This is a genomic window from Herbaspirillum sp. NPDC101396 (assembly GCF_044767365.1).
Classification (GTDB): Bacteria; Pseudomonadota; Gammaproteobacteria; order Burkholderiales; family Burkholderiaceae_D; genus Herbaspirillum.
On the sequence record NZ_JBIWNT010000001.1, the window covers coordinates 913072 to 1027887 of the forward strand.

A 114816-nucleotide genomic window follows, 5' to 3' on the forward strand; every position below is an offset into this window, starting at 1 on the left:
AGTTGACCGCCATCGTCAGCCCGTGCACGCCCAGGTCGTGCCAGCGCTGGGCTTGCTCGCACGCGGTGCGCAACACCCATTCGCCGATGGGCACGATCAGGCCGGTCTCTTCCGCCATCGGGATGAATTCCATCGGCGAGATCATGCCCTTTTCCGGATGCTGCCAGCGCAGCAGCGCTTCGACGCCGACCACCTCGCCGCTCTGCAGCGACACCTGCGGCTGGTAATGCAGCAGCATTTCCTTCTTTTGTACCGCCTGGCGCAACTGCGACGCCATCTGCAGGCGATGGCTTACCTGACTGTTGAGCGCCGGCGTATAAAACTGGAAACGTTCAAGCACGTTGTCCATGGCGCGGTGCATGGCTACCTCCGCGGCTTGCAACAAAGCATCGCCGCTGTCGCCGTCGTTCGGATAAATCGTGACGCCGATGTTCGATTCGAGATAAACGCCTTCGTGGCCGTCGACGTGATACGGCAAGTCGAGCACATCGATAATTTCCTGCACTACCATGGCGATCTGATCCTGTGCCGGCACATGCACTACCATGGCGAAACTGGTATCGCCGAATCGCGCCAGCGTGGCGTCATGCTGCATCAGGCCGGACAACCTGCGCCCGGCTTCGACCAATGCGTCTTCACTCATTTTCAGTCCCAGGCTTTCGCGAACGGCGATGGCGCCGCGTACCCCGATCAGGATCACCGACAGCAATCCCGGCCGACGTTCGCGTTCGACGCGCGTGATGCCCTGCTCCAGCCGGTCGCGCAACAGACTGCGATTAGGCAAGCCGGTCAGGACGTCGTAGTTGCTCAGGCGATGGACGCGATCTTCCGCCTGGCGCCACTGCGTGATGTCGATGCCGCTGCACACATAGTTGAGCGCCGGGCCGTGGTCTTCCTGCAGGAATGTGGTCAGCCACAATATCTCGCGCCGCTCGCCTGTCGCAGTCAGCCAGCGACTCTGGTATTGCAACGGCTGCGTCTGCACGTGCCAGTTGAGGAAATGATTGCGCACCGGTTCGAGTTCCTCGGCCGGAAAGAAAATATCCCAGAAATGCTTGCCCTGCACCTGCGACAGCGTATAGCCGGTAGTGCGCTCGGCGGCCTGGTTGAAACGCACGATGCGGCCTTCCTTGTCCAGCATCAGCCCCAGCGCGCCGGTCGTATCGAAAATGGCCGACAGCAAGTTGCGCTCGGCTTGCAGCGCCTGTTCCATCTTGTTGCGGATCTGATTCTGGTGCGCCTCCTGCAAAGCGCGTTCGACCGCGGACGGCAGACGCGCCAGATTGGACTTGAGCACGTAGTCGTAAGCACCCTGCTTGAGCGCCTTGATCGCACGCTCTTCGCCCATGGTGCCGGAGACAAACAAGAACGGCGTGCTCGGCGTGATCTGCTGCACGATCTGCAGCGCCGACATGCCGTCGAAATTGGGCAAGGAGAAATCGCCGAGCACGATATCGGGCTGGTAGCGGCTCAATGCGTCGACGAAGGCATCCTCGGTCTCCACCTGCTGGACATCGCAGGCGATGCCGGCGCGCGTCAGTTCATAGCGCGACAATTCGACGTCGCCCGGATCGTCTTCCACCATCAGTATTTTCAGCGTACTTCTTCTCATCCCCGTCCCCGATTCTCTTTTTAAGATGCCGGCACTTTGTTGACGAGCATCCAATAAAACCCGGCCTTCTCGACCTCTTCCTGGAAACTCTCGAACTCGACCGGCTTGACGATATAACTGTTGACGCCCAGCTGATAGCACTCGCTCAGGTCCTGTACCTCGGCCGACGAGGTCAGCATCACCACCGGAATCGAACGCGTCTCCGGATCAGCCTTGATCCGGCGCAACACCTCGATGCCGCTGACCCGTGGGAGTTTGATGTCAAGCAGGATCAAACGCGGAAGTTCCCCTTTGGGGCGATTGGCGTAGACGCCGGCGCAGAACAGAAAATCGAGCGCATCGGCGCCGTCCTGCACCCATTCAACGTTATTGACGAGTTTCTTTTTTTGCAGCGCGCGCAGCGACAGCTCGGCATCGTAGGGATTGTCCTCCACCAGCAGGATGTCGATCTTTTCAAAGTTGTTCATGTGTCTGCTCCCTTGTCACCGCAGGCAAGGTGAAATGAAATACCGCCCCCTCGCCGACCACGCCCTCGGCCCAGACGCGGCCGCCGTGACGCGTGACGATACGATGTACGATCGCCAGGCCGACACCGGTGCCTTCGAATTCACTGACCCGATGCAGGCGCTGGAATACGCCGAACAGTTTGTTGTAATAGCGCATGTCGAAGCCTGCGCCGTTATCGCGCACGGTATAAGTGACACCGCCCTCGACCTCTTCCGCACTGACGTCGATCAGTATCTGTTCACGCTTGGCGCTGAATTTGAGCGCGTTCGCCAACAGGTTGAACCACACCTGCTTGATCAGCGTGATATCGCCTTCCGCGGCCGGCAAGTCGCCGAGCCGCAAGCTCGCCGGAACGGTCACCGCACTGGCGGCTTCATCAAAACAGGCCCTGGCCAGCGCGGTCATGTTCAGGTGGCCGTAGTTGAGTTCCTTGCGGCCCAGCCGCGAAAACTCCAGCAATTCATCGATCAGCCGTCCCATGTTGCGCGTGTTGTTGCGGATCACCTGCAGCTTGCGCAAGCCTTCTTCGTCGAGCTGGTCGGCAGCGTCTTCTTCCAGCATGCGCGCAAAACCGTCGACGGCGCGCAAAGGCGCGCGCAGGTCATGCGACACCGAATAGCTGAAGCTCTCCAACTCCTTGTTGCTGGCCTCGAGTTTTTCGATATTGCGCTGCAACGCGCGCGTCAGTTCACGATTTGCATCCTCGAGCTGGTTGCGCGCGAGGATCTCCAGTTTGAGTGCCCGGTTCAGCGCGTGCAGGTGCCGGACGCCGGCAACGGTATCGCCGCTCAGCGCCGGCACTTCAAGTTCCTGCGCGCCGCATTGCTCCTGCAACTGGTCGCTCAGGCGGCCAAGTTCCTGGCGTTCCTTCTTGAGCTGCACATAGGATGTAATGTCTTCGGCGCGGTGCATGATGTAGCGGATGGCGCCGTCTTTGCCGAACACGGGGAAATTGGACGGACTCCAATAGCGGCTTTCAAATCCGCTGCCGTCGGGACACGGCACATCGTATTTTTGCATCGCCATGGCGTGGGGCGCCTGGGTTGCCAGCACGCGTTCCAGCGAACTTCGCAAATTGGCCACGCCGTCGGCTGAAGGGTCTTCCGGGTTATCGGGGAAAACCTGGAACAGATGGCGGCCGACGATTTGCTCCCGCCTCGTCATCGTCGCCTGCAGGTAGGCATCGCTCACCGCGATGATGGTGAAGTCGGGCAACAAGACCAGGAACAGCCCCGGCACCGATTCGAATAACAGCTGGAAATCCGTAATCTCCTTCTCGGAGATCTCTGCAGTCATCGTTTTATATCCGTACGAAAAATGCGTCAATGAATGAAATATTTTTCACCTTGGTGCAGCGGTCATGCAAGGCTCGTCGGTTCTTGGAGTGCAGCGCGATGCCGCGCAACAGTCATTATCAATATGGCAATTTTTATTCTTATGATTGTTATTCCTCTAACGACGAGACCAATGTACCTAATTGATAGTTACATTTCAAGCGTACGTTCGCGTTTTCACGAGCAATGTGCAAACCTTGTTTTTTAGGCAATCAAAATTGACGCAGTAGGTTGAAGATCCGCGCGGGGCGCGATCTGGCGGGCGACGCTCTGGTGCGCCGCCGCAGAGTTCAATCGAGCCGGCTACGTAACCAGCTTACTACTCCCGCAAGACTGCGAAAGTCTGAAACCGAGCGGCACTCGATGTGAGGATGCCGTTCACGCAGCATGCGCGACAGGGCCGAACCGGGTCCCAGTTCAAGCGCGACGCCGACACCGCGTTCAGCGCAGGCATCCATGCAGGACGACCAGCGTATCGTGTGTGTCAGTTGTTGCGCAAGCGTGCTGCGCGCGGAGGAAACGTCGTGAATTTCCACTCCCGAAATTCCCGCCAGGACCGTGCAGGCGGACTCGTGAAAATCCACTGCATCGAGCGCCGCCGTGAACGGCGCCAGCGCAGGCTCCATCAGCGGCGTATGCGAGGCGATGCCGACCGGCAAAATACCGGTCCTGCCGCCCACGCCTTCCAGCTCGCTTTGCGCAGCCAGCAAGTCGTCGCTGCATCCGCCCGCAATCAAGGTATCGAAGCCGGTGGCGATCGCCACGAACGCGCCGTGGCGTCGCAGCAGCTCCTGCGCTTCGCCGGCCTCGATGCCGCCGACCGACATCAGACCCTGATGCGGCGCGTGTTTCAGGCAGGCGTCCATATATGCGGCACGCGCGACGGCGAGATCGATTGCGTCGTTGCCCGGCAACGCGCCGGCGACGCCGTAAGCAGTGAGTTCGCCGATGCTGTAACCAGCAACCAGCGTCGGCGCAGGCAACTCCTCGCGCAACATGCGCCACGCCGCCAGCCCGGCCGCGACGATCAACGGCTGCGCATGGCGGTTGGCGAACAGCAATTGGGGATCATGCAGAATCTCATCGAGCGGCCGTCCGAGCCGGGTATCGAGCGCCTGCTCCTGCACGATCTGATCACCGCCCGCATCGGCGCGCAGCATATCGAACATGGCGGGATGCTGACTCCCCTGTCCCGGACAAAGAACGGCAAAACGTTCGCTCATGCCTGCAGCTCGCCACCGCACACCGTGTGGATCAGACAAGCCGCCGCCAGCAGATCGGCAGCGCCGCCGGGCGACAAGCGCCGCTCCACGAATTCGTGATGGACAGCTTCGGCACGCACCAGCCACGCGGCATCAGTCGTACCGCCGCCCGCCAGGAACTCGCGGCTGCGTTGCTGCACCAGCGCCGCGCCTGCCGCGCCGCCGCGGTGATAGACATTGGTGTCGCTGACATGCGCCATCAGTGCGAACAAGGCATCGGTCTTGGCGCAATGCCAGTCGCGTCCGGCCGCGAGCGTGGCCTGCAGTTGCGGCAAGGCGATCTCGAAGACGGAAGGAAATCCGAGCGCGCCCTCTTCACGCGCACCGCCCACGGCGTGACGTGCGGCGACGCGCAAACCGTGGCTGGCAGTCTCTTCGTTTTCAATCGATGAATTGGTATGTCCCGTCAGCGCATCGCCCCAGCGGATCAGCAAGGTGGCGCGAATCGCCTGTGGCGACAGCGTCATCCCCTGGCTGCGGCAGCAGGCAATCGCCGCGCACAGCATGCCGAGACAGAAGATCGCACCGCGATGCGTATTGACGCCGCCGGTGGCTTTGAGCATGCGTTGCTCGGCGTCGATGCCGAGACGTTTGAGTTCATTGAAGGATGCACCGGCCGCACCTGCTGCGGCGATGTCGGAAAAATAGCGACGCAGCGAGAACAGGCTTCGCAGAAAAGTCGTCGCATCCATGTCGTCATGGCTGCCATTATCAACCGGCGAGACCAGGCCCGGTTTGGGATACAGCGTCAATTCCTGATGCAGGCTGCGCAAGGCCATGCGAGCGAGTTCGCGGCAAAAAACCTGCTGCCGGCGTTGGCGACGACGTCGCTCGGTGTAATGCACCGCCACCGGCAAGCGCATGGCAGGCAAGGGAGCAAGGTGATCTACGCTGCGCATGCGCGCTCCTCAAATTCAGCCAGAAGCTCGCCCACACGCTGCAAGGCGACGCCACTGCCGTGTTTGCTCAATACGCGGTTGTCGGGGTTGCCACAGGCTTGCGCCCACTCTTTCCAAGACACTGCATGTCCGCTCGGGAAGGCGATCTCGCCATCGAGCGGCAAACGCGTGGCGTACTGCTGCAGCAGGGACACGACCTGCTCCAGTTGCAACTGATCCAATGGAGAAAACAGCACATCGATATCCGACGCCGGCCGCAAATAGGATTGCCCGGTCAGCGCCTGCAAAGCGAGTGAACCGTACACGCGAATCTCAAGTCCTTGCGCAGTGATGTCGCCGTGCAATTCAAGCAAGCCATTGCGCCATTGCGATCCGGCATGTTCGATCACATGGGCAATCTCCAGCGGCGCCCGCGTCTCGCGCACGCCTTGCAAGCCGACCCGCAAAGGGACGCGCAACTTGACGCCGTCCTGATCCGGCGGCAAGGCAATACCGAGGCAGATCTCGCCGGGTGCGCAATCAACATCGCGCCGACGGATCACCGCCGGCCAGTCATGCTGCCGCCACCGCTGCACGGCGAAGCGACGATCATCGGCAACGTACTCAAGCGCCTCACGCCAGCCGGCTTCGTTCAGCCAGACCAGCGCGTGACGGGTGGACAATTCAGAGCGGCTGGACATCGCTGTTGCTGACAATGGCGTCGACCACGCGTTGCGACCAGTTGCGACCGCCACGCTGCAAACCGACTGCTGCGCGGCGGTCCGTACCGTCCGCGGTAGCCAGCGCCTGTGCCAGCTGAGCGGCAAGATCGCCGCTCCAGATTTCGGCTACGCCACCCATACGATGGTAATTTTCCGGCCCCGGTGCAAATACCGGATTACTCTTTGCCAGTTCGACCAGGCGCTCTTCCGGCACCTTGGTGATGCGCGCCATGGCCGGCAGGCCCATCACGCGGATAGTCGCGTTCGGCAACGCGTAGCAGGCGTCGGCCATCAGGCCGCTGGTGATGAAGCCGCCCGACAGCGCTTGGTCGTAGACCAGGCCGATGATCTTGTGCCCTTGCTGACGCGCCAGGGCGATGCATTTGCCCAGGTGCGCCATGTAGCTGTTGATGCCCAGCATCTCGTCGCGGTGGCGCAAGCGTTGGCCTTGCGTGTCGACCAGGATGACGATGGCGCGGCCCGGATGTTCGCGCACGGTTTGCAGGATAGCCTGCGCCTGCGACAAGGCGATCTCGATGCCGATCGGCGTGTGGCCGGTGGTACCGACGATGGTCACGACCTCGCCGTCAACCTGGGCCGTGCCGGATAGGAAATCGGCCTTCTCGGTGATGCTGTGGCCTTGCGGGAATAAATCGTCCGCCAGTGTTTGCCAGCTCATGGTTGTCCCTTCACACGGTGCGGTTCCGCCAGTGCGGTGAATGCCGCCGCTTCCAGCATGGCGACGTCCAGCGGCTTGTCGATGCCGAGGCGCTGCCAGATTTCCAGCGGATCAGATGCATCGCCGAAGCGCGCGATGCGTTGTTCCAGCATGGCTTGCTCGGCTTCCAGGACCTGCAGGCTCAGCGCCGTCGGATTATTTTTGAATCCCTGCAACGTCTGCGTTGCCGCTGCGCGGAAAGCTGCAGTGTCGTCGGCGACGATGCCGTGGCAATCGCCGAGCAGGTACCGGTGCTTACCGCCGGTAGTGCGCCAGACCAGCGCGCGGTCGCGCGAGTCGAATTCCTCGACGCCGTTGGCGGTTTCGATGACTTCAGGTCCGGACATCGCCAGACGGCCTTCCTCCGACATGATGATGGCGTTGGCGCAACGTGCGACGATGCCCATGCCGCCGAAGCAGCCGTTGGAGCCGCCCACCAGCACGATGACAGGAATGCCGGCCGCGCGCGTATCGAGCACGGCGCGCATGACTTCGGACACGGCGATCAGGCCGGCGTTGGCTTCGTGCAGGCGCACGCCGCCGGTTTCCAGCAGCAGGATGACGCCTTCGGCTTGTTCCTGCACGGCGCGCTTGAGCAGGCCGACCAGTTTGGCGCCATGCACTTCGCCGACCGCGCCGCCCATGAAACCGCCCTCCTGCGCGGCGGCAAATACCTTGGCGCCGTTGAGCGCACCGCGTCCGACCACAACGCCGTCGTCAAACGACACCGGCGCATCGAGCTGTCCCAGATGCGGGCTGACGATGCGTTTCGACGGCGGCAGGAATTCTTCAAAACTATCGGCGTCGAGCACCTGCGCGAGGCGTTCGCGCGCGTTGGCTTCCAAATAGCTGGCTGTCATTTTTCCTCCACGACCGATTCCACCGCCTGATCCAGGCGCAGGCTGACCACCGCCGGCGTGGCGCCCATGTCGTTGATCGAGATGCGCGTGTCGGCCAGTTGCCAGCGTTTGTTGAAGTCGCCGATGACGGCTTCCCAGATGGCGCCGAAACCGCGTGCGGCGGTCTTGATTTCAACGGAGCAGCCGCCCTGCAGGTCGGCCGATTCGATCAGCACTTCGAGGTTGCCCGAGCTGACCACGCCGACCAGTTCAGCCTTGGCGGAGAGCTTGCGGGTGCCGTTTTCAAAACGATAGTTCAAGGTTTCCATATCACCAGTTCCTGAAACGTTTGGGCGGGTTGTACAGGCCGCCGGAAGCGCGCACCAGATCCTTCATGTTCTTGGCCGCCAACAGATCGCGCGTAGCCAGGCGCTTGTCGATGCCCATGTCTTCGGCGCGGCGGATAATTCCCCGATCACGCAGGTTCTCGACCATGCGCTTGTCGCGCGCCAGGCCGACCGGTGTGTAGCCGGCGACACCGCGTATAGCCTGCTCGCGCTCTTCTTCGGTGCGGCACAGCAGCAGATTGGCGATGCCTTCTTCGGTCAGGATATGCGTGACGTCGTCGCCGTAGATCATCACCGGCGGGATCGGCATGTTGGCCTGCTCGGCCAGTTGCCAGGCGTCGAGCCGCTCGACGAAGGCCGGCTGCATGTGTTCGCGGAAGGTCTCCACGGTCTGCACCACCAGCTTCTGCCCGCGCGGGATGGTGTTCTTGCCGGCCCGGGCCTGCTGACCGGCCTTGAGCCACGCCGGGCTGGCGTGACGGCGGCCGCGCGCGTCGGCGCCCATGTTGGGTGCGCCGCCGAAACCGGCGATGCGGCCCAGCGTCGCCGTCGACGAATTGCCCTGTAAGTCGATTTGCAGCGTCGAGCCGATGAACATGTCGCAGGCGTAATGACCGGCGGTCTGCGAGAAGGCGCGGTTGCTGCGCATGGAGCCGTCGGGTCCGATGAAGAAGATGTCGGGACGCGCGCGGATGTAGTCTTCCATGCCCAGTTCGGAGCCGAAAGAATGCACCGACTCGACGAAGCCCGCTTCAATCGCCGGGATCAATGCAGGATGCGGATTGAGCGCCCAATGCTTGCAGATCTTGCCGCGCAGGCCCAGCGATGCGCCATAGGTCGGCAGGATCAGCTCGATGGCGGCGGTGTCGAAGCCGATGCCGTGGTTGAGGCGCTGGACTTCGTATTCGGCGTAGATGCCCTTGATGGCCATCATCGCCATGAGCACCTGGATCTCCGAGATTTGCGCCGGGTCGCGCGTAAACAAGGGCTCGATGTAATGCGGCGTCGGCGCCTTGGTCACGAAGCTGACCCAGTCGGCCGGGATGTCGATGCGCGGCAGCACGTCGACGATTTCATTGACCTGGGCGATGACGATGCCGCTGCTGAAGGTGGTCGCCTCGACGATCGCCGGCGTGTCCTCGGTGTTGGGACCGGTGTAGAGATTGCCGTGGCGATCCGCCGCCTGCGCCGCCACCAGGGCCACGCGCGGGGTCAGGTCGACGAAATAGCGGCCGAACAATTCCAGATAGGTATGGATGGCGCCGATATTGAGTTTGCCGGCCGACGCCAGCTTGGCCAACCGGCCGGCCTGGGGACCGGAGAAGGAAAAGTCCAGTTTCGAGGCGATGCCTTTTTCGAAGACGTCCAGATGCTCCGGCAAGGCCAGCACCGAGAACAGCATGTGCAGGTCGTGCACGCGCGCCGGATCGAGTCCGGCCAGCGCCTTCGACAGGAAGTCGGCCTGCTTCTGGTTATTGCCTTCGAGACAGACGCGATCGCCCGATTCGATGACGGCGTACAACAAATCGGCAATGCGCGCCGCCGGCAAGAGCTTGCCTTCGAGCGAACTGCCCAGCACGCTGCTTGCGCGCGCCAGGCGTTCATTGCGATTGGTTTGCCGACGATTCCAGACGTGGCCGGTGGCAGACATTTACTTCACTCCCATGATGATGTCGGGCAAGCCGGTGGCGATGCCCGGGAAGACGCACAGCAGGATCACGGCCAGGAACATCAGCGCCAGGAACGGGATCGTGCCTTTGATCACTTCCGACAGCGGGATGTCGGGCGCGATATTCTTGATCACGAACAAGTTCAAGCCGACGGGTGGATGGATCAGGCCCATTTCCATCACCACGGTCATGACGATGCCGAACCAGATCAGGTCAAACCCGGCTTCACGCAACGGCGGCAGGATGATCGGCGCGGTCATCAGGATGATCGACACCGGCGGCAGGAAGAAGCCGAGCACGATCACCATCAGAAGGATCACCGCCAGCAGCAGCCATTTCGACAGGTGCATGTCCACCACCCACTGCGCCGCCGACTGGCTGATGTGCAGGTAACTCATCACGTAGGAATACAGCAGCGACATGCCGATGATCAGCAGCAGCATGCCCGACTCCTTGATGGTCGAGTTGAGGAAAGGCACCAGCTCGCGCGGCTTGTAGATGCGATAGACAACGGCGATCAGCACGATGGCCAGCAAGGCGCCCAGCCCGGCGGTTTCGGATGGTGTCGCAAAACCGCCGTACAGCGCGACCATGACGCCGATCAGCAGGATCAGGAAAGGCAGCACGCGCGGCAGCATTTCCACCTTTTGCGCCAGCGTGAAATGCTCGTCGTCGAGGTAAGCCGACTTCTCGCCGCCGCCGGTGTAGATGGCATGGGCCATCTTGTACTCTTTGCGGGCGCGATACATGGCGTAACCGGCGAACAGGATCACCAGCAACACGCCCGGCCCGATGCCGGCGAGGAACAGGCGTCCCAGCGATTGCTCGGCGGCCACCGCGTACAGGATCATGGTGATCGACGGCGGCAACAGGATGCCCAGCGTGCCGCCCGCAGCGATGATGCCTGCCGCAAACCCGGGCGAGTAACCGCGACGGCGCATTTCCGGAATGCCGGCCGAGCCGATGGCAGAACAGGTTGCCGGCGACGAACCCGCCATCGCGGCAAACAAGGCGCAGGCAAACACGTTGGCGATGCCGAGGCCGCCCGGCACGCGATTCAACCAGGCGTGAATGGCCGAGTACAAGTCTTTGCCGGCAGGCGATTTACCGATCGCCGCCCCCTTGAGAATGAACAGCGGAATCGACAACAAGGTGATGGAAGCGATTTCTTCGTAGACGTTTTGCGTGACGGTGTCGAGCGAAGACGCCGGCATGAAGAAATACATGAACGAGGTCGCCACCACGCCCAGCGCAAATGCGATAGGCATGCCGGAGCACATCACGAGGATGGTGACGATCCCGTACAGGGAACCGAGAACTAAAGGCGTCATGCTTGCTCCTTGGCCGCTACAGATGCAGGTACAGTGCCGGTGATGCGGGTCAATACCTGCACCAGCAATTGCAGCGTCAGCACGGTCATGCCGATCGCCATCATCGAATAGGGAATCCACAGCGGCGGCGCGAACGTCGACGAGGTGGTCTGGCCGTCGACCCAGGCTTCGTGGAACAGCGTCCACGACTTCCAGGCGAAGAACGCGCAGAACACGAACGAGATCAGGTCGACGATGAACATGCGCACCTGGTTGGCCCGGGGCGACAGGAAGCCGGCCAGCGCTTCGATGCCGATGTGGCCGCGCAGCGATTGCACGTACGCCGAGCACAGGAAGATCACACCCACCAGCATGAACACCGACGCCTCATCCTGCCAGTCGGTCGGCTGGTGGAAGAAGTAACGCACCACCACCGAATACGTCAGGATGATCGACGTCAGCATCAGCGCGATCATCGCCAGGAACACCGCGAGCTTGTTGAACTTCGCCAGCGCGTGGTGCAATCCGGCAACGACGGGGTTGGCCGGCACCGCGGGCTTGGCTTGCGGCTGCATCTCGAAGCCGTGACTCATAAGAGCTTCTCCGCCAGTTTGAGCAGATTGGCGCAGTTGGCGTTGCGTGCGGCGAAGTCTTTCCATGCGGTGGCGCGGGCGATGTCCTGCCATTTCTTGACGGTCGCGGCGTTGAGGTCGACCACCTTGGCGCCGGCCTTCTGGTACACGGCGGCGACGGCAACGTCATCGGTCTGCGCAGCCTTCAGCGCGAACTGCTCCATCTCGGCGCCGACGGCCATGATGGCGGCCTGCTGGTCCTTGGTCAGTTTTTCGAACACGGACTTGGAAATCATCAGCGGCTCGAACATGTACCAGTAGGCCTTGTCGCGGCCGGTGGTCAGCGCCTTGGCGACTTCTTCCAGGCGGAAGGAGATGAACGAGGTCGACGAGGTCATCGCCGCGTCCATCGCACCTGTCTGCATGGCGGCGTAGATTTCGTTGGACGGCAAGGTCACGACGGCAGCGCCGGCTTCCTTCAGGATCAGGTCCATTTCACGCGAGCCGCCACGCACTTTCATGCCCTTGGCGTCTTCCGGCTCGATGATGGGCTTGGTGCGGGAAGCGACGCCGCCGGCCTGCCAGATCCAGCTGACGATGAGGATGCCCTTCTCCGCCAGGATGCGCGCCAGCTCCTTGCCGACTTCGGCGTTCTTCCACGCCGAGCCTTGCGCGTACGAGGTCACCAGGCCGGGCATCAGGCCGATGTTGGTTTCAGGGACTTCGCCGCCGGCGTAGTTGAGCGGCACCAGCGACAGGTCGAGCGCGCCCTTGCGCATGGCCGAGAACTGCGAATTGACCTTCATCAGCGAGGAGCCGGGATAGATCTCGAACTTGAGGCTGCCGTTGGTGCGCTTGGCGACGCCTTCGGCAAACATGCGCGTGAGGCGGTCGCGGAAGTCGCCTTCGTTGATGGTGCCGCCCGGGAATTGATGGGAAATCTTCAGCGAGGTGGTTGCGCCCTGGGCCCACACCGACGAACTTGCCGTCCACAGTGGTGCGGTCGCGAGTGCACCGATGATGCTTCTACGTTTTTGCGAAGTCATTGTTGATCCTCCTTAAGGTGAGAGAAATACTGCTTTTTTGTGCTTTTTTGTGCTTTTTTAGTTGGTGCTATGTATCTAACTTCTTATCAACTTGGAGGCGCCGGAATGTCTCTTCCGTGTTTCCGGCGCCGTTGAATTTGTTGTCGCTTTGCTTTTTTAAGCGGATTTCTTGTATACACGTTCTTACAAAACAAATACATTGTCAAGCATCAAAGATGATTTAGAATGGTTTCATTGCATACTTGATATCAATCCATGGATACCCCTAAGAAACGTTCTGAGACCTTGCGCGAATCGATCGAAGAATTGATCGCCGTCGGCAAGCTCGCACCCGGCCAGCATCTGGACGAGACGGTTCTGGCCGAGCAGTTCGGCGTCTCGCGTACGCCGATCCGCGAAGCGTTGATCCAGTTGGCGTCGATGGGCATCATCGTGATGCGGCCGCGGCGCGGCGCCATCGTGGCCGAGATCGGGCCGCAGCAATTGATCGAGATGTTTGAAGTAATGGCCGAGCTGGAAGCCATGTGCGGCCGTCTGGCGGCACGCCGCATGTCGGCCGCCGAGCATACTTCACTGATGGCGGCGCACCAGGCCTGCAAGGACGCGCGCGACGCGGTCGATCCGGATACCTATTTCTACAAGAACGAAGACTTCCACGGCCAGATCTACGCCGGCAGTCATAACGCCTTCCTGGAAGAACAGGCGCGCGTGCTGCAACGCCGCCTGCGCCCTTACCGCCGTCTGCAGCTGCGCGTGCGCGACCGCCTGAAACGGTCTTACGACGAGCATGAAGGCGTGGTCAACGCCATCATCGCCGGCGACAGCGAACGCACCGTGGAGCTGCTGCGCCAGCATGTGATGATCCAGGGCCAGCGTTTTGCCGACCTGGTGGCATCGCTGCATCAGCTCAAGATTGCACCCAACGGCGAGAAGCAGTCGCTCAGCGACGCCCTGGCCTGATCAGCATTAATCAAGACTGAAACGCCACAGCACGTCCAGCACGTGCTGGGTCGGGCGTTCGATATTCTCCGCGCGATGCGCAATCCCCAATTGTCTCCACAAGGCCGGTCGCAGCGGCAGCATCTGCACGCGCGGATCGGGTAGCGGCGCGCCCTGCTCGTGCGGCAACAGCGTCGCGCCGTAACCGGCCGCCACCAGGCTCTTGATTGCATCGTTGTAGTTGAGCTGGATGCGCGGCGCCGGCCGTTGCCCGCCGCCCGCAAACCATTCCTGCGTCAGGTGCGACAGCCGTGTACCGGCGTCGTTGAGGATCAGCGGCTGCGCCGCCAGCCATTCTGGCGTGACCTGCGCCGGGCTGCGCCAGCCGGACGGCAGGAAGGCCATCACCGGATCGCGCCGCCATGGCTGCACCACCAGCCGCGCCACCGGCGTTTGCGGCAAAGCCACCAGGCCGACGTCGAGCGTGCCTTCGCTGAGCCGGGTCAGCGTGTCCTGCGAGGTCAGCACCTCCACCTGCACATCAATGCCGGGATGATCCTGCCCCAGCACCTCCAGCGCCTGCGGCAGAAGATGCGCAATCGCGCCGGTGGAGGCGCCCAGCCGCACGCGTCCGGCCAGTCCCTGCACCTGCCGCTGCACGTCTTCCAACGCTTGCTCGGCATCGGCCAGCAGGCGGCGCGCCCGTTCGATCAGGGTTTCGCCGATGGTGGTCGGCCGGATCTGGCCGCGCTTGCGCGACAGCAAGGCGGCGCCGATGCGCTCTTCCAGGTCGGCGATGTGCAGGCTGATGGTCGGCGGCGCCAGATGCAGCACGCGCGCGGCCTCGGCGAAAGAGCCATGGTCGGCGATGGCGACCAGCGTGCGCAGGCGATCCAGGTTGATTTCTCTCATGGCGAACCTCGGGTTAAAGGCCTAAATCAGTAAAACTGAATGTTGTCGTTATTAAATTCAACTTTTCTTATTTTAACAAGACGCCGAAGATGAGTGCCTCATCCATCCCAATTGTTCAGCGAAGGAACGCGATCATGGCCAAACCTCTTGTTTTCATCGACGGCGACCAGGGCACCACCGGTCTGCAAATCCACGAGCGCCTGCGCCATCGCAGCGACCTGCAACTGGCGACGCTGCCGGCAGCCGAGCGCAAGGACGCAGCCCGTCGCGCCGAAGCCATCAACGCCTGCGACATCGCCATCCTGTGCCTGCCGGATGCCGCCGCGCGCGAGGCGGTTGCGGCCATCGAGAATCCGGCCGTACGCGTGATCGACGCCAGTTCCGCGCATCGCACCACGGCGGGCTGGGTCTACGGCTTTCCGGAAATGGACGCCGGCCAGGCGGAGCGCATCGCAACGGCCTCGCGCGTGACCAATCCGGGCTGCTATCCGACCGGTGCGATCAGCCTCTTGCGCCCGCTGATTGAAGCCGGCCTGGTACCGCGCGACTACCCGGTCAGCGTGCATGCCGTGTCGGGCTATTCGGGCGGCGGCCGTCCCTCGGTGGAGCAATACGAAGGCCCGCAAGGCGCACAGGCGCCGGCCTTCCAGCTGTACGGAACGGCGCTGGCGCACAAGCATCCGCCTGAAATGCAGCGCTACACCGGCCTCGATCATCGTCCGCTCTTCGTACCGGCCTATGGCGCGTTCCGCCAGGGCATCGTGCTGACCATCCCGCTTGAGTTGCGCCTGCTGGCGGCCGGCGTCGAGGGCAAGCAATTGCATGCCGCGCTCGAGCGCCACTATGCCGGCGCCGCACACGTCCGCGTGATCCCATTGGAAGAAACCAAAACGCTGACGCACCTGAACCCGCAAGCGCTCAACGGCACCAACAACATGGATCTGGGTGTGTTCATCAATGAGGAGCACGGACACGTGCTGTTGTCGGCCGTGTTCGACAATCTTGGCAAGGGCGCCTCGGGTGCGGCGGTGCAGAATCTCGATCTGATGCTCGGGCACGCCTGAACTACAGCGTTCTGAGGCTTTCGAAGTAGCGCACGTCGCCGCTGAGCGGATCAGTGAAGGCGATCGAGCGCGCCAGCAGTTTCAGCGGCGCGTCATAGTCGTCGGCCATGCCGGCCGGCACGACGTGCGGATAGAAGTTGTCGTTGACAATGGGGACACCGAGCGCCGCCATGTGCACGCGCAGTTGGTGCTTGCGCCCGGTGACCGGATTGAGGCGGTACAAACCCAGCACGCCGCGCCGCTCGATGAGATCGACGTGCGTCTCCGAGTTGGGCTCGCCCTCTTCTTCGCGCATCAGGAAGAATTTGTCGGCGTCGACCATCCGGCTGCGATGCACGAAGGGAAAGCTGCGCCCTTCCAGCATCCCGGCCAGCGCTTCGTAGGTCTTGTCCATCGTGCGTTGCTGGAACATCGCCTGGTACGCGCCGCGGCTGGCGGGATTGTGCGAAAAGATGATCACGCCGGCGGTCTCGCGATCGAGCCGGTGGATCGGCGTCAGGTCGGCCAGGCCGGTTTTCTTCTTCAAGCGCACCAGCAGGCTTTCATGCAGGAAGCGGCCGGTCGGAATCACCGGCACGAAATGCGGTTTGTCGACTACCAGCAGATGCGCGTCCTGATGCAGGATCTGTTCGGTGAAGGGAATCGGCGCTTCGCTGCCTTCCAGGTCGCGGTAGTAAAAGATGCAGTCGCCGCGCCGGTAAGGCGAGTCCGGCGCCAGCGCGACGCCATCCTGATTGACCACTTCGCCGCGCGCCATCCGTAGCCGCCACGCCTCTTCCGTCACGCCGGGAAAGCGCGCCGCCAGAAAATCCAGCATGTTGCTCCACGAGCCGGCCGCATCCTGCAGCCACAGATAGCTGGGGGCGACGCCGTCCTTGAGCGGCAAAGGCGCGGTCGGTTTCATCGGAGGTCCTTCATGCTTTACCGCTGATCTTGCGCGCGGCGCGGCGCTGCCAGGCGATCACGCTTGGGTTGTTGTCCAGATGCGCCTTGATGCGGCTGCGCTGGGTATCATTGAGCGGCAAGCTTTGCAACAACGCCGGCCAACTTTGCATCGCACGCTCGACGGTGTCGACCAGCACCATTTGCAGCTTGGGTTCGGGAATGTGCCAGATATTGGCCAGCTCGCGCAGCACTGCGGGCGTCAGCAACTGGCGCGCCTTCTCGCCCGGCGCAAACGCCAATGCATGACCGTGACCGGCGAGGTAAGCCGAATACGCCACGATGTCATAGGCCGGCGACAGCTCAGCCGCCTGCGGCGTGCGATACAGCATGCTGAAGTTCTTGAGATGGGCGTCGAAGTTGCCGAGCAGTTCGTTCACCTTTATCCGGCGCAGCAACTCGAACAGGTCTTCCTCGCCCTTGATGCTGCGCTCCTGCAGCACCACGCCGAGCGCCGCATAAGTGCCGGCATATTTGGCGGCGGCCGGGGTACCGGTGATCTGAGCGAAGTCTTCCATATGCAGCCGCCCGGTGGCAGTGCCGGCGTCGCGGTCGAAACGATGGATCAGCAGGAAATTTTCGGCATCGCTGCGCAAGCCAAACGGCAGCCGATCGGCAATCGCCGTCAGCGGCACCAGTTCATGCTCGCACACCTGGACACCGGCAGCACGCGCCAGCGCCAGCGAGGAGAATTCCACTTCCGGCATCTGCGGATAGTCCGAGGCCGGCAGCTTGCCGATGAAATGCGCCCCGCGCGCGTCCTTGGAGCGCATCACGTAACGTCCGCCCGCAGCACGCACCAGCCCGATCTTGGGTTGCACGCCGGAGATCGATTCCCCATCCGGCGTGGGCAACTGGCCGGCGCTCATTTCATAGCTATCGCGGCCCTGGCCGATCAGGCGGCCGAGATGGCGATCATCAAGGGTTTCCGACAAGGCCGAGACATCGCCCGGCAAATCCTTGCCGCAATACGCCAGCAGGCCGAATTCGTCGTCCGGCGCCAGGCCGGCGCGCTCGATCAGGTGCTTGCGTAACTGGCCTTCCGGCAGCAGGTTTTGGAAAAATGCCGGCAAGCCGCCCTTGCCGTCGCCGCGATTGGCTTCCAGCGCAGGATTGAGCAATTGGGCGACGGTGCGCTCTTCAGTCGAGCCGCGATACAGCTGCGACAGTACCGGTCGGTTCGGGTCGATGGCGTAGGCATCGTCGAAGCGGAAATACACGCGCCCGTCGTCGAGCGCAAACAGCGAACCGACCTCGGTGACGCCGAGCCGGATGCGCAGGGACCGCAACATACTCATGATCCGTTCCTCATCAAGGCGTGCAGGCGCTCGGACAACTCCGTGCGCTCGCCCTCACCGCCCTGTTCAGCGGCGCGCTGTGCCGAGACTTCCCGCGGCACCAGCAACAACTCCAGCCCGAGTTCGGTGCAGATCGACAGCAGTTTGCTGAGTTCGATATTGCCCTTGCCGGTTTCCAGCGCCTGCAAGGTGTTGCGGTGGATGCCGCTGCGCTCGGCCAGACTGGTCGAACTGAGTTGCCGGGCCTTGCGAGCGCTGCGGATCTGACTACCGAGGGCGAGAAGTGATTGCATAATAAATTGTGCTGATTGGCTTGATGTCCATTTTATTATGCATTTTTGAAAAAGCAAGGATTTGCATATTAAATTAGTCATATATATAAAATGACTAATTAATTATGCAATTTATTGATCAATTACAAAAAACTGCTCCGGCAATAAAAAATCGCCCCGGAGGGCGATTTCAAAGCACAAGACCGACAATCGAAAATCAGGCAACAGTGTTAACGTTGCGACCGATATTTGGATTGGCAGGCAGAGGCAAGGCATTCAAGAGGCCCACGGCAGTAGTAGCCTGGACATCGAGCGCCTTTTTCAGCATCGCAATATTGACGGAATCACTTGTCTCTTTCGCGGCAAGTGCCGAAGCGACGGCGGGAATGTTACCAACGTCCATGATTCACTCCTTTGATGATGTCACCCTATAACGTCATCTTTTCGTATTTCTTTACGACAATCAAGACGTTTTACAAAAATAAACGAAGTTTTTTACCCCATTTATTGCCAATAAAACAAAGACTTAGCAATTCACCATGACGTCCGCAGTAGCTTGCGGCCAAAAAAAATCGCACCCGTGACGGATGCGATTGAATGGAAACCCGCATAATCCGGTTTCCTCCCCCTCAGGCCTTGGTATTGATGAGACGGCCGATATTCGGGTTGGCTGGCAGGGCCGGACTGACCAGGCCGATCACATCGTCGACGACGTGATTGGCGACCTTGGTCAGGTCCAAACCTATCCCTTCCACAGCTTTTTTCGCCAGCCAGGCGGTTGCGACACCAGTTGCCAGAGATGCGATCTCCATGATGACTCCTTTTACTAACCAGGCTTATGCAACTCCCCGTTAGCGACACAATCTGACATCTCTTTACGAAAATCACATGTCCTTATCTTTGTTTTACACAGGTTAAGATTGCGCCCCTGAACCGCTTACACTGGCCTTCGCCCCCTTCTTCATTGCACCCATGCTCCACCTATTAGAAAAAATCAGCGCCGCTCTTGCCACCACCCCCGCCGGCAGCGAACTCGACCATGCCATCGCACTGGTCAAGGCCTTGCGCCCGCAAAAGCGCGAAGCCCCGGAACTCGCCATCACCAACGTGCGCACCCTGACGCACTTGCTGCAGCAGCATCCGCACCACGCCGCGGCGCTGCGCCATCACCTGCTGCATCTGCTGTCGGTGCGTCGCCAGACCAGCCTGTATACCGATATCGGCATCCTGTCGAACGACGGCTTCTTCTCCGAACTGCACCGCCGCCTCGCCTACCGCGTGCTGCCGCCGGCGCTGGATGAGCGCTACCTGTCCGACTGCCTGGAACAGCTGTTTCCCTTCAACACCGACTATCTGTGGATGCGCGCAGTGCCGGTCGACGATTGGGCTGCGCTGTTCGAGGTATTGCAGAACGCCGATGATGAACTGCCGCCCAAAATCGACAATCTCGACAATCTTGACAAGTTCGACGAGCAAAAGACCCTGACCGAGATCCTGCTGGCCATCCAGGTGCTGTCCTACCGCATCAGCGCGATCGGCATCGAGCCGGAGCTGATCCGCATCTACAGCGACGTCAAGGCCTTCGAATCGCCCTTCCTGATGCAGAACGTCGAACTACACCGCTATCTCGATGGCTACATGCGCCACCTCAATGGCGACCCGACGCCGCTGGAAGACGCCAGCCACGTGCTGGTGATGCTGGATCAATGCCAGGAAGTCGTCACCCGCATCCGCAAAAGCACCCTGCGCCTGGGCACCAGCATCGCCGTCACCTACCGGCTGGTGCGGCTGGACCAGCATCTGGACCGCCTGCGCAAGCTGTTGTCGCTGGTTGATGTCGGCAAGCCTGAAAACGCTCCCGCGCTGGCCACGCAAAAGCGCGCCATCGGCCTCGAACTGGGACTGGAACTGATCGAAGCGCACAACCGCAAGTACACCGTGCGCGACCTGTTCGCCGCCAACATCAACCTGCTGGCGCGCAACATCACCGAAAACGCCAGCCGCACCGGCGAGCACTACATCGCCGAAGACCGGCGCGAATATGCCTCCATGTACAAATCGGCGGCGGGCGCGGGCTTCATCATCGGCTTCATGTCGATGATCAAGATCCTGTTCTCCTATCTGCGGGCGGCGCCGCTGGTGGAAGCCTTCCTGTTCAGCATGAATTACTCGCTCGGCTTCATGCTGATCCACGTGCTGCATTTCACGGTGGCGACCAAACAGCCCGCCATGACCGCCTCGCGCATCGCCGCCGGGCTGCACAGCAGCGACGGCCGCAACCTCGACCTCGACAGCCTGACCGAACTGATCGTCAAGGTGATCCGCACGCAGTTCGTCGCGGTGCTGGGCAACCTGACGATCGCCTTCCCGGTGGCGTACCTGCTGGCGAGCGGCTACTTCATGCTGGCAGGCCATCACTTCGTCTCGCCGGACAAGGCGCAGCACCTGCTGCACGACATCGATCCGTTCTCCAGCCTGGCGCTGTTCCATGCTGCGATTGCGGGCGTCTGCCTGTTCCTGGCGGGCTTGATCTCCGGCTATTACGACAACAAGGCGCTCTATACGCGCATGTCGCAGCGCGTGGCCCGCGCACGCTGGCTCAGCCGCATGCTGGGCAAGGCGCGCACGGCGCGATTGGGGGATTATCTGGAAACCAGCCTGGGCGGCCTGATGGGGAATTTTTACTTCGGCATCCTGCTGGGCACCATCGGCACCGTCGGTTTCCTGCTCGGGCTACCGATCGACATCCGCCACATCACATTTGCGGCGGCCAATTTCGCCATTGCGCTGGTCGGGCTCGACCATACCGTCGGCTGGAGCGTGATCGCGGTCTCGACGTTCGGCGTACTGGCGATCGGTACGATCAACCTGTGGGTGAGCTTTTCACTGGCGCTGTTCGTGGCGCTGCGTTCGCGCCAGGTGAAATTCCGCCACGGCTGGCCGCTGCTGAAGTCGCTGTGCGCGCGCTTCCTCAGGAAGCCTGTGGATTTCTTTATTCCGCCCCGTGCTGCGCCGGTAGCGCAGGATGGACCTGAATCAGCCTAGGCTCAGCTTAGGACCAGCCCAAGTTCTATCGGGCCGGCTTGTCCAGCTGTTCGTATACGCTGTTGGCGATGCGCGCCAGCTCCGTCCGGTCGATGCTGCCCGATAAGGCGTAGCCGAATTTGCCGTCGATCCAGTAGAACACGTTGACCGTACCTTCCTGTGCAAAGCGGAAGCCGGTGTCCTTGTTCTGCACCTGGTCGGTCGAAACGTACAAAGTCAGTCGCCGCCCCGCCCCGTCGTGGTACATGAACTGCGCCACCGGTGCGCTCTGACCCGGCAGCAAACGTCCGCCGATCAGATCGTAACCCAGGGGAGCAAGCTTGGGCGCGCGGACATCGGCGCCGATACGTTTGGACAGCCAGCGCACCAGCGTTTCTTCCTGATCGGCGCCGACTTCCACCGGACGACGTGGATCGGGCGTGTAGACGGCGTGCGCCACGGCGGCGCGACGCGCCATCATCAGCGGTGCATCCACACGCGTCGCGTTACCCGCGACTGCGGCAATCCAGCCCACCGGCGACGACTGCGCCGCACCGTGCAGGTACCAGCCGCCAGCGCCGGCAAAGATCGCGACGATGAACACTGCGGCGTAACGCCGCAGCAATTCCCAATTGCTGCTGGGACGCGCCGACAAGCGCACCGGCAGCGGCTCGTCCAGCACCGGATCGAACAGCAGATGCAAGGCCTGGTTCTGGTGGCGGTAAGTGCGCAGGCGCTCCGCTTCTTCCGGATGGTGTTCAAGCCAGGCGGCAACGTCGGCCAGCCGCTCCTGCGGCAGCAAGCCGTCGACATAGCCCTGCAAATCGGCTTCAGTAACCGGCAACGGGTTCGGATTCATTTGACCACCTTCAACGTCGAATGCTGGGGCCGTCCCTCGACCAGCATGCGCAAGCGTTCGCGCGCCCGCGACAAGCGCGACATGACGGTGCCGAGCGGGATGCCCAGCGTCGCGGCCACTTCTTCATAGGTCATCTCTTCGAGCACGACCAGCAATAAAATCTCGCGTTGCTCGGCCGCCAGCTGGCGCAGGGCCGATTCGAGGTCGTAGCCGACCAGGCGGTCCGGCGCATACGCCGGCGTTGCCAGCGCATCTTCGTCATCCAGCGTGACCGTGGGAATCACGGGCTTGCGGCGCTGGTCGACGTGCAGGTTGTGCATGATGCTGAACAGCCAGGGTCGCATGTCGCCGCTGCGGCGCCAGCTCGCCAGCTTTTGCCAGGCGCGCTCCATGGTGTCCTGCACCAGGTCGTCGGCGCCGGCGCGATCACCTACCAGCGCCCGCGCATAACGGCGCAGGCGCGGCAGGCAAGCCAGCAGGTGACTTTCGTCGGACATGGACTCAGGCTGGGAGTTGAAGATGGAGATGGATCAGTTCTTGACGACGTGCCAGATGTTCTTGAAGTTGTCGCCGGTACGATCGCCCGGATTCTTGTCGGAGGCGAACAGGTACAGCGGCTTGCCGTTGAGGGCCAGCTGCGCGCTGCCGTCGTCGCGCTTGATCACCGAGAACGGTGCGCTTGGCGTGCCGACCGGCGCCACAGGCGGCCAGGCGGTAGCGCAAGGACCGTTGCAGACGCTCTTGCCGACCGGATCGTTGTCAAACGTGTAGACGGTCATGCCCTTGGTGGTGACGAGGACGTCGTCGGCTTTCTTGACGGCCATCTCTTCAGCAAAGGCGGCAGGTGCGGCGGAGGACAGCAAGGTCAATGTCAGCAGGGACAGTGGGAGCAGTTTCATGGCGGTATTCCTTTCATTGCAGGGTTGCGCGGTTTTGCCTTACCCATGACAAGGTAGACGTGTGCAGCGCGGTTTTATTCCGCTACAACGAAAATATATTCTGTCCGCCTCAATACTTTACTTTGTAACAACAGTCCTCTGCATCGGCGCCAGCAAGGCCAGCAGCTTGTTCTGCGTGCGCGACGGGATGTTCGACTTGTCCATCGCCGCCTGCAGATCCTCCACCAGCGCGTTGAACTGCATGTTGTTGAGCGCCAGGCCCTGGTGCACTTCCTTCATCGGGTCGCCGCTGTACTTGCACGGACCGCCGCTCAGTTCGCAGAACTGTTCGGTGATCAGCTTGGCCAGCCGCTTCATGTCGGTTTCCTTGAAGGTGTCCTTGATGCGGACGTCAGCCAGCGCCAGCGCCAGCGTGTCGTCAACCACTTTGGTCAGCACTTCCAGCCCGCCCAAGTCGAGGTACAGGCTGTCATCGGTTTTTTGGGCATGGACCGGCAAGGCGGTCGCCAGCGCAATCAGCACAAGCGAGATCGCGGCCAGCCGGCCCGATGTTGTCGTCGGATATTTCATCAGAAGCCCGCCTGCACGGAAAGATAGACGCCATCCTGGCGCTTGGGGTTATAGATGGTGATGTCGCCGAGCGAAACATAGGCCAGCGTCAGCGACAGGTTTTTGCTCGGGAACCAGGCGACGAAGGCGTCGTAATAATCCTTCTCGTTGTCGGCGCCGAGGTTGCGCGGCTTCATGCGATATTCCGCACCGACCACCCATTGGCGATTGAGCAGATAGGCCACCGAGCTTTCCAGCATGGCCTGGTAGCGGTCGCCCTTGTCGCCGCCGAAACCGAGGATGCCCATCTGGTTGGCCTTGGTGGCGCGCACCGTAGCGTTGAGCAGCAGGCTCTGGTCGAGGAACAGTTTCGTCGCGGCGAGGTAGTAATCGATGCCAGAATCACTCTTGGCTCCCAGGTCCTTGACGTTGGTGACCGCGCCCAGGCCGCCGATGCCGTTGTTGCGCTTGACCATCACGCCGGCGGCGATCTGCGGCATCCAGGTATCCTGGTCATAGACGATGTCGCCGGCCAGCTTGACTTTCACGCCGTAGATGTCCTGATCGATGCGCAAATTGTTGAGCGGCGCCAGGCTGCCGGTGAAGCGCTGCTTGGCCACCGACAGCTCGACCCGGTCGGCGATGCCGACGGCCACGCCGTACGAGGCCAGCTTGTAATCCTGGGTGCCGACATAGGTGTAATGCACATTGGCGCCGTAGCTGTCGCGACTGCCGTAGCCGGTGATGGTGGCCCACGGCACCAGGCCGCCGCCGCCCGCGCCTTCGACCTGGACCACGCCGGCCGTAGCCATCAGCTTGCCCATGTCGGGCGTCATTGCGCTTTGCGCCGATGCTGCGGCCGACATCAATGCCATGCATGCGCCCGATGCGATCAGGGATGCCCGTCGCAGCGCCCTTCCTGTTTTATTGGTCATGTATTTCCCCCTTCCCCAACTCTGCTGCTCCGAATCTGTATCGACTCCAGGTGCAGCAATTCAAATTGCCATGTTCTCCGACTGGCTCGGCACTTCCGGCGGCGTCCATTGCTCCAGCCACTCGATGAAGCGGTCGCCGGGCATCGGCTTGCTCATGAAATAACCTTGCGCCTGGTCGCAACCCATTTGCCGCAACAGGTTCCAGACCGCCAGCGTCTCCAGCCCTTCCGCCACCACGCGCAGGCCCATGTTGTGGCCCAGGTCGATGGTCGACTTGACGATCTTGGCGTCGTCGGCGTCGTGCTCCATGTTCATCACGAAGGATTTGTCGATCTTCAGTTCGTCCACCGGCAACCGCTTGAGATAAGCCAGCGAAGAATACCCGGTGCCGAAATCGTCAATCGCCAGTTCCACGCCCATGGCGTGCAGCCGCTCCAGCGTCAGCTGCGCGCGCACCGGATCGTCCATGATGGCGCTCTCGGTGATCTCCAGGCACATCGACGACGGCGCCAGGTTATTGCGTTCCAGGATATCGGCAAAGTGCTCCGGCAAATCCTGATCCAACAGATCACGTGTCGACAGATTGACCGAAAACTTGAGCGAAATCCCGCGATTTTGCAGTTCGCTGCAGAGGATTGCCGTTTTGCCAAGCATCCACGACGTCAGCATGCGGATGAAGCCGGTGGTCTCGGCAAACGGGATGAAATTGTCCGGACCGATGAAACCCTTTTCCGGATGCATCCAGCGCACCAGCGCCTCGGCGCCGACCACGCGCCCCGAAGCCAGATCGACCTTGGGCTGCGCGTACAGCAGGAATTCGTCGCGGTCGAGCGCGCGGCGCAGTTCGCTCAAGAGGCTCAGGCTTTCCTGGCTGCTCTTGTCGATGGATGGTTCGTAGACGGTGAAACCGCTGCCGCGCCGCTTGGCGACATACATCGCCACTTCGGCGTTGCTCAGCAGGGTGTCGCTGTTTTCACCGTTTTCCGGATAGCCGGCGATGCCGATGCCGGCGCCCAGGTCCACGGTCTGCTCGTCAATCGACAGCGGCACTTCCAGCGAACTCAGGATGCGCTTGGCCTGGCGCACCGCTTCAACCTGATCGGTGGCCGGCAGCAGGATCGCGTACTCGTCGCCGCCGAGACGGGCAACCTTGTCGTTTTCACGTTCCAGCTGCTGTTCCAGACGGCGTCCCACCTGGCGCAGCAGGCTGTCGCCGAAGCTGTGGCCGAGCACGTCGTTGACGTGCTGGAAGCGGTCCAGATCCATCATCAGGATGTGGCATTGGCCGCCGGTGGTTTTGGCGCGCTCGATGGCGGTGTTGAGCAGCGTGGCGAACTGCACGCGATTGGGCAGATCGGTCAGCGGATCCCAATACGCCAGCCGGCGAATTTCCAGTTCGCGGTTGGCGATGCCGGAACGCATGCTTTCAAATGCGTCGGCCAGCTTGCCGATTTCGTCGCCGCCCTTGATGTCGATGCGGGCTCGGTAGTCGCCGGTGCCGAGCCGTTTGGCGACGTCGGCCAATGCGCGCAACGGACTGGTGATGCGGCGCGCCACAAAGGCGCTGGCGAAGATCGCCATGATCACGCCGATGATGCTGATGGACAGCAGGATCAGTTGCAGGCGGCGATACGGCGCCACCGCTTCGCTGATCGAACGCTGCAGTACCGCCACCGCGCTCTGGCTGCCCTGGCCTTTGGCCAGCACCAGCATGCGCGCGCTGTAGTCGTTGTCTGCGATGCTCAGTTGGGGAATGAAACTGTTGCTGGCCGGCGACTGCGGCAATTGCGACATCAGCATCGCCGATTCCGGCTTGGCCAGCGTCGAGACATCCTGCTGCCATTGGCCTGCGCGCGTGCTGACCAGCACGCTGACTTGCAGCGACGACAAGGCGCGCATGTCGGAAATCAGTTTTTTATCGACCGGGAAGCCCATCACGACCCAGCCGATGATGACCGGGGCCCGTACCGGCACCGCGACGATCTGGAACAGGTTGTCGTCGACGATCACAGTGTCGGAGGCGCCGTTGGTGGCGGCGGCTTTGCTGACCAGCTCCAGCGCGCTGCGCTGCAGGTCGGTGCTGGGATAAGCTTGGGTGGAAGCTTTGACACGCTGGTCGGTGCCGATCAGCATCGATAGTGTCGAGCCGATGCGCGCGCCGTGGTTTTCGAGTACGGAGGTGATGGTTTCGCGATCGTCGGTGCCGATCGCCTGGCGGAAACCGAAGTCGGACGCCAGCAGCCGTGCGCCCTGGGTCAGTTTGTCGGCGTTCTGTTCCAGCAGGCGCAGGAACACACGCTCGCCGATGATCAGCTCGTCGCGGATCGAGGCGCGCGCGTTTTCATCAATCGCTTTGCGAATGGCAATGAAACCCGCCAGCTGGACCAGCAGGATCAGGATGATGAACAGTGCAACGATGCGGTTTTCCAGCCGATGCCAACGCACTTGTGAGCTCCCCGTTTCTCTTAGCTTGCGGTTACGCTTAATCCACCGGAACGGCCTTGACGTTCAGCTTGACCGAGGCCTGCAAGTCAGCGCCCTGGTAAGTGATCGGCAGTTCCATGGCTGCCTCATTGGGCGCCATTTTGAAATACCAGGCCTTCAGCGCGTACTTGCCGTTGACCAGACCGTCCAGCTTCACGCGGCCGGCCATGTCGGTCTTGCCGAAGAACGGCGTATTGACCACTTGCACGTACGCGACCATCTGGTCATGGATATTACAGCCCAGCACCACGGTGCCGACCTTGTCGAACAGGATCGGGCTGGTCGGGACGCCGGAATACAGCTTCAACTCGAAGGTCTTGGCCGGCGAAAACGAATACACGTGATGCCGCACCTTGTCGTGATTGGGGAAGAGGATGGGCGTACCGACTTGCACCACGCTTACCAGAGGAAAGAATTTGACGTCTTTTTGCTCGACTTCGGCCGGCTTGAGCGATTTCGGCACCGCCTGGCCGCTGGTCGGCTCTGCATAGACCACGGCATTGGGCACGGGTGCGCCGTTGACATCGAGAACCTGTACCGTGACGCTCGCGGCTGCAGCGCTCAAGGCCGCACCGGCCGCCAGCAACGCAAGACTCCCTGCCAGCATGCGACGGGCATGCCGGTGAACAAACGATAGACGCATGATCGTTACGAATTTGAAAAACGGATCGAAAAATCGGCAGCACAACCTGCCAGCCTGCTCACCTCGGAATTATTATTAGCGACGTTTTTGGCGAGCGAGACCCATTATGCAATTAATTCGACCTTTGCGCTGTTAAATAACCGACAACTGCCGGAACAATTTCGGAGCGCACACTGGCGGCATTCAGTCCCGGCGGCGCGATCAGCACCACGGCATTGACCAGCGCCTTGAGCATGCGCTGGACCACAAACGCCGCCACATCCACGTCCGGCGCGCTGATGCTCTTGCGATGCTTGGTCAGGACGCCGCGGATGGCTTCAAAGAAGCGCTGGCGGACATGGTTCGACACCGGCAGGTGAAACGAAGGAAATTCTTCTTCCAGAATGCGATTGAGTTCCGGCTCAACCAGGTGGGCCGCCACCAGCGCTTCGATCAGCGCTTCAAAATCGCGTTCGAGGCTGCCCGACGCATCCATCTTTGCCACCACTTCCTCGAACAGATGCAGCATGCGCGCGACATGGCGCTCGCGCAGCGCAAAAATCAGCGCATCCTTGTTGGGAAAATACTGATACAGCGAACCGACGCTGATGCCTGCGGCTTCCGCCACGAGATTGGTGTTGGTCTTGGCATAACCGCGTTCCACCAGCACCCTTGCCATGGCGTCGAGGATGGTGTCGACCATGGCTTTCGAGCGTGCTTGGCGAGGTTCTTTGCGAGGTTGCAGTTTCATTTTTCAATCCAGTTTTCTAACATGAGCTAATGTTCGTATATACGAGTATAATACAAAAAGATGAGTTTTTACTCGCTAGCGTGCAAACGGCCTCAGCAAGTCGCCACCGGCCAGGAAATTCAAACGGTGGCAGCAACCTCGTCGAAAAATTCAGTTTCAAATTTCAAATAGCAGTTTCAGATCGTCTTTTCGATTCACATCCAGATACAGCAATAAGAATCCACTTTGGAGAATGTCATGAAATCCGCCTCATCGCCCGCACTGCGTTTGCGGGTGATCGCCCTTTGCGCGCTCACCATCGGCATGTTCGGCCTGTCCGGCTGTGCCAGCTTCAGCGGCATCGACAGCGATAAACACATGGCGCAACCCGGCGATTACGCCGCCGAGCGCAGCCTGGCCGGCCAGGGCCAATGGCCTGCGGCCAACTGGGTCGGCCAGTTCGGGGATGCGCAACTGAGCGCGCTGATCGCCGAAGCCATGGAAAACAGCCCCAACCTGCAACAGGCGCAGGCGCGCATTGCCTCGGCCAGCGCACTGGCTGAGAGCAAAGGCGCGCCACTGCTGCCGACCGTCACCGCTGACGCTTCGTTCACGCGCAACCTGTTCCCGGAAACCACCATTTACCCGCCACCTTACGGCGGTAGCTGGTACAACGAGAAAAAAGCCTTCCTGAACCTGGGCTACGAGCTGGACGTCTGGGGCAAGAATCACGCCGCGCTGGCGCAAGCCGTATCGCAACAGAAGGCCGCAGAAGCTGCTGCCCAGGAAACCCGCCTGGTGTTGGCCAGCTCGATCGCCTCGACCTACAACCAGCTGGCGACTGAATATGCACTGCACGATATTGCGCAGCGCACGGTCAACCAGCGCGAGTCGCTGCAAAGGATTACCGTCGACCGCGTCAAGACCGGTCTGGATACACAAATCGAACGCAGCCAGTCGCAAGGCAGCAGCGCGGAAGCACGCGCCCAGCTGGCGCAAAGCGAAGGCCAGATCACGCTGACGCGCCAGCAGCTCGGCGTGCTGATCGGCAAAGGCCCGGACCGCGGGCTGCAAATCGCCGCGCCACGCATGGCCACGCTGACCACGCCGGAACTGCCGGCGCAATTGCCGCTGAATCTGCTGGGCCGCCGTCCCGACATCGTCGCGGCGCGCTGGCAGGTGGAAGCCGCCACCAAGGACATCGACGTCGCCAAGGCGCGCTTCTATCCCGACATCAACCTGTCGGCCATGATCGGCTTCGACTCCCTGCTCAATGCGAATCCGTTCACGGCCTCCAGCAAGAGCATTGCGTTCGGTCCGGCGATCAGCCTGCCGATCTTCGAAGGCGGCGCCCTGCGCGCCAATCTGAAGGGATCGTATGCGTCGTATGACATGGCGGTGGCGTCCTATAACCAGACGCTCAATGAAGCCTACGGCGACGTCGCCAAGCAGATCACCGGCATCCGTTCGATCGATCGCCAGTTGCCGATCCGCCGCGAAGCGCTGGCGTCAACCCAGCGCGCCTACGATCTGGCGCGCGAACGCTATCGCATCGGCCTGACTTCGCAACTGGTGGTGCTCGACGCCGAGACCGCTCTGCTCGCCCAGCAACAGGCGCTGATCAACCTGGAAGCCAGCAAGCGCAACCAGCAGATCGGTCTGTTCAAGGCGCTCGGCGGCGGCTTCGATGCGCAGCAGGCGGGACTGGCTATTGCCACAACTGCAGCCCCCGCAAGCCCGGCGGCGACCAAAGCCCAATAATTTTTATCAGATAGATACAAGCGTGACGCGACCGCCCATGAGCGGCTGCGCCTCCCAGAAAAAACAAAGAAATGCACGGAGTAATTCATGAGTGAAGCCCTTCCACAAAACGGCAACGCCGCCAACGGTAACGGTAACGGCAATGGCAATGGCAAACGCAAGCGCCAATTGCTGGTGTTGACGTTCGTCCTGATCATCGTCGCCATCGGCCTGTTCCTGTACTGGTTCTTGCACGCCCGCTTCTTCGAAGAAACCGACGACGCTTACGTCGGCGGCAACGTCGTGCAGATTTCGGCCCAGGTCGGCGGCACCGTCACGGCGATCAAGGCCGACGACACGCAAGTCGTCAAGGCAGGCCAGCAACTGGTCTCGCTGGACGCCGCCGACACCAAGCTGGCGCTGGCGCAAGCCGAAGCCGCATTGGCCCAGGCCGTGCGCCAGACGCGTCAGACATTCCTGAACAACGACACGCTGGCGGCCAACGTCACTGCCGCTGAAACAAATCTCGCCCGCACCCGCGACGACCTGCAGCGCCGTCAGGCCGGCATCGCTTCGGGCGCCGTCTCGCAAGAAGATCTGGCCCATGCGCAGGACGCCGTCAAGAACGCCGCCGCCGCGCTGGAACAAGCCCGTGCCGGTCTGGCCGCCAATCGCGCCCTGACCGACCACACCAGCGTCACCGAACATCCGAACGTGCTGCAGGCGGCCACACAAGTGCGCAATGCCTACCTGAACTACGCCCGCGTGAACATCGTGGCGCCAGTCTCCGGCTTCGTGTCCAAGCGTTCGGTGCAACTGGGCCAGCGCATTGCTCCAGGCAACCCGCTGATGGCCATCGTGCCGCTGGAACAGATCTGGATCGACGCCAACTTCAAGGAAGGCCAGTTGAAGCACATCCGTATCGGCCAACCGGTTGAAGTGATTGCCGACGTCTACGGCTCCAGCGTCAAGTACAAGGGCACCGTGGTCGGCTTCTCGGCCGGCACCGGCGGCGCCTTCTCGCTGCTGCCTGCGCAAAACGCCACCGGCAACTGGATCAAGGTAGTCCAGCGCGTGCCGGTGCGCATCGCGCTTGACCCGCAGGAAGTCCAGGCGCATCCGCTGCGCGTCGGCCTGTCCACCACCGCCACCGTGGACATCCACGGCGACGGCAAGACGCTGGAAGCCGTCCCCACCAACTTCCAGACCAACGTCTACAGCGACCTCGGCAAGCAAGCCGATGAGATCGTCGACCGCATCATCAGCGACAACGCCAGTGGCTTGCCCACCCAGGCGGCGTCGAAGAAGAAGGCCGCCATCGTCATTCCTCACACCTGATCGGACGCATTCTCCATGGCGAGCAGTCCTCAAACCTATACACCTCCGCCGCCGCTGACCGGCGGCAAGCTGGTGCTGGGCACCTTGTGCGTGTCGCTGGCGGTGTTCATGAACGTGCTCGATTCGTCGATTGCGAACGTGGCGATCCCGACCATCTCGGGCAACCTCGGCGTCTCCATCGATGAAGGCACCTGGGTCATTACCTCCTTTGCGGCGGCCAATGCGATCTCGATCCCGCTGACCGGCTGGCTGACGCAGCGCATCGGCGCGGTGCGTCTGTTCGTGTCGTCGGTGCTGCTGTTCGTGCTGGCGTCGTGGCTGTGCGGCCTGGCGCCGACGCTACCGATCCTGCTGGGCGCGCGCGTCCTGCAAGGCCTGGTAGCGGGCCCGATGGTGCCTTTGTCGCAGTCGTTGCTGCTGGGGGCCTACCCCAAATCCAAAGCATCATTCGCGCTGGCGCTATGGGGCATGACCGCCGTGGTCGCGCCGGTGGCGGGACCGGCGCTGGGCGGCTGGATTACCGATGCTTATAAATGGCCGTGGATCTTCTACATCAACATCCCGGTCGGCTTGCTGGCCGCCGGCATGACAATGGCGATCTACAAGGATCGTGAAAGTCCCACGCACAAACTGCCGATCGACACCATCGGCCTGCTGTTGCTGATTACCTGGGTAGCGGCGTTCCAGATCATGCTCGACAAGGGCAAGGACCTGGACTGGTTTGCCTCGCCGACCATCGTCACGCTGGGCATCATTGCAGCGGTGGCTTTCGCCTACTTCGTGATCTGGGAGTTGAACAACGACCATCCGGTGGTGGACTTGCGCCTGTTCGGCAGGCGCAACTTCTTCGGCGGCACGGTGGCGATCTCGATCGGTTACGGCGTGTTCTTCGGCAACCTGGTGCTGCTGCCGCAATGGCTGCAGCAATATCTCGGCTATCGCTCCATCGACTCCGGCCTGTCGACCGCGCCGATCGGGATTTTCGCGGTGATCCTGATGCCGCTGATCGGCAAGTTCCTGCCGCGCATGGATGCGCGCAAGGTGGCCACGGCATCCTTCGTCGGCTTTGCCTGCGTGTTCTTCATGCGCTCGCGCTACAACCTCGAAGTCGACCAGTGGACGGTCATCTTGCCGACGCTGTTGCAAGGCATCCCGACCGCGATGTTCTTCGTGCCGCTGACGGTGCTGCTGCTGTCCGGCCTGCCGCCGGAACGCATCCCCGCCGCCGCCGGCCTGTCGAGCTTCGTACGCGTGTTCTGCGGCGCGATCGGCACTTCCGTGGCAACCACGGCATGGAACAATCGCACCATCGTCCATCATGCACAATTGACGGAACATGCCACGCCCTACAGCACGGCCTTGCAACAAATGTTCAGCAATCTGACCGGCAGTTTCGGCATGAGCACCGAGCAGGCCACCGGCCTGATCGAGCGCAACCTGAACGCGCAGGCGGCGATGATCGGCATCAACGACATCTTCTGGCTGTCGGGCGTGATTTTCCTCGTGATCATTCCGGTGATCTGGATCATCAAGCCGGCCAAGGGCAACGCAGGAGCAGAAGCGGCGGCTGCGGCGCACTGATACGCGATTATCTTTTCGTGCAAAGAAAAAGCGCTCGCTCCCTCTCGGGACGAGCGCTTTTTTCATGATCGCTGAAAGCGTTCAGGCCGACAAGATCCGATGGTGGAATCGCAAGTGATCTTCCATGAAGGTCGAGATGAAGTAATAGCCGTGGTCGTAGCCGGCATGCCGGCGCAATTCCAGTGGCTGCTTCGCCTGGTCGCAGGCGGCTTCGAATTCCTGCGGCAACAATTGCTCCGCCAGGAATTTGTCGGCCAGTCCCTGGTCGACCAGGATGCCTTGCGGGAACGGCGTCGCGGCCTTGCGCATCAACGCGCTGGCGTCATGTTCCAGCCAGGTCGCGCGGTCGCCACCGAGATAATTGCCGAACGCCTTCTCACCCCAAGGACATTGGGACGGCGCCGCGATCGGTGCGAACGCCGACACTGAGCGATAGACCTCGGGATGGCGCAGCGCCAGCGTCAGCGCGCCATGACCACCCATTGAGTGGCCGAAGACGCCAAGGCGGGCAGCGTCTGCGGCAAACTCTTTCACGATCAGTGCGCGCAGCTCCTGCACCACGTACGACTCCATGCGATAGTGCGTGCTCCACGGCGCCTGCGTGGCGTCAAGATAAAAGCCGGCGCCGACGCCGAAGTCCCAGGAGTCGCTTTCGCCCGGGACATTCGCTCCGCGCGGACTGGTGTCCGGCGCCACCAGCATGATGCCGAGTTCGGCGGCGACGCGCTGGGCGCCGCCTTTGATCATGAAAGTCTCTTCGGTACAAGTCAGGCCGGCCAGGTAGAACAGCACCGGCACCGGTCCCTGCTTCGCCTGCGGCGGCGTGAACACCGAGAAACGCATCGGCAGGCCGATCTTTTGCGAGTCGTGTTTGTAGAAGCCCTGCACGCCGCCGAAGCAGGCGTGCTCGCTCAACAGTTCCGGCGCCACGTCAGAACTCGACGACGGAGCGGATCGATTCACCGCTCTTCATCAGGTCGAAGCCTTCGTTGATGCGTTCCAGTGGCAGCTTGTGCGTGATCAGGTCGTCGATGTTGAGCTTGCCTTCCATATACCAGTCGACGATCTTCGGCACGTCGGTGCGGCCGCGTGCGCCGCCGAAGGCCGATCCCTTCCAGACCCGGCCGGTGACCAGCTGGAACGGACGAGTACTGATTTCCTGGCCGGCTGCAGCCACGCCGATGATGATCGACTGACCCCAGCCCTTGTGACAGCATTCCAGTGACTGGCGCATGGTGGTGGTGTTGCCGATGCACTCGAAACTGTAATCGGCGCCGCCGTCAGTCAGGCCGATGATGGCGTCGACCACGTTGGAGACATCCTTGGGATTGATGAAATCGGTCATGCCGAATTTGCGCGCCATGGCTTCACGGCCAGGGTTCAGGTCGACGCCGATGATCTTGTTGGCGCCCACCATCTTGGCTGCCTGGATCACGTTCAGGCCGATGCCGCCGAGACCGAATACGACCACGTTGGCGCCTGCCTCCACCTTGGCCGTGAACAGCACGGCGCCGACCCCGGTGGTGACGCCACAGCCGATGTAGCAAACCTTGTCGAACGGCGCATCTTCACGAATCTTGGCCAGGGCGATTTCCGGCACCACGATATAGTTGGAAAACGTCGACGTGCCCATATAGTGGAACAGCGGCTTGCCGTCCAGCGAGAAGCGGCTGGTCGCATCCGGCATCAGGCCGCGGCCCTGGGTCGAGCGGATCGCCTGGCACAGATTGGTTTTTTGCGAGAGGCAGAATTTGCACTCGCGGCATTCCGGCGTGTACAGCGGAATGACGTGGTCATCCTTTTTCAGACTCTTGACGCCGGGACCGACGTCGACCACCACGCCCGCGCCTTCGTGGCCGAGGATGGCCGGAAAAATGCCTTCCGGGTCGGCGCCCGAGAGCGTGTAGTAATCAGTATGGCAAATGCCGGTGGCCTTGATCTCGACCAGTACTTCACCGGCCTTGGGACCTCCCAGTTCGACTTCCTCAATGGTCAATGGCTTGCCTGCCTGCCAGGCGACTGCTGCTTTGGTCTTCATGAATATGTCCCTTTGATCTGTTGATGGAAAATGTCGGCGCACTTGTAGAATTCATCGGCAGCTTGTGAACGATCATCAATCATGGCGTTCATCACGCTCGTTGCGATCATTGCGACCATTGCGAACGGGTCGCATTCCGGCTCAAAAAAATGCGCAAAAAACAGGCAACCGCGATGCGTTCCGCCGAAGGGCCGTATTATCGCATTGCCTGAAGGAATTGGTTTGCAAGGAAATAATTGTCCTTCGCTCAAGGAAGCAGAACTTTGACCGTAAACGATCTGTCTGCATCTGTCGACGGATGACAAAGCATTGCGCTTGCGGTATGGTTAATCCATAAAGAGACGATTCACAGAAGAAACAAAATAAGGATCGATCTTGCCAAGCAATACTCCTTGCGGACAAGAACAATTACCGGGGGACACCGGTTTTGTTTTGATTACAGCAACATCACTCAATACTGGGCAAATGGGAAAAGGGATAAAGTCGCTAGGAAGGTCAACCAGTACGTTACGGACTTTGCTTTTTTTTGTAGTGTTCGTCATCGCCGTCATCAGCGCTCAGACATGGTGGGAAGTCGAGCAGGACCGGCAACTGACGATCGCTTCCGAAAAAGGCAGCTCTATGGTGGCCGTGCGCAGCGTCGAAGAGCACGCGGAACGGATCCTGGCCGACATCGACCATATGCTGGCGTCGACGGCAGTCGCCATCCAGACCGCCGACCAGCACATCCTCGACGACGACGTCGGTCTCTATCAACTGCTCTCCGATGAAAAGCAGTCGCTGGCGCCGGTGCAGTCGCTGCGGTTCGTCGACCTGACCGGTGTCAGCCGCGCCAGTTCCATGCGCGTCGGCGCCACCGAGATCGAACTCAACGACCTGCAATTGCGCGAGGTCGACGCCAATCCGGCACTGCCACATTACTTCGTCGGCATGCTCGCCAAGAGTCGCTACAACCAGGAGCTGGTGCTGCCCATCGCCCGCAACCTGTACATGCGCGGACAACATGTGGGCATGATCGTGGCCGAGCTGCGCGTCTCCTATTTCTTCGACTTCTACAAACGCATCACCAACTACCAGGCCATCGTTTCGCTACGCAAGGACGACGGCTCGCTGATGATCCGCTCGCCATTCGAGGAAACCTGGCTGAACAAGAGCCTGCGCGACGCCAAGAGCATGGTCAACATCCGCAACGGCCCGGCTGAAGGCGCTTTCGAGGAAACCTCGGCGCTGACCGGCGAGTACCTGTTGTTTACCTACAAGAAAATCCCCGGAGCGGGGATGGTCGCCGTCTACGCGCGCCGCATGGATGACGTGCTGTCGCCATGGAAAAGCCGTACCTTGAATCGCATCCTGCTGTCGATCGGCATCAGCGGCTTCATCGTGCTGGCGCTGATCGCGTTCCTGATCTATTACAACTACAAGCAGAAGCGCGACGACGTGCTGACCGAGAGCGAGCATCGCTATCGCAAGCTGTACGAAGAAGGCAATGATCCCATCGTCCTGCTCAGCCCGGACATGCTGTACATTGACTGCAATGCGGCCGCGGTGAAGTTCTTCGGCGTCGCCGACAAGCAGCGCATCATCGGCAAGAAGGTCGGCTTGTTCTCGCGTCAGAGCGCGCTGCAATTGCAACAGCCCGACATCGCCGAACTGATCGAAAAAGCCATCGCCGGCGAGCCGCAGCAGTTCGAATGGGTCACCATCCGCCGCCACAAGATCATCTACACCGACGTCACCATCAACCGCACCGAACTGGACAAAGGCTTCGCAATTTTCGCGATCCTGCGCGACATCAGCGCCCGCAAGCGCGCCGAGCTGCTGCAGGGAACGCAGAATCGTATCCTGCACCTGGTGATGACGGACGCCGACTTGGAAGACATCCTCAAGGAAATCGCGCTGTTCGCCGATTCCCAGATTCCGCAAAGCATCTGCTCCATCTTGCTGCTCAACGACGACAACACGCGTTTTTCTGCGATCATCTCCGCGCGCCTGTCCGACCGCGCGCGGCATGGCTACCTGACCATGCCGATCGCACACGGCAACGGCGCCAGCAGCGAAGCCGTGATCACACGCATGCCCTACGTGGTCGGCGACATCCAGAGCGATCCGGTGATGAGCAACGCGCGCCAATACATCCACCTGGAAGAGTTTCCCTCGTGCGGTTCCTGGCCGATCATCGGCAAGGAAGGCCAGGTGCTCGGCGTGTTCTCCGCCCTGCTCAAGGAGCACGGCATCCCCAGCAGCGAATACCTGCACCTGACCGGTGTCGCAGCCGACCTCGCCAGCGTCGCCATCGAAAGCCGCAAGGCCGAGGAACGCATCCGCCACCTCGCGCACTACGACGAACTGACCGGCCTGCCGAATCGTTTCCTGTGCACCCAGCACATCAGCAATGCCATTGCCCATGCGGAACATCGCGGTGGCCAGGTCGCCGTGTTCCTGATGGATCTGGATCGCTTCAAGAACATCAACGACACCTTCGGCCATGAAACCGGCGAAGCGCTGCTGAGCGAGATCGCCCTGCGCTTCCGCCACTGCCTGCGCGAGCTCGATATCCTGGCGCGCGTCGGCGGTGATGAATTCATCGTCCTCGTTGACGACTACGACGATCCGTTGCAACTCGGCGAAATCGCCCAGAAACTCCTGTCGGTGGCGCGCAAGCCGTTCGACATCAGTGGTCACGAATGCCAGCTCAGCGCCAGCATCGGCATCGCCACTTATCCGACCGACGGTCCCAATGCGCAGACGCTGATCAAGAATGCAGACATCGCCATGTACCGCGCCAAGCACAACGGCAAGGACGATTACCGCTTCTATTCAGATGAAGTCAACACGCACACCGTCGAGCGCATCGCGCTCGAAACCGAGCTGCGTCGCGCCATTGAACGCCGCGAATTCGTGGTGCATTACCAGCCCAAGGTGGAGCTCGCCAGCGCGCGCATCGTCGGCGCCGAAGCACTGGTACGCTGGCAGCATCCGGTGCGCGGCCTGCTGCCGCCGGGCGAATTCATCGGCCTGGCCGAAGAAGCCGGCCTGATCGACCAGATCGGCCTGCTGGTGCTCGACAGCGCCTGTGCCGACATCGTCAAGCTCAACCAGCTCGGGCTGCCGTTCGGCCGCATCGCCATCAACCTGGCCGGCAGCCAGTTCAACGATGACAACCTGCTGGCCGACATCCAGCGCGTAGTGCAGGCACGCGGCGTGTCTTCCGCCAGCCTGGAATTCGAGATCACCGAAAGCATGGTGATGCACAACCGGGAACAGGCCATCGCCATCATGGACGGCATCCGCGCGCTCGGCTTCACGATCTCGATCGACGACTTCGGCACGGGCTACTCGTCGCTGGCCTATCTCAAGCGTTTCCCGGTCGACAACGTCAAGATCGACCGCTCCTTCATCACCGACATTCCACACGACGCCAACGGCAGCGCCATCGTCCAGGCCATCATCGCAATGGCGCACGCGCTCAACCTGAAGGTCGTCACCGAAGGCGTGGAAACCGAAGTGCAGTTGCAAGCCTTGCAAGTATTCGGCTCCGATGAATACCAGGGCTACTTCTTCAGTCGCCCGATCCCGCATGAGCAATTCGTGGAAATGCTGCAGCGGTACGCCCCTGCCTGAACCTCTGCCGCACGCACCCTCGGCGGCAGAAAACTCCCAATGCATGTACATTGACGTTTTTGCGTTGCTTACGCACGTTTCCCGCATAAGCAAATAGGAACTTTGTTGCACCTGCATCAACAAGTCCTCATAAAATAAGCCTGCTTCAAATCATTCATTCATGGGAGTCGTGATGGCATTGTCCTTCAAGAAAAAATTGCTCAGCCTGGCGTTCACCGGTCTGGCCGCCGCCGCTGTGCTGCCGTTGACCGCACACTCGTCGCTGGCCGCCGAACTCAAGCTCGGCCTGTTTGCCGACGTGTCCACGCTGGACCCGCACTTCAACAACATCGCGCCGAACATTTCGCTGTCATCGCATCTGTTCGACGCGCTGGTCAACGTCGACGCGACCGGCAAGCTGATCCCGGGTCTGGCGGTATCGTGGAAAGCCATCGATCCGACCACCTGGGAATTCAAGCTGCGCCGCGGCGTGAAGTTCCATGACGGCTCTGACTTCACCGCCGAAGACGTGGTGTTCTCGCTGGACCGCCCTGCTACCCTGACCAACAGCCCGGGCCCGTTCACCAGCTACACCAAGCAGATCATCGGCAAGGAAATCGTCGATCCCTACACCGTGCGCCTGAAGACCGCCGCGCCGTATGGCCCGCTGGCGCTGGACGTGAGCACCATCTTCATCGTCTCCAAGAAGGCGGCGCAAAACGCCACCACCGAAGACTTCAACAGCGGCAAGGCGCTGATCGGCACCGGCCCGTTCAAGTTCGGCAACTTCAAGCGGGGCGACAGCATCGAGCTGATCCGCAACGACAGCTATTGGGGCGGCAAGGCCGACTGGGACAAGGTCACCTTCCGTATCCTGACTTCCGACGGCGCGCGTCTGGCCGCCTTGCTGGCCGGTGAAGTCGACGCCATCGACAGCGTGCCACCGGCCGACGTGCCGAAGCTGAAGACCAATCCGAAGTTCAGCCTGGTGCAACGCACCTCGTGGCGCACGATTTTCTGGACGCTGGATCAGTCGCGCGACAAGACGCCTGACATCACCGACAAGTCCGGCAAGCCATTGGACAAGAATCCGCTGAAGGACATCCGTGTCCGCCAGGCGATCTCCAAAGCCATCAACCGCCAGGCCCTGACCGAACGCACGCTGGAAGGCCTCGGCACGCCGGCTTCCAATATCGTTGCGCCGGGCATCCTCGGTTACGCCGACAACCTGAAGGTCGAGAAGTACGATCCGGAAGGCGCCAAGAAGCTGCTGGCCGCCGCCGGTTATCCAAACGGTTTCGCGCTGACGCTGCACGGTCCCAACAACCGCTACATCAACGATGAGCGTGTCGTGCAAACAGTGGCGCAGTTCCTGAGCCGCGTCGGCATCCAGACCAAGGTCGAAACCTTCCCGCTGTCGGTCTACTTCGGCAAGGCCCGCAACGGCGACTTCAGCGTTTCGCTGCTGGGCTGGGGCACACTGGCCGGAGACTTCGGCCTGCGTACGCTGGTCGGCACCACCGACGCCAGCACCGGCTGGGGTTCGTGGAACTGGGGCAAGTACAGCAATCCGCAAGTCGACAAGCTGGTGCAATCCTCACTCGGCTCGGTCGATGAAAAGCAACGCCAGGAGTTTGCCAAGCAGGCTGCCACCGTGGCGCTGAACGACTACGCCGTGATCCCGCTGCATCACCAGTATGCAACGTGGGCGGTGCGCAAGGGCCTGAAGTACACCCCGCGCATCGACGAATTCACCTTCGCGCATCAGTTCCATCCGCAGTAAGCGCGGCAATGATGACAAAAGACCTGCCGGTTCTCCCGCAGGTCTTTTTTCTTGTTCGGACGCAGGTCTCGATATCGTTAATATCGTTAATATCGTTGATGTCGTTGTAATATTTCGCCAGCCCGTCGCGACTCACGTACGGCGTCCCGCCTTCTTCCATGATCGATAAAACATGAGCATACATTTCCTGCGTTCGTTTTCCTTCGTCGCTGCTGCCATCGTACTTTCACAGGCGCACGCACAAGCCACCGGCGACGTCGTCGAGCTGCCGCTGGTCTCCGGCTGGTACGACGGTAAGGTGGTGCGCTACGTGACCACCGACGTCTCCGACAAAAAAGCCGCAGTTGAGATGGGCGCCAACTACGTGCCGCGTCTGGCCAACGCCATCAATCAAGCGCGTCAGCCCGGCCAGCCAAGTGCCGTCGAGCGCATCTATGCATTCGCGAATTTCAAGCAAGGCGGCGTGCTGCCGTCGCTGCCCTCACCGATCGGCGCAGCCAACGCCAACCTGAACTATTCGCCGCTATGGCAGGTACACAAGGTTACCTGGCTGGCTGGAAAGCAGCCGCGCCTGTTGAAGTCTGAAGAGGAAGTATTGGCCGCAGAAGAAGCCGGCCAGGTGAGCATAGAAAAGACCAATCTGGTGGTCAATTGCCCGGTGGTGTTTTCGGAAGCGGACGGGCCGCTGCCGCATGTGAAGATTCATCTCGCCAACCAGGACCCCGAACCCTGATGTTGATATTGATGTTGAGGTTGATGGCTTGATTATTTTTTGCTGGTGTTGTCGACCAGCCGATCAACATGGAACAGTTGCGGGAACAGCCTGATCCAGAGCGCCACCACTACCAGCGTGCCGATGCCGCCGATCAGCACCGCCGGCACCGCGCCGAACCATGCGGCGGTCAGCCCGGACTCGAATTCGCCAAGCTGGTTCGAGGTGCCGATGAAGACCGAATTCACCGCGCTCACGCGGCCACGCATTTCGTCGGGCGTCTCCAGCTGCACGAAGGTCGAGCGCACCACCACGCTGATCATGTCCGAGGCGCCCAGCACCACCAGCGCCAACAGCGATACGACGAAGGACTGTGACAGTCCGAACACAATCGTGGCCAACCCGAAAATCCCCACCGCGATGAACATGGTGCGGCCGATGCGGCCCTTGAGCGGATTGCGCGCCAGGAAGATCGCCACCGACAAGGCGCCCACCGCCGGCGCCGAGCGCAGCAGCCCGAGCCCGACCGAGTTGGTGTGCAAGATGTCATGCGCATACACCGGCAGCAGCGCCGTCGCGCCGCCCAGCAGCACCGCGAACAGATCAAGCGAAATGGCGCCGAAGATCGCCGGCTTGCTACGGATGTAGGCAATGCCGGCAAACACGGATTTGAGCGTGGCGTTCTCGCGTTTGCTCGGTGGCGTTTCCACCTTGATCATCGACACCAGCACGCTGCACAGCACGAACAGGACACAGCTGGTGATGTACACCGTCGATGGCCCTGCTACATAAAGGAAGCCACCGATGGCAGGTCCAATGATGATCGCCACCTGCGTCGCCGATGCAGATCCTGCCACCGCACGCGGCAACAACGAAGGTTGTATCAGCGTCGGCAGCATGGCCGACATGGTTGGTTTGCTGAAGGCGCGGCCGGCGCCGATCACGAACACGATGGCGAAGATCGCCTCCTTGGTGAGCCAGCCGCCGAGGCTGCCCGCCGCCAGCAAACCGGCGGCGATCGCTTCCACCAGGATGCTCAGGCGTGCGACCTGGCGACGGTCATGCCGGTCCGCCACGTGACCGACCACGAACACCAGGAACAGCGAAGGAATGAATTGCACCAGTCCGACAATGCCCAGGTCGAAAGGACTATGCGTGAGTTGATAGACCTGCCAGCCGACCGCGACGATCTGCATTTGCAATGCAATCGTGGAGGCTACGCTGGCGAGCCAGAACAATCGGAAAGAGCGATGATGTAACAGCTGTTCTGGCGCGATGGCGGAGGTCATTGGCGAGGATTTTTCTTGTGCGGGATGGTGCGTGAAAGCGGGTGCTGCGAGGATTGCAGCGCGCGGATATACTACTTCATTTCCCGCACGCCGTCTTTCGCGTTTGCCTGGTCTTTCGCGCTCCTGCGCTTTCCCAAAGGATTCATACATGCAATACCGCCCACTTGGCCGCACCAACATCAACGTCAGCCTGATCACACTCGGCACCATGACCTGGGGTGAACAGAACACCGAAGCTGAAGCGCACGCGCAGCTCGACTACGCCACCGAACGCGGCATCAACCTGATCGACGTCGCCGAGATGTATCCGGTGCCGCCCAAGGCGGAAACCCAGGGCCTGAGCGAACGCTACCTTGGCACCTGGCTCAGGAAGTCCGGCAAGCGCGACCAACTGCTGATCGCCACCAAGGCCACCGGCCCTGCCCGCAAGCCGCACAACCCGCGCCACGTGCGCGGCGGCATCAACAACTTCGACCGCGAAGGACTGACCGAGGCGCTCAACGGCAGCCTCGAACGCCTGCAGCTCGATCACGTCGACCTGTACCAGTTGCACTGGCCGGACCGCAGCGTCAACAGCTTCGGCCAGCTCAACTACAGCCACATCGCCGATGAAGAAACCGTCGCCATCGACGAGACCCTGAGCATCCTGTCCGAGTTCGTCAAGGCGGGCAAGATCCGCCACATCGGCCTGTCGAATGAAACCTCGTGGGGCGTGGCGCAGTTCCTGCGCGCGGCCGAGAAGTTCGATCTCGAGCGCATCGTCACGATCCAGAATCCTTACAATTTGCTGAATCGCAGTTTCGAAATCAACCTCGCTGAATTCGCCCACCGCGAGCAAGTCGGCCTGCTGGCCTATTCGCCGCTGGCCTTCGGCGTGCTGTCGGGCAAATATGAAAACGGCGCTCGCCCTGCCGGCGGTCGTCTGACTTTATTCGAACGCTTCGCCCGCTACACCAACCCCCAAGCCGAAGCGGCCGCCAAGGCCTATGTCGCACTCGCCCGCAAGCACGGCATCGATCCGGCGCAACTGGCGCTGGCCTATGTCAACAGCCGCCCTTTCGTGACGTCAAACATCATCGGCGCCACCACCCTGGAACAGCTGCGCAGCAACATCGACAGCCTGTCGGTGCAACTGTCGCCGGAAATCGTCGAGCAAATCGACGCGATCCACAAGACGCAGCCGAATCCGGCGCCCTGAACCCCGATTCAGCGTCCCAAACAAAAAGCCCGCCGGTTTGCGCCGACGGGCTTTTTTAATATTGCAGCGAATTACTTTGCGCCGAGATTGGCGGTCTCCTTGTAGATTTCCTGGATCAGGTCCTTGCCGACGCGCGACTCCATCGACTTGTGCACCGGCAGCAAGGCCTTGCGCCATTCGGCCTTTTCGGCGTCGGTCAGGTAATACACCTTGGTCTTGCCGGAAGCCTTGATCGCCGCCAGCGCATCTTCGTTCTCTTGCTGGGCGATGGCGTTGGCGTAGCGCGTTGCATCCTTCATGGCCGACTCAAGCTGGCCGCGCACATCCGCTGGCAGGCTATCCCAGAACTTCTTGTTCACGATCACCGCATAGCCGATGTAGCCGTGATCGGACACGGTCAGCTGCGATTGCACTTCATGCACTTTCTGGGAATAGATGTTCGACGGCGTATTTTCGCTGCCGTCGACCACACCGGTCTGCATCGCCTGGTAGACCTCGGAGAACGCCAGCACCTGCGGATTGGCTTTGAGCGCGCGGAACTGCTCGTCCAGCACCTTGGACGACTGGATGCGCATCTTCATGCCGCGAAAATCGTCGACCTTGTGCAATGGCTTGTTGGCGGTCATCACCTTCATGCCGTTGTCCCAGTAGGCCAGGCCCTTGATACCCTTGGTTTCCAGTTTCCTGAACAGGTTCTGGCCGATCGGTCCTTCCGTGATGCGCGCCAGCACAGCACGATTGGGGAAGATGTACGGCAGGTCGAAGACCTCATATTCCTTCACGCCCAGCGGACCGAACTTCGCCAGCGACGGCGCCAGCATCTGCACCGCGCCGAGCTGCAGCGCCTCCAGTTCTTCCTTGTCCTTGTAGAGCTGGCTGTTCGGGTAGACCTCGACCTTTACGCGCCCTTTGGTGCGTTCTTCGGCCAGTTGCTTGAACCGCTCCGCGCCCTTGCCCTTGGGCGTGTTGTTGGCCACCACGTGGCTGAACTTGATGACGATGGTCTGCTGCGCCAGCGCCGGTGTTGCCTGCAGTGCGAATGCCAGCAATGCTGCGGTCGTAGCCGCAGCGAATAGTTTTTTGGTCATGCTTTGTCTCCTTTGTGACGCCATTACAAAAACAAAAAAGCAATCAGAAAACGATCAGATCGCGCAATCCTTCCCCTGAAGCCAGACGGTCGAAGCCGCTGTTGATATCCGACAATGCCAGTCGCTGCCCCATCAGTTTGTCGATCGGCAAGCGGCCGCTTTTATAGAGACCGATGTAACGCGGGATGTCGCGCAGCGGCACGCAGGAGCCGATATAGCTGCCTTTGACCGTACGTTCCTCGGCGACCAGGCTGACTTGCTGCAAGGCCCATTTCTGGTCCGGTGCAGGCAGGCCTGCGGTGACCGTCATGCCGCCGCGGCGCGTCATGCGGTAGGCGGCTTCCATCGCTTGCACCGAGCCCGCCATTTCGAAGGCATAGTCGACGCCGCCCTTGGTCAGCGCCCTGACCTTTTCCACCGCGTCTGGGTCGCGCGCATTGACGGTGGCCGTCGCGCCCAAAGATTTGGCCAGCGCCAGCTTGCTGTCGTGCAGGTCGACCGCGATCACTTCGCGTGCACCGGACGCCAATGCGCCGAGCATGGCGCACAAGCCGACGCCGCCCAGCCCGAGCACGGCCGCGGTGGTGCCGGCCTTGACCTCGGCCGTGTTGACGGCGGCGCCGACGCCGGTCAGCACCGCACAGCCGAACAAGGCGGCTTCGATAGGATCAATGTCGGCCTCGACCTTGACGCAGGAGCGGCGCGACACCACGGCATGGTCGGCGAAGGCCGACACGCCCATGTGATGATTGACCGGCTTGTTCTGCGCGCGCAGACGCAATGCGCCCGACAGCAGTTGGCCCTTGGTGTTGGTTTCGGCGCCCGGTTCGCATAGCGCCGGACGGCCCTCCATGCACGGCAGGCAATGGCCGCAGCTCGGCACGAACACCAGCACCACGAGGTCGCCGCGCCGCAGGTCGGTGACGCCGGCGCCAACCTCGAGCACTTCACCCGAAGCTTCATGGCCCAGCGCCATCGGCACCGGCCGCGGACGTACCCCGGTAATCACCGACAAGTCGGAGTGGCACAGGCCGGCGGCGCGCATCTTGACCAGCACTTCGCCTGGTCCGGGCGCGTCGAGATCGAGTTCCTCAATACGCAAGGGACGGCTGCCGGCGAAAGGCTCGACGGTGGTTGTTTCTCTCAATACTGCTGCCTGAATCTTCATGATGTCTTCTCCGGTTCGAATGAATCCTCAGATGATACGACCACCGTCGACCGGCACTTCCATTCCGGTCAAAAAATGCGATGCATCGGTGGCGAGGAACACGGCGACGTTGGCAACATCCGCGCCTTCGCACATGCGTCCCAGCGGGATGGTGGCGATGAAGCGCGCACGATTCTCCGGCGTGTCGGGCACGCCCATGAACTGCTCCAGCAAGCCGGTTGCCCCCATTACCGGGCAGATCGCATGTACGCGGATGCGATCCGGCGCCAGTTCGACCGCCATCGATTTCGACAGCATGTTGACCGCGCCCTTGGAGCTGTTGTACCAGGTCAGCCCCGGACGTGGACGGATGCCCGCCACTGAACCGATATTGAGCATCACGCCGCCGCGGTCCTTCTGCTGCGCATTGCGTTGGCGCATCAGCGGCAGCACTGCGCGGGTCATGTGATAGATCGACTTGACGTTGATCGCGTACATGCGATCAAAGGTTGCCTCGTCGACATCCAGCATGGGCTGGTTGCGATGCGTGGTGCCGGCGTTGTTGACGATGATGTCCGGCGCGCCGAAGCGGTCGACGCAATGCTTGACGGCGGCGTTGACGTCGGTCGCGCTGGTGACGTCGCAGATCACGGCGCTGGCCGCGCTGCCGAGCTCATGCGCCAGCAATTGCGCGCCGTCGTAGTTGATGTCCGCCAGCACCACTTTGGCGCCCTCGCGTACATAGGCGCGTGCAATTTCAGCGCCGAAGCCGGAAGCCGCTCCAGTGACGATGGCGACCTTGTCGAGTAACTGAGTCATGGCGCGCCTTATTTGTAGTAATGGACGACAGTCTTGGTGGTGCTCATTTCTTCCAGCGCCAGCAAGCCCTTCTCGCGGCCGTGGCCGCTCTTCTTGACGCCGCCGAACGGTAATTCGACGCCGCCGCCGGCGCCGTAGCAGTTGATGAACACCTGGCCGCTCAGCACGCGCTGTGAGACGCGCGCCTGGCGTCCGCCGTTCTCGGTCCAGATGCCGGCAGCGAGGCCGAACTCAGTGGCGTTGGCCAGCTCGATGGCGTCTTCCTCGTCCTTGAACGGGATCGCCGACAGCACTGGTCCGAACACTTCCTTGCAGGCCAGCCGGTGATCGCGCGGCACGCGGCCGAAAAAGGCCGGCTTGACGAAATAACCGTCGGCCGGCAAGTCCTTGCCGAAGGCGCCTTCGGCCAGCAGCGGCACGCCCGATTCGACCGCCTCGCTGATGAACTTGCGCACGCGATCGTATTGCTTCTTGTTGACGATGGGGCCGCAATCGAGATCCATCTCGGGCGTGCCGACCGTCACCGCCTTGAAGCGCTCGGCCACCGCCGCGACAAACTTGTCGTAGATGCTTTCCTGCACCAGCAGGCGGCTGCCGGCCGAGCAAGTCTGGCCGGCGTTCTGCGTGATGGCCTTGACGATCACCGGCAGTGCCTTGTCGAAGTCGACGTCTTCAAACACGATCTGCGGCGACTTGCCGCCCAGCTCCAGCACGCAGGCCACGTGGTTGCGCGCAGTCGCTTCCTGCACCATGACGCCGACTTCAGGCGAGCCCGTGAAGGTGGCGAAATCGATGCCGGGATGGGCGGTGAGCGCCGCGCCGGCTTCATGGCCGTAGCCCGTGACCAGGTTCAGCGCGCCCGGCGGGAAGCCGGCTTCGATGGCCAGCTCGGCGATCTTGATGCCGCTCAGGCAGGCGTCTTCCGACGGCTTGAGCACGGTGGCGTTACCCATCGCCAGCGCCGGCGCCAGCGAACGGCCGAACATCTGCGCCGGATAATTCCACGGAATAATGTGCGCGGTCACGCCGTGCGGCACGCGCACCAGGCTGACGTTGTAGCCTTCCAGGTAAGGAATGGTTTCGCCGTGGATCTTGTCGGCGGCGGTGCCGTAGAACTCGAAATAGCGCGCCACCACCTTGACGTCGTTGCGCGCCACGGTGATCGGCTTGCCGGTGTCGCGCGCTTCCAGCTGGGCGATTTCCTCGGCGTTGGCGAGGATCAGTTCACCCAGCTTCTGCAGCAGGCGGCCGCGCTCGGTCGCGGTCATCCTGCCCCACGGCCCGCTCAATGCACGGCGTGCTGCGTCCACCGCCAGCTTGACGTCGGCTTCCCCACCGCGCGAAATGCTGCTGAACACCTTGGCATTACTGGGATCGATGACGTCGATGGTGCGTTCGTCCTGAGCCGCTTGCCAGCGGCCGTCTATCAGTATGGTTTTCATGGTTGTCTCCGGTAGGTTAAATTTTGGGTTCAGTTTTTCGGTTCAGTGCACGGGCGCAGCATGGGTCAGATGCGTCAATTCACCGCGCTCCAATGTGAGGGTGTCGTCGGGCAGGTCGCGCAACAGGCTGCGATTGGATTCGGTGACCACCACGCAGACTTCGCTGTCGATCTCGCGCAGACGGCGCAGCGATTCGCCGTACTGTGTCGCCAGCACCGGCGCCAGTCCCTGGAACGGCTCGTCCAGCAGCACCAGGCGTGTACCGGCCATCAGCGCGCGGCCGAGAGCGGCGATCTTGCCCTGGCCGCCGGACAGCGCAGCACCCGAGCGCGGCAGCATTTCCTTGAGCTGCGGCACCACCGTCAGGGCTTTCTCCAGGCGACGGTCGACTTCTGCAGTGGACAGGCCCAGCACGTCGCACGGCAGGCGCAGGTTTTCTTCCACGGTGAAGGTCGGGAACATCACCCGGTCTTCCGGCGCATAGCCGATGCCGAGCGCGACGCGGCCATGCGCCGGCACCGCAGCCAGGTCGCGGCCGTCGAACTCGATCACGCCTTCCTGCAGCGGAATCAGGCCCATGACGGCGCGCAGCAAGGTGGTCTTGCCGGCGCCGTTGCGGCCCACCACGGCCAGCAGGCCACCGGCGCGGAACTCCGTCTCGATCTGGCGCAGCACGGTGATGCCGGCGATGCGCGCGCTGACGTTCTTGATTTTCAGCATGTCATTCTCCGATCACGTTGCGGCGGATTTCGGGGTTGGCGAGCACTTCCTGTGGCGGTCCGTCGGCGGCGATACGGCCCGAAATCCAGGCCGCCACGCGCGTCGCGTACTGCGTCACGATGTCGACGTCATGCTCGACGAAGATCGAGGTGATCTTCTGCTCGTCGAGTACACGCATGATGATCGCCATCAGTCCGTGCTTTTCATCGGTGGACACGCCGCTGGTCGGTTCATCCATGATCAGCAGCTTGGGCTGCAACACCAGCGCCATGGCGATGTCGAGCAGTTTGCGCTGGCCTTCCGGCAGCAGCGAGCACAGTTCGTCGGCGCGGGCGCGCAGGCCGACCAGCTCCAGGATATGGTCGACTTCCGTGGCCGGGATCGCACGGCTGAGCGGAGTCCAGATACGCAAGCGGCCGGTCCGTCCGGCTGCCGCCAGCTGTATGCATTCGCGCACGGTGTGCTCGAGGAACAGCTGCGGCAACTGGAACGACCGGCCGATGCCGCGCTGGACGATGGCGCGCGGCGACAAACGCGTGACGTCGCGCCCGTCGAAGCTGACCGTACCCCCGCTGGGCCGGATGAAGCCGGTGCAGATGTTGATGAAGGTGGTCTTGCCGGCGCCGTTCTGGCCGATCACCGCCAGGCGTTCTCCGGGATGCAGCTCGAAGTTGATGTTGTCGGCCACGACAAGACCGCCGAAGGCGAGCTGCAGTCCGCTTGTTTGCAATAACGGCTGGGTCATTTCGGCTCCTTCCGGAACAGCAGGCCGGACAAGCCGGTCGGCACGAAGAACACCAGTCCGATCAGCACGAAGCCCAACACCATCTGCCAGGCGCCGGTGAACAGCGCCGCCGAGTACAGCTTGACGAACTCGAACACCAGCGCACCCAAGAAAGCACCGACCGGATGGCCGACGCCGCCGAGGATGGAGATGAACACGATCTCGCCCGAGCGCACCCAGTAGCCCATCTCCGGTGTCACCAGCCCCTGCATCAGCGCAAACATCGCGCCCGACAAGCCACACAGCGCAGCCGAGATGACGTAGCCGATCCACAGCGCCCGGTTAGCCGAGAGGCCGACGTATTCCAGCCGCGTCTCGTTGGTCTTGACCGCGGTCAGCGCCTGCCCGGCGATCGACATCATGTAGCGCTGAACGCCCCAGGCCAGCACCACCGCCAACACCACGGCCACGATCAGCAAGGTGGTTTCAAAGCCGTCACGCTCCATGCTTACGCCGAAGAAAGTCGGACGCGCCAGACGAATGCCGTCGGTGCCGCCAGTCAGGCTGTAGAACTTGCCGAGGATGGAGAACAGCACCATCGACAGCGCCAGGTTCAGCATGCCGAAGAAGATCGCCCGGTAACGCACCACGAACAAGCCGATCACCATGCCCATGACCGCGCCGAACACCGTGCCGAGCAGGATCAGCACAGCGCTGTCGAGCTCCGGCATGGCGCGCGCCGTGAAGGCCACCGCATAACCGGCCGCGCAGGAAAACATCGCATGGCCGAACGACAGTTGCCCGGAACGGATCAGGATGGAAACGCCCAGCGCGGCGATGCCGAAACTGGTGGCGACGACCATCGGTGTTTTAAGCCAGGGCCAGATCATCGGCAATCCCAGCGCAAACACCACCAGCAGGACGCCGGCTATTTTTATTTTCGGCGATATTATTGTTGACATCAGACTCTCCTCGCCTGGGCCACGGAGAACAATCCCTGTGGACGGAACAACAACACCAGCACCATGATCAGATACGGCACCAGCACTTCGCTTTCAGGCTGCAGATAGACCGCGAACGAACGCGTCAGGCCGATCAGGATCGCCGTGATCAGCGTGCCTTCGATCTGCCCGAGGCCGGCGGTGGCGACCACCGCGAACGACAGCACGATCATGTCGGCGCCGATGCCCGGCACCAGCGAAGTCGTCGGCGACGCCAGTGCGCCGCCGAGGGCGCCCAGCATCGAGCCGACCACGAAGGTCAGCAGGCAGATGCGACGGGCGTCGATGCCCATCGCCATTGCCACCTCGCGGTTGTGCGCCACGGCGACAATCTGGCGTCCGGTGCTGCTCGACTTGAGGAAATGCCGCAAGCCGAAGAACACCACCAGCGCCACGCCCGGCAACACCATCAGCTGATAGCGCGTGTACGTAATGCCAAGCACCTCGGCCACGCCGAGATAGTTGACGATGTCGGAAACGAAATAAGGCTGGGATCCCCAGATCAGCCGTTGCAGATCTTCAAAGATCATGAAGGCGGCGAAGGTCACCAGCAGCTGCAGTATCTGTTCCTTGTGATAGATACGGCGCAGCAGGAAGATTTCCATGACGGCTCCCATGACGGCGCCGACCACCAGCGCGGCCACCAGCAGCCAGACGAAGGACCACGCCGGCGAAAATTTCGCAGCGACCGCCCACATGCCGAGGGTCGCGGCGAAATAACCGCCGAAGGCGTACATGCTGCCGTGCGCCATGTTGAGGATCCGCATCACGCCGAACACCAGCGTCATACCCAGCGCCACCAGAAACAGCAGCGCCGCGTATGACAACCCGTCCAGCATGGCCAGCAAGAATAATTCCTGGTTCATGTTGTTGCTCAGTCAGTCCGGTCGGGGTTCAGTTGGCGATGGGCGGGAAGGTCTTGATGCGAGGATCGCGCAAGAGCTCCGGCTTGATGGTCTTGACCCAGTCCACCGACTTTTGTCCGACCGGCGCGATGGCCATTTCCGCCGGATAGATCTCGATCTTGTCGAGCACCGGGAATGGATAGGCGGCAGTCTTCTTGGTGGTGCCCAGCAACTGGTCTTCCAGGCCCTGGCCATCGGCGCGGATCTTCACTTCGCGCGTCAGTCCGCGGAAGTTCAGGCCGTGCATGGCGTCAGCCACCTGCTCGGTGCTCGGCCACTGACCCTTGTTGGCCTTGATCGCCTTGTCGTAACCGGCCACCATGCCGTCCAGCGCCTGGATCATGTGATAGACCGAGTAGATCGGATAGGCGCCGGTCTTGGCCTTGAACTTCTGCACGAAGTTCTTCAGCTTGGGATCATCCTTGAGCTCCGGATGCAGGAAGTAATGGTCACCGCGCGCGCCGACGATGACGCCGTCAGGCAGGGTCGTGCCCAGACGTTCCAGCGAGCTCTCCGCCAGCGGCAACACGAACAGCGAGTTCTTGATCAGGCCGCGTTGCGCCGACTGCCGCACGAAGGTGTCGAGATCGCCGCCCCATGAGGTCGACAGGATGACGTCCGGCCGCAGCGCCTGCAGGCGACTGATTTCGGTCGAGAAATCGCTGGCGCCGAATTTCGGAAACAACTCGGCCACCACCTTGACGTCAGGCTTCAGCATCTTCAGCGTGTGCGAGAACAGCTCCCACGAATCGCGGCCCCAGGCGTAGTCCTGGTTCACCACGGCGATGGTCTTGAAGTTCGGTTTCTGGCGCAGCAGGTACAGCACGCTGGCGACCATTTCGGTGGTGGCGTTGGCCTGGGTGCGCACGACGTAGCGATAGCGGCGCTCTTCCAGCACTTTCTCGGTGCCGCAATCCCACAGGATGTTGAGCACCTTGAGGTCTTCCGCCACCGGCGCGACGATGTTGCAGCTGCCGCTGGAGATCGAGCCGAGCATCACCTTGACGCCCTGCTCCTGCACCACGCGGCGATATTCGGACAGCAGCTTGTCGCCGCCCACGCCTTCATCGACAAAGGTCGGCACGACCTTGACGCCGTTGATACCACCCGCGGCGTTGAGGTCTTCCAGGTAGATTTCCGCAGCCTGCTTGGCCGGTACGCCGAATACCGAGGCCGGGCCGGAGGTGAAGGTGGTAATGCCGATTTTCAGTTCGGCCGGTTTGGTGGTTTGCGCCTGTGCGAGCGGCACAGCCAGTGCAGTCATGGCAAAGCCTGCGGCCAGCATCAGCCGGGTGATTTTTGTTGTAAACATATCTCCTCCAAGAATGGATACGTAATGCGATGGTGTGCGTCAGTGCATGAGCGGTGTCCGCCATGCATCCCCACGCTTGCTTGTTGTTGTGTTGTTTCGTACCGTGCCGTGCGTCCGGCGTGCAGAACCGCTGGGGTTGTCTCCTTGCGGCTTTGCGTTTCCTGCTTTTTTCTTTTGTATTTTTACTGCCTCTTACTGCTGTCACTGCTATCACTGCTGAATCAAATTAATTGCACCTCGCCGATCAGCCGCAGGAATTTTTCCGCCTGCATGATGACCGGCTTGTCGATCATTTTTCCGTTGAGCGAGATGGCGCCGCCGTCGCTCTGCGCCACCGCCGCCATGACCGCGCGAGCCCAGACGATTTCATCGGTGCTGGGCAGGAATCCCTGATTGACGATGCCGACCTGACGCGGATGGATGCACAGCTTGGCGCCGAAACCGATGCGGCGCGCACGGCTGACGGCATGCTCCAGAAAAGGCAAGTCGTCGAAGGTGGTCGTAACGCCGTCGACCGGTTGTGCGATGTTCGCCAGTCGCGAGGCAATGACCATCTCCACGCGCAGATGCGTCAGTTCGCTTTCCTGCGGTTCGCACTGGATGCCGAGATCGACCTGCAGGTCGATCGAACCGAACACCAGTCGCTCGACATGTTGCGCCCGCGCGATATCACGCATCTGTGCAATGCCGACTGCAGTTTCGATCAGCGGCAACAGACGCGAACGGCTGCGCGGACCGACGAAATGCTGGGCGATGTTGCGGATGGCATCGCAGTCATCCGCCTTGGGCAGCACGATGCCGGCGATCGGGGCATTGGCGAAGCAGCGCACGTCGTCGGCATACCACTCGGTGTCGGCGGCATTGATGCGCACCCACAGCTTGTCTTGCTGGTTGGCCTGCTGATTCGCTTGCTGCGTCAGCCAATCAGCCAGTGTGTCGCGCGCTTGCGTCTTGGCCGCCGGCGCTACCGCATCCTCCAGGTCCACGATGACCGCATCCGCGCCGCTGGCCAGCGCCTTGCCGTAGCGGTCGGGCCGGTTGGCGGGGACGAACAGGTAAGACCGCGCAAGCGGCGAGGCTGTCATCACACTGCTCCGCGTGCGCGCAAGGTGTCGATCTCGGTCTGTGCATAACCGAGTTTGCCGAGGATGGCGTCGGTATGCTGACCCAGCGCCGGAATGGCGTCCATGCGGAAGTCGAAGGTGTTGTTCACACCCGGCGGCAACAAGGCTGGCAAGTTGCCGGCCGGCGAACCGACTTCGGTCCAGCGCTCGCGCGCCGCGAGTTGCGGGTGCTCCCACAGGTCTTGCATGGTGTTGACGCTGGCGTTGGCGATCTGCGCCTGGTCGAGCCGGGCCACTACTTCCTGCGCGGTCAGCGGCGCGAACATGTCGAGGATCAGCTTGCGCAATTCGGTGCGGTTTTCATGACGACGCGAATTGGTCGAGAAACGTGCATCCTGCGCCAGCGCCGGATCCTGCAAGACGGATTCACAGAATACTTTCCATTCGCGCTCGTTCTGCAGGCCCAGCATGACCACCTTGCCGTCGCCTGCGGTGAACGGGCCATAAGGATAAATCGTGGCGTGCTCGGCGCCCGAACGCACCGGCGCCGATGCGCCCTGATAGGCGTAATACATCGGGAAGCTCATCCATTCGGTCAGCGACTCCAGCATCGACAGGTCAATGTGGCTGCCTGTGCCGTCGCGACCACGCTTGATCAGCGCCGCCAGGATGTGCGAGTACGCGTACATGCCGGCGGCGATGTCGGCAATCGAGCAGCCGGCCTTGGCTTGCTCGTCGGCGGTGCCGGTCACCGACAGGAAACCGGCCTCACTCTGGATCAGCAGGTCATAGGCTTTCTTGTCGCGATAAGGGCCGTTCTCGCCATAGCCGGAAATGTCGCAGACGATCAAGCGAGGATTCTTCTTGTGCAGCACCGCCGCCGACAGGCCGAGCCCGGCCGCGGCGCCGGGCGCGAGGTTCTGCACCAGCACGTCGGCTTCGTCCAGCAGCTTGTCGATGATGGCCTTGCCGTCCGCGTCCTTGAGGTTGAGCGTGAGGCTTTCCTTGGAACGGTTGGTCCAGACGAAATGCGACGACAGTCCGTTGACACGTTCATCGTAGCCGCGTGCGAAGTCGCCGACGCCGGGGCGTTCGACCTTGATCACGCGGGCGCCCATGTCGGCCAGCTGGCGCGTGCAGAACGGCGCGGCGATGGCGTGTTCCAGGCTGACGACGGTAATGCCTTCGAGAGGACGGATGGACGGCATCATGATTTATCTCGCGAATAAGTTGTTCAAGGCATCGTTCACGGCCGGCGCCGCATGCAGCTGCCAGGCGTGGGCGATGATGCGATCGGTTTCCTGCGGCGTGGCGGCGTTGGAGAAGCGGATCAGGCGCTGCGCCTTATCCTCCAGTTCGGGACGCGACAAGGTGTTGTCCGGGTCACCCTTGGGCACGTCGACGGCGGCGCTCAGATGACGGCCGTCAACGGTGTCGACCTCGACACGGCCGAGCCAGCGCGCCGGATAGGCGGTGTTGACCTCCTCGTCCAGCGTCATGCGGACCTTGTCGCGGAATACGCTGACCTTGCCGTCCTGCAGCGCATGCTGTTCGAACTCGCCCAGCCCCGCGCTCTGATGTACGGCGATCAGTCCCAGCACAGTGCCCATCGAGAACTTGGCCTGATGCACGGTCTGCGGATTGACCACCGGACCGAGCACGTCGATGGCGCCCTGGTGGACGCGCGTATTCACGGCGGCGATCTGATCGTGCTGCAAGCCTTCGCGTTGCATCAGCAATTGCAGCGCGTCGGCGGCGGGATGCGTATGGCGGCAGGAGGCATGGAATTTGAACGAGGTCTCGGCTGTGGCCCAACGCTCGCCGAGGCGATCGGTGAGCTTGGCCGGATCGGCGTCGGTCGACATGCCAGCTGCCATGCCTTGTGCGCCTTCGAGGATACGTTGCGCGCCGGTGAAACCATCGCGTGTGATGTAGGCGGCCAGCAAACCGTCCGCCGCGGCTTTGCCGGTATGCAGTTGTTTGGAATCGGCGGCGTCGCGCAAGAATTCCCACAAACCGGCTGCCTGCGTACCAGCCGACCCGAGCGCGTGCAGGAATTGATCGGCGTTGAAACCCATCAGCTTGCCGACCGCCACCGCTGCGGCCAGGGTGCCGGCCGTGCCGGTGGTGTGGAAGATGCGGTAGTGCGAACGGCCGAGGAATTCGCCGATACGGATGCCCGCTTCGTATCCCGCCACGGCCGCCACCAGCAAACCGGCGCCCGACTTGCCGAGATCCTGCGCCGCCGCCAGCGCCGCCGGGAACACCACAGCCGCCGGATGGAACACGGAGCCGTTGTGGACGTCGTCCTGCTCCACCAGATGCGACGAGGCGCCGTTGACCAGCGCGGCGAAATACGGCGAGCTGTTCTTGCGACTGACGAGAATGGTGCTGGGTCCATTGGACGGTCCCATCTTCTCGACGTAGCGTTCCATGATGTCGATCTGGCGTGCACCCTTGCCTGCCAATGCCGAGGCGAACCAGTCGAGGTAGAGGTCTTCGGTGCGCGCGATCACGGACGCGGGGATGTCTGCGTAACGCAGACCGGCGAGGAACTCGCTCAGGACGCGTGAAGGATGGGATGAATTCGAGCTCATGGCCGGTTCCTCAGAAAGACCGCGGCAGGCCGAGGATGTGCTCGGCCACGTAGGAGTAGATCAGGTTGGTGGAAATCGGCGCGACCTGGTACAGGCGCGTCTCACGGAACTTGCGCTCGACGTCGTATTCGCAGGCGAAGCCGAAGCCGCCGTGCGTTTGCAGGCAGACGTTGGCTGCTTCCCACGAAGCCTTGGCGGCAAGGAACTTGGCCATGTTGGCTTGCGCGCCGCAGGGCTGGTGAGCGTCGAACAGTTCACAGGCCTTGAAGCGCATCAGGTTGGCGGCTTCCAGTTCGATGTAGCTGTCGGCGATCGGAAATTGCACGCCCTGGTTCATGCCGATCGGACGGTCGAACACCACGCGCTCCTTGGCGTATTGCGCGGCCTTCTCTATGAACCAGTAACCGTCGCCGATGCATTCTGCGGCGATCAGCGTGCGCTCGGCGTTGAGGCCGTCGAGGATGTATTTGAAGCCTTTGCCCTCTTCGCCGATCAGGTTCTCGACGGGGATTTCGAGGTTGTCGAAGAACAGTTCATTGGTCTCGTGGTTGACCATGTTGAGGATCGGCCGCACCGACATGCCGTTGGCGATGGCATGCTTGAGATCGACCAGGAAGATCGACATGCCTTCCGACTTCTTCTTGACCTGGTCCAGCGGCGTGGTGCGCGCCAGCAGGATCATCAGATCGGAATGCTGAATGCGCGAGATCCATACCTTCTGACCGTTGACAACGTACTTGTCGCCCTTCTTGACGGCGGTGGTCTTGATCTTGGTGGTGTCGGTGCCGGTGGTCGGCTCGGTCACGCCCATCGACTGCAGGCGCAATTCACCGCTGGCGATCTTGGGCAGATACAGTTGCTTCTGCTCGGCGGAACCGTGGCGCAGCAAGGTGCCCATGTTGTACATCTGGCCGTGGCAGGCGCCGGAGTTGCCTCCGGTGCGATTGATTTCTTCCATGATCACCGAGGCTTCGGTCAGGCCTAGGCCCGAGCCGCCATACTCTGCCGGAATCAGCGCCGCCAGCCAGCCGGCCTTGGTCAGCGCATCGACGAACTCCTCCGGATAACCGCGCGCTTCATCGACCTTGCGCCAGTACTCGGGAGGAAAGGTGCTGCAAAGATCGCGCACGGCGTCGCGCAAGTCCTGATAGGCGTCCGATGGAGAGGACTGATGGGACATCGATAATTCTCCTGCTGATTGAGTGAAATGACTAAGGTGTTTTGTCTGAAGTTTTTATCGTCAGGCCAGCACGGCCTCGGCTTGCATCGCCAGTTCGCCGCGCAGGTTCTGCGCCCACAGTTCGGCGCGCTTGCCGTCGGCCGATAACTTGCCGCAGACCTCAAAGGTTTCGATGTCGAACAGGCTGCCGACGGCGCGGAAGTTGAACTCCACCAGGCGCGCCAGCGGCAGGCTGCGGCCCAGCAGATCGACCAGCAGCGTGGCGATCAGCGGACCATGCACGATCAGGCCGGGATAGCCTTCGACGCCGGTGACGTAGCTGCGGTCGTAGTGGATGCGATGGCCGTTAAAGGTCAGCGCCGAGTAGCGGAACAGCAGCACCGGATCGGGCTCGATGCGGCGGCGCCAGTCGGCTTCCACCGGCGCCTGCTTCGGCGCAACAGGGGCTGTGCCAGGTTGCGGCATGCCGCGATAGACGATGTCGTGTTCTTCATGAACCGCGACCTTGCCGTTGTGCGCAATCTCGTGCGCCACCGTGACGAAAGCCAGCTCGCCGGTCTTGCCCTTCTTGACGTCGACGCTGGCGATGCGCGAGGTCTTGGTTGCCGTCGCGCCGATCAGCAGCGGCGCGGCAAAACGCAGACGGCCGCCGGCCCACATGCGGCGCGGCAGCGGCACCGGCGGAAGGAAGCCGCCGCGACGCGGATGACCGTCGTCGCCGACTTCCGACTGGCGGCACGTGGTCCAGAAATAGATCCAGTGCCACAGCGGCGGCAGCGCGTCGCCCGCAGCCGGCGTCTGTGGATGGTCAAGCGTGGCGGCCAGTGCGGCGGCGAAGCCTGGGTTGATGGTGTCGCTGTGGCTTTCAGTCTTGCCGACCCATTGACGCAACAGCGTCAGGTCGATGTCATGCTGGCTCATGGAATGCTCTGCTGAGGTGTCGATGAAGTGAACCAGGAGTAAGCGCCGGTTCACGAATGGAGCAGAGTCTGAGCGCCGCTAGTTGTCAAAACAATCTGTATTTTCTGAAGGGGGGCATCGTCTGACGTGAAGTCACTCATGTGCGGCCGCATCATTTTTTCAGGGAATTTTCGCGGGCGCCGCGCGGACATTGGCGTCAGGGCGCAGCATTTGCGCCGCGCCCTTCGGCTGCTATAGTGGCGACACGCCGCCATCCCTGCGGCAAAGATTGTTCTTCAATCAACATTCCACGAGAGATCCATGAAGAAAACCCACCTGATGTCGCTCATCGCAGCACTCGCCTGTACTACTTCGGCGGCCTCCTTCGCCCAGACCAACGCCGACAACGCGCTGTTGCAAGCCGCACAAAAACGCAAGGATGTATTGGTCAAGGATCTTGGCACGCTGGTCAATATCGACTCCGGCACCGACGACGCCAAAGGCCTGGCGCAGGTCGAAGCGATGCTGGCGCAGCGCCTGAAGGAAGTCGGCGCCAGCGTCGAGATCGTCGCCGCGCCACCGGCCGCCGGCAAGATGGTGATCGGCAAGCTGCAAGGCAGCGGCAGCAAGAACATCATGCTGATGATCCACTACGACACCGTGTTCGGCGTCGGCGAAGCGACCAAACGACCGTTCAAGATCACCGGCAACAAGGCCTTCGGTCCGGGCGTGGCCGACGCCAAGGGTGGCGCGCTGCTGATCGTGTATGCGCTCGACATCGCGCGCGAACGCGGCTTCAAGGATTACAAGACGCTGACCGTGCTGTTCAATCCCGACGAAGAAAAAAGCTCGCTCGGTTCGCGCGACATGATCACCAAGCTGTCGGCCGACCAGGACTACGTGCTGGTGTTCGAACCGCCTGAAGCCGACGTCGTGACCGTCGCCACCAACGGCATCGCCTACGTCCACCTCGACGTCAAGGGCCGCGCCTCGCACGCCGGCTCCGCGCCGGAAGCCGGCCGTAACGCCGCCGTGGAATTGTCCAACCAGATCATCCAGCTCAAGGACCTCGGCAGCCAAGCCAAGGGCACCACCGTCAACTGGACCGTGATCCAGGCCGGTGACCGCGTCAACATCATTCCTGAAAAAGCCAGTGCCACCGCCGACATGCGCATGTCCGACGTCGGTGAAATCCAGCGCGTGCAAGCCGATGCCGACAAGATCATCCAGAAGAAGCTGATCCCCGAGACCGAAGTCAAGGTCAAGGTGGAAAACCGTCGTCCGCCATTCAGCAAGAACGCCGACAGCGACCGCCTGGCCGCCACCGCCGACAGCATCTACAAGGAACTGGGCAAGTCGATCACGCCGGTATCCATGCGCTACGGCACCGACGCCGGCTTCGCCTACAACCCCAAGACCGGCAAGCCCATCGTGCTCGACGGCATGGGCATAGTCGGCGACCGCATCCACTCCTCCGACGAATGGGCAGATCTGGACAGCGTGGTGCCGCGCCTGTACCTGACGGTGCGCATGATGGAAGCGATGGGCAAGGGAAAGTAATACCCTCCCCGACCATGCACGTCAAAACGGGCCCTCGCGGCCCGTTTTCACCATTTCCGATTGTTTCCGATTTTCCTGCAGGAGAACTCATGAAGGTCAGACGTATTGTCGCCAATATACGCACCGAAGCCGTCGATCAGGCCGCAGCGTTCTATCGTGGCGTCTTCGGACTCGATGTGCTGATGGATCATGGCTGGATCGCCACCTATGGCTCGGATGCACAGATGCACGTGCAGATCAGTTTCGCCTCGGAAGGCGGTTCGGGCACGCCGGTGCCGGACCTGTCGATTGAAGTCGATGACATCGAAACTGCATTGCTGCGCGTGCAAAAGATGAACCTCCCGCTTGAGTACGGCCCCGCTGACGAACCCTGGGGCGTGCGGCGTTTTTATGTACGGGATCCGTTCGGCAAACTGGTCAACGTGCTGGCGCATATCAAGCAGTAAGCCCCGGCGCGGAAGAAAAAATACCGCATGGAAACTTCCTGAAAATAGCAACACAAACACAACGGACCGGCATGGTCCGTTGTGTTTTCTGACGTTACAATTGCTGCGTACCGTTCCGGTACGAGCGATCACAACGAAGCAATGAATAATATAAATCGGGCATGGGAACGCCCACGATGGTGGTTTTTTATCCTGTTGCCGCTGGTGCATTTCGCCAGCGTCAAGCTCACCTTTTTCTGTGCCGTCACGCCCGAGAATGAAGTTGTCGTCTGGTTGCCCAACGCCGTCTTGCTGGCGGCGCTCATGCGTTTTCGCGGCCGGCGCGGATGGCTCATGGCGCTGCTCGCCTTCGCCTCCGACTTGACCGCCAATCTTGCCGTGTTCACACTGCCCGTCGCCGTGCAGCTGGGCATCATCAACCTGATCGAAGTCGTCGTCACCTACTTGCTCATGCGCCGAGCGGGCGCATCGTCCGATCTGAAACGCGTGGAAGACCTGCGCAAATTCACCATCGCCGGCCCGCTGGTCGGCACCCTGCTGGCGAGCCTGATGGCCGCCGCCGTGCTCAAGACGCAGATGGCGACCGACGCGCCGTATCTGACGCTGACGCGACTGTGGTGGTTCGGCGATGCGCTCGGCATGATGATCTACACACCACTGCTGCTGGCCCTGACGCAGACCAAAACGGCCGACCATGAGCGTATCGTGTTACGCAAGTCGGATGCCCTGGCGCTGCTGGTGATCATCGTGCTTGCGGGCGTGATTTTTTCAACTTATGGCGGCGCCGTCGACGGCATCTCCCTGACGCCGACACTGCTGCTGCCGATGGTGCTGTACATCGCGGTGCGCTTCGGCACCCGCTGGACGACGCTGACGGTGGCGCTGGTGTCGCTCGCCATTTCGATGATGCTGACCAGCGGCCACAAACCGTTTGGCGATGTCTCGGTGCATCTGGAGATTGTCCGCGCGCAGGAGTTCATCCTGACGCTGTGCATCGTCGGCATCGGCTTCTCAATCCTGATGGATGAATTGCGCGTGCGCGAACGCGGACTGGAAGCGCGCGTGCGGCAACGCACCCACGAGCTGGAAGACTCCAACAGCAGGCTCGCCACGCTGAGCCAAACCGACGGCCTGACCGGCATCGCCAATAGGCGCCGCTTCGACGAAGTGTTCGCTGCGGAATGGAGCCGCGCCGGACGCAGCAGCCAACCCCTGGCGCTGGCGATGCTGGACGTTGATTATTTCAAGGCCTACAACGACACCTACGGACACCAGTGCGGCGACGACTGCCTGCGCGCCATCGCCAATTTGCTCGGCAACAACATCCGCCGCGCCGGCGATCTTGCGGCGCGCTACGGCGGCGAAGAATTTGCCTTCATCGCACCGATGACGGATCGCGACAACGCACTCGGCATCGCCGAAGCCATCCGCCGCGCGCTGGAGCAACTGTCCTTGCCGCACGCCGCCTCGCCCTTCCATGTCGTCACCGCCAGCATCGGCATTGCCGTCGTCATTCCGGGCAAAGGCGATACGCCGCAAGCGCTGCTGCAGATGGCGGATGCAGCGCTGTACCAGGCCAAGCAGCAAGGACGCAATCAGGTGGTCCCGGCCGGTTGATCGGAACGCCCGCCACAGTCGTTCAGATTTTAGGCGTAATATAAGTCGGGATAAAACAGACCGGCTCCCGCATGCCGGCACTCACTTCAGAGAGACATCATGCTATTCGACCTCACCGACCTGCGGCTGTTCATCCTGATCGCCGAACTCAACAGCCTCACGCGCAGCGCCGAGCGCATGAACCTGTCGCTGGCGGCGACCAGCAACCGCATCAAGGAACTCGAGACCCGCTTCGGCATGCGCCTGCTCTACCGCGAAAGCAAGGGCGTGCAACTGACGCCAGCGGGCCAAACCTTCCTCTCGCATGCGCAGCAATTCATGCAGCAGGTCGAGCGCCTCAAGGGCGACATGCAGCAGTACAACAACGGCATCAAGGGTTACATCCGTATCTTCGCCAACACCACGGCGGTGACGGAGTTCATGCCCGAAATCCTCGGCAAATTCCTCACGCTGCATCCGCAGGTCAACGTCGCTCTGGAAGAACGGCTGAATCACGACATCATGCGCGGCATCCAGGAAGGCACGGCCGACATCGGCATCGTCGCCGGACCGGTGCAAGGAGAAGGACTGGAGATTTTGAATTTTTCAACCGACCGGCTGGTCCTCGCCACCGCGCTGGAGCATCCCTTGGCCGGCATCGGCAAGGTTTCCTTCGCCGAGACGCTGGAATATGAACACGTCGGCCTGCATGAAGGCAGCACGCTGCATCACTTCCTCAACCGCATCGTGTCGGAAAGCGGCCAGCGTCTGAAGTTGCGAATCCAGGTGCGCAGCTTTGAAGCGATGTGCCGCATGGTGGAGACCAACGTCGGCATCGGCATCGTGCCGCACTCAGCGGCGTTGCGTCACAAGCAGACCATGCAATTGAGCCTGACCGAACTGACCGATCCGTGGAGCGTGCGCGAGCGCAGCATGGTGGTGCAGAGCCTCGATGCCCTGCCCCTGTACGCGCGCGACCTGGTCGAATTCATCCGGCAGCAAACGGCGCAGGTGCCGCCGGTGCCTGTGGAAAAAGAAGCTGCTTGATCTTGTTCGAAGGGCTGCTCAGCCGTGCGTCATCATCCAGGCGGCTATCGCAATCAGCGCGCCGCAAAACAGCATGCGCAAGCGCCGCTCCGGCAAATGATGCGCCAACGCCACTCCCCAGGAAATACTGAGCACGCCGCCCAGCGCCAACGGAATGCCAACGCTCCAGTCGACATGGCCGGCGCTGGCGTAAGTCCATAGCGCCACCAGCGTTCCCGGCGTCACCATCGCCAGACCCAGGCCTTGCGCCGCGGTCTGCGTCATGCCGAACAAACCGACCAGCCCCGGCACCGCCACGATGGCGCCGCCGACGCTGAAGAACCCCGCCGAAGCCCCTGCTGCGAGTCCCATGAGGAAGATGTATTTCTGCGGCAGGCGCGCGCGCGGGATCATCTCCTTTTGCTTGCGCAGCAAGGTCCACAGGTAATACAAGGCCAGCACCACCATGAACAAGGCGAATGCCAGATGCAGCGAGCGCGCCTCAATTGACGTTGCGAAGCGTGCCGCGAAGTAAGTCGTGAACACCGCCGGCACAGCCATTTGCAGCGCCGCGCTGAGTTCGATCTTGTTGCGCTGCTTATAGCGCCAGAAGCCGATCACCACGTTCGGCACGATCATCACCAGCGCGGTTCCCTGCGCCAGTTGCTGGTCCATGCCATAGAGGAACCCGAGCACCGGAATCGCGATCAGCCCGCCGCCGATGCCGAACAGACCACCGATGGCGCCGAGCACGCCGCCGAGAAAGAAGTTGACCACGACGGTGAAATACAAAGAATGCATCATAGGTGTAAAGTACGCACTTGGCCGGACAAGTCCCGTTGCAAAAACACAGAGGACTTGCCGAACCGGCGACCCAAAAGGAGATAGGCGTGAGTAACGGAAGTAGCGGGGTTCTGGTAGTAGTACTTGAAGCGGGCGTGGTGATCATCATTGCGTTGGCGATTTACCTGATCCGAAAAAAATAAACGAATCATCGTACGCAACCCCGGCAACACCGCAGCCATGCCCTCCTCAAGCTGTCCGCCAGTTTATCAGCCAGCCTTCGCCGTCACAAGCGAAGCACGCGATCTGCTCAGAAACGCCCGATGAAATTCTTTAATCCGGCGCAGCACTGTATCGACCACGCAATAATGTGACACCCCCAACATTAAGGAATCAGCAATCATGGATCTAGGACTTCAAGGAAAAATCGCCCTCGTCTGCGGCGCCAGCAAAGGCCTCGGCTACGCCTGCGCCGAACACCTGGCACGCGAAGGCGCCCACGTCGTCATCGTCGCCCGCAGCCAGGACACGCTCGACCAGGCCGCTGAAAAACTGCGCGCGCTGGGCAACATCAAGGTCATCGCCGTCGCCACCGACATCGCCACACCTGAAGGCCGCGCCAAGGCGCTGGCTGCAGTCGACGAAATCGCCGGCGAGCCGGGCCACGGTCCCGACATCCTCGTCAACAACGCCGGCGGTCCGCCGCTGGGCGACTTCCGCGACTGGGACCGCGAGATCTGGCTCAAGGCCATCGACGCCAACATGCTGACACCGGTCGAGCTGATCAAGGCCACCGTCGACCAGATGATCAAGCGCGGCTGGGGCCGCGTCATCAACATCACCAGCAGCTCGGTCAAGGCGCCCCGCTACGACCTCGGCCTGTCCAACGGCGCCCGCTCGGGCCTGACCGGTTTCGTCGCCGGCGTCTCGCGCCACATCGCCAAGAGCGGCGTGACGATCAACAACTTGCTTCCCGGCAGCTTCGAAACTGACCGCCTGCGCAGCAGCTTCGTCGGCTCCGCCAAACTGACCGGCGAAACGCCTGAAGAAGTCCGCATACAGCGCATGGCAGAAACCCCGGCCGGCCGCTTCGGCGACCCGGACGAATTCGGCGCCACCTGCGCGTTCCTGTGCAGCAAGCATGCGGGCTACATCAACGGCCAGAACGTGCTGATGGACGGCGGCGCTTACCCGGGCATTTTCTAAAAAACTGAAAAGGACGACGGCCGGGAGAGTCATGTATAATGCCCGGCTTGCGCAGGAAGGTTGGCAGAGCGGTTGAATGCACCAGTCTTGAAAACTGGCGAGGGTGTGAGCCCTTCGTGAGTTCGAATCTCACACCTTCCGCCATTTATTTAAAAACGCCCATTCATGGGCGTTTTTGTTTTTGGAAGGTAGTAAGCCGCCTGCGCGGCTTACGCGTGAGATTCGAAGGGAATCGCTTGCAAGCGATTCAGCGGCCTGCAGCATGTAGGCGAATCTCACACCTTCCGCCACTTGATATAAAAAACGCCCTTTACGGGCGTTTTTTGTTTTGCTAACGAGAAACGTCTGCAAACGAATCAGAACAACTTCTTCCAGCTCTCCTCCCTGTCCTCCCGCGTATTCACTTCAATCATGATCCCCTCGGGCATCCGGCAAAAGAACCGCGAACCGCGCGAGTTATTGAAAACCTCGGTCTCCATCAACACGCCTTGTTCCTTGAAGGTCCGGTAAAGCTGCTTCACCTCCGCCAGCGTAGCCATCTCGAAACCGAAATGGAAATTCGCAGGCCAGCTGATTTCATCGTTGGTGTGGTCGAGCACGATATCGAAGCCGTCCCGTTTCAGGAGGATATGTTCGCCGACGGCGACAATCTGGCAGCCGAAATGCTGTTCAAAAAAGGCAGCGGTGGCGATGGGATTCTTTGTGGGCAGGCTGAGGTGATTCAGCGGCCCGGTGCATTGAGTCGTCATATAAAAATTCTCTCTTAAATTCAGGAATAAGGATGCTTGTTCTTCACGCCGGATTCATGACCGCAAACATGGCGTCGTAGCCGCCATCACGCTCCGCCCAGCGCCGAGGGAGATCGCGCTCGAGGAGCACTTCGCCGCGTGGCGTATCGCTGTTTTCCAGCAGGCGCAGCACCTCCGCCAAATAGTCTTGCAGCGGCATCGCACGCGGATCATTAATCTGATGGGCCCCGGTCAAGCCGGTCTGCACGTAAGGCGGTGAAAGTTCCAGCACCTCGATGGGAAAACCGCGCATCTGGTGTCGCAGCGATTGCAACCAGGAATGCAGGAACGCCTTGCTGGCGCAGTACGTCGGAAAATCCGCGCGCGGCACGAAGGCCAGCGCGGAACTGGTCGCCAGAAATGCCGCGTTGGGCTTTCCTTTGAGCAGCGGCAAGATCGCAGCCGCAACGCGCAGCACGCCCAGGATATTGGTCTGGACGATCGCTTCCGCATCATCCGCGGTCCAGTCATCAGACGCCATGTCCTCGATGTGCGATATGCCTGCATTCGCAATCAGCACGTTGAGCTGCGGAAAACGCTCACGCATCTGAAGCGACAGCTGCGCCAATGACGTCGCGTCATTCACATCGAGTTTCAGCCCGACAAGGCCGGGACGCGCGTTCGTGATTTCGTCAAGCAGGGCCTGACGGCGCCCCGTGACGATGACACGATTGCCGCGATCATGCAGCGCCTCGGCCAGCGCGCGGCCGATGCCACTGGTGCCGCCGGTCAGGAGAATGGTATTGCCGGTGAGTTTCATTGAATTACCTTTTAGTTCGGTTGCGGTAAAGCCGCCAACCAGACCCGCAAGGTTCTGCCTCTCCCTCCGGATCGCCTTGTAAAGAATCAACAAGGCGAACACGGTCCAGCCGATGTCCTTCGCGCAAGCGGCGGATATCGAAAACTGGCAAATCTGTCATCTGAAAATTCCAGATAGGCGTATGCCCAGGAGGGCAGAATATGCGGTCATCGTAACGGCGTCCTGAATCATCGGGAACTGCCCTGCTGGGCTCCTCTCGAAGGGGACGCGTTGGATGACGGTAACGCCTACGGCAATCGGTGGATCGACTGCGGAACTGAGTTTAGCCGAAAATTTGGACGGTGGTCAACACCGTAAAAATGCTGTCGTGCGGCGGACGTTCGGACACGCCCGCCGCGGCTTACTCAATTGCTTTGCAGGAATCGTTTGATGATATCGGCGATCTGATCGGGCGCATCTTCAAAACAATAATGCCCCGCTACCGGTATGCGATGCACATCCGCGTTCGGGAAGAGCGCCGTGAACAGCGGCAGGAAAAGATGCGGATGCAACGTCTTGTCTGCATCGCCCCAGACTGCCAGCGCCGGCTTGCTGCGGATCGTTGCAATCGCCGCCGCGTCGGGCTCTTCGAACTGATGCGCACCGGTTGCAAAACCCTTGGCCCAGCCGATGGCGCCCAGGCAATCGCGCGGCGTGGCGAAGTGCGTGCCGTAGGCGGCAATCCATGCGTCGTTGATCACGCTGTTGTCTTCGAAGCCGTTGATCTTCATGGTGCTGAGAATATTGAAATCCAGTTGCCCCAATACCTGTTCCAGGCTGCCGTCTTCATTGGCTTTCACGATCCACTGGAACCACGGTGCGATGGCCGCGTTTTTAAGCAAGCGTTCCAACCCGTCGGGCTGTCCGAACGGCGTCGGGCCGTTGGTGGAAATAATGCGCTTGATCCGATCCGGATGGCGTGCGGCCAGGCCCATGCCGACCGGACCGCCAAAGTCGTGCATCACCAGCGTAATGTCGTTCAGGTCCCGCTGCAGAACGAATTTTTCCAGGTTGTCGATGTGATCCTGCAACCAGTAGCTGCGATCTTGCGGCGTCTCGCTCTTGCCGAAGCCCATGTGGTCGGGCACCACCACGCGGTAGTCTCCGCGCAGCGCCGTGATCAACGACCGATATAGATAGCCCCAGGTCGGCTCGCCATGCAGGCACAACACGATTTCGCCCGAGCGATCTCCCTCGTCGACGTAGTGCATCTGAAATCCATTGACTGTCTCGAAATGCGGTGCGAATGGAAAGGTCTTGTCAAAATCTGCGTGTGCCGGGATCAAGTTTTTCTCCTGATGGTTGATGATAAAAGTCGACAATAAATGGTTTTAAATTGAAACCAGATTGCTTTATACGCGACTTAATTTCATTATGCAAGTAACGACTTTTCACATCGACGTCACCGAGCGATTTCCATTTTCAAAGCAGGCATGAAAAAGCGCCACCCCTCTCACGAAGGACGGCGCTTCTTGCGACTGCTCTCAATTTCCGTTTGCTGGCGGCCGGCGACTCAGAATCCCAGGCGACGCAAATCTTCTTCGACAAACGCCTGTCCGCTGCGATTCTTCACCGCCGGCAGCTCCGCCACTTTCGCACGCCAGGCCTGCAACGCGCTCAGTTCGGCAGCGATCGGAATCCCCGCCGCATCAGCAAACGCCAGGCCGGCGAACACTGTGATATCGGCCATCGAGAATTGCTCCCCCGCGACGTAGCTGTTGTCGCGCAGGATGCCGTCAAAATACGCCATGCCCTGCAGCGCCTTGGCGCGTTCGCGTTCGCCCCATTCCTTGCGATGCGCCCATTCCGGACTCTTGTATTTTTCCAGGTCGCCGCCCAATCCTGGTGTCGCGTGATGGAAATAAATGCCGACGGCGTCAATCAGGCCGCTCTCGGCGCGGCGCTGCATCATATGAATGATCGCCTTTTCCTTCGGCGTGCGGCCGGTCAGCACCGGATTCCCGTCGAGGTTGTCGAGGTACTCGGTGATCGCGGTGCTTTCCGAGATCAGCGTGCCGTCGTCCAGTTCCAGCAGCGGCAGCACGCCTGAGGGATTCTTCGAGAGAAACGCGGCTTGCTTGTGCTCGGCGCCGATCAGGTCGACCGATTCGAACGTCACTTGCGAATCGAGGTTCTTTTGCGCCAGCACGATGCGAATGCGGGCAGGATTGGGGAAACCGGGGCGGTCATAGATCTTCATTGTTGATTCCTCTTCTGAATGTTTGTCGTTGTATCGATATTCGTAATGTTGCCTATCAGCCATTTATCTATCTATCGATAGATAGACAATAAGGTAGTACAATGCCGCTGTCAACAACTATCTACCGATAGAGAGGTTTTTGAATATCATGAATGCAATCGACACCCGCGAGAAAATCATGGCCGCCGCCCGCAAGACGGTGCAGGCGCATGGCTATAACGCGCTGAGTTTTCGGGATCTGGCCGCGGAAGTCGGGATCAAGAGCGCGAGCGTGCACTATCATTTCCCGACCAAGGGCGACCTCGGCGCGGCCCTCGCCCGCCGCTACACGGAAGACGGCAGCGCCTATCTGGGAAACCTGATGGAGACGCACAAGGATGCGCGCACCCGCGTCAAGAAATATGCGGAAATCTTCCGGGCTGCGCTGGCGGACGACAACCGCATGTGCCTGTGCGGCATCATGTCGGCCGAGCACAACGACTTGCCGCCGGAGGTGCGCGCCGAAGTCAATCGTTTCAACGACGTCAATATCGACTGGCTGACGGAAGTACTCACGCAAGCCGCGCCCGAAGCGAAATCGAAGAAAGCCGTACGCCGCCAGGCCATGAGCATCTTCGCGGCGATCGGCGGCGCACAGTTGATGGCGCGCGGACATGAAGACATCGCCGTCTACGACGAGATCGTCGACAGCTATCGTAACGCCGGCTTCATTCCCTGATCATCCTCTTTCAGAAATCAGCGCGGTTGCAAAAAAAGGCCCGGTGAGGGCCTGATTTGATGGATGCGTCTTCACTGCTCCTTACTGCTGCGCCGACAACTCCGGATTGATCGCCAGCAGCAACCACGGTTTTATTTCCGACCGCACGAACACGCCGGCCAGTGCAAACGGGTCCTGGTTGCGCAGGGACTCCGCCTCTTCTTTTGATGCGACTTCATACACCAGCAGACCGCCGCTGCCGTCCGGAAACGGCCCGCCGAAGGCCAGCTTGCCGGCGTCGAGCAGGCTCTTGACGTAGTCTTTGTGAGCCGGCGCATGGTCAGCCAGCAATTGCTGGTTATCGGTGTAGGCAAGATAGTTGACGAATTTCATGGCATTTCTTTCCTGACAAGTAAAGGGTTCAGATTTCGCGCTGCATCCGGCTGTCCAGCGAATACGCGCCGCCGCCGCGCAGCATCATGTACAACGCGACCAGTCCCAGCAGCACCGGATATTCGATGCCACGGTCGATCCACGGCCAGGTCGGTCCCATGGCGTAACTGATGGCAATCATTTCAATCAGCATCAGCAAGGCCAGCGGCCGCGTCAGCAGGCCCAGCGCCAGCATGGCGGCGCCGACGGTCTCCAGCAGCATCACAAGGAAAGCCAGTTGCGGCGCAAACGGCAGGCCCATGACCTCGCCGATCATGCGTATCGACCCCGCCATCGGATCGGCCATTGAGCCATGCGACACGCCCAGCGCCTTGGGCAGGCCATGGGTAAAAATGATGGCGCCGTAGCCGAGGCGCAGCAATGCATAAGCCACGCCCTCGCCGTGCGCATACCAGCGCACCAGCGCCGGAAAGACAAAGCGGCCGGCAGCCGGAGCCGTTGTGGTCGGGGAAGTTTTTTGCACGAAGCACCTGTATCCGTTTGAGAGCCAGACGCCATCATCGCGGCTATGGCGCGGGAGATAAATGGCCTGCCAGCGAATTGACTATTCGGCGCAGGCCAATAGTGTCGGCGATGCTAGCCCGCCGAACCCGGATGCTCCGTGAACAAGCTGGTGACCGCCGAGCGCAACCACACGATCTTGGGATCCTTGTGGAAGCGCCGGTGCCAGTGCATCTTGAGATCGTACTTGGGGATTTCCATCGGCGCCGAAATCACGCGCACGTTCTTCGCGCCGGCGAAGGCATTGGCTACCGGACGCGGCAACACCACTACCAGGTCGGAGCGTGCGATGATCGTTGGAATGCTCATGTAGTGCGAGGTACGCAAGACGATCTTGCGCTCGATCTTGCGCGCCACCAGCTCGGCTTCAAACATCTCCTGGCTGCGCCCGCCATCCTTGACGAAGGCATGCTCGGCCTCGGTGAATTGCTTGAGCGTCATGCGCGGCCCCTTGATCTTGTGGCCGGTGCGCACCATGCAGGTCAGGTCGTGCGAAAACAGGCGCTGCTGGAACACGTCGCTTTCCTTGATGTCCGGATAGTAGCCAAGCGCCAGATCCACCTCGCCCGAGATCAGCGCCTCTTCCAGCTTGTGCGGCGGCAGGCTGACCGAACGGATGCGCGTGTTGGGCGCCGCCTTTTTGAGGAAATCGAACAACGTCGGCAAAAACACGATCTCGCCGATGGCGCTGAGGCAGAACACGAATTCGTCGGTGGCGACCTCGGGATCGAAATCGGGACTGCGCAGGATCTCAGAGTCGATCAGGCCAATCACTTCGCGCGTCTTGTCGATCAGGTTCTGTGCACGCGGCGTCGGCGACATCACGCCGGCATGGCGGATGAACAAGGGGTCGCCGAATGAATGGCGCAGGCGCGCCAATGCCGCGCTGGCGGTGGGCTGGCTCAGCTTGAGCTGGGCCGCGGCGGCGGTGACGCTGCCGGTGTCGTAGACCGCCAGCAGCAGCCGCAACAGATTCAGATCGACTCTCATGATTGCCTGGTCAGATTCTCAAATTAAATGTCTCCCGCGCAGTGTGTCACAAAATGCCGCCGCGGCGATACCTGTCCAGCTGTCATGCCCGTGCCAGTTGCAAAGGCCCGCGCGCAAGTGCAACCGCCTCAAGCGGAGCGGCCTCGACCGCTCCAGTATGAAACGCGGCAATCGCCTGCGTCAACTTGCCGGCCTGCTCTTGCAGCGATTGCGCTGCGTCTGCGGCGTGTTCGACCAGCGCGGCGTTTTGCTGGGTCATGCCGTCCATCTGCGTGACCGCTGCGTTCACGCTCTCGATCCCGGCCAGTTGGCCGCCGGAGGCGTCGGCAATTTCGCCGACGATGCCCGATACTTCGCGGATTGCCTGGCGCACCTTGCCGACCGTGCCGCCCAGCGCGACCGCCTGACGCAAGCCGTCGTCGACCAGCAGGACGGATGAATCGATCAGGTGCTTGATCTCGCGCGCGGCCGCCGAAGAACGCTGTGCCAATGCGCGCACCTCCACCGCCACCACCGCGAACCCGCGCCCCTGCTCGCCGGCGCGCGCCGCTTCCACCGCCGCATTGAGCGCAAGGATATTGGTCTGGAATGCAATGCCGTCGATCAGGCCGGTGATGTCGGAAATCTTACCCGAGCTCTCGCTGATCTGGCCGATGGTGCCCGTCATGGCGTCGACCGCGTTGCTGCCGGCATCGGCCAATGACGAGGCGCTGCCGGCCAGCGTGCTGGCGCGCTGCGAACTCGCCGCCGTCTCGCGCACGCGGCCGGTGAGCTGGGTCATGGTCGAGGCGGTTTCTTCCAGCGACGCCGCCTGGCGCTCGGTGCGTGCCGACAGCGCCATGTTGCCTTCCGCCAGTTGCGCGGTGGTGATGGCGACCGACCGGCTGGCGTCGCGTACGCCGACCACGGTCTTTTCGATGTGCGCCAGCAGGCGATTGAAGGCCACCGCCGACTTGCCGAATTCGTCCCTGCGCGGCATCACCGCGCGCTTGGAAAAATCCATGAACACGGTCAGCTCTTCATACTTCCCGCATTGCCTCCGCAAGCCGCCGCAGATGATGCCGATCAGATGGCGTGCACTGCATGCGCAGAGCGCGACGCCAGCCGCCATCAGCGCAGCGACCGGCGCCACATCGATGCGGGGCGCGCCGTTCACTGCCGTCAGCGCAATCGCGCCCAGCGCCAGGTTCAGCGCCGCGCAGGCGCCGAACATCAGGACCAGCTTGGTGCGAATCAGATATAAAAATGAAAACATGCGTCCCCCTGCGTTATCCATCCGCAACCGACAAGAATTTTTTGGGATGCGAGCACCGCGAGCAAATCTGCCCACGGCGCCGCGCTCAATGCGCGTCGGCGGCGACCGGCGCCGGCGTGATGCGTTCGCGGTGCAGCGAGTTGACGACAAAGAGTGCGACAGCGGCCAGCGCGGTCGGTGCGGCAATCACCTGGAACAGCGATTGCGGATTGCCCAGCGTCATCATCAGCGCGCCGCCGATGACCGAGCCGATGATCGAACCGATACGTCCCACCGCCAGCGCCCAGGCAATACCGGTTGCCCGTGCCGCCGTCGGATAGATGCCGGCGACGAAGGCGTTCATCCCGGTCTGCGCACCCACCACGCCAAATCCGATCCAGAAGGCGACGAAGGCCAGCCAGCCCGAGCTGTGGATGACGTAACCCAGCGAGATCAGCGCGATGCCCGACAGGAAATAGGAACCCGACAACACCGCACACGGATTGAATTTATCCATCATGCGCGCCAGCACGATCGCCCCGATGGTGCCACCCAGCGGCACCATGGCGCCGATACGTGCGGCAGTCGGAATCGAGTAGCCGGCATCTTTCATGATGGTCGGCAACCAGCTCGACAGCAGGTAGAACACGAACAGCGAGCAGAAGTACGCCACCCAGATCAGCAAGGTGCGCTTGGCGAAACCGCCGACGAACAATTGCGACACGGGAGATTTCTGCTTGCCGACGGCGTCACCCGCCAGGATTGTGTGCTCGCTCCAGCGCTTGTCGCCGACGATGCGCTCGATCACCTTGTGCAAGCTCGCTGCTTTCTCGGGATGCACCGCCAGATAGCGCACCGACTCCGGCAGCAGGCGCCACAGGAAGGGAATCAGCACCAGCGGCGCGATGCCGCCCAGGATCAGCACGCCGCGCCAACCGTAGCTCGCGATGATCTGCGCCGACAATTCGCCGCCCAACGCAAAGCCCGCCGTGAAGCCGCAGAAGCTCAGCGTCACCAGCAGCACGCGCTGTTTCTGCGGAGAAAATTCCGAGGTCAAGGCGATGCAGATCGGCATTGCGCCGCCCAGACCGATGCCGATCAGGAAACGCATCACCGTCAGCATCTGCAGTGAAGTCGAGAACGCCGAAATCAGCGTCCCAACACCGAACACGAACATGGAAATCAGGATGGCTTTCTTGCGACCGATGCGGTCAGCCAGCGGCCCCATCAGGAACGCCCCGATCATCAGGCCGAACAGGCCGGCGCCGAAGGCCGGTCCCAGCTGGGCCGGCGACAGGCCCCATTCCTGGCGCAAGGCCGGGGCGATGTAGCCGATCGAGGCGGTGTCGAAACCGTCGATGGCGACGATGATGAAACACAGCACCAGCACCGAAATCTGGTACAGCGACAGCTTGCTGGAACTGATGATCTCATCGATCGTCACGGTTTTTTTGATAGTCATGGATATCTCCTCCTGAGTCATTATTTTTTAGTTTTTTCGTTCTTGTTCTGCTTGATCAACGATTCGCCAGATCCAGCGCGACGTCGACGATCATGTCTTCCTGCCCGCCGACCATGCGGCGCTTGCCGAGCTCGACCAGGATGTCCACGGTCTTGATGCCGTATTTGGCCGAGGCCGTTTCGGCATGGCGCAGGAAGCTCGAGTACACGCCGGCATAACCCAGCGCCAGCGTCTCGCGGTCGACCCGCACCGGCCGGTCCTGCATCGGCCGCACGATGTCGTCGGCGGCGTCCATCAGCGCGTACAGGTCGCAGCCGTGGTTCCAGCCCATGCGTTCGGCAGCGGCGATGAACACCTCCAGCGGCGCATTGCCGGCGCCGGCGCCCATGCCGGCCAGGCTGGCGTCGACGCGGTCGCAGCCCTCTTCCACCGCGACCATGCTGTTGGCAACGCCGAGGCTGAGGTTGTGGTGCGCATGCATGCCGGTTTCCGTCTCCGGCTTGAGCACGTCCTTCAATGCACGGAAGCGATCACGCACCTGGTTCATCGTCAGCGCTCCGCCCGAATCGACCACGTAGATGCAGGTCGCGCCGTAGCCTTCCATCAGCCTGGCCTGCGCCGCCAGTTCGGCCGGCGCGATCATGTGGCTCATCATCAGGAAGCCGACCGTGTCCATGCCGAGCTCACGCGCGTATTCGATGTGCTGGCGCGAAATGTTTGCTTCGGTGCAATGGGTGGCCACGCGCACGATGCGCGCACCGGCCTGGTAAGCATTCTTGAGGTCGTGGATGGTGCCGATGCCGGGCAACAGCAGCGTCGCAATTCTGGCATGTTTGACGGTGTCGGCGACAGCTTCAATCCATTCGAGGTCGCTGTGCGCGCCGAAGCCGTAGTTGAAGCTTGATCCCTGCAGACCGTCGCCGTGGGCAACTTCGATGCTGTCGACGCGAGCGGCGTCGAGGGCGGCGGCGATGCGGCGCACCTGTTCGAGCGAATACTGGTGACGCACGGCATGGCTGCCGTCGCGTAACGTGACGTCGGAAATATAGATTTTCTTCATGGTGATAGTGGTGCCGGTCATCTCAATTCTCCAGTGCAGCAGTCGACAGCGCGTGCTGCGCAAAACGTTCCGCGCAGGCCAGCGCCGCGCTGGTCATGATGTCGAGGTTGCCGGCATAAGCCGGCAGGTAGTGCGCGGCGCCTTCGACTTCCAGGAACACCGAGGTCTTGAGCCCGCTGATCTTGCCGACGCCGGGGATGTTCAGCGGCTGCTCCGGGCTGATCACATCGAACTGCACGCGTTGCTTGAGGCGATAGCCGGCGACGTACTTCTGCACCTCGGCAGCCATCTGCGCCACCGAGGCTTCGATCGCGGCCTGATCGCAAGGCTCGGACAGGCAGAACACCGAGTCGCGCATCATCATCGGCGGCTCGGCCGGATTGAGCACGATGATGGCCTTGCCCTTGGTGGCGCCGCCGATGGTTTCAATGGCGCGCGAGGTGGTTTCGGTGAACTCGTCGATGTTGGCGCGCGTGCCGGGACCGGCGGACTTGCTGGAGATCGACGCCACGATCTCGGCGTAGTGGACATTGGCCACACGCGACACGGCCGCCACGACAGGAATCGTGGCCTGGCCGCCGCAAGTCACCATGTTGACGTTGCTGCTGTCGAGGTGCTGCTCCAGATTGACCACAGGCACCAGATAGGGACCGATGGCGGCCGGCGTCAGGTCGATGACCTTGATGCCGTGCGGCTGCAAGAGTGCATTGTGCTTGGGATGATCGCCGGCGCTGGTGGCGTCGAACACCACGCGGATGTCCTCGAATCCAGGCAGGTTCAACAGGCCGTTGATGCCTTCGTGCGTGATCGGCACGCCGAGACGGGCGGCGCGCGCCAGGCCGTCCGAGCCGGCGTCGATGCCGACCATGGCGCCCATTTCCAGATGCTTGCTGTTGCGCATCACCTTGATCATCAGGTCGGTGCCGATGTTGCCGGAACCGATGATGGCGACTTTCATTTTTGCGTTGCTGTTCATGTGATTCTCTCTTTCCTGTTCTCTAGCGTCCGAGCGCCTTGGCGCTCTTGCCGCCGATGCCGAAATGCGCCTTCGGCAATTCGTTGAGCAGCACGCGCACGCTTTCGCGCGGCGCACCGATGCTTTGTACGGTGGCCTCGGTCAGCGCCACAATCAGCGCTTCCTTCTGCTCATCGTTGCGGCCTTCCATCAGGTTCACTTGAATGATCGGCATGTTTTTCCCTTGCTTGGTTTCTGTGGCGGATCAGGAGAACTGCATCTCGACCGAACCCAGCCATTGGTAATCGACCATGATGCGGTCGCCCTTTTCCACTGCAATCGCTTCGGTGGCGCCGCCGGTCATGATCAGCACGCCGGCCGGGATTTCCTTGCCGCGCGCGCCCAGCATGTTGGCCAGCATCGCTACGCTGGCCGCCGGATGGCCGAGCACCGCTGCACCTGACGCCACGGTGGCGACGTCGCCGTTCTTGCGCAGCACGATGCCGAGGTTGCGCAGGTCCAGGCCGCCGACCTGGCGGTACTGGTCGCCGACCACATAGCGCGCCGCCGAGGTGTTGTCGGCGATCACACTCTTCAGGTCGAACTTGAAATTTTCATAGCGCGAATCGATCACTTCCACCGTCGCCACCACATAATCGGTCGCCGCCAGCACTTCGCCGATGTGGCAGCCCGGTCCCTTGAGCGGGCGATTGAGCACGAAGCCGATTTCCGCTTCGACCTTCGGATGGATCAGCGATGACGTGTCGATGGTGGCGCCGGTCCGGTATGCATGCAGGCCGTTGAGGAAACCGTAGATCGGTTCCTTCACGCCCATCTGCTTGATCTTGGCCGGCGAAGTCAGCCCCATCTTGAGACCCGAGACCGGCGTGCCACGCTGTTCCTTGCGCGCGCGGATCGCATCCTGGATGGCGTAGGCGTCTTCCCAGTCCATGTCGGGATGCTTGTCGGTGATCTTGCTGACAGCGGTGGCGTTGAGCTCGGCGTTTTCCAGATGCTCCGCCAGCGCCGCGATAGTTGCTTGGTCCAGTTGCATGATTTGTTGTCCTTAAATGAAACGCACCGAGGCCGAGCCGATGCCGCCCAGGCTCATGCGCAGGCTGTCGCCGGCCTGCACCGGCAGCATCGCCGCCAGCGAACCGGAGAGAATGACTTCGCCGGCTTCCAGCGGCATGCCGAGCGCGCCCAGCGTGTTGGCCAGCCAGGCCACGGCAGTCAGAGGATTGCCCAGCGCTGCGGCGCCGGCGCCGGTGGCGGCGATCTCGCCGTTCTTTTCCAGCGTCATGCCGACCGTGCGCAAGTCCAGCGTGCGCGGATCGACGGCGGTGTCGCCGAGCACGAACACACCCGAGGAGGCGTTGTCGGCGACGGTGTCTTCGATCTTGATTTTCCAGTCGCGGATGCGCGAGTCGACGATCTCGAAACATGGCAACACATAGTCGGTGGCGCGCAGCACGTCGGCTTCGGTGATGCCGGGGCCGGCCAGTTCATGCTTGAGGATGAAGGCGATCTCGCCCTCGGCCTTGGGCGCGATCAGGCCACTCACGACGATCGCATCGCCGTCGTTGCAGACCATCGCCGACGTCAGGTGGCCGAAGTCGGGCTGGCCGACGTTGAGCATGTCCATGACGACCTTGCTGGTGACGCCGATCTTCTTGCCGATGATGCGTTCGCCGGCCTGCACGCGACGGGCGATCATGTGCAGCTGGATCCGGTAGGCGTCTTCGATGCCGATGCCGGGGACACGTCCGGTCAGCGGATCGACGGGCGTGCAGTCGACCAGTGCCTGGTACAGCTCGTTGCCGTATCTCTCGATGTCGGCGTTGTTCATGGTGCTCATGGTTTCCTCAAGGTCAAAGTTTCACGCAGACGTTTTTCAATTCGGTATAAAACTCAAGCGAATGCACGCCGCCTTCGCGGCCGATGCCGGAATGTTTCGATCCGCCGAAGGCTGTACGCAGGTCGCGCAGGAACCACGAGTTGATCCAGCAGATCCCGACGTTCAGTGCGCGACCCATGCGATGCGCAGTGCCGACGTCGCTGGTCCAGACCGTTGCGGCCAGGCCGTAGGGGGTGTCGTTGGCGAGCGCAATGACTTCGTCTTCTGTGTCGAAGGGTGCGATGTGGCAGCACGGTCCGAAGATTTCTTCGCGCACCACTGCCGCGCTTTCCGGCAGGCCGGTCCAGATGGTCGGCTGCACCCAGGCGCCGTCCTTGAGCGCATCGTCGAGGACCGGAATGCCGCCGCCGGTGACCACGCTCGCGCCCTCTTCCACGGCCTTCTGGTAATACGACAGCACTTTGCGGCGATGTTCTTGCGAGACCAGCGGGCCGAAGTTGGTGCCGTCGGCAAGTGGATCGCCGAGCTTGAAGCTCTCCGCCTTGGCCTTCAATGCGGCGACGAAGTTGTCGAAGATCGAACGCTGTACGTACACGCGCTCGGTGCCGAGGCAGACCTGGCCCGAGTTGTCGAAGGCGGCGCGCGCGATGCCGGCGACCGCCTTGTCGAAATCAGCGTCGGCGAACACCACTCCCGGGTTTTTACCGCCCAGTTCCATCGATACCGGACGCACGCCTTTGGCAGCGGCCGCCATGATGGCTTCTCCGGTGCCAGTCTCGCCGGTGAAGGTGATGGCGTTGACATGTTGATTGCGCGTCAGGAATTCGCCCGCCGAGTCTTTGCCGAAACCGTGCACCACGTTGTAGACACCGGGAGGCACGCCGACTTCGTTCATGACTTCGGCCAGCAGGGTTGCGGTGGCCGGCGTTTCTTCCGACGGCTTGACCACGACGGTATTGCCGCAGGCCAGCGCCGGGCCGACCTTCCAGGTCATCAGCAGCAGCGGCAGGTTCCACGGACAGATCACGGCGATCACGCCCTTGGGACCGCGCACGCCGTAGTTCAACGCCTGGCCGCCGTCCGGCGTGACCATGTCGAAGCTTTCGGTCGGTACGTTCTTGACAACGTCGGCAAAGATCTTGAAGTTGGCCGCGCCGCGCGGAATGTCGAGATGGCTCGCCAAGGAATAGGGTTTTCCGGTGTCTGCGATTTCCGCCGCAACGAATTCATCGAAGCGCGCCATGATGCCGTCGGCCACCGCGTGCATCATCTCCGAACGCTTGGCGGTCGACATCTTGCCCCACGGGCCGTTGAGTGCATCGCGCGCGGCCTGCACGGCGGCGTCGACTTCGGCCTGGCCGGCTTCGCTGATAGTGCCGATCAGCGCGTTGTTGGCGGGGTTGCGGTTCTCGAAATACCTGTCGCTCTCGACCCACTTGCCGTTGATGAAGTTGGGAAATTTGTCCCGTTCTGTTCTACTCATGTCTGTTCCTGTCCGTTCCAGTTGATTCGAATAATTGATTCAGAAAGTTGCTTCAGGGTCGCCTGCGCTCAGGTAATCCCACATGCGTTCGAAAATGCGGCCGGCGTCGGTGGCGCGCAGTGCTGCTTCTTCATCGTTCAGCACCACGCCCTGCGCTTCCAGTCCGGCGCTGCGCACCTGCAGTTCGACGCGGGCGGCGTCTTCCAGGTACCAAGTCAGGACCAATGCTTTTTCCAGCGTCGGCGCGGCGACCACGGCGCCGTTCCCACGCATGACGACGACGTTGCCCTGACCGACCGCCTGCGCCACGCCCGCCGCCTGCTGCTCGGTGCGGATCAGTTGCGGGTCATCCCACAGCGGCACCGGCGCGGGAAAGTAAGAGCCCATGCCGTGGCGGCGCTGCGGCGTGCAGCGCGCTGTCGACAGCGACATCACGGTCGGCGGCATGCTGCGAATCACCGCGCCGAGCTCGGGACGATTGCGATAAATCTGTTGATGGATGCGCACCTCGCCGAGCACGCCTTCCGGCAGCGGGCCGTCCACCGGTACCACAACGCCGTCATCAGCGGACGTAATCAACGACATCGGCTTCGGCGCGCACACCAGGAAATGGCCGGCATCCAGGCGCAGGCTGCAATGGCCGTAGGCATGGACCAGATTGGCGCGAGCCAGTGCGCGCGCGGCGATGCGCAACCGGCGTTGCTGTGCTGCGGATGCAGCGATGATGGATGGCGTGTTCATGCCTTGAACTCCGGAATGTCGGGCTTGGAGCCCCATTGGCAAAACGAATCAGGTTGAAACGGAAACTGCCGCGGCAGATAGGTCCGTTCGTCTTCTTCGGTGATCATGCGCACGCCGGTCGAGTACTCGTAAGTCATGCCGTCCGGGCCCTCGAAGTACAGGAACATCGCGCCCGATGTCGGATGACGGCCGGGGCCGAAGCGGATCGGGATCTTGTGTTCCAGCAGCAGGTAGTAGGCACGCATGACGTCATCGATGCTTTCCACCTGGTGGTTGATGTGCTGGATGCCGGCGTAGGTCGACGGGAACAGCGCGATCTTGTGATGCACGTCGTCGATGCGCAGCAGCGGCGCGGCGCCGATCCAGTCGCTCACCTTGGCGCTGGCCAGCTTGGTCCAGAAAGCTTCGTCGCGTTTGGGATCGGTAGTGCGCAGGCCGACGTGGCTGAAACCGGTGATGCCCGCATCGCGTGTCGGGAAGTAGCGCCGGCCGCTGTGATGCGGCGCCAGCACCAGGTCGATGCTGTTGCCGCTCGGATCCTTGAAGTTGAGGAAGCCGCGCACGTGGCGCTCTTCGCATTCCTGCGCGCTGCCGAGATGAATTTTGAACCGGTTGCTTTCCAGCGTCGCGGCGGCGGCGTCGAAGGCGCTGCCGTCTTCCACTTCGAATGCCGTGGTGTGATCGCGCGTGTCGCCCTCGAAATAGCACAGCGTGTGGTCGCGGCTGTCGGAACGGAAATAGATCGCCTTCGGATCGCGGCGAACCACTTCCAGTCCGAGGATGGTGGTGGCGTATTTTTCCGCACCGGCCAGGTCGCGGGTGCCGAGACGGACGTAACGGATGTCGTGCAGATTGATCATGCCTTTTCCTTTGAAGTCGGCGCGACGTCGCGGCGCGGTTGCGATGCGGCGCGGAGGAAACAGGCACGTGTGGGCGACGACGCGTTGGTCGTGGCATGTCGATGGCGAGCCATTGCTGGCTTCTGTCTCCGCCGGCCGCATCTCCGGCCACGTCGTCTGCCGACATGACTGATTGCGAACTCTTGTTGAACGTGAATGTACGCAAGCCCCTGCCATCGGGATAGCAAATGTTCTCGATAGCTACTATGTGATTTTTTTATGTCGCCGCAACCGTCGACCATTGCCGCCGATTGCACTGCACAAGCGACTCGCAAGCGGAATGGATCAGGATGAATGAACGCAAAAAAGCGCCTCAAGGACGCAAGAAAATCGCAAAAAAAATGGCGCCGAAGCGCCATTGAAAACCGCGCCCGAAGGCGTAGCCAAGTCGTCTTCCGGAATGTGCCGGAAGATTCCTCTCAAGTCCGGATGCAGGAAAAAATCAGAACATGTGCTTGATGCCCATCATCACGCCGGCCTGGTTCTTGCCGGTGCCGACGGTGCCGCCGGCATCGATGGCGATCGCCGCCTGGCCGCCGTTCTTGATGTAGCCCAGCGAGCTGTACAAGGCGGTGCGCTTGGACAGGTTATAGGTCAGGCGGGCCACCGACAGCGTCGACTTGTTGCCGCTGCCCTTGACGTTCAGGCGCGATACCTGGCCATCCAGCACCAGCGCCGCCGAGATCGGCCAGGTCGCACCGAGGTAGTACAGGTCGGAGTTGGTATTGACGCCAGCTGCCGCGCGCGTCTTGCGGTCCAGCACGCCGAGACCGATCTTGACGCTGCCGACGTTGGCGTAGCCAGACAGGATGATGCGCTGGTCGGTGTTGTCGCTGCTGCTCAGGCCGCCGGCCGCGCCGGTGTTGCCGTACATGATGTCGTAGGAGACCGACGCGCCGTAGGCATTGTTGTCGTATCCCAGCAGGCCGGTCACCTGGCGGCAGGCCTTGGCGTTACCGGCGACTTCGCCGGCGCAACCGGTTGCGGCCGGACCGCCGGCAGTCGACGTGTCGCGACCAAAGCTGTAAGTGGCGCCGATCGTCACACCGGAGAACGTGCCCATGTAGCCGATCGCGTTGTCGCTGCGTGCGTTCGGCAGGTAGCTGTCGAGGCTGCTGATCGAGAAGATGTTGGGACCGAGAACGTCGGACTTGAGCGTTGAGAAATAAGTCATGTTGGCCTGGCGTCCCAGCATCAGCTGACCCCATTCGCCTTTCAGGCCGACAAAGGACTGCCGTCCGAACAGGCGATTGCCCTGGCCCATGGTGCCGGTATCGACGCCAAAGCCGCCCTCCAGCACGAACAGCGCCTGCAAGCCGCCACCGAGGTCTTCCGTGCCCTTGAAGCCGATGCGCGACGGAAACTCGCCGGTCAGCGTCGGCATCTTGAAGACCGAATTGCCGGCGGCGTTGGCATTGGTGGTGTAGACCACGCCGGTGTCGACGATGCCGTAGATGGTGACCAGGCTCTGCGCCGACGCACTGCCGGCGGCGAGCATTGCTCCCATACCACTGAGGCCGATGATGCCGACCATGCTTGCTTCGGCCAATTTTTTTCCTGTTGCTTTTTTCATGCTGCTGTCTCCCTGGTGTTAAATCGTCGGGACTTGCGCAGGCGGCGTGGATGCAAGCGATTGCATCGTGCATGGGGGCGTCTCGTGAACGCGCCATGGCGTGATTCGTTTCCATCGTCTCCATCGACCGCATTCATCCGGGCGCGGGAAAACCGCGCCTGGCGTGCAAGTTCTTGTTGCTCAGGAATGTACGCAAGCCGGCAAGCGTGCGACAGCAAATATTGTCTATAGCGACTATGTCCGTTTTTTATGGTGGCCTTGCACGGGCGAGCCTCAAATTCTCTACAATCCAGCCCATGAGCGATCTCTCCCTACCCCTTGATTCACAGCAGGCGTGCGCCATCTGGCTGCGTGCCCAGCGCCTCGACACGAGCGCGCCGTTCGGCGGCGGTGCGACTGCGGTACAGCTGGCGGCCGAGCATCTCGGCTATATCCAGATCGACACCATCAACGTGATCGAGCGCAGCCACCACCACATCCTGTACACGCGCATCCCCGAATACCGGTTGGCGGATCTGGAGCACGCGCAGTCAGTGGAGAAGTCGGTGTTCGAATACTGGACGCATGCGCTGGCCTATGTGCCGACCGCCGAGTTCCGCCACTTCCTGCCGGAAATGAAACGGCGCCGTCTCAATCCGCACGCCTCTTTCGCTGGCGTCGATGAAGCCGACTACGCCGCGCTGCTCAAGCGTATCCGCAAGGAAGGCGGCCTCTCGATCCGCGACATCGACGATGACGTACTGGAAGAAAAGACCCATCCCTGGGGCAGCCGCAAGCCATCGAAGCGCGCGCTGCGCTGGGGCTTCTTCATTGGCGACCTGGTGATCAGCAAGCGCACCGGCATGCTCAAGACCTACGACCTGGCCGTCCGTCATTTCGACTGGTTGCGCCGTCCCGCGCCAGTGACGGAAAAGCAGTTCGCTCAATACCTGCTGCGCCGTGCGCTCAAGGCGCAGGGCATGGTCAGTCTCGATTCGATTTGTTACGGCAGCGTGCAGGCCAAGCCGCTGGTGAAGGAACTGATCGCCGCCGCCGTCAGGCGCAAGCAGCTGGTGGCGGTGCATATTGAAAGTACACCCAGGCAGCAGCACTGGGTCGAGCCGGCGCTGCTCGACGCCTTGTCCGATGGCGTCATCGCCCCGGCATCGAGCGAACGCGTGCACATCCTCTCGCCCTTCGATCCGCTGGTGATTCAGCGCAAGCGGCTGGAATTGTTCTTCGACTACGAACACCGCTTCGAAGCCTATGTGCCGGCGGACAAGCGCGTGCTCGGCTACTTCGCGCTCCCGGTGCTGGTGGGCGACCGCATTGTCGCCGCGCTCGATCTCAAGATGGATCGCAAGAGCGGCAAGCTGCTGGTGCAGCAATGGACGTGGATGGAGAAAAAATCGAAAGCGCTCAAGAGCGCGATCGAACAGGAACTGCATCGCTTCGAGCAATTCCAAAAGCAGTCGATGCGCGCCGTCCTGCCGGCAGAATAGTCGTCAGGTCTCGACGGCGTTCTGTTTCAGGAACTCGACATCCTGCAGCGGCGATGCGCCGAACAGCCGGCGATATTCGCGGCTGAATTGCGAGGGACTTTCATAGCCGACCTGATAGGCCACGGTGGCGGCTTCCATGCTGCCGGTCATGAGCATGCGGCGTGCCTCCAGCAGCCGCGTCTGCTTCTGGTATTGCAAGGGACTCATGACGGTGGCGGCCTTGAAGCGATGGTGCAGCGTCGACACGCTCATGCGCACGCGCCTGGCCAGCTCGTCAATGACCATCGGTTCGGCGTAATTGGCCTTGATCCACTGGATGGCTTCGTTGACGCCCTTTTCCTGATAATGCGACAACACGGTGTGGTACAGCACGTCGCCGTTGCGCGCCGCGATCAGGCGATACATGATTTCCTGCTTGAGGATGCGCGACAAGGCCGGAATGTCTTTGGGCTGCTCCAGCAGCAACACCAGCCGCAGGAAAGCCTCCTGCAACCCGGCATCCGACTCATCGACATAAGCGCCGACGCGCGTGCCTCGCCGTGGCGGCGCCGGCAGGTTGAGTTCAATGATCAGCGCGGCGATTTCCTTGGGATCGAGATCGATGCGCACGCCGTAATACGGCTGCGCCGCCGTCGCCTCGACCACCTGACCGGACACCGGCAGGTCAATCGCCGACAGCACATAGCTGCCGGCGCCGTATTGGTTGACCTCCTTGCCGATCAGCACCTTCTTGCCGCCCTGCACCACCAGGCACATCGACGGCTCCAGCATGCCGCGGCTGAGTGCGGTCGGCTGGCTCAGGCGGATGAAGGACAGCCAGGGAATGGCGGTGTGGACGTCGCGCTGCGCCGCAGGCACGCCGTCGAAATGCGCGGCGACCTGCTCCCGCAGCCGCGCGAGCGGTGCGGTGACGGAAGTGTGACGGGAATCAGCGGCGGAAGTTTTCATGGATCGCACCATCGTAACCAATCACGGCCTTCGGTTCAACATAGGCTTCCAGACCATAAGGACCGAATTCGCGGCCAATGCCGGATTGCTTGAACCCGCCGAACGGTGCGCGCGGTTCGTCGTACAAGCCGTTGATGAAGACGCGCCCGGCGACGATCCGCGAGGCCACACGATTGGCGCGCTCCAGATCGCGACCGCTGACATAGCCGTGCAGGCCGTAGACGGTGTCGTTGGCGATCTCGATTGCTTCTTCTTCAGTGCGGTAAGTCAGGATGGACAGCACCGGACCGAAGATTTCTTCACGGGCGATGCGCATGTCATTGGTGACGTTGACGAACACCGTCGGCCTGACGAAGTAGCCCTGCGCCAGTCCTTCGGGATGACCTTCACCGCCGGTCAGCAATTCCGCGCCCTCCTCGATGCCGAGACGGATGTAGCTCTGCACGCGCTCGTATTGCTTTTGCGTGACCAGCGGGCCGAGCATCGTATCGTCGTCGCCGGGATGACCGACTTTCATCGCCGCCACCGCTTGCTTGACCAGTACTTTCACGTCTTCCAGCCGTTGTTCCGGCACGATCAGGCGCGTCGCCGCCAGGCAGGCCTGCCCGTTGTTGAAGTAGGCCGCGGTCACCGCCTGCGGAATCGCTGTCGCCAGGTCGGCGTCGTCGAGCAGGATATTGGGCGACTTGCCGCCCAGCTCCAGCGTGACGCGCTTCATGGTGTCGACGGCGCCGCGTGCGATCTGCTTGCCCACTGCAGTGGAACCGGTGAAGGAAATCTTGGCGATGTCGGGATGACGCGTGATCTCGGCGCCGACTGTGTCGCCTCGACCGGTGACAATGTTGAACACACCAGGCGGCAGGCCGGCTTCGTGCAGGCATTGCGTCAGCAGGTGCGTCTGCATGGCGCTCAGTTCGCTGGGCTTGATGACCGCCGTGCTGCCGGCCACCAGCGCCGTCGACAGCTTGCTGCAGATGAAGCCGTAGTTGGCGTTCCACGGCGTGATCAGGCCGACTACGCCGAGCGGCTCCATGGTCACACGGGCGGTACCTGCCTGGCGCACGAAGTCGAAGCTCTCCAGCAATCCGATCGCCTGCAGGAAGCTGTTGGCCGAACGCGCCACCGTGGCGCTGCAGGAGCGGCGCGAGCCGCCGTACTCGCGGATCATGACTTCGACCAGTTCCGGCGCGCGGCGCTGGATGGCGTCATGCATCGCTTGCAGGTAACCGGCGCGCTCTTGTTTGCTGCTGCGCGACCAGCTTTTATAAGCGGCCTTGGCGGCGGCGATGGCCTGGCGCGCATCCTCCTCGTCGGCCAGGCGCACGGCGCCGATGACGGTCCTGTCGGACGGATTGATCAGCTCCATGACTTCGGTTCCATGCGGCTGGACGAAGCGGCCGTTGATGTAGATCTCGCTGATATGTTGCATGTGGACTCCCGTGAATGACGTGAGGCCATGGTAAGAGCCGCGCCGTCGGCAGCGGTAGACCAATGCTGCCGGACGATTGCCTGATCCTGCAAAGCGCCGGATTTTTCGTCGAGGCAGCTTGCACAGAGGCAAGTCCCCGACGAAGTCTCTTCCTGATTTTGGGCATAGGCCGGAAACTCCCGATGCACCGCACCAATTACGAGCAGGCTGCACCGCGACACATCACAACATGACATATATCGTTGCATGCCATGCTGCGGCCGACTACCCCGCCGAAGTCCGGAATCGCCCTCCAAGCCATGTCCCATCAGGGAATCCGACGCTCTGGCACAGGCTTTGCATATGTCCGAGCATGGATCAACGACGATCCAGCAGTTTTTACTATTTTTAATGCCGATCTAAAGACGGATCTGCAGGACAACGGCGTCCGCTTAGCTTGGCATTCATGCCTTGCCGAGCGGGCGCCTTTTTGTTTTTAACGGGATAAAAATGGCCGCAACTCCTGACAGTCACAATCGCTCCAGCAAGGCGAGCAAGATCCAGCTCTTTTCCATCGGTACGCCGCAGATGCGCGCCTTTCACCTGACCTGGATGGCCTTCTTCGTCTGCTTCTTCGCCTGGTTCGCCTGCGCGCCGCTGATGCCGGTGATCAAGGGCCAGCTCGGCCTGACCATCGAGCAAATCGCCAACATCAACATCGCCGCCGTCGCCGTGACTATCCTGGTGCGCCTGGTAATCGGCCCGCTGTGCGATCGCTACGGTCCGCGCAAGGCTTACACCGGCCTGCTGCTGATCGGCGCATTGCCGGTGATCGGGGTCGGCTTCGCACAGACCTATGAAACCTTTCTGTTCTTCCGCCTGTGCATCGGCGCGGTCGGCGCCAGCTTCGTGATCACGCAGTACCACACCTCGGTGATGTTCGCGCCCAACGTGGTCGGCACCGCCAACGCCGCAACCGCCGGCTGGGGCAATGCCGGCGGCGGCGTGGCGCAAGGCCTGATGCCGCTGCTGCTGGCCGCCATGCTGATGCTGGGCGTGGGCGACAACCTCGGCTGGCGCGTCGCGCTGCTGGTGCCGGGCCTGATGATGCTGGCCATGGCGGCGGTCTACTGGCACTTCACACAGGATTGCCCAGAAGGCAACTTCGATGAACTGCGCGCCGCCGGCATCGTCATCGAAAGCGGCAAAAAAGGCGGCTGGGCCAGCTTCCGCGCCGCCAGCGCCAACTACCGCGTGTGGATGCTGTTCATCACCTACGGCGCCTGCTTCGGCGTGGAAATCTTCATCCACAACATCGCCGCCATCTATTACGTCGACCACTTCGGCCTGTCGTTGAAGAGCGCCGGCATCGCCGCCGCCAGCTTCGGTCTCCTGGCGCTGTTTGCTCGCGCCCTGGGCGGCATCATCTCGGACAAGGTGGCGCTGCGGGGCGGCCTCAACCGCCGCGCCACGCTGCTGTTCATCATGATGCTGGGCGAAGGCCTCGGCCTGCTGTGGTTTGCCCACGCCGGCAGCGTCACGCTGGCGGTGATCGCGATGCTGTGCTTCGGCCTGTTCACCCACATGGCGTGCGGCGCGACCTACGCGCTGGTGCCGTTCATCGACCGCAAGGCGCTGGGCGGCGTGGCCGGCATCATCGGTGCGGGCGGCAACGTCGGCGCGGTGCTGGCGGGCTTCCTGATGAAGGGCCTGGGCGACACCCAGCAGACACTGAGCATGCTCGGCGTGCTCGTGACGGTCTCGGCGCTGTGCGCGGTCGCCGTGCGCTTCACCAGCAGCGACAAGAGCGACGAGTCGGCACTGGCCGTCGCTGCCAACAACATTCCCGCCTGAGGAGAACCTGATCATGAACATCATCGTCATTGGCCACGGCATGGTCGGTCACAAATTCCTGGAGTCGCTGGTGGACAGCGGCGCCGCCAACATCAAGGTCACCGTGCTGTGCGAAGAACCGCGTCCGGCCTACGACCGCGTGCACCTGTCCGAATTCTTCGCCGGCAAATCGGCCGACGACTTGTCTCTGGTTGCGCCGGGTTTCTTCGATGCAGGCAAGAGCTCGGTCGACTTCGACCTCAAGCTCAACGCCAAGGCGCAGAACATCGACATCGTCGGCAAGACGGTCACCGTCAACATCAACGGCGCCGTCGAAACGCTGGCCTACGACAAGCTGGTCATGGCAACGGGCTCCTACCCTTTTGTCCCGACCGTCGCGGGTAACCAGCGCAAGGATTGTTTCGTCTACCGCACCATCGAAGACCTCGAAGCCATGCTCGAGTGCGGCAAGCGGTCGAAGACCGGCGTGGTGATCGGCGGCGGTCTGCTCGGCCTGGAATGCGCCAAGGCGCTGCGCGACATGAACCTGGAAACCCACGTGGTCGAATTCGCCCCGCGCCTCATGGCGGTGCAGGTCGACGAGAGCGGCGGCCGCATCCTGCGCCAGAAGATCCAGGATCTCGGCGTCACTGCTCACACGCAAAAGAACACGCTGGAAATCGTCGACGGCAAGACCGGCACCCATCGCATGAACTTCGAGGACGGCACCCACCTCGACACCGACATGATCGTGTTCTCGGCCGGCATCCGCCCGCGCGACGAACTGGCGCGCGAGTCGGGTCTCAAGGTCGGCGACCGCGGCGGCATCGTGATCGACAACAGTTGCATCACTTCCGATCCTCACGTCTACGCGATCGGCGAATGCGCATTGTGGAACGGCAAGATCTTCGGCCTGGTGGCGCCCGGCTACGACATGGCGCGCACCGCCGCCAAGCACATGCTGGCGCACCTTAACGACGCCGCCGAGGTGCAGCAATTCAACGGCGCCGACATGAGCACCAAGTTGAAGCTCATGGGCGTGGACGTCGCCAGCATCGGTGACCCGCACGGCAAGGAAATCGGCTCACGTTCGTACCAGTTCACTGACGAACGCAAGCAGATCTACAAGAAGATCGTGGTCTCCGAATCGGGCAAGCACCTGCTCGGCGCGGTCATGGTCGGCGACGCCGCCGAATACGGCACGCTGCTGCAGATGATGCTCAACCGCATCGAACTGCCGGAGTCGCCGGAGTTCCTGATCCTGCCGCAAGCCGACGGCAAAGCCAAGGTCGGCCTCGGCGTCGACGCCCTGCCCGACTCCGCGCAAATCTGCTCCTGCAATAACGTGTCGAAGGGTCAATTGTGTGCAGCGGTGGCTTCGGGCGTAACCAACATCGGCGACCTCAAGAGCTGCACCAAGGCGGGTACTGCGTGCGGCGGCTGCGTGCCGCTGGTGACGCAGGTGATGAAGGCCGAGATGAAGAAGCAAGGCCTGGCCGTCAACAACCACGTCTGCGAACACTTCCCCTACTCGCGCCAGGAGCTGCATCACCTGGTGCGCGTGAACAAGATCAAGAGCTTCGGCGACCTGCTGGCACAACACGGCAAGGGTCTCGGTTGCGACGTCTGCAAGCCGGTCGCGGCCAACATCCTGGCCTCGTGCTGGAATGACTTCGTGCTCAAGAAGGAACACGCCAGCCTGCAGGATTCAAACGACTACTTCCTCGGCAACATCCAGAAGGACGGCACCTATTCGGTCGTGCCGCGCATGGCCGGCGGCGAAGTCACGCCGGACGGCCTGATCGCGGTCGGCCAGGTCGCCAAGAAGTACGGCCTCTACACCAAGATCACCGGCGGCCAGCGCGTCGACCTGTTCGGCGCCCGCGTCGAGCAACTTCCGGACATCTGGGAAGAACTGATCGCCGCCGGCTTTGAAACCGGCCACGCCTACGGCAAGTCGCTGCGCACGGTGAAATCCTGCGTCGGCTCGACCTGGTGCCGCTACGGCGTGGACGACAGTGTCGGCCTCGCCATTGAACTGGAGAACCGCTACAAGGGCCTGCGCTCGCCGCACAAGATCAAGTTCGGCGTGTCCGGCTGCACCCGCGAATGCGCCGAGGCACAAGGCAAGGACGTCGGCATCATCGCCACCGAAAAAGGCTGGAACCTGTACGTCTGCGGCAACGGCGGCATGAAGCCGCGCCACGCCGAATTGATCGCCTCCGATCTCGACAAAGCGACCATGATCCGCTACATCGACCGCTTCCTGATGTTCTACGTGCGCACCGCCGATCGCCTGCAACGCACCAGCACCTGGCGCGACAATCTCGAAGGCGGCCTCGACTATCTGAAGAGCGTGGTGATCGACGACAAGCTCGGCATCTCCGCCGAACTGGAAGCCGACATGCAGCACGTGGTCGACACCTATGAATGCGAATGGAAGAAGGCCGTCTCCGATCCGGAGACACGCAAGCGCTTCCGCCATTTCGTCAACAGCAAGGAAGCCGACAACAACGTCAAGTTCGTCGACGAGCGCGGCCAGATCCGCCCGGCCACGGTTGCCGAGCGCAAGCTGATCGACATTCCTGTGGTCGCAGAAGCGATCTGATTCCTGAGAGAGGAAATGAACATGCACAGCGACCGACAACTCAACAATTGCGAACACTGGACTGAAGTCTGCGATATCGACGACATCGTGCCCAACACAGGCGTCTGCGCCCTGATCGGCGGCGAACAGGTGGCGGTGTTCCACGTCATTGAAGGCGGCAATAGCGATGCGCAAAAAGAAGCACGCGTCTTCGCCATCGGCAACTACGATCCCAACGCCGACGCTTCGGTGCTGTCGCGCGGCCTGGTCGGCAGTATCGGTGAACGCATCGTGGTGGCTTCGCCGATTTATAAACAACACTTTGACCTGCAGACCGGCGAATGCATCGAAGCGCCCGAACATTCGGTGAGCGCCTACCCTGCGCGCATCGAACACGGCAAGGTGTGGGTGGGCGCATGACTATCGTTCCGGCACCTGTAGCTTCTGCAAAAAGACCATCGCTGGTCGTGATCGGCAACGGCATGGCCGGCATGCGCACGGTCGAAGAATTGCTGAAGCTGGCGCCGGACCTGTACGACATCACCGTGTTCGGCGCCGAGCCGCACGGCAATTACAACCGCATTCTGCTGTCGCCGGTGCTGGCGGGCGACAAGAGCATCGACGACATCATGCTCAACACGCGCGACTGGTATGTACAGAACAACATCACACTGCACGCCGGCGATCCGGTCGAGAAGATCGACCGTCGTCGCCGCACCGTGCGTTCGCAAGCCGGGGTGGAAATTCAATACGACCGCCTGCTGCTGGCGACCGGCTCCAAGCCTTTTATCATTCCGGTACCGGGCCATGAACTCCCGGGCGTGATCGCCTTCCGCGACATCCAGGACGTCCACACCATGCTCGACGCTGCGCGCAACCATCGCCACGCGGTGGTGATCGGCGGCGGCCTGCTTGGCCTGGAAGCGGCCAACGGCCTGTTGCGTCAAGGCATGGACGTGACCGTGGTGCACGTCACCGACAGCCTGATGAATCAGCAACTCGACAAGCCTGCCGCCGCGCTGCTGAAGAAGGCGCTGGAGATGAAGGGTCTGCGTTTCCTGCTCAACGCACAGACTGACGCAATCGTCGGCCCTGATCGCGTCACGGCGGTGCGCTTCAAGGACGGCACGCAAATCCCGGCCGACCTCGTCGTCATGACCGCAGGCGTACGCCCCAACATTGAACTGGCGAAAAACGCCGGCCTGCATTGCGACCGTGCCATCGTGGTCGACGACACGCTGCAGACTTACGATCCGCGCATCTACGCCGTCGGCGAATGCGTGCAACACCGCAAGGCTACCTTCGGCCTGGTCGCGCCGATCTGGGATCAGGCGCGCGTGTGCGGCGCTCATCTGGCAGGCGCCGGCCATCGCCGTTATGTGCAGCAAGCCACCGCCACCAAGCTCAAGGTCACCGGCGTCGACCTGTATTCGGCCGGCGACTTCATCGGTGCCGAAGAAACGGAAGACCTTGTCTTGCGCGACCCGCGCCGCGGCATCTACAAGCGGCTGGTGCTGCAAGGCAGCCGGCTGATCGGCGCGGTGCTGTACGGCGACGTCAAGGACGGCCCCTGGTACTTCGACCTGATCCAGAAAGGCGGCGACATCTCCGCCATCCGTCATCAACTGTTGTTCGGTCAAGCCATCTGCAGTCAGACCTCCAGCCAGACCCAAAGCACCCAGGCAGCCTGATCAGGAAACCATCGTGAACCTCTCCCAAGCTCCGCTTTCGACCGTCGGCACCAAGACCACCTGCCCGTATTGCGGCGTCGGCTGCGGCGTGCGCGCCGCCATGCAACCCGACGGCGTGATCGCCGTCACGGGCGACGAACTGCATCCGGCCAACAAAGGACGTCTTTGCGTCAAGGGTTCGGCGCTGGGCGAAACGGTCGACCTCAACGGCCGTCTGCTGTATCCGAAGGTACGCGACGCCGACGGCGCATTGCAGCGCGTGAGCTGGGACGCCGCGCTCGACAAAGTCGCCGGCGGCCTGCGCGGCATCATTGATCGCCACGGTGCGGATTCGGTGGCGCTGTACGTCTCCGGCCAGTTGCTGACCGAAGACTATTACATCGCCAACAAGCTCATGAAGGGCTATGTCGGCAGCGCCAACATCGACACCAATTCGCGCCTGTGCATGTCCTCGGCCGTGGCGGGCCACAAACGCGCCTTCGGCGAAGACCTGGTGCCGATCTGCTACGAGGATCTGGAGTTGGCCGACATGGTTGTGCTGGTCGGCTCCAACACGGCGTGGTGCCATCCCATCCTGTTCCAGCGCATCGCCAAGGCCAAGGAAAACCGGCCGGAGATGAAGCTGATCGTCATCGATCCGCGCCGCACCGCCACCTGCGAACTGGCCGACATGCATTTGCCGGTCAAGGCCGGCACCGACGTCTGGCTGTTCAACGGCCTGATGAGTTTTCTCGCGCATCGCGGCGCGCGCGACAACGCCTTCGTCGACGCCCACACCAGCGGCCTCGGCGAAGCGCTGGCGATCGCCGACGCCGACTGCGCCGATCCGAACGAAGTCGCACGCATTTGCAAGGTCGACGTCAACGACCTGCTGGCCTTCTATCAAATGTTCGCCGATACCGAAAAAGTCATCACCGCTTTCTCGATGGGCGTGAATCAGTCGAGCGCCGGCACTGACAAGGTCAACAGCATCATCAACGCGCACCTGATCAGCGGCCGCATCGGCAAGCCCGGCATGGGACCGTTCTCGATCACCGGCCAGCCTAACGCCATGGGCGGTCGCGAAGTCGGCGGCCTGGCCAACATGCTGGCTGCACACATGGATCTCGACAATGCGCTGCATCGGGACACGGTGCAGACCTTCTGGGGTTCGCCGCACATGGCCGACAAGCCCGGTCTCAAGGCCGTCGACCTGTTCAACGCGATTGAAGCCGGCCGCATCAAGGCGGTCTGGATCATGGCGACCAATCCCATGGTCAGCATGCCCGACGCCAACGTGGTCCAGCGCGCACTATCGAAGTGCGAACTGGTGGTGGCCTCCGACATCATCGAAGGCACCGACACCAATGCCTTCGCGCACGTGCTGCTGCCCGCGCTGGGTTGGGGCGAGAAGGACGGCACCGTGACCAATTCGGAGCGCCGCATCTCGCGCCAGCGCGCCTTCCTGACCGCGCCGGGTGAAGCGCGTCCGGACTGGAAGATCATCTGCGACGTCGCCATCCGCATGGGGTATCGCGGCTTCGACTTCGCCGGCGTACATGCGATCTTCGACGAACACGCGCGCCTGAGCAGCTACCGCAACGGCCCGCCGCAGATCGTCGGCAACAGCATGCGCGTGTTCAATCTCGACGGCCTGATCGGCATGAGCAAGCAACAGTTCGACCAGCTGCAGCCGATCCAGTGGCCGGTGACGCGCGACAAACATAACGGCGACGTGGTCGGCACCGCGCGCCTGTTCGGCAACCAGCGCTATTCACATGCCGACGGCAAGGCGCGCTTCGTGGCGACGCCGCCGCGCGGCCCGGCGCATCTGCCCGATGAAGAATTCCCGCTGACGCTCAATACCGGCCGCGTGCGCGACCAGTGGCACACCATGACGCGCACCGGCAAATCGGCGCGCCTGGCGGATCACGTGCCGGAATCTTTCGTCGACATGCATCCGCAGGATGCCTTGCGCTACGGCGTGCGCGAAGGCGGCCTGGCGCGCATCAGCTCACGCTGGGGCGCCATGGTGGCGCGCGTACAGCACAGCGGCGGCATCGCGCGCGGCAGCGTGTTCGTGCCGATCCACTGGAGCAACCAGACCGCCTCCGACGCGCGCGTCGGTGCGCTGGTCAATCCGGTGGTCGATCCGGTATCGGGAGAACCGGAGTTCAAGCACACGCCTGTCAACATCGAAGAATTCGGCGTGTCCTGGCACGGCTTCATCTTGAGCCGCAAGGCATTGGTGCTCGATGAAATCACGCACTGGACACGCATCCAGGGTCGCGACTTCGCGCGCTACGAACTGGCCGGCCGCAACACCATCGCTGACCACGGCGCCTGGGCGCGCGCACTGCTCGGCGTGCTCGACATCGACGCCGACTGGCTGGAATATGAAGACCGCACCGCCGGCGTCTACCGCGCGGTGCATGTCGACAACGACCGCATCGACATGTGCATCTTCCTGTCCAAGCGCCCCGACCTGCCTTCGCGCGCCTGGCTGGCGAGCCTGTTCGACAAGGAGCAACTGGAAGAAGCCGACCGCGTCGGCCTGCTGATCGGCCAGCCGATCGAAAAAGGCGCCGACAGCGGACCGACCGTATGCTCATGCTTCGGCGTGGGCCGCAACACGATTTGCAATGCAGTCAGAGAACAGGGATTGAAGACGGTGGCGGAAGTCACCGCCTGCCTCAAGGCCGGCGGCAACTGCGGCTCGTGCGTGCCGGAGATCAAGAAGTTGCTTGTGGAGACGCGGGCGGCGGAGACTGCCTGAATTTCTGTGAAATGACGTACTGAGACGTCGATCCGGATGGAGGAAAGCCGGTCGCTCAGTTCGCCGGCCGCGAAGTGATGATGATCGGCCCCTGGCTTTCGCCGTCGGCTTGTTCCAACGATTGGCGGTAGCGCGCTGAGCGTTCCATGTTGATCTGGTACTGCTCCTCGGCATGGAGGTAAGCCAATTGCTCGGCAGGCGAACGGCTGCAGCCGGCGATGGCGAGGGTGCACAGAATCAAAAGCAGGAACTGCCGCATGAATGTCTCCGAGGGGAATTGTCTTATTTCTTTTTGGCAATCATATACGCAATATATCTTTTTGGCAATTTTTCCAATGAGAAATTACCTCTGCAAGCCGCTCTGGCATTGACGTTCCGACAACTATGGCTAATTTCCGGATTCTTCGGCATGCTCTGGGCTGCCTGCAATTCTTGCAGGCTTCGCGCTCCACAAAAGGAAACTTCGTGTCCGCCATCTCTTCTCTGTTCAACAAATTTTCCTGCGCCCTGCTGGCGCTTGCAGCCTTGTCCACAGCAAACGCCGCCCACGCCGAACAGAAACGCTGCCTGAGCGAATGCAAACCGCGCATCGGCATCGTCTCGGCGTTCGGCGCCGAGGCCGACCTCCTGCTTGAGCAGACCCAGAGAAAACACGACTGGCGCATCAACGGCAATCGCTTCACGACCGGTGTATTGCGCGGCAATCCGGTGGTGATCGTGCTCAGCGGCGTGAGCATGGTCAACGCCACCATGGTCACGCAGCTGATGCTCGATCATTTCCACGTCGAACGCCTGCTCATGAGCGGCATCGCCGGCGGCGTCAACCCGGCCAATCATGTCGGCGACGTGGTTGTGCCGGAAAGCTGGGCGATGCCGATGGAGGTGTATTGGAATGGCGACGGCAGCCTGCCCACGGCTTGCGGCAAAGCGGGCGACGTCAGTTGCCTGGGCTTGAAACTGGCGACGGAGAACGGCAAGGTGCGTCCCGACTTCCAGTTCGACACGCCCGGCGGCAAAGTCAGTAGCGGGCTGTTCATGCGCGACAGTTTTGTGATGAATGTGGCCAACGCGCCGCAAGGCGAATTCCGTTTCGAGTTCCAGGCTGATGCACAGATGCTCGCTGTTGCGCGCAGCCTCCAACCGGTACTGGCGACTTGCGGCCCCAAGAATCCGGCGCTGTGCGTTACCGCACAGCCGGCATTGAAAGTCGGCGGGCGTGGAATTTCGGGCACGGCGTTTTTAGCCAATGCCGGCTATCGCACTTATCTGCACGATACCTTACAGGCGGAACTGGTGGATATGGAAACCGCCGCCTTTGCCCAGGTGGCGTATGCCAACGGCGTGCCGTTCATCGCATTTCGCAGCGTCTCGGATCTGGCTGGCGGCAATGACTTCAAAGACGTCGGCGCCTTCTTTGGGAGCGGATTGGCGGAGACGAACGAGGCGAATGTGACGCTGGCGTTTCTGGAAGCGTGGAAACGGCGTCGCTGAGATCAGATCTGCCGCCTGCGCATACCCGGTCCGCTTCAAAGATTTTCGACATTGCTGCGATATCAACGTGCACGGGCGAACGTTGCGTCCCGTCAGCCATCCCATTCCTGAGCTATTCTTTTCAGGAGCCTGAGCATGAGCAACGTGATGAACCGATCCCTTCTTGCACTGATTATCTGCGGCGCCGGGTGGCTGTCGCCGGCTATTGCCCAATCAGATCAAGCGGCCTCCGGCGACCAACCCTTCTCGCACGCGGTGCCTCTATCCAAGGAGATCATGGGCAGTACCGGAAAATGGATCGGGGGGATCAGCCTGACCGACCCGACTGAGCGCGGTACCGGGCCAGGGCCGGCATCCGCTGCATCACCGGCAATGCGATTCAAAGTCGCGGAACCAGCCTGGATCGGCGTACTCGATACCGTCGGACAAATTGCAGGAAGCGTGCGCATCGAATCGTCCAATATCGGCATCTCGGGCAAGATCAATCAACCCGCACCTCGCGTCAACAGTCCGCTGCCGCCGTCAAACTGAAACTGCCTTCAGATCCGTATCAGAACCTGGGCTTGACCGTCTTCCAGTCCGGCTTGTACTTGCGCATCTGGCGTACGTCGTCGCGCGAGCGGATGCCGCAGCCGAGGTAGAGATCGTGCAGCTTTGCCAGCTGATCACGGTCTAGTTCCACTCCCAGACCCGGGGCGCGCGTGATGCTGACGCAGCCGTTGCGTATCTGCAGCTTGCCGCCCTTGATGACTTCTTCGTCGGCTTCCTGCCACGGATAGTGCGTGTCGCAGGCATAGGACAGATTCGGCACTGCCGCCGCCACATGGGACATCGCCATCAGGCTGATGCCCAGATGCGAATTGGAGTGCATCGAGACGCCCAGGCCGAAGGTGTCGCACATCAGCGCCAGCATCTGCGTGTCGCGCAGGCCGCCCCAATAGTGATGGTCGGCCAGCACGATCTGCACGCTGTTCAAGGCGACGCTACGGCGGAATTCATCGAAATCAGTCACTACCATATTGGTCGCCAGCGGCAGGCCGGTGCGACGATGCAGCTCCGCCATGCCTTCCAGTCCCGGCGTCGGGTCTTCATAGTATTGCAGATCATCGCCCAGAAATTCGGCCATGCGCACAGCGGTTTCCAGCGACCAGTTGGCGTTGGGGTCGATGCGCAGGGGCGTATTGGGGAAAGCTTTTTTCAATGCCTTGATGCAGGCGACTTCATGCTCCGGCTCCAGAGCACCGGCCTTGAGCTTGATGCTCTGGAAACCGTTTTCATCGATCATCCTGCGCGCCTGCGCGACGATCTGTTCCTCGCTCAGCGCTTCGCCCCAGGCATCGGGCTGGTACGGGCTGTCGATATGTTCTGCATATTTGAAAAACAGATAGGCGCTGAACGGGATCTCGGTGCGCACCGCACCGCCGAGCAAGTCGACCAGCGGCACGTTCAGGTAGCGCGCCTGTACGTCGAGCAAGGCGACTTCGAATGCAGAATACGCATTGCTGACGGCCTTGCTGGCGTGCGAACCGGGCGCGAGTTCCGCGCCTGAATTGCCGGCTGGCGCCATGCCCGCGACCGCAGCCTTGACGATCGCGCGCAGGCCGTTAAGGTTGAAAGGATCGAGGCCGATCATCTGCGTCTTGACCTTGTCCATCACAGCCAGGGCCGGCGCGTCGCCATAGCTTTCGCCGAGGCCGAAATGACCATTGTCGGTTTCGACTTCGATGATGGAGCGCAGTGCATACGGCTCATGGATGCCGCTGGCATTGAGCAAAGGCGCATCCTTGAATGCGATCGGTGTGACGGTGACGCGGGTGATCTTCATGTCTATTTTCCGGAATCAGTAATCAATTATTTGTTGCCTGCAATCGTTGCGGAGTGCGCCGTGGTGCGGGCGAAGAACACCACGACCGCCGCCACCACCGACGTCGCTGCCAGGGCGTACAGGCCGCCCTGGATCGAACCGGTTTTTTGCTCGAGGAAGCCGAAGGTGGTCGGCGCGACGAAGCCGCCGAGGTTGCCCAGCGAGTTGATCAGCGCGATCACGGCCGCAGCGATGCGCGCATCGAGATAGGACTGCGGGATCGGCCAGAACAGCGAGGACGCCGCCTTGAATCCCACTGCCGCGAAACAGATCGAGACGAACGCGAACACCGGTCCGCCGAAGGTCGACACGTACATGCCGATGGCGGCGATGATCAGCGCCGCCGCAGCCCATGCCTGCTGGAACTTGAAGCGCGCGGCCAGGCTGGCGAACAGGTACATGGCGATGATGGAGATGATCCACGGGATCGAATTGAACAGGCCGACCTCGAAATCCGAATACGTGCCCATCTTGCGGATGATGCTGGGCAGCCAGAACGTCGCGCCGTAGATCGTCAGCGAAATCGAAAAATAGATGAAGCAAAAGATGGCGATCTGGCTGTCGCGCAGCAGCGTCCAGGCGGAGATGTGCGCCGGCTTCGTCTTTTCGCGTTCAGCCTGTTCGGCGGCGATGGTGTTGCCGATGAGATCGCGTTCGCTCTGTGTCAGCCACTTCGCATCGGCCGGTCGCGAATCGAGCCAAAACCAGACGAAGCCGCACAGCACCACCGACGCCAGGCCTTCGATGATGAACATCCATTGCCAGCCGTGCAAGCCGCCGCCATCGATCTGCAGCAGCGCGCCGGAGATCGGCCCCGACAGGATCGATGCCAGCGCGGAGCCGCTCAGGAAGATCGCCATCGCCTTGCCGCGCTCGCCGTTGGGCAGCCACTGCGTGAAGTAGTAAATCACGCCGGGAAAAAAGCCCGCTTCGGCCACGCCGAGCAGGAACCGCAACGCGTAAAACGACATCTCGCCCTGCACGAACGCCATCGCCGTGGCGGCGATGCCCCAGGTCAGCATGATGCGCGTGAGCCACGCCTTGGCGCCGTACTTTTGCAGCAACATGTTGGAGGGCACTTCAAACATGGCGTAGCCGACGAAGAACAAGCCCGCGCCCAATCCGTAAGCCGCCGTGCCGATGCCGATGTCGGCGGCCAGGTGCGTGCGCACGAAGCCGATGTTGACGCGATCGATGTAATTGACAATGAACATGATCACGAACAGCGGCAACACGCGCTGCTTGATCTTCGATACCGCCCTGTCGAGCGGCGACAATGCCCGCCCTGCTGCCTGCGCTGTAGTCACTGCTTGTCTCCTGCGTTTTTTATCGAAAAAGAGCGTTTGCTCTTTTGTTAAAACATTAAAACACTAATATATTAGTGTGTCAATGCAGCTTAATTGCTTTATCATGCTGATAACAAAGTGGATTGCGGGGCTAACGTGCCCTATCTTTTGAGCTCTTGTCGCGAACGGTTCGGATATCCGCTGCTTTGAGCAACATACGCACCGCTCCGCTTTCTTTCGATTTATTGTCTTTTGACGTCGCGGATTCCGATTGCCATGAACAGCCCTTCACCCCTGCAGCAACATCAGCTCGACCGCTCGCGCCATGCGGCGCCGCAGGTATTCGAGCGGCTGCGCGAAGCCATCATCACGATGCAGCTCACGCCCGGCACCGTGCTCTCCCGCGCCGAGCTGGCTTTGCAGTTCGGCCTTAGCCAGACGCCGATCCGCGATGCGTTGATGAAACTGGGTGAAGAAGGCCTGGTGGATATTTTTCCGCAGCATGCGACGGTCGTGCGCGCGGTGGATATTGCGATGGCGCGTCAGGCGCATTTCCTGCGCCGCTCGATTGAACTGGAGATCGTCCATACGCTGGCGGCCTCCCCCAATCCGGCCCTGATCGTGCGTCTGCAAGCCAGCATCGCCAAACAAAAAATGCTGGCCGACAGCGAGGATTACAGCGAGTTTGTCGAAGCCGACCAGGCCTTCCACCGTCAGATGTACGAAGCCGCCAACATCCCCGACCTATGGGCCATGGTGCGCCGTCACAGCGGCCACCTCGACCGGCTGCGTGCGCTGCACGTGCCGATCCCCGGCAAGGCACGCGCGGTGCTGCGCGATCATGTCGCCATCGTCGATGCCATCGCGGCAGGTGATCCGGTCGCGGCGCAGGACGCCTTGCGCACGCACTTGTCCAACACGCTGTCGCATCTGGACGATATCCGCGAGCGCTTTCCGCACTACCTGAAAGATTGAGACTGAAGAGTTTTACTGCGAGGGATGTGCTGCTTTACAAGGCGGCGGAGAACTTGCGGCCTTCGGTCAGCATCAGATGGAAATCCGCGGCCGGGACCGGACGCGAGAACAGGTAGCCTTGCAATTCGTTGCAACCGGCTTCCTTGAGGAAGTTGAACTGCGCCATGTTTTCCACGCCTTCGGCGATGACCTTGTGGCGCAGTTGCTTGGCGATGCCGATGATGGCGCTGGCGATGGCGCAATCGTTGGTGTCGTCGGGAATGCCGGTGGTGAATGAACGGTCGATCTTGAGCGTGTTGATCGGAAATCGCTTGAGGTAGGAAAGGCTCGAATAGCCGGTGCCGAAATCGTCGAGCGAAATCGTCACGCCGAGCAGGCAGATTTTTTCCATGATCGAAATCACGCGATCGGTGCTGTGCATCAGCATGCTTTCGGTGATTTCCAGCTCCAGCCATTCACCGGTCAACTGATGCCGGCTCAACGCCGCCCTGACGCGGTCCGGCAGCGAGCGCGTGAATTCGCGCGCCGTCACGTTGATGGCGATGCGGATCGGCTCCAGCCCGGATTCTTTCCATTGGCGCGCCTGCTTGCAGGCGGCTTCCAGCACCCAGTCGCTGAGTTGGACGATCAGGCCGGTCTCTTCTGCGATCGGGATGAAATCGCCCGGCGCCAGCAAGCCGCGCTCCGGATGCTGCCAGCGCACCAGCGCTTCGGCGCCGGTGATGTGGCCTTGCGCAAAGTCGATCTTGGGCTGGTAGTACAGCAGCAATTCGTTGTATTCGAAGGCGTGCAGCAAACCGGTTTCGATGCGCAGCAAGTCCAACGTGTTGCGGTTCATCTCTTCGCTGTAGTAGGCGTAGCCGCCCTCGTTGTTTTCGCCGCCCTGCTTGGCGCGGTACATGGCGATGTCGGCCAGGCGCAGCAGGGTTTCAGTGTCGGTGGCGTCTTGCGGATACATGCTGATGCCGATGCTGGCACCGACGCGCAGTTCGTGGCCGTCGATGAAGAACGGCTCGTCGAACAGCGCGATCAGCTTTTGTGCGACGAAGCCGGCGTGGTAATCCTTGTCGATGTCGAACAGTGCAATCGCGAATTCATCCGCGCCCAGGCGCGCCACCACGTCTTCATCGCGCAATGCCTTGCGCAGGCGGATCGCGACTTCGACCAGCAGCATGTCGCCGGCGACATGGCCGAGCGTGTCGTTGATCGGCTTGAAGCGATTCAGGTCGATGAACATGATGCAGCCGTAAATACTGTCCTGCTGCGCGGCCAACAGCGCCTGGTCGACTGTGCGCGTGAGCAGCGTGCGGTTGGGCAGGCCGGTCAGCGAATCGTAATAGGCCAGATGGTGAATCAGTTTTTCGGCGTTCTTGCGTTCGGTGATGTCGTTGATATAACCGATCATGCCGATCGGCTGGCCGTGCTGGTCGCGCATGACCGACAGCGACAGACTGGCCCAGAACGCTTCGCCCGACTTCTTGCGGCGACGCACTTCCATCTCGCGTCCACCCTGCGCCAAGAACACGTCATTGAGCGAAGTATCGTCTTCGTCTTCGTTCTCGTACAGGAACAGCACGTTACGGCCGATCGCTTCGATCGCGGTATAGCCGAACAACTGTTCGGCGCCACGGTTCCAGCTGGTGATGAAGCCGGCCTGGTCCATCGTGATGACCGACTCGTGCATCTGGTTGAGAATCTGCGCCTGCTGCTCGAGCTTGGATTCGATCTGGTCCAGCGCGCGGCTGCGCTTTTCGGTGTCGGCGCGGTTTTGCAGCAGACGGCCGGTCAATGCGGCGAATGAAGTCAGGCGCCCGGCTTCGGCTTCCGTGTAATTCTCGGCCGGATCGGGGAAGAGGTAATGACCGTAGCCCACGCCCTCATGCACCACCGATTGCAGCAATTGCTGCGTGTCGAGCGCATTGGCGACATCGGAAAAATAACGGCCGCCCGGGCGGCCGAGAAAACTCGATACGATGTTGCTTAACGCCTCGTGCAGCGCGATGCCTTCGAGACCCAGCACTGCGTCAAGCAGTGCCGAGCAGCAGGCCAGATCGTTGCTGCTGAGGGTGGCGATCATCGTGTCAGGCCTCGTGACTGACTTTGGAGGCCCAGCGATAGGCCTGGATCAGCGCGCGGCAATAGCCTTCGGGTGTAACGCCGGCCGCAGCCAGATCGGTGTGGCGCAGCGGAATGCGGCCGTATTCGGCGCGTTCCACCACGTCCAGCAGACGACCGAGGCGGCCACGGCGCTGCATCAGCGCGTCGACGATGTCCTGAGGCAGTTTGAGCGGCTCGATGATGAGTCGCAGCGGCATGGTCAGCAATACGTCCAGCAGCGAGAACATGCCGACGATGAAGGCACGGTCCTGCTCGTCGCGATCGCCGTCGATCTGGTGGCACATCGCTTCCATCATGGCGGCGCGTGCGGCGGCGCGCGGCAGCAGCGGATTGGCCGACTCGTCGCCGGGAAAGCGCGCATACAGCAGCAGTTGCAGCCAGCGTTGCAGCTGGCGCCGGCCCAGCAGGTTGATGGCCTGGGTGAAGTTGGTGATGTGCGCCGAGAAGCCGAACGCCGCCGAACTGACCAGTTTGAACAATTGGTACGACAAGGCAGGATCCTGCTTCAGCAGTCCTTCCAGCGCATGCGCGTCGGCGTCGTGCGAGACCAGTTCCAGCAGCTTGACCAGGCGGCCGCGTGAAATCGCATCCTTCTGCGCGACGTTCGACGATGGCAACAAGGGGTATTCGCCGCTGAACCAGCGGAAGCCTTCGGCGCGGCAAGCGTCGAAGTTGACCGGGTCGGGGACGTTTTCCGCCAGGTGCGGACCGCGCATGCGCGTCAGCCAGGGACTTGCATCGGCCGGAATGCCGGCGCTGCAATCGAGCGACAACGATTCAATGAAATCCGGGAACAAGGCGGTGCGCGGCGGAATGCCGTCGGCGATCAGACCGTAGCCCATCTTCGTGAGGCGTTCCAGCAACGGTTGCCGCGCCGGATCGGCACAATACTCAACCGGCACCCGCAGAATCAGTTGGGTGTCCTTGGGCGGCGCGCCGAATTCGCCGGCGAACTTGTCGGGATTGGGCACCGTGAGGATGCAGGAAAGCCGTCCGAGCGCATCGCCCAGACCGAATTCGTTGAAAAGCCGGGAAAACAGGTCGCAACCGTTCTCATCGAACGGCGATACATGCAACGAGAGCGCCGTCCACAAGTAATGGACGTCTGCAACAGGCTGTAGAAAAACTAAAGGAAAAGGAATGCTTTTATCCTGGACAGCCATTTTGTGTGGAATTGCGGCGAGCGACCGCAATATTTCTAATTAGTTATGAAAAATAAATAAGTAAGTTTCCAAAAAGAATTCTTATCTAAATCCAAATATTCACTAAATATACCTGAGAAAACCGCACTTGCCTAAATGTTCATTCAATCAGGAACATTTCCTGCAGGTCGTTCAGGAAGCGGCGTCCCAGCTCGGTTGGGCGGATGATGGCGTGGTCCCGATACAGCAGGCCTTTTTTCTCTGCGTCATTGAGCGCGGCGTCGATGGCGTTGATGCTCATGCCAGTGCGCTCGTTGAACAGGTTGACCGGAAAACCGTCTTCCAGGCGCAGGGCGTTGAGCATGAACTCGAAGCCCAATGCGTCGCGGCCGATCTCGCCTTCTTCCTGGATGGCGTTGCCGCTGCGCATCTTTTCCATGTAGGTCTGGGGATGTTTGTGGCGCGCCTGACGCACGATGCGGTGCGGGAAGGACAGCTTGGAATGCGCCCCGGCACCGACGCCGAGATAGTCGCCGAACTGCCAGTAATTGAGGTTGTGGCGCGCCTGGCGCTTCGGCTGGGCGTAGGCCGACACTTCGTAGTGCTGATAGCCGGCGGCGCCGGTCAGTTCGGTGATCATGTCCTGCATATCGGCGCTGGTGTCGTCGTCCGGCACCTGCGGCGGGTATTTGGCGAACAGCGTGTTCGGCTCCAGCGTCAGGTGATACAGCGACAGGTGCGGCGGCGCGCAGGCGATGGCGGTCTGGATGTCGCGGCGCGCTTCTTCCACACTCTGCGACGGCAAGGCGTACATCAGGTCGAGGTTGAAATTGTCAAAATTGGCGTGGGCGATCTCGACCGCCTTGCGCGCCTGGTCGCCGTCATGGATCCGGCCAAGCGCGGTCAGGTGCGCCGAGTTGAAGCTCTGGATGCCGATCGACAGGCGATTGATGCCGCTGGCGCGATAGGACTTGAATTTCTCGGCTTCAAAGGTGCCAGGATTGGCTTCCATCGTGATTTCGATGTCGATATCCAGCGGCAACAAGGTCCGGATGTCCGACAGCAGGCGGTCGAGCCCGGCCGCCGACAACAGACTGGGCGTACCGCCACCGATGAAGACGGAATAGATCTTGCGGCCCCAGATCAGCGGCAACGCCGACTCCAGGTCAGCGCGCAAGGCATCCAGATAAATGTCTTCCGGAAAGCTGCCCTTCACTTCGTGCGAATTGAAATCGCAGTAGGGGCATTTCTTCACGCACCAAGGAAAATGCACGTACAGCGACAGCGGCGGCAAGGCCGACAGCTGCAGGCTGCCCGGCTTGAGGAAGGCCAGTGCGGCCTGCGCCGGGCCGTCCTGTGATCCGGACTGGGTGGGCAGCGACGACAGGTTGACGCCAACCGGCTTGATCGGAATGATCATCGCAGCTTCTCGACCAGCGCGCGCAAGGCCTGGCCGCGGTGCGAGTGGGCGTTCTTTTCGGCAGCGCTCAGTTCGGCTGCAGTGCGGTTCAGCGCCGGCAACCAGAAATACGGGTCATAGCCGAAGCCGCCCGCGCCGCGCGCTTCCTCGACAATTTCGCCATGCCAGGAGCCGTCGGCGATGACCGGTTGCGGATCGTCGGCGTGACGCACGTAGACCAGTACGCAATAGTAATAGGCCGACTTGTCATCATGACCGGCCAGGTCGGCGATCAACTTGGCGTTGTTGGCGACGTCCGATTTCGGCTCGCCGGCATAGCGTGCCGACCAGACCCCGGGCGCGCCACCCAGGGCGTTGACGCAGACGCCGGAATCGTCCGCCAGCGCCGGCAGGCCGGTGAGGCGCGAGGCGTGACGCGCTTTGGTCAACGCGTTTTCAACGAAGGTGGCGAAGGGTTCTTCCGCTTCGGGCACATCGAACTCGCCTTGGGGACGCACGTCCAGGCCGATTTCGCCGAGCAAGGCGCCGAATTCGCGGAGTTTTCCGGGGTTATTGGAGGCGAGGACGATTTTTTGGGTCATGACGGATGGATAACTAAAATAACAAGAGATCAAGTAAAAACGCCACGCCCGCAGTGCGGACATGGCATTTCGGGATTGTAAAAGGATTCGGGTGCGACTGCTGGCCCGACGTCCTTTTTCGCAAGACGAGTGTGCGTCGATTACTTGGCCAGGCCCAAAGTTTCTTTCTGCAAGGCAAGCAGCTCCTTGATGCCCTTGTCGGCGATGTCGAGCAAGCTGTTGAGCGTGGCGCGGTCGAAGGCGGCGCCTTCAGCGGTGCCCTGCACTTCGACGAAATGGCCGGCATCAGTCATGACGACGTTCATGTCGGTGTCGCAATCGGAGTCTTCGACGTAGTCGAGGTCCAGCACCGGAACGCCGCGATAAACGCCGACCGAAATCGCCGCGACGAAATGCTTGAGCGGGATGGCGGTGATCAAGCCGCGACCTTGCAGGACCGAGAACGCGTCGTACGCAGCGACCATGGCGCCGGTAATGGCGGCAGTACGGGTGCCGCCGTCGGCTTGCAGGACGTCGCAATCGAGGTGCAGCGTGCGCTCACCGAAGGCTTCCAGGTCGAACGCAGCGCGCAAGGCGCGGCCGATCAGGCGCTGGATCTCTTGTGTACGGCCGGACTGCTTGCCCTTGGCGGCTTCGCGATCCATGCGCGTGTGCGTCGAGCGCGGCAGCATGCCGTATTCGGCGGTCATCCAGCCCCGCCCTTTACCCTTGAGGAAACCGGGCACCTTTTCTTCGATGCTGGCGGTGCACAGCACGCGGGTGTCGCCGAACTCGACCAGCACGGAGCCTTCGGCATGTTTGGTGTAATGGCGCGTCAGGCGTACGGTGCGCAAATCTGCGGTGGCGCGTCCGCTGGGACGTTGGAATGCGGTCATGGTTTTCCTATGGAATCGGTGGCGGACGCCCTGGCGTCATGTTGGCCGGGCTGAACCGGAGAACAGGTTTTGATGGCGCGCGGCAAGCAAACTTTTTACAATGCGCTATCCAAACCCAAATACAATCACGCCTCATTGAGGTGAGTGCGCTTGAATTTTTACCGGCATTGTCTTGATAAACTGCCGGTTTGTAAAGGAAGCACGCCGTCACCGGCCCTTCCCTGCACACCTTCCCGGTCGCCGGCCACAAGCTGCGCGGCCCGCCATCCGGAGAATCGATTGACCATTTACAGCATGACCGGCTACGCCGTCACCAAACGCGACACCGCCGCCGGCGCCATCACCGTTGAACTCAAGAGCGTCAATTCGCGCTTCCTCGACCTGCAATTCCGCGTCAACGACGACCTGCGCGCGGTCGAACCCGCCATGCGCGAAGCCATCATCAGCAAGCTGGTGCGCGGCAAGGTCGAATGCCGCCTGAGCTTCGGCCGCAAGACCGCCGAAGGCGCCAGCCAGGCACTCAACCAGGCACTGCTGGCGACGATCGCGGAATTGCAAAGCCAGGTGCGCGCGCAATTCATCGACGCCCCGCCGCTGAGCGTGGCCGAACTGCTGCGCTGGCCCGGCGTGATCGAAGAAGCCGAAATCGGCCAGGACACCCTGCAAGCAGACGTGCTGGCGACGCTGCAGCAAACCCTGACCGCCTTCCTCGACAGCCGCGCGCGCGAAGGCGCAGCGCTGCAGGCCGTGCTCGAAACCCGCATCGACGCCATGGAAGCGATCGTCGCGCGCATCACGCCGCTGGTGCCGCAACTGGTGGCGCAATTCCAGCAAAAGGCCACCGAGCGCATGCAGGAAGCATTGGGACTGGCGGGCAAAGACGGCACGGCAGCGTCGCTGCCGCGCGAAGAAGTGCTGGAGCGCATCCGCCAGGAAGTCACACTGTACGGTATCCGTATCGACATCGCCGAAGAACTGGCGCGCCTGTCGGCGCATCTGGCCGAGACCCGCCACATCCTGAAAAAAGGCGGCCAGGTCGGCAAGCGCCTGGATTTCATGATGCAGGAGCTCAATCGCGAAGCCAATACGGTCGGCTCCAAGGCCGCCATGAAAGAACTCGCCGATGCGTCGATGGAGTTGAAGCTGCTGATCGACCAGATGCGCGAACAAGTCCAGAACCTCGAATAACCGATCCAGACATTCAGATACGAGAGAGCATTCCATGCCAAACAAGAATCCAACCTCCGGCAGCCTGTTCATGGTCGTGGCGCCGTCCGGCGCCGGCAAATCGACGCTGGTCAACGCCCTGTTGAAGCAAGAGCCCGAAATCAAGCTGTCGATTTCCTACACCACGCGACCGCCGCGTCCGGGCGAGGAACACGGCCGCGAATATTACTTCACGACCGCGGATGATTTTCTCAAGCGTCAGGCCGAAGGTGAATTCCTGGAATGGGCTGAAGTGCACGGCAATTACTACGGCACGTCGCGCCTGATGATCGCCGATCAGATCTCCAACGGCACCGATGTGCTCCTGGAAATCGACTGGCAAGGCGCGCAGCAGGTCAAGAAGCAGTTCTCGAACGCCATCGGTATTTTCATCCTGCCGCCATCGATCGCGGCGCTGGAAGAGCGCCTGAAAAAGCGCGGACAGGACGAACCGCACGTCATCACGCGCCGCATCCTGGCCGCCGGCGGCGAAATCGCTCACTCGCCGGAGTTCGAATATGTTATTATTAATCAAGAGTTTGCAGTCGCTTTGTCGGAATTGACGGCAATTGTGAAAGCAGCGCGTTGCCGTTTCCCGCAACAGGCTGCGCGCAACACCTTCCTGTTCACCCAGCTTGGCATTCATGCCATTACCTGAGGCAACGAGTAAAACGCCCCCAAGGCGCACGACTCCGACCAGATCCGATATGGAATCCGGTTGAACCGGAATCCGCAGAATCATTCAGAATCACCAAGCAACACGAAATCAGGAGTTTTTATGGCCCGTATCACCATCGAAGATTGCCTCAAGCAAATCCCTAACCGCTTCCAGCTGACCCTGGCTGCGACATATCGCGCACGCCAACTGCTGCAAGGCCACACCCCGAAAGTGGACGCCAAGGACAAGCCAACCGTGACAGCCCTGCGTGAAATCGCAGCCGGCAAGGTCGGCATCGAGATGCTGAAAAAAGTGCCTGCCTGAGTTTCACTCTCGTCCATGCTGCCCATAACGCCAACGTATGAGCCTGATTCCCCCAGATTCAACCCTCGGTTCTCCGTTATCAGCAACTAGTACGACTGGCAGCAGCGGTACTACCCGAGCGTCTTCCGGACGCTCGGCGTCAAAACAGAATTCCCAAAACCCTTCCGCAACACCCCCTGCTCCCGCTTTGCACAGCGGCGTGGCGACGTTTACCCATCTGACGCACAAGCTCGAGGAATACCTCACGCCTTCCGAACTGAAGAAGGTCAAGGAAGCCTATCGCTTCTCGGATGAGGCGCACCTGGGCCAGATGCGCAAGTCGGGCGAACCCTACATCTCGCATCCGCTCGCAGTCGCCGAAATCTGCGCCGAGTGGAAGCTCGACGCGCAAGCCATGATGGCGGCGCTGCTGCACGACGTGATGGAAGACCAGGGCGTGCGCAAGGAAGAACTGATCGAGCGCTTCGGTGCGCCCGTGGCCTCGCTGGTCGACGGTTTGTCCAAGCTCGACAAGATCGAATTCCAGAGCCAGATCGAGGCGCAGGCGGAGAATTTCCGCAAGATGCTGCTGGCGATGGCCCGCGACGTGCGCGTGATCCTGATCAAACTGGCCGATCGCCTGCACAACATGCGCACGCTCGGCGCGATGATTCCCGAGAAAAAACGCCGCATCGCCCGCGAGACGATGGAAGTCTATGTGCCGATTGCGCACCGTCTCGGCCTCAACAACATTTACCGCGAGCTGCAGGAACTGTCGTTCTCGCATCTCTACCCGCTGCGCCACAAGACACTGTCGAAGGCGGTCAAGGCTGCACGCGGCAATCGCCGCGAAGTGGTCACCAAGATCCTCGAGTCCGTCACCAGCACGCTGATCGCCGCCGGCATCCCGGCCCAGGTCGACGGCCGCGAAAAGACCCTGTACGGCATCTACCGCAAGATGCGCAACAAGCACCTGACGTTTTCGCAAGTGCTGGACGTCTATGGCTTCCGCGTGGTGGTGGACAGCTTCGCCAATTGCTACGTCGCGCTGGGCACGCTGCATTCGCTGTTCAAGCCAATGCCGGGCAAGTTCAAGGACTACATTGCGATTCCCAAGCTGAACGGTTACCAGTCGCTGCACACCACGCTGATCGGCCCCTACGGCACGCCTGTGGAGTTTCAGATCCGTACGCAGGACATGCATCGCGTGGCTGAATCGGGCGTTGCCGCACACTGGCTGTACAAGGACGACGAAGGCAGCCTGACCGACCTCCAGCAACGTACCCACGCCTGGCTGCAATCGCTGCTGGACATCCAGAAACAGACCGGCGACTCGGCCGAGTTCCTCGAACACGTCAAGGTCGATCTGTTCCCGGACTCGGTCTATGTCTTCACGCCGAAGTCAAAGATCATCGCCCTGCCGCGCGGCGCCACGGCGCTCGACTTTGCCTACAACATCCATACCGACATCGGCGACCAGACCACGTCGGTCGTGATCAATCACGAACCGGCGCCGCTGCGCACCGAACTGCACAACGGCGACATCGTCGAAATCATCACTTCGCCGTCGTCGCGCCCGAGCCCGAACTGGCTCGGTTACGTGCGCACCGGCAAAGCGCGTTCGGCGATCCGCCATCGCCTGCGCACCGTCAACCTGGTCGAATCGCAGGCGCTGGGCAAACGCCTGCTGACCAATGCGCTCAATACGCTGGGACTTGATCCGGATCTGCCGACTGTGATTATCGAGCGTCTGCTCAACGAGTCCAGCGCCAAGACCATGGAAGAGCTGTACGCCGACATCGGCATCGGCACGCGCATGGCGCCGCTGGTGGCGCGCCACATCATGGGCATGACCGAAAACGGCGCCGCCGTGCCGCAGCTCGACGTCGAAGGCCACATGTTGCCGAGCAAGCCGGACCCGGTGATCATCACCGGCAACGAAGGCTCGACGGTGCAGCTGGCGGCCTGCTGCCTGCCGATCCCAGGCGACAAACTGATCGGTCATCTGAAACACGACCAGGCGCTGATCGTCCACGTCGACGACTGCGAGACCGCCAAGCGGCATCGCGAGAAAGAACCGGATCGTTGGATCGAAGTCACCTGGGCCGGCGAGCTCAACCGTCGCTTCGAGTGCCGCATCACCATCCTGGCGCATAACCAGAAAGGCACGCTGGCGCGCATCGCCGCCGAAATCGGCGAAGCCGACGCGCATATCGTCTCGGTCAGCATGGACGATGACGGTGATCCGTCGATGAAGCATCTGCGCTTCACTATCCAGGTCGAAGACCGGGTCCACCTTGCCCGCACCATGCGCGGCATCCGCAGCATCGACAGCGTCGCCCGCATCCTGCGTGAGCGCAGCTAGCCGACCTTGTAGAAAACCTTCTCTGCCTGAGCGTTAAGCGGCTTCCGCTTGCGCTTCCGGCACGGCAAACTCCATCCCCCCGCCGCTGTTGCATGCGCCGTGCTTGACTTTCTCCGCGACAAATTCGATCAGCGCGCTGACTGCCAACGACAACTGGCGTCGGTTCGGATACACCGCATACATGCCGCTGATGTCGCGCTGATATTGCGGCAAGATGCTCACCAGCGTGCCGCGCCGCAAGTCTTCCGCCGCCACCATCACCGGCAACAACGCAATGCCCAGCCCGGCGCGCGCCGCACGCAGCAAGCCCTGTGCCGTGTTAATGCACAGGCGCGGTGCCACGCGGATGCTTTCCGCGCCATTGGGTCCTTCCAGCTTCCATAGCGCCGCTTGCGGCGTATTCGACGCGGCCAGGCAGTCGTGCCCGGCCAACGCTTCCAACGACTCCGGTGCACCACGCCTGGCCAGATACGAAGGGCTGGCCAGCAGGCCGCGATGGCTGGCGCCGAGTTTGCGCGCCACCAGGCTGGAATCGGGCAACTGCCCCGCGCGGAAGGCCAGGTCGACGCCCTCGGCGATCAGGTCGACGCGATCGTCGCTGAGCAGGAACTCCAGTTGCACACGTGGATAACGCTGCATGAATTCCGCCATCCATTCCATGGCGAAGTTGTCGAAAAAGTCCGCCGGCGCGGCCACGCGCAAGACGCCGCCCGGTTCGCGGTTGCCTTCCGACAGGCTGGCGCCGGCGTGCTGGATGTCTTCGATACCGGGGGCGCAGCGATCGAAGAATTCACGCCCCGCCGCCGTCATGTTCAGTTGCCGCGTGGAGCGTTGCAGCAGGCGCACGCCCAGGCTCTCTTCCAGCAATTGCAGACGCCGGCTGATGGTGTTGGAGGGCATGCCGAGGCGGCGGCCGGCAGCGGCAAAGCTGCCGGCGCGCACGACTTCGACGAAGACGGAGATATCGTTCAGGTCCAACATGGCATTCATCCTAAAAATGGACTGGTGAAAGCAGATTCTCCCATCTATTGAAGTTATTGGAAAGCCTCTATATTCCTCTCATCGCCATTCAATGCGACCTGATAACCCAAGGCAACTTTCCAAGGAAACAACATGAGCACCCTTCTGCACATCGACTCCAGCGCCCGCTATACCGGCTCCCTCACCCGCCAGCTGAGCGCTGCCTATGTCGAACAATGGCAAGCCAAGAACGCCGGCGGCACAGTCGTCCAGCGCGACCTGGCAAGCCACATCCTGCCGCACATTACCGAGGCCATGATCGGCGCGTATTTCACCCCTGCCGACCAACGCAGCGCGGAACAGCAAGCCATCATCGCCGAATCCGACAAGCTGGTGGACGAACTGGTCGCCGCCGACACCCTGGTCATCGGCGTGCCGATGTACAACTTCGCGCCGCCATCTGCGTTCAAGGCATGGGTTGACCATATCAGCCGCGTCGGCCGCACCTTCTCGTACGGCGCCAATGGTCCGACCGGCCTGCTGAAAGGCAAGCGCGCCATCGTGATCCTGAGCAGCGGCGGCGTCTACTCCGAAGGTCCGGCGCAACCGCTGGATTTCAACGGTACCTACATCCGCAGTGTGCTGGGTTTCCTGGGCATCAGCGATGTGGAACTGATCATCGCCGAAGGCGTGTCGATGGGCGAAGAAAAAGCCAAGCAAACCGTATCGCAGGCGCAGGAAAAGATCAGCACCCTCGTCTGATCGGATTTCCAAAGACAAAAAAGCCGGATCATCAGATCCGGCTTTTTTACGTCTCCGCCATCTGCATCACCCGGCTCAGGACACGTGCACACTCTTGTGCAAGCGCCGCAAGCCGAACCACACGCCCGCCGCAAACACCGGCACCATCAGTCCTGTGGCGACGTCCGGGTTGATCGGCACGCCGGCCGCCTTGAGCGCCTTGCCGATATAACCGAACAATCCCACCATATAGTAGGAAATCGCCGCCACCGACAAACCCTCGACCGCCTGCTGCAAGCGCAACTGCTGCGCCGCCCGGGCATTCATCGATTCAAGGATCTGGCGGTTCTGCTGCTCTTGTACGATGCCGATGCGTGTGCGCAGCAGATCGTTGGTGTGCGCGATCCGTTCGGCCAAGGCTTTCTGACGATGCGCCACCGACGTGCAGGTATCCATGGCCGGGGCGAGACGACGCTCCATGAATTCGCCGATGGTGGGCACGCCTTCCACGCGCGTTTCGCGCAGCTCTTCAATGCGCGCCTTGACCAAGCGGAAGTAAGCCTGCGATGCCGAAAAGCGGTAGCTGTTTTCCAGCGACATCTTTTCGATGCGCGCCGCCAGTCCGGTGATCTTGCGCAGGATCCGTTCATCCTCGGCATGCCCTGCGCTGGTGTTGCCGCCGCCATGTTCGGCATCGACCATCGCCCCCGTCAGTGTCGCCAGGTCGCTTTCGATGGCGTTGAGCACCGGGCCGGCCTGCAGCGCATGCGGCAAGCCCAGCAAGGCCATCATGCGGTAAGTTTCGATTTCCAGGATGCGCTGCACCAGGCGTCCGCCCTGCAGGTCGCGCAGATCGATGTCGCGCACCACGAAGCGGCTGAAGCCGTCGGCCTGAATCACGAAATCGGTCCAGATCTCTCCACCCTGCAATACCCTGCTGGAAGACAGCAGCTTGCCTTCGAACAGGCGCGCCATGCCGGCGGCGGCGTCATGTGCGGGTGCGCGTTCCAGCACCACATGGGCGGCGACCATGATCTTGCCCTGCAACGCCAGCAGCCACTGCTGCGGCACGTGCCTGAGCGGCGCGGCGGCGAAGGCTTCGTCAGTCGTCAGCGTGGCGTCATGGCTTTGCGCGAAGGTATAGCTGGCGAATTCGGTATGGCACTCCCACTTGAGGCGGAAACGGCCGAAGTCGTGGAAGAAATGCTTGGCGTCCATCCCCGGCGCTGTCACGCCGAAATGCAGGCACAAGTCCGACAGCAAGGCGTGCTGGAAAGCGACGTGGTGGTTGGCG

The 114816-nt window shown here is 61.6% G+C and carries 105 protein-coding genes, 1 tRNA gene and 1 pseudogene (2 of these 107 cut by a window edge); 31 read left to right on the forward strand and 76 right to left on the reverse strand.

Annotated features, from left to right (window positions below):
- The 13 genes from ACIROY_RS04080 to dctP all read right to left on the reverse strand — a co-directional run.
- On the reverse strand, positions 1-1612 hold the 5' portion of the coding sequence (locus tag ACIROY_RS04080; protein ID WP_402270878.1) for an EAL domain-containing protein. It extends 491 nt beyond the left edge of the window; 1612 of the gene's 2103 nt are visible here — the first part of the coding sequence; it begins with the start codon at positions 1610-1612; its stop codon lies off the left edge, out of view.
- 20 nt (positions 1613-1632) lie between these two features.
- Positions 1633-2079: a response regulator gene (locus ACIROY_RS04085; protein ID WP_116432989.1), complete on the reverse strand. Its 447-nt coding sequence runs from the start codon at positions 2077-2079 to the stop codon at positions 1633-1635.
- The gene (locus ACIROY_RS04090; RefSeq protein WP_402270876.1) at positions 2066-3415 is read right to left on the reverse strand and encodes an ATP-binding protein; all 1350 of its coding nucleotides are present in this window, start codon (positions 3413-3415) and stop codon (positions 2066-2068) included. The genes ACIROY_RS04085 and ACIROY_RS04090 overlap by 14 nt, the downstream gene beginning before the upstream one ends.
- A gap of 328 nt (positions 3416-3743) precedes the next feature.
- Positions 3744-4676: an ACP S-malonyltransferase gene (locus tag ACIROY_RS04095; protein ID WP_402339872.1), complete on the reverse strand. Its 933-nt coding sequence runs from the start codon at positions 4674-4676 to the stop codon at positions 3744-3746.
- Positions 4673-5614, reverse strand: coding sequence for a triphosphoribosyl-dephospho-CoA synthase MdcB (gene mdcB, locus ACIROY_RS04100; RefSeq protein ID WP_402339875.1), 942 nt, complete (start codon positions 5612-5614; stop codon positions 4673-4675). Before mdcB ends, ACIROY_RS04095 begins: the two co-directional genes overlap by 4 nt.
- Positions 5602-6294 carry a malonate decarboxylase holo-[acyl-carrier-protein] synthase gene (gene mdcG, locus ACIROY_RS04105; RefSeq protein WP_402339878.1) on the reverse strand — a complete coding sequence of 231 codons (693 nt, stop codon included), beginning with the start codon at positions 6292-6294 and terminating at the stop codon, positions 5602-5604. Before mdcG ends, mdcB begins: the two co-directional genes overlap by 13 nt.
- Positions 6278-6994: a biotin-independent malonate decarboxylase subunit gamma gene (mdcE, locus tag ACIROY_RS04110; RefSeq protein ID WP_402270866.1), complete on the reverse strand. Its 717-nt coding sequence runs from the start codon at positions 6992-6994 to the stop codon at positions 6278-6280. The genes mdcG and mdcE overlap by 17 nt, the downstream gene beginning before the upstream one ends.
- Entirely contained in the window at positions 6991-7893 is a 903-nt protein-coding gene (locus ACIROY_RS04115) for a biotin-independent malonate decarboxylase subunit beta (RefSeq protein ID WP_402339880.1), read from the reverse strand. Before ACIROY_RS04115 ends, mdcE begins: the two co-directional genes overlap by 4 nt.
- A complete protein-coding gene (mdcC, locus tag ACIROY_RS04120) occupies positions 7890-8201 on the reverse strand; it encodes a malonate decarboxylase acyl carrier protein (RefSeq protein ID WP_402339883.1) in 312 nt (103 codons plus the stop codon). Before mdcC ends, ACIROY_RS04115 begins: the two co-directional genes overlap by 4 nt.
- Position 8202: 1 nt before the next feature.
- Positions 8203-9870: a malonate decarboxylase subunit alpha gene (gene mdcA / locus ACIROY_RS04125; protein ID WP_402339885.1), complete on the reverse strand. Its 1668-nt coding sequence runs from the start codon at positions 9868-9870 to the stop codon at positions 8203-8205.
- On the reverse strand, positions 9871-11220 hold the full coding sequence (locus ACIROY_RS04130; protein WP_402270858.1) for a TRAP transporter large permease: 1350 nt from the start codon (positions 11218-11220) through the stop codon (positions 9871-9873). It abuts the gene before it with no gap.
- Positions 11217-11792: a TRAP transporter small permease gene (locus ACIROY_RS04135; protein ID WP_402270855.1), complete on the reverse strand. Its 576-nt coding sequence runs from the start codon at positions 11790-11792 to the stop codon at positions 11217-11219. Before ACIROY_RS04135 ends, ACIROY_RS04130 begins: the two co-directional genes overlap by 4 nt.
- Entirely contained in the window at positions 11789-12817 is a 1029-nt protein-coding gene (gene dctP / locus ACIROY_RS04140; protein ID WP_402270852.1) for a TRAP transporter substrate-binding protein DctP, read from the reverse strand. The genes ACIROY_RS04135 and dctP overlap by 4 nt, the downstream gene beginning before the upstream one ends.
- A gap of 255 nt (positions 12818-13072) precedes the next feature.
- On the opposite strand from dctP, the gene ACIROY_RS04145 reads away from it, so the two are divergent.
- Positions 13073-13777 carry a GntR family transcriptional regulator gene (locus tag ACIROY_RS04145; RefSeq protein WP_402270850.1) on the forward strand — a complete coding sequence of 235 codons (705 nt, stop codon included), beginning with the start codon at positions 13073-13075 and terminating at the stop codon, positions 13775-13777.
- Between the two features lie 6 nt (positions 13778-13783).
- On the opposite strand, the gene ACIROY_RS04150 is transcribed toward ACIROY_RS04145, so the two are convergent.
- A complete protein-coding gene (locus ACIROY_RS04150; RefSeq protein WP_016832417.1) occupies positions 13784-14668 on the reverse strand; it encodes a LysR family transcriptional regulator in 885 nt (294 codons plus the stop codon).
- A gap of 134 nt (positions 14669-14802) precedes the next feature.
- Here ACIROY_RS04150 and argC point away from each other — a divergent pair, with 134 nt between their 5' ends.
- Positions 14803-15732 (forward strand): N-acetyl-gamma-glutamyl-phosphate reductase, encoded by a 930-nt coding sequence (gene argC / locus ACIROY_RS04155; RefSeq protein WP_402339887.1) that lies wholly within the window; start codon positions 14803-14805, stop codon positions 15730-15732.
- 1 nt (position 15733) lies between these two features.
- Here argC and ACIROY_RS04160 read toward each other — a convergent pair whose 3' ends face one another.
- The 5 genes from ACIROY_RS04160 to ACIROY_RS04180 form a co-directional block, all read right to left on the reverse strand.
- Positions 15734-16636, reverse strand: coding sequence for an RluA family pseudouridine synthase (locus ACIROY_RS04160; protein ID WP_402339890.1), 903 nt, complete (start codon positions 16634-16636; stop codon positions 15734-15736).
- Positions 16637-16646: 10 nt separating this feature from the next.
- Complete coding sequence (locus tag ACIROY_RS04165; RefSeq protein WP_402339893.1) at positions 16647-17972, reverse strand: type II toxin-antitoxin system HipA family toxin; 1326 nt, start codon at positions 17970-17972, stop codon at positions 16647-16649.
- Complete coding sequence (locus ACIROY_RS04170; RefSeq protein ID WP_116433005.1) at positions 17969-18265, reverse strand: helix-turn-helix domain-containing protein; 297 nt, start codon at positions 18263-18265, stop codon at positions 17969-17971. The genes ACIROY_RS04165 and ACIROY_RS04170 overlap by 4 nt, the downstream gene beginning before the upstream one ends.
- 196 nt (positions 18266-18461) lie before the next feature.
- Positions 18462-18647 carry a YjfB family protein gene (locus ACIROY_RS04175; protein WP_116433006.1) on the reverse strand — a complete coding sequence of 62 codons (186 nt, stop codon included), beginning with the start codon at positions 18645-18647 and terminating at the stop codon, positions 18462-18464.
- Between the two features lie 226 nt (positions 18648-18873).
- Positions 18874-19056, reverse strand: a complete 183-nt coding sequence (locus ACIROY_RS04180; protein ID WP_116433007.1) for a hypothetical protein — start codon at positions 19054-19056, stop codon at positions 18874-18876.
- Between the two features lie 160 nt (positions 19057-19216).
- On the opposite strand from ACIROY_RS04180, the gene ACIROY_RS04185 reads away from it, so the two are divergent.
- On the forward strand, positions 19217-21289 hold the full coding sequence (locus ACIROY_RS04185; RefSeq protein ID WP_402339897.1) for a site-specific recombinase: 2073 nt from the start codon (positions 19217-19219) through the stop codon (positions 21287-21289).
- A gap of 25 nt (positions 21290-21314) precedes the next feature.
- Here the strand turns inward: ACIROY_RS04185 and ACIROY_RS04190 are convergent, their stop codons facing one another.
- The 8 genes from ACIROY_RS04190 to ACIROY_RS04225 form a co-directional block, all read right to left on the reverse strand.
- On the reverse strand, positions 21315-22127 hold the full coding sequence (locus ACIROY_RS04190; RefSeq protein WP_402339900.1) for an anti-sigma factor family protein: 813 nt from the start codon (positions 22125-22127) through the stop codon (positions 21315-21317).
- Positions 22124-22624 carry an RNA polymerase sigma factor gene (locus tag ACIROY_RS04195; protein ID WP_402270835.1) on the reverse strand — a complete coding sequence of 167 codons (501 nt, stop codon included), beginning with the start codon at positions 22622-22624 and terminating at the stop codon, positions 22124-22126. Before ACIROY_RS04195 ends, ACIROY_RS04190 begins: the two co-directional genes overlap by 4 nt.
- A 33-nt stretch (positions 22625-22657) precedes the next feature.
- Positions 22658-23026, reverse strand: coding sequence for a hypothetical protein (locus ACIROY_RS04200; protein WP_402270833.1), 369 nt, complete (start codon positions 23024-23026; stop codon positions 22658-22660).
- A gap of 117 nt (positions 23027-23143) precedes the next feature.
- Entirely contained in the window at positions 23144-23596 is a 453-nt protein-coding gene (locus ACIROY_RS04205) for a group 1 truncated hemoglobin (RefSeq protein WP_402339902.1), read from the reverse strand.
- Positions 23596-24450, reverse strand: coding sequence for a DUF3034 family protein (locus ACIROY_RS04210; protein WP_402340158.1), 855 nt, complete (start codon positions 24448-24450; stop codon positions 23596-23598). Before ACIROY_RS04210 ends, ACIROY_RS04205 begins: the two co-directional genes overlap by 1 nt.
- A 120-nt stretch (positions 24451-24570) precedes the next feature.
- Positions 24571-26955: a putative bifunctional diguanylate cyclase/phosphodiesterase gene (locus tag ACIROY_RS04215; protein ID WP_402339905.1), complete on the reverse strand. Its 2385-nt coding sequence runs from the start codon at positions 26953-26955 to the stop codon at positions 24571-24573.
- A 37-nt stretch (positions 26956-26992) separates the two neighbouring features.
- Entirely contained in the window at positions 26993-27637 is a 645-nt protein-coding gene (locus ACIROY_RS04220) for a methylamine utilization protein (RefSeq protein ID WP_402339908.1), read from the reverse strand.
- 112 nt (positions 27638-27749) lie between these two features.
- The gene (locus ACIROY_RS04225; protein WP_402270823.1) at positions 27750-28367 is read right to left on the reverse strand and encodes a TetR/AcrR family transcriptional regulator; all 618 of its coding nucleotides are present in this window, start codon (positions 28365-28367) and stop codon (positions 27750-27752) included.
- 237 nt (positions 28368-28604) lie between these two features.
- Between ACIROY_RS04225 and ACIROY_RS04230 the strand changes: the two genes are divergently transcribed.
- The 3 genes from ACIROY_RS04230 to ACIROY_RS04240 all read left to right on the forward strand — a co-directional run bounded on the left by ACIROY_RS04230 (position 28605) and on the right by ACIROY_RS04240 (position 33005).
- Positions 28605-30107 (forward strand): efflux transporter outer membrane subunit, encoded by a 1503-nt coding sequence (locus ACIROY_RS04230; protein WP_402339911.1) that lies wholly within the window; start codon positions 28605-28607, stop codon positions 30105-30107.
- Between the two features lie 87 nt (positions 30108-30194).
- Complete coding sequence (locus tag ACIROY_RS04235; RefSeq protein WP_402339914.1) at positions 30195-31424, forward strand: HlyD family efflux transporter periplasmic adaptor subunit; 1230 nt, start codon at positions 30195-30197, stop codon at positions 31422-31424.
- A gap of 15 nt (positions 31425-31439) precedes the next feature.
- Positions 31440-33005, forward strand: a complete 1566-nt coding sequence (locus ACIROY_RS04240) for a DHA2 family efflux MFS transporter permease subunit (RefSeq protein WP_402270817.1) — start codon at positions 31440-31442, stop codon at positions 33003-33005.
- A gap of 81 nt (positions 33006-33086) precedes the next feature.
- Here the strand turns inward: ACIROY_RS04240 and fghA are convergent, their stop codons facing one another.
- The 3 genes from fghA to ACIROY_RS04255 are packed head-to-tail and all read right to left on the reverse strand — an operon-like array spanning position 33087 to position 35294.
- Positions 33087-33968 (reverse strand): S-formylglutathione hydrolase, encoded by an 882-nt coding sequence (gene fghA / locus ACIROY_RS04245; RefSeq protein ID WP_402339916.1) that lies wholly within the window; start codon positions 33966-33968, stop codon positions 33087-33089.
- Positions 33937-35043: an S-(hydroxymethyl)glutathione dehydrogenase/class III alcohol dehydrogenase gene (locus tag ACIROY_RS04250; protein ID WP_116433896.1), complete on the reverse strand. Its 1107-nt coding sequence runs from the start codon at positions 35041-35043 to the stop codon at positions 33937-33939. The genes fghA and ACIROY_RS04250 overlap by 32 nt, the downstream gene beginning before the upstream one ends.
- The gene (locus ACIROY_RS04255; protein ID WP_402270813.1) at positions 35040-35294 is read right to left on the reverse strand and encodes a hypothetical protein; all 255 of its coding nucleotides are present in this window, start codon (positions 35292-35294) and stop codon (positions 35040-35042) included. Before ACIROY_RS04255 ends, ACIROY_RS04250 begins: the two co-directional genes overlap by 4 nt.
- Before the next feature lie 214 nt (positions 35295-35508).
- Here ACIROY_RS04255 and ACIROY_RS04260 point away from each other — a divergent pair, with 214 nt between their 5' ends.
- The 3 genes from ACIROY_RS04260 to ACIROY_RS04270 all read left to right on the forward strand — a co-directional run bounded on the left by ACIROY_RS04260 (position 35509) and on the right by ACIROY_RS04270 (position 41159).
- Positions 35509-38664 (forward strand): EAL domain-containing protein, encoded by a 3156-nt coding sequence (locus ACIROY_RS04260; RefSeq protein ID WP_402339919.1) that lies wholly within the window; start codon positions 35509-35511, stop codon positions 38662-38664.
- Between the two features lie 172 nt (positions 38665-38836).
- Complete coding sequence (locus ACIROY_RS04265) at positions 38837-40426, forward strand: ABC transporter substrate-binding protein (protein WP_402270808.1); 1590 nt, start codon at positions 38837-38839, stop codon at positions 40424-40426.
- Between the two features lie 172 nt (positions 40427-40598).
- Positions 40599-41159: a hypothetical protein gene (locus ACIROY_RS04270; protein WP_402339921.1), complete on the forward strand. Its 561-nt coding sequence runs from the start codon at positions 40599-40601 to the stop codon at positions 41157-41159.
- Between the two features lie 32 nt (positions 41160-41191).
- On the opposite strand, the gene ACIROY_RS04275 is transcribed toward ACIROY_RS04270, so the two are convergent.
- Positions 41192-42427 carry an MFS transporter gene (locus ACIROY_RS04275; RefSeq protein ID WP_402339923.1) on the reverse strand — a complete coding sequence of 412 codons (1236 nt, stop codon included), beginning with the start codon at positions 42425-42427 and terminating at the stop codon, positions 41192-41194.
- Between the two features lie 148 nt (positions 42428-42575).
- Here ACIROY_RS04275 and ACIROY_RS04280 point away from each other — a divergent pair, with 148 nt between their 5' ends.
- Entirely contained in the window at positions 42576-43625 is a 1050-nt protein-coding gene (locus ACIROY_RS04280; RefSeq protein ID WP_402339926.1) for an NADP(H)-dependent aldo-keto reductase, read from the forward strand.
- A gap of 71 nt (positions 43626-43696) precedes the next feature.
- Here the strand turns inward: ACIROY_RS04280 and ACIROY_RS04285 are convergent, their stop codons facing one another.
- The 14 genes from ACIROY_RS04285 to ACIROY_RS04350 all read right to left on the reverse strand — a co-directional run bounded on the left by ACIROY_RS04285 (position 43697) and on the right by ACIROY_RS04350 (position 58545).
- Positions 43697-44713 carry a TRAP transporter substrate-binding protein gene (locus ACIROY_RS04285; RefSeq protein ID WP_402339929.1) on the reverse strand — a complete coding sequence of 339 codons (1017 nt, stop codon included), beginning with the start codon at positions 44711-44713 and terminating at the stop codon, positions 43697-43699.
- Positions 44714-44756: 43 nt separating this feature from the next.
- Positions 44757-45881 (reverse strand): zinc-dependent alcohol dehydrogenase family protein, encoded by a 1125-nt coding sequence (locus ACIROY_RS04290; RefSeq protein WP_402270798.1) that lies wholly within the window; start codon positions 45879-45881, stop codon positions 44757-44759.
- A gap of 27 nt (positions 45882-45908) precedes the next feature.
- The gene (locus tag ACIROY_RS04295; protein ID WP_402270796.1) at positions 45909-46679 is read right to left on the reverse strand and encodes an SDR family oxidoreductase; all 771 of its coding nucleotides are present in this window, start codon (positions 46677-46679) and stop codon (positions 45909-45911) included.
- 8 nt (positions 46680-46687) lie between these two features.
- Positions 46688-48121, reverse strand: a complete 1434-nt coding sequence (locus ACIROY_RS04300) for an aldehyde dehydrogenase family protein (RefSeq protein ID WP_402339932.1) — start codon at positions 48119-48121, stop codon at positions 46688-46690.
- Positions 48122-48163: 42 nt separating this feature from the next.
- A complete protein-coding gene (locus ACIROY_RS04305; protein WP_402339935.1) occupies positions 48164-48841 on the reverse strand; it encodes an ABC transporter ATP-binding protein in 678 nt (225 codons plus the stop codon).
- Position 48842: 1 nt separating this feature from the next.
- The gene (locus ACIROY_RS04310; protein WP_402339938.1) at positions 48843-49586 is read right to left on the reverse strand and encodes an ABC transporter ATP-binding protein; all 744 of its coding nucleotides are present in this window, start codon (positions 49584-49586) and stop codon (positions 48843-48845) included.
- Entirely contained in the window at positions 49583-50527 is a 945-nt protein-coding gene (locus tag ACIROY_RS04315; protein ID WP_402339941.1) for a branched-chain amino acid ABC transporter permease, read from the reverse strand. The genes ACIROY_RS04310 and ACIROY_RS04315 overlap by 4 nt, the downstream gene beginning before the upstream one ends.
- Positions 50527-51432: a branched-chain amino acid ABC transporter permease gene (locus tag ACIROY_RS04320; RefSeq protein WP_116433031.1), complete on the reverse strand. Its 906-nt coding sequence runs from the start codon at positions 51430-51432 to the stop codon at positions 50527-50529. The genes ACIROY_RS04315 and ACIROY_RS04320 overlap by 1 nt, the downstream gene beginning before the upstream one ends.
- 28 nt (positions 51433-51460) lie before the next feature.
- On the reverse strand, positions 51461-52783 hold the full coding sequence (locus ACIROY_RS04325; protein ID WP_402270785.1) for an ABC transporter substrate-binding protein: 1323 nt from the start codon (positions 52781-52783) through the stop codon (positions 51461-51463).
- 221 nt (positions 52784-53004) lie between these two features.
- Complete coding sequence (locus tag ACIROY_RS04330; protein WP_402339944.1) at positions 53005-53868, reverse strand: HpcH/HpaI aldolase/citrate lyase family protein; 864 nt, start codon at positions 53866-53868, stop codon at positions 53005-53007.
- On the reverse strand, positions 53868-55058 hold the full coding sequence (locus tag ACIROY_RS04335; protein WP_402270781.1) for a CaiB/BaiF CoA transferase family protein: 1191 nt from the start codon (positions 55056-55058) through the stop codon (positions 53868-53870). The genes ACIROY_RS04330 and ACIROY_RS04335 overlap by 1 nt, the downstream gene beginning before the upstream one ends.
- Before the next feature lie 3 nt (positions 55059-55061).
- Positions 55062-56444, reverse strand: a complete 1383-nt coding sequence (locus tag ACIROY_RS04340; protein ID WP_402339946.1) for an MmgE/PrpD family protein — start codon at positions 56442-56444, stop codon at positions 55062-55064.
- Between the two features lie 10 nt (positions 56445-56454).
- Positions 56455-57624 (reverse strand): acyl-CoA dehydrogenase family protein, encoded by a 1170-nt coding sequence (locus ACIROY_RS04345; RefSeq protein WP_402270777.1) that lies wholly within the window; start codon positions 57622-57624, stop codon positions 56455-56457.
- Between the two features lie 60 nt (positions 57625-57684).
- On the reverse strand, positions 57685-58545 hold the full coding sequence (locus tag ACIROY_RS04350) for a MaoC family dehydratase N-terminal domain-containing protein (RefSeq protein ID WP_402339949.1): 861 nt from the start codon (positions 58543-58545) through the stop codon (positions 57685-57687).
- A gap of 300 nt (positions 58546-58845) precedes the next feature.
- Here ACIROY_RS04350 and ACIROY_RS04355 point away from each other — a divergent pair, with 300 nt between their 5' ends.
- The 4 genes from ACIROY_RS04355 (at position 58846) to ACIROY_RS04370 (ending at position 63173) form a co-directional block, all read left to right on the forward strand.
- Positions 58846-60084, forward strand: a complete 1239-nt coding sequence (locus ACIROY_RS04355; protein WP_402270772.1) for a glutamate carboxypeptidase — start codon at positions 58846-58848, stop codon at positions 60082-60084.
- A gap of 89 nt (positions 60085-60173) precedes the next feature.
- The gene (locus ACIROY_RS04360) at positions 60174-60530 is read left to right on the forward strand and encodes a VOC family protein (RefSeq protein WP_402270771.1); all 357 of its coding nucleotides are present in this window, start codon (positions 60174-60176) and stop codon (positions 60528-60530) included.
- A 141-nt stretch (positions 60531-60671) separates the two neighbouring features.
- The gene (locus ACIROY_RS04365; RefSeq protein ID WP_402270768.1) at positions 60672-62147 is read left to right on the forward strand and encodes a diguanylate cyclase domain-containing protein; all 1476 of its coding nucleotides are present in this window, start codon (positions 60672-60674) and stop codon (positions 62145-62147) included.
- Between the two features lie 99 nt (positions 62148-62246).
- Positions 62247-63173: a LysR family transcriptional regulator gene (locus tag ACIROY_RS04370; RefSeq protein WP_402270766.1), complete on the forward strand. Its 927-nt coding sequence runs from the start codon at positions 62247-62249 to the stop codon at positions 63171-63173.
- An 18-nt stretch (positions 63174-63191) separates the two neighbouring features.
- Here ACIROY_RS04370 and ACIROY_RS04375 read toward each other — a convergent pair whose 3' ends face one another.
- Entirely contained in the window at positions 63192-63956 is a 765-nt protein-coding gene (locus ACIROY_RS04375) for a sulfite exporter TauE/SafE family protein (protein ID WP_402270763.1), read from the reverse strand.
- 381 nt (positions 63957-64337) lie between these two features.
- Here ACIROY_RS04375 and ACIROY_RS04380 point away from each other — a divergent pair, with 381 nt between their 5' ends.
- Both ACIROY_RS04380 and ACIROY_RS04385 read left to right on the forward strand, forming a co-directional pair.
- Positions 64338-65141: an SDR family oxidoreductase gene (locus tag ACIROY_RS04380; protein WP_402270761.1), complete on the forward strand. Its 804-nt coding sequence runs from the start codon at positions 64338-64340 to the stop codon at positions 65139-65141.
- Positions 65142-65195: 54 nt separating this feature from the next.
- Positions 65196-65285: transfer RNA gene (locus tag ACIROY_RS04385), tRNA-Ser, on the forward strand.
- A gap of 212 nt (positions 65286-65497) precedes the next feature.
- Here the strand turns inward: ACIROY_RS04385 and ACIROY_RS04390 are convergent.
- The 4 genes from ACIROY_RS04390 to ACIROY_RS04405 form a co-directional block, all read right to left on the reverse strand.
- On the reverse strand, positions 65498-65890 hold the full coding sequence (locus ACIROY_RS04390) for a VOC family protein (RefSeq protein WP_402339953.1): 393 nt from the start codon (positions 65888-65890) through the stop codon (positions 65498-65500).
- Between the two features lie 43 nt (positions 65891-65933).
- Positions 65934-66791, reverse strand: coding sequence for an SDR family oxidoreductase (locus ACIROY_RS04395; protein ID WP_402339956.1), 858 nt, complete (start codon positions 66789-66791; stop codon positions 65934-65936).
- A 302-nt stretch (positions 66792-67093) separates the two neighbouring features.
- On the reverse strand, positions 67094-67939 hold the full coding sequence (locus ACIROY_RS04400; RefSeq protein ID WP_402339958.1) for an alpha/beta fold hydrolase: 846 nt from the start codon (positions 67937-67939) through the stop codon (positions 67094-67096).
- A gap of 302 nt (positions 67940-68241) precedes the next feature.
- Positions 68242-68928, reverse strand: a complete 687-nt coding sequence (locus tag ACIROY_RS04405) for a glutathione S-transferase (protein ID WP_402270750.1) — start codon at positions 68926-68928, stop codon at positions 68242-68244.
- A 148-nt stretch (positions 68929-69076) separates the two neighbouring features.
- Between ACIROY_RS04405 and ACIROY_RS04410 the strand changes: the two genes are divergently transcribed.
- Positions 69077-69646: a TetR/AcrR family transcriptional regulator gene (locus ACIROY_RS04410; protein WP_402339960.1), complete on the forward strand. Its 570-nt coding sequence runs from the start codon at positions 69077-69079 to the stop codon at positions 69644-69646.
- A gap of 81 nt (positions 69647-69727) precedes the next feature.
- Here ACIROY_RS04410 and ACIROY_RS04415 read toward each other — a convergent pair whose 3' ends face one another.
- From ACIROY_RS04415 to ACIROY_RS04480, 14 genes and pseudogenes are all read right to left on the reverse strand, one after another.
- Complete coding sequence (locus ACIROY_RS04415) at positions 69728-70018, reverse strand: YciI family protein (RefSeq protein WP_402270746.1); 291 nt, start codon at positions 70016-70018, stop codon at positions 69728-69730.
- A gap of 28 nt (positions 70019-70046) precedes the next feature.
- On the reverse strand, positions 70047-70541 hold the full coding sequence (locus tag ACIROY_RS04420) for a DoxX family protein (RefSeq protein ID WP_402339963.1): 495 nt from the start codon (positions 70539-70541) through the stop codon (positions 70047-70049).
- Positions 70542-70654: 113 nt separating this feature from the next.
- Entirely contained in the window at positions 70655-71569 is a 915-nt protein-coding gene (locus ACIROY_RS04425; protein ID WP_402339966.1) for a LysR family transcriptional regulator, read from the reverse strand.
- Between the two features lie 82 nt (positions 71570-71651).
- Positions 71652-72824 carry a methyl-accepting chemotaxis protein gene (locus ACIROY_RS04430; protein ID WP_402339968.1) on the reverse strand — a complete coding sequence of 391 codons (1173 nt, stop codon included), beginning with the start codon at positions 72822-72824 and terminating at the stop codon, positions 71652-71654.
- A gap of 85 nt (positions 72825-72909) precedes the next feature.
- Entirely contained in the window at positions 72910-74265 is a 1356-nt protein-coding gene (locus ACIROY_RS04435) for an MFS transporter (RefSeq protein WP_402339970.1), read from the reverse strand.
- Positions 74266-74320: 55 nt separating this feature from the next.
- Positions 74321-75331, reverse strand: a complete 1011-nt coding sequence (gene dmpG, locus ACIROY_RS04440; protein ID WP_402272421.1) for a 4-hydroxy-2-oxovalerate aldolase — start codon at positions 75329-75331, stop codon at positions 74321-74323.
- A gap of 16 nt (positions 75332-75347) precedes the next feature.
- Positions 75348-76301 carry an acetaldehyde dehydrogenase (acetylating) gene (locus tag ACIROY_RS04445; protein ID WP_402339973.1) on the reverse strand — a complete coding sequence of 318 codons (954 nt, stop codon included), beginning with the start codon at positions 76299-76301 and terminating at the stop codon, positions 75348-75350.
- A 22-nt stretch (positions 76302-76323) separates the two neighbouring features.
- A pseudogene (locus ACIROY_RS04450) lies at positions 76324-76518 on the reverse strand (4-oxalocrotonate tautomerase); the annotation flags it as partial.
- Between the two features lie 27 nt (positions 76519-76545).
- Complete coding sequence (gene dmpH / locus ACIROY_RS04455) at positions 76546-77334, reverse strand: 2-oxo-3-hexenedioate decarboxylase (protein ID WP_402339976.1); 789 nt, start codon at positions 77332-77334, stop codon at positions 76546-76548.
- A 12-nt stretch (positions 77335-77346) separates the two neighbouring features.
- Positions 77347-78129, reverse strand: coding sequence for a 2-oxopent-4-enoate hydratase (dmpE, locus tag ACIROY_RS04460; protein ID WP_402340160.1), 783 nt, complete (start codon positions 78127-78129; stop codon positions 77347-77349).
- Positions 78130-78151: 22 nt separating this feature from the next.
- Complete coding sequence (locus ACIROY_RS04465; protein ID WP_402339979.1) at positions 78152-79621, reverse strand: 2-hydroxymuconic semialdehyde dehydrogenase; 1470 nt, start codon at positions 79619-79621, stop codon at positions 78152-78154.
- Positions 79622-79660: 39 nt separating this feature from the next.
- A complete protein-coding gene (locus ACIROY_RS04470; protein ID WP_402339982.1) occupies positions 79661-80362 on the reverse strand; it encodes a class II aldolase/adducin family protein in 702 nt (233 codons plus the stop codon).
- Complete coding sequence (locus ACIROY_RS04475) at positions 80359-81222, reverse strand: VOC family protein (protein WP_402270725.1); 864 nt, start codon at positions 81220-81222, stop codon at positions 80359-80361. Before ACIROY_RS04475 ends, ACIROY_RS04470 begins: the two co-directional genes overlap by 4 nt.
- 481 nt (positions 81223-81703) lie before the next feature.
- Entirely contained in the window at positions 81704-82795 is a 1092-nt protein-coding gene (locus ACIROY_RS04480) for a porin (protein ID WP_402340163.1), read from the reverse strand.
- Positions 82796-83130: 335 nt separating this feature from the next.
- Between ACIROY_RS04480 and ACIROY_RS04485 the strand changes: the two genes are divergently transcribed.
- Positions 83131-84315 carry a winged helix-turn-helix domain-containing protein gene (locus ACIROY_RS04485; protein WP_402339985.1) on the forward strand — a complete coding sequence of 395 codons (1185 nt, stop codon included), beginning with the start codon at positions 83131-83133 and terminating at the stop codon, positions 84313-84315.
- Between the two features lie 3 nt (positions 84316-84318).
- Here the strand turns inward: ACIROY_RS04485 and ACIROY_RS04490 are convergent, their stop codons facing one another.
- Positions 84319-85263: an AraC family transcriptional regulator N-terminal domain-containing protein gene (locus ACIROY_RS04490; protein WP_402270721.1), complete on the reverse strand. Its 945-nt coding sequence runs from the start codon at positions 85261-85263 to the stop codon at positions 84319-84321.
- Entirely contained in the window at positions 85244-86692 is a 1449-nt protein-coding gene (locus ACIROY_RS04495; protein WP_402339988.1) for an aldehyde dehydrogenase family protein, read from the reverse strand. The genes ACIROY_RS04490 and ACIROY_RS04495 overlap by 20 nt, the downstream gene beginning before the upstream one ends.
- A gap of 489 nt (positions 86693-87181) precedes the next feature.
- Between ACIROY_RS04495 and ACIROY_RS04500 the strand changes: the two genes are divergently transcribed.
- From ACIROY_RS04500 to ACIROY_RS04520, 5 genes are read left to right on the forward strand one after another with little or no spacing between them, the layout of a single operon-like run.
- Positions 87182-88525 carry an MFS transporter gene (locus ACIROY_RS04500; protein WP_402339991.1) on the forward strand — a complete coding sequence of 448 codons (1344 nt, stop codon included), beginning with the start codon at positions 87182-87184 and terminating at the stop codon, positions 88523-88525.
- Between the two features lie 13 nt (positions 88526-88538).
- Positions 88539-91112 (forward strand): nitrite reductase large subunit NirB, encoded by a 2574-nt coding sequence (gene nirB, locus ACIROY_RS04505; RefSeq protein WP_402339993.1) that lies wholly within the window; start codon positions 88539-88541, stop codon positions 91110-91112.
- 21 nt (positions 91113-91133) lie between these two features.
- Complete coding sequence (gene nirD / locus ACIROY_RS04510; RefSeq protein WP_402339996.1) at positions 91134-91511, forward strand: nitrite reductase small subunit NirD; 378 nt, start codon at positions 91134-91136, stop codon at positions 91509-91511.
- A complete protein-coding gene (locus ACIROY_RS04515; RefSeq protein WP_402339999.1) occupies positions 91508-92782 on the forward strand; it encodes an NAD(P)/FAD-dependent oxidoreductase in 1275 nt (424 codons plus the stop codon). The genes nirD and ACIROY_RS04515 overlap by 4 nt, the downstream gene beginning before the upstream one ends.
- A gap of 13 nt (positions 92783-92795) precedes the next feature.
- Positions 92796-95537: a molybdopterin-dependent oxidoreductase gene (locus ACIROY_RS04520; protein WP_402340002.1), complete on the forward strand. Its 2742-nt coding sequence runs from the start codon at positions 92796-92798 to the stop codon at positions 95535-95537.
- A gap of 55 nt (positions 95538-95592) precedes the next feature.
- Here ACIROY_RS04520 and ACIROY_RS04525 read toward each other — a convergent pair whose 3' ends face one another.
- The gene (locus ACIROY_RS04525; RefSeq protein ID WP_402270702.1) at positions 95593-95796 is read right to left on the reverse strand and encodes a hypothetical protein; all 204 of its coding nucleotides are present in this window, start codon (positions 95794-95796) and stop codon (positions 95593-95595) included.
- Between the two features lie 206 nt (positions 95797-96002).
- Between ACIROY_RS04525 and ACIROY_RS04530 the strand changes: the two genes are divergently transcribed.
- Positions 96003-97028: a 5'-methylthioadenosine/S-adenosylhomocysteine nucleosidase gene (locus ACIROY_RS04530; protein ID WP_402340005.1), complete on the forward strand. Its 1026-nt coding sequence runs from the start codon at positions 96003-96005 to the stop codon at positions 97026-97028.
- Positions 97029-97163: 135 nt separating this feature from the next.
- A complete protein-coding gene (locus tag ACIROY_RS04535) occupies positions 97164-97559 on the forward strand; it encodes a hypothetical protein (RefSeq protein WP_402270697.1) in 396 nt (131 codons plus the stop codon).
- A gap of 19 nt (positions 97560-97578) precedes the next feature.
- On the opposite strand, the gene ACIROY_RS04540 is transcribed toward ACIROY_RS04535, so the two are convergent.
- Both ACIROY_RS04540 and ACIROY_RS04545 read right to left on the reverse strand, forming a co-directional pair.
- Positions 97579-98853: a glucarate dehydratase family protein gene (locus ACIROY_RS04540; protein ID WP_402340008.1), complete on the reverse strand. Its 1275-nt coding sequence runs from the start codon at positions 98851-98853 to the stop codon at positions 97579-97581.
- A gap of 26 nt (positions 98854-98879) precedes the next feature.
- On the reverse strand, positions 98880-100199 hold the full coding sequence (locus tag ACIROY_RS04545) for an MFS transporter (RefSeq protein WP_402340011.1): 1320 nt from the start codon (positions 100197-100199) through the stop codon (positions 98880-98882).
- A gap of 255 nt (positions 100200-100454) precedes the next feature.
- On the opposite strand from ACIROY_RS04545, the gene ACIROY_RS04550 reads away from it, so the two are divergent.
- Complete coding sequence (locus ACIROY_RS04550; RefSeq protein WP_402340014.1) at positions 100455-101153, forward strand: GntR family transcriptional regulator; 699 nt, start codon at positions 100455-100457, stop codon at positions 101151-101153.
- Between the two features lie 34 nt (positions 101154-101187).
- Here the strand turns inward: ACIROY_RS04550 and ACIROY_RS04555 are convergent, their stop codons facing one another.
- From ACIROY_RS04555 to rph, 5 genes are all read right to left on the reverse strand, one after another.
- The gene (locus ACIROY_RS04555) at positions 101188-103230 is read right to left on the reverse strand and encodes a putative bifunctional diguanylate cyclase/phosphodiesterase (RefSeq protein WP_402340017.1); all 2043 of its coding nucleotides are present in this window, start codon (positions 103228-103230) and stop codon (positions 101188-101190) included.
- A gap of 4 nt (positions 103231-103234) precedes the next feature.
- On the reverse strand, positions 103235-104434 hold the full coding sequence (locus ACIROY_RS04560) for an HDOD domain-containing protein (RefSeq protein ID WP_402270685.1): 1200 nt from the start codon (positions 104432-104434) through the stop codon (positions 103235-103237).
- 139 nt (positions 104435-104573) lie between these two features.
- Complete coding sequence (hemW, locus tag ACIROY_RS04565; protein WP_402340166.1) at positions 104574-105830, reverse strand: radical SAM family heme chaperone HemW; 1257 nt, start codon at positions 105828-105830, stop codon at positions 104574-104576.
- Positions 105830-106414 carry an RdgB/HAM1 family non-canonical purine NTP pyrophosphatase gene (gene rdgB, locus ACIROY_RS04570; RefSeq protein WP_402270682.1) on the reverse strand — a complete coding sequence of 195 codons (585 nt, stop codon included), beginning with the start codon at positions 106412-106414 and terminating at the stop codon, positions 105830-105832. Before rdgB ends, hemW begins: the two co-directional genes overlap by 1 nt.
- 140 nt (positions 106415-106554) lie before the next feature.
- A complete protein-coding gene (gene rph / locus ACIROY_RS04575; protein WP_402270679.1) occupies positions 106555-107289 on the reverse strand; it encodes a ribonuclease PH in 735 nt (244 codons plus the stop codon).
- A gap of 279 nt (positions 107290-107568) precedes the next feature.
- Here rph and ACIROY_RS04580 point away from each other — a divergent pair, with 279 nt between their 5' ends.
- The 4 genes from ACIROY_RS04580 to ACIROY_RS04595 all read left to right on the forward strand — a co-directional run bounded on the left by ACIROY_RS04580 (position 107569) and on the right by ACIROY_RS04595 (position 111821).
- Positions 107569-108477 carry a YicC/YloC family endoribonuclease gene (locus ACIROY_RS04580; protein WP_402270677.1) on the forward strand — a complete coding sequence of 303 codons (909 nt, stop codon included), beginning with the start codon at positions 107569-107571 and terminating at the stop codon, positions 108475-108477.
- A gap of 34 nt (positions 108478-108511) precedes the next feature.
- Entirely contained in the window at positions 108512-109153 is a 642-nt protein-coding gene (gmk, locus tag ACIROY_RS04585) for a guanylate kinase (RefSeq protein ID WP_265213242.1), read from the forward strand.
- A gap of 120 nt (positions 109154-109273) precedes the next feature.
- Complete coding sequence (gene rpoZ, locus ACIROY_RS04590; RefSeq protein ID WP_007881846.1) at positions 109274-109477, forward strand: DNA-directed RNA polymerase subunit omega; 204 nt, start codon at positions 109274-109276, stop codon at positions 109475-109477.
- A gap of 37 nt (positions 109478-109514) precedes the next feature.
- Positions 109515-111821, forward strand: coding sequence for a RelA/SpoT family protein (locus tag ACIROY_RS04595; RefSeq protein ID WP_402270675.1), 2307 nt, complete (start codon positions 109515-109517; stop codon positions 111819-111821).
- 33 nt (positions 111822-111854) lie between these two features.
- Here ACIROY_RS04595 and ACIROY_RS04600 read toward each other — a convergent pair whose 3' ends face one another.
- The gene (locus ACIROY_RS04600; protein ID WP_116433900.1) at positions 111855-112802 is read right to left on the reverse strand and encodes a LysR family transcriptional regulator; all 948 of its coding nucleotides are present in this window, start codon (positions 112800-112802) and stop codon (positions 111855-111857) included.
- Positions 112803-112934: 132 nt separating this feature from the next.
- On the opposite strand from ACIROY_RS04600, the gene ACIROY_RS04605 reads away from it, so the two are divergent.
- Entirely contained in the window at positions 112935-113543 is a 609-nt protein-coding gene (locus tag ACIROY_RS04605; protein WP_402340020.1) for an FMN-dependent NADH-azoreductase, read from the forward strand.
- 75 nt (positions 113544-113618) lie between these two features.
- Here the strand turns inward: ACIROY_RS04605 and ACIROY_RS04610 are convergent, their stop codons facing one another.
- Positions 113619-114816: the 3' portion of a DUF3422 family protein gene (locus ACIROY_RS04610; RefSeq protein ID WP_402340023.1), read on the reverse strand. Its footprint extends 143 nt past the window's final position; the window shows 1198 of its 1341 coding nt (coding positions 144-1341); its start codon lies beyond the right edge, outside the window — the gene reads right to left on this strand; the stop codon is at positions 113619-113621.

Coding starts and splice junctions, on each gene's coding strand:
- ACIROY_RS04085 (WP_116432989.1), bottom strand. CDS start 2,079: ATGAACAACTTTGAAAAGATCGACATCCTGCTGGTGGAGGACAATCCC.
- ACIROY_RS04090 (WP_402270876.1), bottom strand. CDS start 3,415: ATGACTGCAGAGATCTCCGAGAAGGAGATTACGGATTTCCAGCTGTTA.
- ACIROY_RS04095 (WP_402339872.1), bottom strand. CDS start 4,676: ATGAGCGAACGTTTTGCCGTTCTTTGTCCGGGACAGGGGAGTCAGCAT.
- mdcB (WP_402339875.1), bottom strand. CDS start 5,614: ATGCGCAGCGTAGATCACCTTGCTCCCTTGCCTGCCATGCGCTTGCCG.
- mdcG (WP_402339878.1), bottom strand. CDS start 6,294: ATGTCCAGCCGCTCTGAATTGTCCACCCGTCACGCGCTGGTCTGGCTG.
- mdcE (WP_402270866.1), bottom strand. CDS start 6,994: ATGAGCTGGCAAACACTGGCGGACGATTTATTCCCGCAAGGCCACAGC.
- ACIROY_RS04115 (WP_402339880.1), bottom strand. CDS start 7,893: ATGACAGCCAGCTATTTGGAAGCCAACGCGCGCGAACGCCTCGCGCAG.
- mdcC (WP_402339883.1), bottom strand. CDS start 8,201: ATGGAAACCTTGAACTATCGTTTTGAAAACGGCACCCGCAAGCTCTCC.
- mdcA (WP_402339885.1), bottom strand. CDS start 9,870: ATGTCTGCCACCGGCCACGTCTGGAATCGTCGGCAAACCAATCGCAAT.
- ACIROY_RS04130 (WP_402270858.1), bottom strand. CDS start 11,220: ATGACGCCTTTAGTTCTCGGTTCCCTGTACGGGATCGTCACCATCCTC.
- ACIROY_RS04135 (WP_402270855.1), bottom strand. CDS start 11,792: ATGAGTCACGGCTTCGAGATGCAGCCGCAAGCCAAGCCCGCGGTGCCG.
- dctP (WP_402270852.1), bottom strand. CDS start 12,817: ATGACTTCGCAAAAACGTAGAAGCATCATCGGTGCACTCGCGACCGCA.
- ACIROY_RS04145 (WP_402270850.1), top strand. CDS start 13,073: ATGGATACCCCTAAGAAACGTTCTGAGACCTTGCGCGAATCGATCGAA.
- ACIROY_RS04150 (WP_016832417.1), bottom strand. CDS start 14,668: ATGAGAGAAATCAACCTGGATCGCCTGCGCACGCTGGTCGCCATCGCC.
- argC (WP_402339887.1), top strand. CDS start 14,803: ATGGCCAAACCTCTTGTTTTCATCGACGGCGACCAGGGCACCACCGGT.
- ACIROY_RS04160 (WP_402339890.1), bottom strand. CDS start 16,636: ATGAAACCGACCGCGCCTTTGCCGCTCAAGGACGGCGTCGCCCCCAGC.
- ACIROY_RS04165 (WP_402339893.1), bottom strand. CDS start 17,972: ATGAGTATGTTGCGGTCCCTGCGCATCCGGCTCGGCGTCACCGAGGTC.
- ACIROY_RS04170 (WP_116433005.1), bottom strand. CDS start 18,265: ATGCAATCACTTCTCGCCCTCGGTAGTCAGATCCGCAGCGCTCGCAAG.
- ACIROY_RS04175 (WP_116433006.1), bottom strand. CDS start 18,647: ATGGACGTTGGTAACATTCCCGCCGTCGCTTCGGCACTTGCCGCGAAA.
- ACIROY_RS04180 (WP_116433007.1), bottom strand. CDS start 19,056: ATGGAGATCGCATCTCTGGCAACTGGTGTCGCAACCGCCTGGCTGGCG.
- ACIROY_RS04185 (WP_402339897.1), top strand. CDS start 19,217: ATGCTCCACCTATTAGAAAAAATCAGCGCCGCTCTTGCCACCACCCCC.
- ACIROY_RS04190 (WP_402339900.1), bottom strand. CDS start 22,127: ATGAATCCGAACCCGTTGCCGGTTACTGAAGCCGATTTGCAGGGCTAT.
- ACIROY_RS04195 (WP_402270835.1), bottom strand. CDS start 22,624: ATGTCCGACGAAAGTCACCTGCTGGCTTGCCTGCCGCGCCTGCGCCGT.
- ACIROY_RS04200 (WP_402270833.1), bottom strand. CDS start 23,026: ATGAAACTGCTCCCACTGTCCCTGCTGACATTGACCTTGCTGTCCTCC.
- ACIROY_RS04205 (WP_402339902.1), bottom strand. CDS start 23,596: ATGAAATATCCGACGACAACATCGGGCCGGCTGGCCGCGATCTCGCTT.
- ACIROY_RS04210 (WP_402340158.1), bottom strand. CDS start 24,450: ATGGCATTGATGTCGGCCGCAGCATCGGCGCAAAGCGCAATGACGCCC.
- ACIROY_RS04220 (WP_402339908.1), bottom strand. CDS start 27,637: ATGCGTCTATCGTTTGTTCACCGGCATGCCCGTCGCATGCTGGCAGGG.
- ACIROY_RS04225 (WP_402270823.1), bottom strand. CDS start 28,367: ATGAAACTGCAACCTCGCAAAGAACCTCGCCAAGCACGCTCGAAAGCC.
- ACIROY_RS04230 (WP_402339911.1), top strand. CDS start 28,605: ATGAAATCCGCCTCATCGCCCGCACTGCGTTTGCGGGTGATCGCCCTT.
- ACIROY_RS04235 (WP_402339914.1), top strand. CDS start 30,195: ATGAGTGAAGCCCTTCCACAAAACGGCAACGCCGCCAACGGTAACGGT.
- ACIROY_RS04240 (WP_402270817.1), top strand. CDS start 31,440: ATGGCGAGCAGTCCTCAAACCTATACACCTCCGCCGCCGCTGACCGGC.
- ACIROY_RS04250 (WP_116433896.1), bottom strand. CDS start 35,043: ATGAAGACCAAAGCAGCAGTCGCCTGGCAGGCAGGCAAGCCATTGACC.
- ACIROY_RS04260 (WP_402339919.1), top strand. CDS start 35,509: ATGGGAAAAGGGATAAAGTCGCTAGGAAGGTCAACCAGTACGTTACGG.
- ACIROY_RS04265 (WP_402270808.1), top strand. CDS start 38,837: ATGGCATTGTCCTTCAAGAAAAAATTGCTCAGCCTGGCGTTCACCGGT.
- ACIROY_RS04270 (WP_402339921.1), top strand. CDS start 40,599: ATGAGCATACATTTCCTGCGTTCGTTTTCCTTCGTCGCTGCTGCCATC.
- ACIROY_RS04275 (WP_402339923.1), bottom strand. CDS start 42,427: ATGACCTCCGCCATCGCGCCAGAACAGCTGTTACATCATCGCTCTTTC.
- ACIROY_RS04280 (WP_402339926.1), top strand. CDS start 42,576: ATGCAATACCGCCCACTTGGCCGCACCAACATCAACGTCAGCCTGATC.
- ACIROY_RS04285 (WP_402339929.1), bottom strand. CDS start 44,713: ATGACCAAAAAACTATTCGCTGCGGCTACGACCGCAGCATTGCTGGCA.
- ACIROY_RS04290 (WP_402270798.1), bottom strand. CDS start 45,881: ATGAAGATTCAGGCAGCAGTATTGAGAGAAACAACCACCGTCGAGCCT.
- ACIROY_RS04295 (WP_402270796.1), bottom strand. CDS start 46,679: ATGACTCAGTTACTCGACAAGGTCGCCATCGTCACTGGAGCGGCTTCC.
- ACIROY_RS04300 (WP_402339932.1), bottom strand. CDS start 48,121: ATGAAAACCATACTGATAGACGGCCGCTGGCAAGCGGCTCAGGACGAA.
- ACIROY_RS04305 (WP_402339935.1), bottom strand. CDS start 48,841: ATGCTGAAAATCAAGAACGTCAGCGCGCGCATCGCCGGCATCACCGTG.
- ACIROY_RS04310 (WP_402339938.1), bottom strand. CDS start 49,586: ATGACCCAGCCGTTATTGCAAACAAGCGGACTGCAGCTCGCCTTCGGC.
- ACIROY_RS04315 (WP_402339941.1), bottom strand. CDS start 50,527: ATGTCAACAATAATATCGCCGAAAATAAAAATAGCCGGCGTCCTGCTG.
- ACIROY_RS04320 (WP_116433031.1), bottom strand. CDS start 51,432: ATGAACCAGGAATTATTCTTGCTGGCCATGCTGGACGGGTTGTCATAC.
- ACIROY_RS04325 (WP_402270785.1), bottom strand. CDS start 52,783: ATGTTTACAACAAAAATCACCCGGCTGATGCTGGCCGCAGGCTTTGCC.
- ACIROY_RS04330 (WP_402339944.1), bottom strand. CDS start 53,868: ATGACAGCCTCGCCGCTTGCGCGGTCTTACCTGTTCGTCCCCGCCAAC.
- ACIROY_RS04335 (WP_402270781.1), bottom strand. CDS start 55,058: ATGATGCCGTCCATCCGTCCTCTCGAAGGCATTACCGTCGTCAGCCTG.
- ACIROY_RS04340 (WP_402339946.1), bottom strand. CDS start 56,444: ATGAGCTCGAATTCATCCCATCCTTCACGCGTCCTGAGCGAGTTCCTC.
- ACIROY_RS04345 (WP_402270777.1), bottom strand. CDS start 57,624: ATGTCCCATCAGTCCTCTCCATCGGACGCCTATCAGGACTTGCGCGAC.
- ACIROY_RS04350 (WP_402339949.1), bottom strand. CDS start 58,545: ATGAGCCAGCATGACATCGACCTGACGCTGTTGCGTCAATGGGTCGGC.
- ACIROY_RS04355 (WP_402270772.1), top strand. CDS start 58,846: ATGAAGAAAACCCACCTGATGTCGCTCATCGCAGCACTCGCCTGTACT.
- ACIROY_RS04360 (WP_402270771.1), top strand. CDS start 60,174: ATGAAGGTCAGACGTATTGTCGCCAATATACGCACCGAAGCCGTCGAT.
- ACIROY_RS04365 (WP_402270768.1), top strand. CDS start 60,672: ATGAATAATATAAATCGGGCATGGGAACGCCCACGATGGTGGTTTTTT.
- ACIROY_RS04370 (WP_402270766.1), top strand. CDS start 62,247: ATGCTATTCGACCTCACCGACCTGCGGCTGTTCATCCTGATCGCCGAA.
- ACIROY_RS04375 (WP_402270763.1), bottom strand. CDS start 63,956: ATGATGCATTCTTTGTATTTCACCGTCGTGGTCAACTTCTTTCTCGGC.
- ACIROY_RS04380 (WP_402270761.1), top strand. CDS start 64,338: ATGGATCTAGGACTTCAAGGAAAAATCGCCCTCGTCTGCGGCGCCAGC.
- ACIROY_RS04390 (WP_402339953.1), bottom strand. CDS start 65,890: ATGACGACTCAATGCACCGGGCCGCTGAATCACCTCAGCCTGCCCACA.
- ACIROY_RS04400 (WP_402339958.1), bottom strand. CDS start 67,939: ATGCACTACGTCGACGAGGGAGATCGCTCGGGCGAAATCGTGTTGTGC.
- ACIROY_RS04405 (WP_402270750.1), bottom strand. CDS start 68,928: ATGAAGATCTATGACCGCCCCGGTTTCCCCAATCCTGCCCGCATTCGC.
- ACIROY_RS04410 (WP_402339960.1), top strand. CDS start 69,077: ATGAATGCAATCGACACCCGCGAGAAAATCATGGCCGCCGCCCGCAAG.
- ACIROY_RS04415 (WP_402270746.1), bottom strand. CDS start 70,018: ATGAAATTCGTCAACTATCTTGCCTACACCGATAACCAGCAATTGCTG.
- ACIROY_RS04425 (WP_402339966.1), bottom strand. CDS start 71,569: ATGAGAGTCGATCTGAATCTGTTGCGGCTGCTGCTGGCGGTCTACGAC.
- ACIROY_RS04430 (WP_402339968.1), bottom strand. CDS start 72,824: ATGTTTTCATTTTTATATCTGATTCGCACCAAGCTGGTCCTGATGTTC.
- ACIROY_RS04435 (WP_402339970.1), bottom strand. CDS start 74,265: ATGACTATCAAAAAAACCGTGACGATCGATGAGATCATCAGTTCCAGC.
- ACIROY_RS04445 (WP_402339973.1), bottom strand. CDS start 76,301: ATGAACAGCAACGCAAAAATGAAAGTCGCCATCATCGGTTCCGGCAAC.
- dmpH (WP_402339976.1), bottom strand. CDS start 77,334: ATGCAACTGGACCAAGCAACTATCGCGGCGCTGGCGGAGCATCTGGAA.
- dmpE (WP_402340160.1), bottom strand. CDS start 78,129: ATGAACAACGCCGACATCGAGAGATACGGCAACGAGCTGTACCAGGCA.
- ACIROY_RS04465 (WP_402339979.1), bottom strand. CDS start 79,621: ATGAGTAGAACAGAACGGGACAAATTTCCCAACTTCATCAACGGCAAG.
- ACIROY_RS04470 (WP_402339982.1), bottom strand. CDS start 80,362: ATGAACACGCCATCCATCATCGCTGCATCCGCAGCACAGCAACGCCGG.
- ACIROY_RS04475 (WP_402270725.1), bottom strand. CDS start 81,222: ATGATCAATCTGCACGACATCCGTTACGTCCGTCTCGGCACCCGCGAC.
- ACIROY_RS04480 (WP_402340163.1), bottom strand. CDS start 82,795: ATGGTCGGCATCATCGGCCTCAGTGGTATGGGAGCAATGCTCGCCGCC.
- ACIROY_RS04485 (WP_402339985.1), top strand. CDS start 83,131: ATGAGCGATCTCTCCCTACCCCTTGATTCACAGCAGGCGTGCGCCATC.
- ACIROY_RS04490 (WP_402270721.1), bottom strand. CDS start 85,263: ATGAAAACTTCCGCCGCTGATTCCCGTCACACTTCCGTCACCGCACCG.
- ACIROY_RS04495 (WP_402339988.1), bottom strand. CDS start 86,692: ATGCAACATATCAGCGAGATCTACATCAACGGCCGCTTCGTCCAGCCG.
- ACIROY_RS04500 (WP_402339991.1), top strand. CDS start 87,182: ATGGCCGCAACTCCTGACAGTCACAATCGCTCCAGCAAGGCGAGCAAG.
- nirB (WP_402339993.1), top strand. CDS start 88,539: ATGAACATCATCGTCATTGGCCACGGCATGGTCGGTCACAAATTCCTG.
- nirD (WP_402339996.1), top strand. CDS start 91,134: ATGCACAGCGACCGACAACTCAACAATTGCGAACACTGGACTGAAGTC.
- ACIROY_RS04515 (WP_402339999.1), top strand. CDS start 91,508: ATGACTATCGTTCCGGCACCTGTAGCTTCTGCAAAAAGACCATCGCTG.
- ACIROY_RS04525 (WP_402270702.1), bottom strand. CDS start 95,796: ATGCGGCAGTTCCTGCTTTTGATTCTGTGCACCCTCGCCATCGCCGGC.
- ACIROY_RS04535 (WP_402270697.1), top strand. CDS start 97,164: ATGAGCAACGTGATGAACCGATCCCTTCTTGCACTGATTATCTGCGGC.
- ACIROY_RS04540 (WP_402340008.1), bottom strand. CDS start 98,853: ATGAAGATCACCCGCGTCACCGTCACACCGATCGCATTCAAGGATGCG.
- ACIROY_RS04550 (WP_402340014.1), top strand. CDS start 100,455: ATGAACAGCCCTTCACCCCTGCAGCAACATCAGCTCGACCGCTCGCGC.
- ACIROY_RS04555 (WP_402340017.1), bottom strand. CDS start 103,230: ATGATCGCCACCCTCAGCAGCAACGATCTGGCCTGCTGCTCGGCACTG.
- ACIROY_RS04560 (WP_402270685.1), bottom strand. CDS start 104,434: ATGGCTGTCCAGGATAAAAGCATTCCTTTTCCTTTAGTTTTTCTACAG.
- rdgB (WP_402270682.1), bottom strand. CDS start 106,414: ATGACCCAAAAAATCGTCCTCGCCTCCAATAACCCCGGAAAACTCCGC.
- rph (WP_402270679.1), bottom strand. CDS start 107,289: ATGACCGCATTCCAACGTCCCAGCGGACGCGCCACCGCAGATTTGCGC.
- gmk (WP_265213242.1), top strand. CDS start 108,512: ATGCCAAACAAGAATCCAACCTCCGGCAGCCTGTTCATGGTCGTGGCG.
- rpoZ (WP_007881846.1), top strand. CDS start 109,274: ATGGCCCGTATCACCATCGAAGATTGCCTCAAGCAAATCCCTAACCGC.
- ACIROY_RS04595 (WP_402270675.1), top strand. CDS start 109,515: ATGAGCCTGATTCCCCCAGATTCAACCCTCGGTTCTCCGTTATCAGCA.
- ACIROY_RS04600 (WP_116433900.1), bottom strand. CDS start 112,802: ATGTTGGACCTGAACGATATCTCCGTCTTCGTCGAAGTCGTGCGCGCC.
- ACIROY_RS04605 (WP_402340020.1), top strand. CDS start 112,935: ATGAGCACCCTTCTGCACATCGACTCCAGCGCCCGCTATACCGGCTCC.